Origin of the sequence: Tenacibaculum sp., assembly GCF_048269885.1 — a bacterium.
Taxonomy (GTDB): domain Bacteria; phylum Bacteroidota; class Bacteroidia; order Flavobacteriales; family Flavobacteriaceae; genus Polaribacter.
The window spans coordinates 115,344-230,686 of sequence record NZ_JBLWTZ010000001.1 but is presented as its reverse complement, the minus strand read 5'-3'; the positions used below and the strand labels follow the sequence as shown (position 1 = coordinate 230,686).

Here is a 115,343-nt window from a genome sequence, read left to right as displayed (position 1 = left end):
AAATTTATCATTTCATTGACTTTTTATTTACAAATAATTGTTGAACTTTGTTCGTTAGTATTACATGACAAACTTTATTCATTATGAAAAAGATATATAAAATATTATTAGGTATTGTAGTTTTTTTCTTCATCCTTTTGGTTAGTATTCCCCTACTATTTCAAGATAAAGTGATGAACTTGGTAAAAACTACCATTAACAACAACGTAAACGCTACAGTTGATTTTAGCGATTCTAGCTTAAGTTTACTTAGAAATTTCCCAAACGTATCAGTCCAGTTGTCTAACCTAACGGTTATTAATAATACTCCTTTTGAAGGTGATACTTTAGTGTATGCCAAAGAGGTAAATTTAGCATTAAAACTTACAGAGCTTTTTAAAGCTTCTTCTGAGCAGCTAAATATCAAATCATTTACTATTGATGATGCTTTGGTAAATGTATTAGTTGATAAAAAAGGAAATGCCAATTATGATATTGCTAAACCTTCTGAAACAGAAGACACAAAAGATGAAGAACCATCTACTTTCGGGCTATCTATTAATTCATACGCTATTAACAATGCTACGATAAAATACAATGATGAGCAAGGTAAATTAAACCTTGAACTAACCGAATTAAATCATAGTGGAAGTGGTGATTTCTCTCAATCTAATACAGAACTAGATACGCAAACCTCTACTTTAGTTTCTTTTGGAATGGACGGCAATTCGTATGCTAAGAACCAAAAAATAGAATTAGATGCTATTGTAGGAATGGATTTAACTAATATGAAGTTTTCTTTCTTAAAAAATGAAGCTAAATTAAATAACCTTCCATTGGTTTTTGATGGTTTTGTTCAAGTAAACGAAAAAAATCAAGAGGTTGATATCAACTTCAAAACTCCGTCTTCTGACTTTAAAAACTTTTTAGGTTTAATTCCTGAAGCCTATACCAAAAGTATTGCCGGCGTAAATACCACAGGTAATTTTAGTGTAAATGGAAAAGTAAATGGAATTATTGACGATAACCATATTCCTAAGTTAGATATTTCTATGAAGTCAAGTAACGCTTCATTTAAATATCCTGATTTACCCAAAAGTGTTCAAAACATTAATATTGATGCACAAATAAAAAACACCACTGGTAAAACTGAAAATACCTTTGTTACTATTAACGGACTCTCTTTTAAAATTGATCAAGATACGTTTTCTGGAAAAGGAAATATTTATAACCTAACTACCAATCCAAAAGTAAACGCTAGTTTAAAAGGTGTTTTGAACCTTGCCAATATTAACAAAGCGTATCCTATTGATTTAAAAAATGAATTAAGCGGAATATTAAAGGCTGATTTACGTACAGAATTCGACATGAAAGCGCTTGAGAATAATATTTTAGACCGTATTAAAAATAACGGAAAAATGGAAGTAAGCGACTTTGTTTTTTCTTCGGAAGATGTTGTAAACCCTCTTCATATTAAAAATACAGTTGTCAATTTTACACCTGGTACCGTTAGCTTAACAAAGTTTGATGCTACTACTGGAAAAAGTGATTTAAATGCTACTGGAACACTTAAAAACTTGTTAGGTTTTTTACTTTCTGACAAAAAATTACGTGGAAACTTCATACTAAATTCAAACAAGTTTTATGTAAGTGACTTTATGCAAGAAAATCCTGAAGCTGTCGAAAATAAAGAAAGTGGTTCAACAAAAGACACACCAACGGAATCTTTAAAGATTCCTGCATTTTTAGACTGTGCTGTTTCTGCAAACGCTAAAACTGTATATTATGATAATTTAACCCTACAAAATGTAAGAGGTACGCTTCTTTTAAAAGACGAAAAGGCCATATTACAAAATATGAATGCTGGTATTTTTAATGGTCAAATTGCTTTAAACGGAGAAGTTAACACACAACAAAAGAAACCTACGTTCGACATGAAATTAGGTATTAAATCTTTTGATATCGCACAATCATTTACCAGCTTAGATTTACTACAATCAATAAGTCCTATTGCAGGTGCTATGAATGGTAAATTAAATTCTGACATTGACTTAGCGGGGAGTTTAAATGATGATTTTACACCTAACTTAGCTTCTGTTTCTGGTAAAGCTCTAGCAGAATTATTAACCACCAGTATCAATCCACAAAAAACGAAAGCTTTAAGTTTATTAAATGATAAACTATCATTCATTGATTTATCAAAACTAGATTTATCTGATATTAAGACTCATCTATCTTTTAAAGAAGGGAAAGTGGTGGTAAAACCATTTGATTTAAAGTACAAAGACATCGGTATTACCGTTGGTGGAAGCCATGGGTTTGATAAAACAATGAATTACAACGTTACGTTAAATGTTCCTGCTAAATATTTAGGTAACGAAGCACAAGGATTACTTTCTAAGCTAAACGCTAAAGACCAACAAAACATAACGGTTCCTGTTACTGCTAATATTACAGGTAACATGACTAATCCTTCTGTAAAAACAGATTTATCTTCGTCTGTTACTAAATTAAGTCAGCAATTAGTTCAGCAACAAAAAGACAAGTTAGTTAACAATGCCATAGGTGGATTATTAGGCAACAAAAAGAAAGATAGCACTAGCACAACCAACAAAAAGGAGGAAACCGTTAAAAAAGTAACGGATGTTTTAGGTGGTTTATTCGGAAAGAAGAAGAAAAAACAACAAAAAGACACGGTTAAATAGTCTTTTGTAACATTTTTTATTTTTCGTAGTCTTACATTATATTAAGAGAACTTTGTAAGTTATTTAACACTTCTTAAATACACTTTACAAAGTTCTTCTTTTATGTTTGTTACCAACAACTAACTGACTATGAAAATCATAACTACATTTTTGTTTTTAATATGCTCTTCAATAACCTTTTCTCAAATTACAGGAAAGGTTACCAATACTAAAAACCAACCTATTTCTTTTGTAAGTGTTTATTTAGAAAACACTATTACAGGCACCACAACCAATACAAATGGCGACTATGAATTAGCTTTTAACTCAACAGGACAACACACGGTAATATTTCAAATGTTAGGCTATAAAACCGTTAAAAAAACTGTTGAAATCAACTCTTTTCCTTTTACATTAAATGTTGTTTTAGCCGAAGAAGAAGTTACCTTAGATGAAGTGGTTGTTTCTTCTGAAGAAAATCCTGCTAACAAAATTATTAGGAATGCTATTGCTAATAAAGCTAAAAACACGGATAAGTTTGCTGAGTATACTGCCGATTTTTACTCTCGTGGTTTATTTAGGGTAAAAGATTTACCTAAAAAATTTTTAGGGCAAGACATTGGTGATATGGGAGGTGGGTTAGACTCAACTCGAAGTGGTGTGGTATATCTTTCTGAAACGGTCTCAAAAATCGCTTTTCAAAAAAGGCCTAAAAACTTTAAAGAGCATATTATAGCTTCAAAAGTTAGTGGGCAAGACAACGGCATTAGTTTTAATCAAGCGGAAGAAGTAAACTTTAACTTTTATGAAAATTCTTTTGATTTAGCTGATGTTAACGTTATTTCTCCCATTGCTAATGGTGCTTTTGGTTATTACAGCTATAAACTAACGGGTGTTTTTTACGATAAAAATGGAACACTAATTAACAAAATTCAACTTTTACCAAAACGTAAAAATGATCGCGTTTTTAGTGGTTTTATTTATATTGTTGAAGATGATTGGGCTATTTACGGTGCTGATGTTATGGTTACAGGTGCACAAATAAGCCTACCAATTGTAGATTCGTTACATATTAAACAGAACTATAATTTCTCTACTAAAAACAACGCTTGGGTACCGGTTACACAAACCATAGATTTTAAAGCAGGGTTATTTGGATTTCATTTTAACGGACGCTTTTCTGCTGCTTATTCTAACTATAATTTTAATCCTAATTTTACTAAAGACACTTTTGGTAACGAAGTGCTTTCGTTTGCAGAAAATGCTACTGAAAAGGATTCTGTATATTGGAATGAAATTCGCCCTGTAACTTTAACTTCTGAAGAAATATCAGATTACAAATTAAAAGACAGTATAAAAACCATTCGAAAATCGAAGAAATATTTAGATTCTATTGACACCAAAAACAATAAGTTTAAACCGTTGGATATTCTTTCTGGTTACACTTACCAAGATTCTTACAACAAATGGTCGATAAGCACTTCTTCGCCTATTGAAAGTCTTAACTTTAATACGGTGCAAGGATGGAATTCTTCTTTAGGTATTAACTACCGAAAATCATTGAACAAAAAAGGAAAACGTTTTAGTATTGGGGCTGATATTAATTATGGTTTTTCAGAGAAAAAAGTGCGTCCTACAGCCAACTTTAACTATCGTTGGAACAATACTACACGACCTGTTTTAACAATTTCTGGAGGAATTGCTACACCACAATTTAACCCAAAACAGCCTATTTCCAAGTTTTGGAATACAATAAGTTCTATTGGTTTTGAAAGAAACTATTTAAAAATTTATGAAAAGACATTTGCCAAAGCATCCTTTTCTCAAGAAGTAACGAACGGAATACGCATGTTTTCTTCTTTGGAATTTGCAGATAGAAAACCATTATTTAATACAACTGATTATGTAATGTTTCCGCAAGATGATATAGATTATACTTCTAACAATCCGCAAAATCCTACCGATTTTTCAACAGGTTTTACACCTCATCAAATGTGGACTTTTTCTTTAGGAGCAAACATTAATTTTGGACAAAAATACTTATCATACCCTGATGGAAAATATAACATTCCTAGTCGTAAGTACCCATCACTATACATTGGTTATCAAAAAAACTTTGGCTCAGGAAATTCTGAATGGAATTCTGATGTGGTTTTTTCTCAATTATATCAACAAATCAATTTTGGTAATTGGGGTGAATTTGCTTACAAAGCAAAAGGAGGTATGTTCTTAGAGAAAAAAGACATTCCTTTTATAGATTATGCTCATTTTAACGGAAATCGCTTGTTAATAGCCCCAAAAGACAACTATTTAAACAACTTTTATATGCTTCCGTATTATCAGCTAAGTTCTAATGATACATACGCTGAGTTCCATGGAGAATATAATTTTAAAGGAGCATTATTAAGCAAGGTTCCTTTGTTAAACAAACTTAACTTTCATCTAGTTACTGGAGCAAAAGGATTATTTACTGCGGGTAACAAACCTTATACTGAATTTGCTATTGGTTTAGATAATGTTGGTATTGGAAAATGGCGTTTTTTACGTGTAGATTTTGCTCGCTCTTACTTTAATGGAAAATCTGAAAACAGAGTAGTTTTCGGGATAAAATTGTAGATTTGTTATATGAAAATAAGCATTCTATTTTTCGGTATGGCCACAGACTTGGTTGACAGTTCTTCATTAGAAATTGAACTACCAAACAAAAGTACTGTTGCTAGCTTTAAAGAATTTCTTTTAGCAGAATTCCCCGAGCTACAAAAAATGAGTTCGTATGCTGTAGCTATTAACGAAAGTTACGCTACAGACGACATACTCATAAAAGAAAATGATGTAATCGCAATTATTCCTCCAGTTAGCGGAGGATAGTTATTCAATGTCATAATGGTCAATAGAGTAATGAGTTAATATAACAATGTAGCAATGGTTTAATATACTAATGGGGTTTCGTTTCGACTTCGCTCAACGAACTACTATTTACTAACCTTTATTACATTAAATCAATATTATACCGTTTCTTTTATAAGATACCTGCCAACGAAAAATGTTCCGAAAGGTAAGATAGAAAGTAAACAAACAATTCCGAAAGTTTTACCATTCCAATTTAGCTCATACTTTAACATGATTGCTAACACTATGTATCCTACAAATAACAATCCGTGAGGCATACCCAGCATTTTTACATACTCTGGATTTCCTTGTAAATATTTAATTGGAACGGCTATAAAAAGCAATAAAATATAAGATATTCCTTCTAATAAACTTACTAACCTGAAAAAATTAATCATTTGATTTTTTACTTAAAAATTGGTTAGCAAAGATACTGAAATATTACGTCCTGAAGCTGAAACTCCAGAAGCAAATTCTTTATAATGTTCATCAAATAGGTTAGATAATTGTGCTTGTAAAGCTATGTTTTTTGTAAACTGAAATTTACCGTACAACCCAACAGTCATCCAACTAGGACTTCCGTAGTATTTATCTATATCTTCGGTTGCATTCGCGTTGACAACTGGTGTTTGTTCATGGTTGTCAATACCTTCAGTTATATTATAGTCTGAAATATCTTTTTTCGCATTAAAAACTAAGTTAGCTCCGCCTTCAAACTTCTTGTTTACATAACTTAAATCAAAACGACCAAATAACGGCGGAATAGATGATAACGGTTCGTTTGTATCATACGCTTTACCATACGTGCATGTAACAAATCCTGATGTATTCCAATTTTTATGCAGCTTCCCTTGATAACTTACCGTAGCACCTGTAACATAAGCTGTTCCTTTGTTTACATTAGCCACAATAGCCCCTTCTTCTCCGTCATACTCAATAGTTGAATTTCCATTCAATTCAAAATCCTCTCTATAAATATAGTTATTCAACAAAGTATAATACACATTTGCCCCAACTCTAAATTTTCTATTGTTAAAGTATTTTTGAGCACCAATTTCAGCATTGTATGCATGCTCTGGTTTTAAACTAGTATTTGGTATGGTTACCTTTCCGTTCTTCTCTCTTATTTTTCCTACATCATCAATATTGGGAGATCGAAAACCAGAAGATACTACTGTATTTAACTGCCATGTTTTATTAGGCTTGTATACATACCCTATAGTTGCTGTTAACGATTGGTTATCTAATTGAATATCTTTTTGAGGAATATCAATAAAAGTTTCGTCCAACCACTTTGCTTTCAATACTGTATTCGTTCCTCTAATTCCTGTGTTTAATGTTGATTTACTATTGATATCTTGACGGTAATCTACATAAAAAGCAGAGCTCAAATAACTACTTCCTCCATCAGGGTAACGAGACTGCACTACGAAATCACTATCAAAGCCAACAATACTATTACCATTAACACGTAATGTTTTTCCGTAAGAGTTTGACACTACATCATTATATGCAATTTCAATTCCGTACCCTAAATTTCTATTTTCTGCTAGCGGAACTGTAAAATCTCCATTCAAACTAAAAACATCAACTTTTTCTTCTCTATAAGACCTATCTAAGCTTCCAAACTTTCGTTGAATACGACTTTCTTTGATGTTTTGGTATGCCAAAGTAATGGTTCCATTATCCATCCACTTTTTCTTTGGGTTGATAATTAACTGCGGAGAGATCAACAAACGTTCTTGTGGTCCGTAATACCACTCAGCAAATTTTAAACTTCCTTTTTTCAACTCCGTTAACTTATCAAAACGAGGTATATTGGAAGAAGTTGAATATTGAATATTGAATTTAAAATCTGTATTTTTTGAAAAAGGCACATAAAACTTTTGCAATACGTCTGTTTGGCTATACCCTGTATTTCTTTGCAAGCTTTGGTCAGAGTTAGCAACTGGCGTATCACTATAAAAAGTGTTTGTATTATTGGAGTAAAAAGGAACCTTTCCCCAATTATCAAAACCATGAGAACGATTTTCTCCCATCTTTAAGTCTCCAAAATTACTATGAGCTACACTTGTAAAAGATGCCCATTTTTTAAATCTTAATTCTGTAGAAACTACATTAGTTACTTCATGATTTACTGAACTATATCGCAAAAAAGTATTTCCTTTAATTTCGCTTCCTTTTTCTGATAGCTTTGGGGTTTTAGTATAATAATGAATTACTCCTCCTAAAGCATCTGAACCATAGATTACCGATGAGGGTCCAAAAACAACTTCTGTTCTCTCTAATAAATTTGGAGCTACTGTTATTGAGTTTTGTAAGTGTCCTTTTCGATAAATTGCATTGTTCATACGAACACCGTCAACTACCAAAAGAACTCGGTTACTTTCCATTCCGCGTAAAACAGGACTTCCTCCTCCAAACTGTGACTTCTGAACTTTAATTCCAGGAACACTTGCTAATAAATCTGCTGATGTTTGTGGTGATAACTTTTCTATCTCTTTTGAAGATACCACGGCTATTTGCTCAGCAATGCGGTTGGTTTTTTCTCTGTTCTTAAAAACCGAAACAACTACCTCATCTAACTGTTCTGAGTTTTTTGATAAATATACGTGGTAATTATTCCTTTTTATTACTGATTTTTTCTCTTGATACACCGCATAAGACACATGTGTAAAGGTGAGCACTTCGTTTTCTTTAAAATCAGAAACATCAACTTTCCCTAGTTCATCACTTACAGCCGATGTTGTTTTATTTTTATTAAAAATAGCAACAGCTTCTACAGGTTTTCCTGTTTCAGCATCGATAACAGTAACTGTTTGAGAGAAAATTGTAGTTACGAACAATAAAAATAATACAGTAATTCTATGCTTCATATTAATTAAATACGGTTTCTAAAACATCTAATGATTTAGGTTTTCTAAATCCTTCCAAATGTAACTCATAATACCGAACTATAATTCGGAGAATTATTTGTCTTTCTTTTTTTGAATAAGAAATTGAATTGATTGCATCAAAATTTATGCCTAATAGGCTTTTAAACAGCATTATTTCTTTCCCTGAAATTGTTAATTTTTCATATTCGGTATCGGTAAAACTTCCTTCTAACAAATTAAATGCTGTTTTATCAATATTGGTTGTATCTGGATAGAAGCCTAGATACCTAGATAAATTTAACAAAAACAGTAAGTGAAAGTTCGCAACCTCATCATGTGTATCTAACCAAATTAAAGATGTTTCAATATAACTGTACAAAGGATTGTTTTCTTCCTCCTCTTGTAAAATGTATGATAACACTTCTGATAAAAACAGTACAATTGATTGTTTTACTATAGAAGTATAAATGGTTTCATACGGATGAATCACTTGCACTTCTTTAATAGAATGCAACGAACTTTTATTGCTGTGATTTGCAGTAAGATTTAATTGTGTTAATGGTTGAAAGTGCGCAGGCTTTAACTTTCCTTTTTTTGATTTTAGTACTCCTTTTATCATGTACGATTTTACTCCTTCTTGTAAAGTAAAACATTTTACAACCAAACTAGTATCTCCATATTTAAGAGAACTTAAAACAATGGCTTTTGTAGTAATTACTGCCATTTAACCAAGTTTAACTATTAAAATCATTACTCAAAGATATACCAATAATATCGACAAAAATAGTACATTCGTGTAAAATTGATTCCTTTAACATGACAACAGAGATAGAGCGAAAATTCTTGGTAAAATCTACTGAATTTAAACAAGAAGCTTTTCAAAAAAACTACATAAAACAAGGGTTTTTAAATTCAGATAAAGAAAGAGTAGTACGAGTTCGTTTAAAAGACGATACCGGTTTTTTAACCATCAAAGGGCCATCAAATGCTAATGGAACTACTCGATTTGAATGGGAAAAAGAAATTGATAAAAAAGAAGCTGAAAGTCTTTTTGACTTGTGTGAAAAAGGTAGTATTGAAAAGTATAGGTATTTAGTAAAAATTGACAATCATACGTTTGAAGTAGATGAGTTTTTAGGAGACAATAGTGGATTGCTTATTGCTGAAGTAGAGTTAGAAGACGAAAACGAACATTTTTCAAAACCTGAGTGGTTAGGTAAAGAGGTTACTGGAATTACCAAATACTACAACTCCAACCTAAGTAAATTACCTTATAATAAGTGGTAAAAAGCTGTTTGAAAATCTTCCAAACAGCTTTTATTCCCCTAATAAAACTCTTTGCTTATCTTTTTAGAATACTAAGAGTTTTTACTTGTTTTCCTGATTGTATCTTTAACAAATACATACCTTCTTTCTTTAGTATACTATCATCTATCAATATAAATGTAGAAGGCGATTGAATATCTTTACTATGTATATGTCTTCCCAATAAATCATACACCTCTAATCGAATAGCCCCATCTTTTGAAATACTGGAGATATCAATTTTTGTTTGTGACACAAATGGATTAGGTATTGCAGAGATGACTCCACTATTATTTGACTTTTCATCGTTAGGCCCTGCAACTCCACTTCTTGTCACTGTTGTAATTGGTGAATTCGCCGTTTTATTGTAAGCATAATCTGTCAATGTATAAGATTGTCCATCGTTTGCTACCACAATGTGAAACCATCCGTAATGTGTGTTTCCGTTTATTTTAAAAGTAACCCCGATAAAACCAGTCTTTCCATTCCAAGACGTATAATTGGATGAACTAACTGTATAAGGACTAGAACTTGTTACAAAATTACTTGATGCTCCAACAGTAATACCTTCCTCTAAATAGGACACCTTACTCGTTGTTCCTTCACAAACAATATCTTTATTGTAGGTTTCCAATCGCACTGAGTTGCTAGTATACCAAGCTCCATAATCTGCATCGTCTCCTGTTTCAATTCTAAAAAACTTCCAAGGGTCACTTGAGGTTACCGTTAGATCATCTATATCAACATATACGATATCATCATTTGTACTACACGGTGCACAAGAACCTCCACAGTCAACTCCTGTTTCATCTCCATTTTGAATCCCATCATTACAGTTTCCGTCACCAATAACAATCTTGTAATCCTCCACTTCCCCATAACTAAACGATTCACAAGACGCAGGTATACCATTATATTTCATAGCCACTCTCATTCGAGTAGTTCCTAAAACTGCTGAATTTGGCACGGTAAACTGTCCTGTTACCGAAGTGTCTTTAGATGCTGTTTGAGTCCAAATTTGCTCTCCAGCATCTGTAAAATCACCATCTTGATTGTAATCAATCCAAACACTATATCCTTCGGAATAAACAGTGCTATTCCAACCTGGTGTTATGGTTATTGAATAATTACTTTCTTTTGATAAGTTAGTTGATATTGTAGCCGTATAATTTGCATATCCGCCACTTGATCCTGACGAACTATTACTAATGGTATTTAATTCAACTTTACCTATAAACTCATCACTTACACTCTTCCCGTTGGAATCACAATATGTTACGGTGCAAGGTTCACAAGAACCTCCACAATCAATTCCTGTTTCATCTCCATTTTGAATTCCATCACTACAAGTAGCTCCTGTATTTCCGTCCCACACTTTACTACCCGCTTTAATGGTACCAAAAGGCTCTGTGCTATATGCATAATCTAGTAGCGTATATGATGTTCCATCATTGTTAACACTAACTCTAAACCAACCGTAATTCGTTTTTCCTGGGTATAATTCTAATTGAAAACCTATATAAGCAGTTTTACCATCCCAAGAAGAGTAATTAGTATTTCTAATTACATGCAAATCGGGATATGCGCCTCCATCAACCCAAGAACTTTGTTGATCAATCACTGTATTCAACTCAATTGGTTTCACATTTCTAGTTCCGGATTGACATACTAATGCTTTTTTATAGGTTTCCAATATCAATGAACTATTCTCATAAAAAGTTCCGAATCTATTGTTACTAGCACCCTCTATTGTAAAAAACGTCCAAGTACTTCCAGAGTTAGCTGTGTAATCTTCGTTGTCAAAATACACTACTTTGTAAGGGTCATAAAAAGAAAAACTAAACGTTACTTTATTAGAATTTAAAGAAGAACTTCCTCCTGAAATTGCAGCATCTTTAAACGTAACAGAACCTGTAGTATTATTTAATTTGGAATGGTTTGTTACTTGTCCTGTAAACTTCATACTAAGTGTTTTATTATTAAGTACGGTTATTTGAGCTGACAAACCTTGAGGAAGGTTGGCTTCAAAATGAGTCCCAGAAATTAAGTTTCCTGAAGAAACTGAGAAAGTAGTTCCTTCTATAGATATATTTTTAGTTTCATCAACTATTGAACCATCATTTGATAATGCTTCTTCTACTGTAGTAGAATCTACTATTAGAGATGCCCCATTTAAGTTTACTCCTGTAGCTGTTAAGTTCTCAGGTTGCCACAAAGGCTTACGGGCTGGATGCTGTAATGCTGTAAGCATTCTATCAATTTGTCCTTGTGTAAACATTTTTCCACAACCAGCAGCAGCATCATACCCCATGTAGTTTTCATAATTAATTAAATTACCACAATCACTTGCTCCAACCGTACAACCATCATCTCCTGAATTAGAATCTTCTTTTGGAGTATCGTCTACATAATCTCCATTTGGGTCATTACACCCACCTTCAAACGTGTGTATAAGATTTAACCAATGACCAAACTCATGCGTTAATACTGAAGCAAACTCTTTGTTCGTATTTCCATGAATGTAACGCCCGTTATAAACCACCCTAGCAGTGTTGTTATCAGACATGGTAGTATTAGGATACCAAGCAACACCCGAGTTTGTTGCACTCCCGTCTGCATATAAATCTCCCATAATGTATACATTCATATACTTATAATTATCCCAAGCGTCTGCTGAAATTTGATCGTCATAACCACCTCCGTTTCCATATCCTGATTTTTCTGGATGAAATACTACACCGTTAGTACTTCCTCCATTAGGATCTATTTTTGCCAAAGCAAATCGAATACCAAGAGTACCTCGTCTTCCTGAAAAAACAGGATCAACAGTATTGAAGTCATCATTAAGTCCGTTGAAATCCTCATTCAGTTTATCTAATGCTACTTTTATTTTATCATACGTTACAGTTAGTCCATGTTGAACTGAGCCATAAACATGTACAACCACCGGAATGGTATAAGTCTCTCCAGCTTTATTAAAAAGCGAAGTCTGTTTTTTTCTAACTACATTTTTTGTGTAGTTATTAAACTTGTCAAATTCTTTTTTTGATTCTGGGTATTTTAAAAATACCTTTTGATTTTCACTTGTAACCTTACAGTCTTGAGCCAGCAGAGCTTCAACACAGAAAAACAACAAAAAGAAGAAGGGTAACAAAATAGTTTTTTGTTTCATAATTGATTGATTTTAAATTACTTAAAACAAACCTACAGTTATAAAACAAATCTATTTGATACAATACTAACCAATACAAACAATAAATTACCTATAACAAGCTTTTTAACTTTAATTTTACAGATATTTTATTTTTTTACCGTAAAAAGTTAGTCAATAAAGAAAATAGCTAAAAAATGACTCAAACTACCCAACAACACAAAAACATGGAAGGTTGCATGACTATATTTTATTTTTTTTAAGGAATAGAAAATAGCCCCAACGGTATAAAAAACTCCACCAAGAAAAAGATATAACAAGCCGTTATCTGATAAATTTTCCATTAACGGTTGAATTACAAAAACAACTTGCCATCCCATTAATAAATACAACGCTGTTGATAGTTTGTCGAACCGTCCTGTAAAAAAAAGCTTTAGTATAACCCCTGTAATAGCAAATAGCCAAACAAAAATAAACATATACCAACCTAGTTTTGGTGGTAATACAACTAAACAAAATGGGGTATATGTTCCGGCAATTAATACATAAATAGCTGCATGGTCTAAAATGTTAAGTCTTCGCCTAAGTTTAGGTTCTTTAGCTGCATGATAAAAAGTAGATGCTGCATAAAGAATTATCATACTTAACCCATAAATACAAAAACTAGCTATTTTCCAAAAAGTATGATAGTTAAGGGATTTTTTCACTAAAAAAGGAAAGGCTATGATACTTAACAACAATCCAAATCCGTGAGTAAGGATGTTTACTCTTTCTTCTTTTTCGCTATAAAAGTGATTTAAATTCTCGCTCATTGTTAGGTCGGTTAGTATCTTTCATATACAACTCATCATTTATCAATTCATTGTATATAACACGATATGTTTCTTCTTTAAGTTTTTTCTTATCTCCAACAACTAGTTCTTCTGTTTCAATAAACTCACATTGTTTTACTCTCAGTGTTCCGGGAGCGCCTTTAAAAAAATCCCAAGAAAATAACCGTTTTCCATCGTAATACACCTGAGGAACGATTGGAATTTTATGTTCAATAGCTAAACTAAATGCTCCATTTTTAAAGGGAGCTAAAACGATGTTTTCAGCAGGCACTAATCCTTCAGGGAAAATTGCAATACTAGTTCCATTTTTTAATCTTTTATGGGCTTCTTCATACACTTTTTTTCTACTTTCCAAATCGCTTCTATCAACTACAATAACCACTTTTTTATAAAAAAAACCAAAAATTGGAAATTTTGCCAATTCTTTCTTCCCCACAAAAACTATTGGATTTTTACTCATCGCTATTAGAATCCATGGATCTATAAATGACGCATGGTTGGCACAAAACATGTAGCTTTTATTTCGATCTATTTCTTGCTCTTTTTCAACTTTTAGTCGAAACCCCATTCCATAAATTAAAAAATAAGCCCACGCTCTTACTACCTTCCAAAAAACTGGATAGTATTTTTCATCTGAAGTTAAAATCAGCATAAAAGGTGCCATTATTAATATTGAAACTACAATTAATGTGTAGAACCAAACGCGCCAAATAAAACGAATAGGAAAAAATAGATATTTCAACTCTTTTAAATTATAATCAATTAATTAACCTTATACTTTTTCTCTACGAAAATGAGTATTAAGATCTCCCCAATATGCGAATGTAGTAATTTCTTTTGTTTGATAAATTTTAAGCTTATTTTTGCTCACTTAAGCGAGCACTTATTTAAAAACATTTCAAAACAGACTTATGTCAAGAATTTTAACAGGAGTACAAAGTACGGGAACCCCACATTTAGGGAATTTATTAGGAGCCATTTTACCTGCAATTGAAATGGCAAATGATTCTAAAAATGAATCGTTTATTTTCATTGCCGACATGCACTCTTTAACACAGATTAAAGACGGAAACGAATTGCGAGAAAACACCTATAGTGTTGCGGCTACTTGGCTTGCTTGTGGTATTGACATTAATAAAACCGTATTTTATCGCCAAAGTGATATTCCTGAAGTTACTGAATTAACTTGGTATTTGAGCTGTTTTTTTCCTTACCAACGCTTAACCCTAGCTCATGGTTTTAAAGATAAAGCTGATCGTTTGGCTGATGTAAACGCTGGATTATTTACCTATCCAATGTTGATGGCTGCGGATATTTTATTGTACGATGCTGAAGTGGTTCCAGTAGGAAAAGATCAGTTACAACATTTAGAAATGACGCGTGATGTTGCTAATAGATTTAACAATATAGTTGGTGAAACCTTAGTTCCACCTCAAGCAAAAATAAATGAAGACACCAAATTAGTTCCAGGTATTGATGGTGAAAAAATGAGTAAATCACGAAATAACTTCATCAACATTTTCCTCCCAGACAAAAAGTTACGTAAACAAATTATGGGAATTCAAACAGATAGTAAAGCTTTAGAAGACCCAAAGAATCCAGATACAGATAATGTTTTTGCTCTATATAAATTATTAGCTTCAGAAGAGCAAATAGCTGAAATGCGTGCTAATTATGAAAATGGAGGGTACGGATATGGACATGCAAAACAAGCTTTGTATGAATTAATTATAGACCAGTTTGCTGATGTACGCACAAAGTACAACCACTATATGGAAAACCGTCATGAAATTGATGAAGCTTTGGCTGTAGGGGCAGAAAAAGCTCGTATAATAGCTAAAGATGTGCTACAAAGAGTTCGAGGTAAAATAGGATATTAAATTATATTCCCTTTGATAAACAAGTTGTTTCATCCTTAAAAAAACAGGAGTATATCCCTATGAAAAACAGGGAATAGGTAACCTTTGTTAGTTGTGTTTTTTGATAGTTTTACATCACTATTAACTCAAACTAACATATTATGCCACATTATGCACAAGGAACGACAGGGTGGACAAAATTGAAAGGCTATCAAGCTTTATGGGATCCTAAAATTGATTTGGGTAAATTTTACTTTACGACATTTCAGGGAAAAAGACAAGAAACTCCATATATGACGGCAGATAATTTTGCAAGAGTAATTGATATTCTAAGAAATGAAACTCCTGTCTACGGAAACGCAACTACTGGCTCTGTAACCACACAAGAAGAACTTGTTGGAGAAGAAGAGAGTTAGGAGGTTTAAATACTATAATTAATTAAACCCAGAATAAATTTATTCTGGGTTTTTTATGCTTATTTTCATAAATTCACAACATGAAAAAAATATTACTTTTAGTATTCTTAGGAATCGTTGCCTGTAGTACTCCAAAAGAAAAAACACAAATAGTAGAAGCTTCGTGCGGTCAATGTAAGTTTGGTTTAGACAGCCAACAAGGATGTGATTTAGCTATAAAAATAGATGGACAAGCCTATTTTATTGAAGGTGCTCACATAGATGACTATGGTGATGCTCACGATAAGAATATTGGTTTTTGTAATGTTATTAGAAAGGCCGAGGTTACTGGAAAAGTTGAAGATGGTAAGTTTAAAGCTTCTTCTTTTAAAATTGTAGAAGAATAGTTTTTAGACTTCTAGATAAAAAACAAAAAACCGAAACATAAAAGCTACTTCGGTTTTTTTTATACTTTTGTCAAGATTCAAAAAAAAAATTCAATGAAAAAAATTCTATCTTATGTTGCCATTTTTATTGCAACCGTTAATTGCTATGCTCAAATTACATTTGAAAAAGGATATTTTATTTCTAATGAAGGAGAAAAGGTTGAATGCTTAATTAAAAATATAGACTGGAAAGACACCCCTACTGAGTTTATATACAAGCGTAGTGCTATCGATTCTGAAAAAACAAACACAATTAATTCCATCAAAGAATTTGGAATTTACAACTCCTCTAAGTACATTCGAGCCAATATAGATATTGATAAGTCTAGTAGTATAGTAGGCGAACTATCTAATAATCGCAATCCAGTATTCATAAGAGAAACGCTGTTTTTAAAGGTACTAATTGAAGGCGATGCCAGTTTATTTTCCTACAAAAATAGTAACTTAAAAAGATTCTTTTTTTCTACTAATGAAAGAGAAGTTACCCAATTGATTTATAAAAAGTATACAAACAACTATACAATTTACGAAAACAAGCAATTTCTTCAACAATTGTTTAACAATTTAAAATGCCACACTCTAACTACTAAAAGGATTGAGGCTCTAAAATACAATGACAGCAGCTTATCTAATTTTTTTATAGATTACAATGAATGTAGAAATAGTGAATCTATAAACTTTTATAGAAATTCTAAAAAAAGAAAAGCTTTTAGTCTAGCTATAAAAGCAGGAGTTAACAACAACTCATTAAGTATTAAAAACAGTACAGATAATAGTAGAAATACTGACTTTGGTAATAAAATTAGTGGCAGGTTTGGTGTAGAGGCTGAATACATATTCCCATTTAACAAAAACAAATGGAGTTTGGTAATTGCCCCTGCATATCAATCTTTTAAATCTCAAAAATCTACAGAAAGCAATAATGTTTCAGGGAATACTTTAGTTTCTAGTATTAATTACAGTTCTATTGAAGTTCCTATTGGTGTTAAACACTCTTTTTTCTTAAACAAAAATTCTAAAATTTACCTTTTAGGGTCTTACGTAGTAACAGACATTAAAATTGATTCAGCAGTAGATTTTAATAGAGGGGATGGTTCTAATTTAAGTTCATTAAATATAAAACCGAACTCTTCTTTTGCTGTAACTCTAGGGTACAAATATGATAAGTATAGTATTGATTTGAGATACAATAGCAAAGATCTGTTAGGAAACTATTCTTTTTGGTCTTCAGATTACAAATCACTCAGCTTAAATATAGGTTATACTATTTTTTAAAAAAATAAAAACGGAAGTAAGCTTACTTCCGTTTTTATTTTTTTAAGGCGCTGGATTAGGAATCATTGTATGCACCGCTTCAATCTCTGCTAAAATGTCTTCTGACAATGCAATATTGATAGAATTGATATTCTCTTTTAACTGACTCATTTTAGTAGCTCCAATAATGTTACTCGTTACAAATGGTAACTGATTGATGTATGCTAAAGACAGCTCTGTTAATGTTAATCCGTGTTTATTCGCTATTTTTTGATACTCTAAAATCGCTTTTTCTGAACCTTCATTTTTATATCTAGCAATAAACCTAGGAAACAAAGTTCCTCTTGCTCCTTCTGGAGTTTTTCCATCAATATATTTTCCTGTTAACACTCCTTGTGCTAGAGGAGAATACGCTAATAATCCAATATTTTCTCTCATAGAAACCTCAGACATTCCCACTTCATATCCTCTATGAATTAACGAGTATGAGTTTTGAATGGTAACCATTCTTGGTAAATCACGTTGTTCTGCAGTTTGTAAGTACTTCATAGTTCCCCAAGGTGTTTCGTTAGACAAACCTACGTGCTTTATCTTTCCTTGTTTTACAAAATCATTCAAGGTTTCTAAAATCTCTAGATGTTTTTCAGCTTCATTAGCAGAAGTTTTGTATGGGTAATCACGTACCCCAAAACAGTTTACACCACGATCTGGCCAATGTAGTTGGTATAAGTCGATATAATCAGTTTGTAAGCGTTTTAAGCTGCCTTCAATGGCTTCACTTATATTCTTTCTGTTGAAGCCACCTGTTCTAATATGCGCTGTGTAATCACCTCCTCCTGCTATTTTAGATGCCAACACTACTTTATCTCTGTTTCCTGTTTTCTTGAACCAAGAACCTATAATTTTTTCCGTAGCTCCATATGTTTCTGGAGTAGCAGGCACAGAATATAATTCTGCAGTATCAAAAAAGTTTACCCCTTGTTCTAAGGCATAATCCATTTGTTCATGACCTTCTGCTTCGGTATTTTGTCGCCCCCATGTCATGGTTCCTAAACAAATTTTAGAAACTTTTATATCTGTAGTTGGTAAGGTTGTATATTTCATAAATTAATCATCATTTGTTACTCTTGTAAAAATACAAGGTTTTTAGAATTTCTACTTCTTAAAGTTTATATAAAAGAAATCCCGCAGTAAGCGGGATTAAATAATCATTTAAAAGGTTTTTACCTTATTAAAAACTCAGTCAAGGTTCTTTTCTTTAATTTTCTTGTTAATGCTATTATTGCTATTGACAGAACTAAAAAGTACCCCAATAAAACCTTAATAGTTCCAAATTGAGCTAGCCCTAAAACCAATCCGCTTAAGCCTTGTCTACCTCCTACAATCTCGTACTGATAACCTTTCTCAATTTCTCTCGCTAAATAGAATATCCATAAAAATATTCCTGTGGAAAATAATATGGCAAAAATTTGAGGCTTTATATACTTAATTATTTTTGGTTTCTCTTTAGAATAACTAAAGTTAGATAACTTTTCTCTTAAATAAAGAAAAATCTGATTCTTAACCTCTTTATTATTTATAATGATTTCCTCTTCAGAATTGCCTCCATAAAAAATAGTTATCGTACTTGATTCTTCTGGATTTTCTATACTTTTAATATATGAGAAAGGAATACTAAAAACATCTTCTGGAATATCTCCTTTTTCAAAACCTGAAATCAGTTCAGACTTTATACGTTTTTTGATTTTCCCTACATAAAGAGACCCTTCTGTAACAACAATAAAATCATTATCGTTATAAAACCAATATTTCATTCTATTTTCTTTTTCTACTAGCAATTTTCTTATTTTAAAATTGCTTCAATACCAGGTAAGGTACGTCCTTCTAACATTTCTAACATCGCTCCTCCACCTGTAGATACATAACTCACTTTATCTGCAAATCCGAATTGTTTTACCGCAGCAACTGAATCTCCTCCTCCAACTAACGAGAAGGCTCCATTTTTAGTTGCTTCTTCAATAGCATTTCCTAAACCAATGGTTCCTTGTGCAAACTTTTCCATTTCGAAAACCCCTAAAGGACCATTCCATAAAATCGTTTTAGACGTTGCAATAACTTCAGCAAATTTTTCAACCGTTTTAGGGCCACAATCTAACCCCATCCATCCATCAGGAATTTCATTTGTGTCTACTACTTGCGTATTGGCATCGTTTGAAAAAGCATCTGCAATAACAGCATCTACTGGTAAATGAATTTCTGTATTGTTTTCTTTTGCTTTCGCTAAAATTTCTAAGGCTAAGGCTAATTTATCCTCTTCAACTAGTGAATTTCCAATTTTTCCTCCTAAAGCTTTGATAAACGTAAACGTCATACCACCCCCCACAATAATGTGATCTACTTTCTCAATAATATTTTCTATTACACCAATTTTAGACGATACTTTTGCGCCTCCTAAAATAGCGGTTACTGGTTTTTCTGAGTTGTTTAATACTTTATCAATGCTTTCAATCTCTGTTGCTAATAAATTTCCGAAGCATTTATTTTCTGAAAAAAACTGTGCTATAATCGCAGTAGAAGCATGTGCTCTATGTGCAGTACCAAAAGCATCATTTACATATACATCACCCCATTTAGATAATTGTTCAGCAAAAACAACATCTCCTTCTTTTTCTTCTGGATAAAAACGTAAGTTTTCTAGTAATAAAATCTCTCCACTTTTTAAATTAGCTACCACTTCTTTAACCGCTGAACCAATACAATCATCAACAAACTTCACTTGTACACCTAACACTTCTGTTACTTTGCTAACAATATGACGTAACGAAAACTGATCTTCTTTACCTTTCGGGCGCCCTAAATGCGACATTAACACACAGCTACCTCCATCTTCTAATATTTTTATAATCGTTGGTTTTGCTGCTTGAATTCTCGTATCATCTGTTACTTCAAAACTATCGTTTAGAGGTACGTTAAAATCTACACGAATTAATGCTTTTTTATTTTCGAAATTGAAATCGTTCAATGTTTTCATTTTAAGTTGTATTCTGTTTCAGCTAACAAAAATAATTATTTAAATCTGATTGGTTTCTATTCTTTTTAAGCTTTCAATCTTATATCTTTGTTAAACTTGCATACTAATATGAACACAACATCTATAAAAATAACTTCAGAAAAACTTAATTTACAAGAATGTTACGATTTTGTAGCCGATCCTTCCTGTGGTGGAATTGCTGTTTTTGTAGGTACTGTAAGAAATGCTACTCAAAACAAGGAAGTAACTCAACTAGATTTTTCTACCTACAAGCCCATGGCAATTAAAGAAATGCAAAAAATTGCGGATACTGCTTTGGAAAAATTTAGAGTAAAAAAGATTGCCATTCATCACGCAGAAGGTTTGTTAACGATTGGTGATATTCCTGTAATTATTACCGTTTCCTCTCCACACAGAAAAGCCGCTTTTGAAGCATGTCAGCACGCCATTGACACCTTAAAAGAAACAGTTCCTATTTGGAAAAAAGAATTTTTTGAAGATGGTGAGGTTTGGGTGAATGCGCATCCTTAAAACTTTAATACTTTTAATTAAAGGATATTTTGAAACTAATTGTCACATCGAGTAATTTTTCTGACTTAAAGAAAGAAAAATGTATCGAGATGTATGGGGCTATTAGTTCTCGATACATCTCCCAATGGTCGATACTCGAACTGACATTATTTATCAAAAAATAAATTGAACTCAGGTTTAAAATACTATATTTGGCATGAAGTCATTTCTAATAATGTAAATGCATAACAATCTTTATTGGGGCATTAGCTCAGTTGGCTAGAGCGTTTGACTGGCAGTCAAAAGGTCATCGGTTCGACTCCGATATGCTCCACTATTTTTTTAAAATTATGATTGAGTTCACTACTGCAACCAACCCAACAGAATTGCTTCAAATACTAAAGCTGCAACAACAAAACTTACCCGAAAAATTATCGGAAGCAGATAAAAAAGAACAAGGGTTTGTTACGGTTCGTCATAACTTAGAATTGTTACAAAAAATGAACGATGTACACCCTCATATCATTGCAAAAAGTAATGGGATTGTTGTGGGTTATGCCTTGTCAATGTCTAAAATTTTCAGAAATGACATTCCTATCCTCATTCCTATGTTTGATGAAATAGATACAACTTCAGAGGGTAGTAAACCTTATATTTTAATGGGGCAAGTTTGTATAGACAAACATTACAGAGGAAAGGGAGTTTTTAGAGGTTTGTATGCAACAATGAAAGAAGAATTCTCTGGAATATACAACTCTATTATCACAGAAATTGATGAGGAGAATACTCGATCTGTCAATGCGCATAAAGCCATTGGTTTTAAAACTTTAAAAACCTATACGAGTAACAACCAAGATTGGGAAATTGTTTATTTAGCTATTTAATAGGGTAAATTAGTAGCTTCTACAAAGCTGAGTGCAGGATTGTATAGCTCTGTTAACACTGTTTTGATTTCGGTCATAAACTCCTCTAATTTTTCTTCTGTAATCGCATTATCAGGTTTTCGATAATTAGATGAGAAATTCATCTGTAAAAAACCACTTTTTAGGTTTTTAAATGAGATAATTCCTGCTTCAAGCGGTTTATCAAAATTAAATTGTGTGTCTTGAGTATATAAAAAAGCATACAACATTACCTGAATCGCTTTGTGGTATTTTAAATCGCGTATCACTTCAAAGTCGAGTACCTTTAAATTAGTACTATCAACCATTCCTGTTTTATAATCGATAATTCGAGTAACACCGTTGAGCTCATCAATTCGGTCGACAATTCCCTTTATTTTTATCGGAAAATTAATTCCTTCAACTCTTATTTCTGAAGACAACTCTTGCTCTGTAGCAATTATTTTTAGCTGGTTATTCTCACCCTTCAGCAATTGTTTTTCCTTCGACAGAAAATTCTCTACAAAACGATTAGCCACTTCAAAAATTAACCGGTTCTTCCCTGTGGTTACATCTCCGTTTTTAAAGTGTTTTGAAAAATAAAAACTTACGAGTTCTTTGATTTTTTTCTGCATATTTTCAACATCTTCTACTTGCAGAAATTTACCTTCAAAAGGTTTATATAATGCTTCCAAGGTATCATGCACAACAGTTCCCATAGTATTTGCAGCAACCGTTTCTTCAACATCGTCTAGTTCATTAATTTTTAAAATTTTCTGCTTGTAAAAAGCAATCGGATTGTACAAGTAATTGGTCAATGCCGATGGAGAAATTCCTTTTTGAGCTAATTCTTGTAAACGTTCTAGTACTTTTTTATCTTTTTGAATTTCTTTTAACTGCACAGGTGATGTTACTACTTTCGGACTGATAATCTTTTCAGTAATATCATCTCGCATCATTGCTAGCTGCGTTACAAAACGACTTTTTTCTCCACTTCCAAACACATCGTGTTCGGTATTGTATAAAATGTAAATGTTTTTGGCACGTTGTAACAATCTAAAAAAGTGGTAGGAGAACAGTGCATCTTTTTCTCTGTACGTAGGTAAACCAAATTCTATTTTTACATCAAACGGAATAAAGGTGTTTTGTTGATGATTTCCTGGTAAGACTCCTTCATTCACTGAAGTGATGATTACATTTTCAAAATCTAGCACACGAGTTTCCAATACTCCCATTAACTGTAACCCTTGTAAGGGTTCTCCTTGAAATGATAAACTTTCCGACTGTATTAATTGTCTAAAAAATTGATGCAAGGTTTTTAAATCTTGTACATATCCAAATTCATTATGCAGGTTTTGCAACTGAGTAAATGCGGTGTAGAAACGGAATAAATATTCTTTTTCCAATTCATTCGCATTCTCTTTTAGCAAATTAATCAGCTCAATTATTCTGTTTAAAAATTCACTAATTGATACAAACGGATTGAAAATAGTGACAATTTTTTCTTTAATACCCTCCTCAACAGGAGAAAGAAATGTTATGATTTCTTCTGGACTGATAAAAGTATTGTTCTCTTCGGCTACTGTTTCTGAAAGCACATCTGCTACATTAGTATACTCATCTAACTGTAATAGTTGATATATAGCAGCATCTTTTACCAAGCGAACTACATCTTTATGGTAAAAAAAGTTGCTTTCTTTCTTTTCTAACTTTTCTTGATGTAGAAATAATTGAAAAATAGCAAATATTAAACTCGTTGTAGGAATATCTTTTAGCGGATATCCCATTGTAATATTAATAGCATTTACAGTCGCAGGCAACGAATTCAACGTAATAGGCAATAGTGTTTCATCCGCTAAAACCAACGCTGTGTTGTTATAATTAGGTAGCTTTTCTAAAATCTCTCCTGCATATTTTATCTGCGTGATGTTTTTAGACGCTCCAATTACTTCAATATGTTTCCTTTCTGAAAAGAAATCTTTAACCGTTTGAATTGAATGCTGCTGATAATATTTCCATCGAGTTTTATATTTTCTTAAAAAGCTTCCTGCTTGGTGTTGACTTTCATAAAACGTTTTGTCAATATCCCAATAGGCTTCTGCATTTCCATGCAACAAAAATTGTTCAAACAACAATTCTTCTGCGGCATTTAACGCATTGAACCCTATAAAAAAGTATTTTTTCTGTTGATTTCTACGGATGAAATCTGCTACTTTTTTAGTTGATTCTCGATATAAAACTCCTTGGTATCCAATATTATTTTCAACCAAAAACTGATAAAAAGCATCGTAATATTTATTCAACTTTTCCATAAAAGAAAAGTGATCTTTCATCAATTCGGTTTCTTTAAACGCTCCTTTTACCGACCATTTTCGTAAACGATGTATATCTCGTAAATACACAAAAATCTCTCGTGAGTTAATTAAGTGTTGGTCAATCTCATTAAAATCTTGTAAAAGCGTAAATGCCCACGAAGAAAACACATCAAACGAATCTGGGTTCTCTTCTTGTTCTTTGTAAATGGTATAAAAATGGAAAAGGAGCTGAACTGCATCAATCTTTTTCATTTCAGAAATTTCTTCAACAAAATCACCAATATTAATAATCTCTGGTAAAAAACCTGCCTTTTTAAGCGTCGTCGAAAAATTCTTTTTAAACGTTTCTTTTACAAAAACTCCCGCCCTTTGTGAAGGCAATACAAACACAACATTTTCAAACGATTTGGTGTTTTGTAAAATAGTATCTAACGTTTCTGAGATAAAAGACTGCATTTTTTTAAAATGGTTTTAGCTTGAATCGAAAGTACAATTTTTATCCTATTTTTGAGAGTACAAATAGCCTATATTCATGAACACAACGAATCACTTAAGAGTAGCTTTGATTCAATCGGATTTAATTTGGGAAAATCCTACAGCAAACAGAAAAAAATTTGAAAAAAAAATCAATGGTTTATTAGATGAAATTGATTTAATCGTTTTGCCTGAAATGTTTACTACAGGATTTACCATGAATGCTTCAGCAGTTGCTGAAACTATAGAAGGTGAAACGGTACAATGGTTACAAGATTTGGCTCAAAAAAAAGCCACAGCCATTACAGGTAGTATTGTTATTCGTGAAAATGATCGTTTTTACAATCGTTTGTTATTTGTACATCCTTCTGGGAAAATAGATTCATATAATAAGAAACACACCTTTACGCTAGCAGGTGAGCATGAAGTATTTTCTGCAGGAACTGAAAAAATTATTGTTGACTATAGAGGATGGAAAATTTGCCCGTTAATCTGTTATGATTTACGTTTTCCTGTATGGGCTAGAAATACTGAAAATTACGATTTATTGCTATATGTAGCTAGTTGGCCTAAACCTCGTATCGAAGCATGGGATAGCTTATTAAAAGCACGTGCTATTGAAAACATGACTTATACCGCTGGTGTGAATAGAGTAGGAGTTGACCCTAATAAGTATGAGTATACAGGAAATACCGTATGCTACGATACTTTAGGAAATTGTTTAGCTAAAAATAACCTAGGGAGTGAAGAAACGTTAATTGTTAAACTAAACAAACAAGAGCAAACAAAAATCCGTGATCGATTTCGCTTTTTGGATGATCAAGACACGTTTATATTACAATAAAAAAGCAACCAAATTGGTTGCTTTTTTATTTTTATGCAGGAATCATCCATTTAAAATTGAACTTTGTATCAGGTACTACGATACGTTCGGTGATTCGGTACATTCTATCTGGTAATTTCATTAAGAAATCACGTGCTTTTTCTGCTTCTGGTGTTAAATTAGTAATCTTATCAATTTCCCAAGCTTCGTTTAATTTTCTTACGATATCAACATAATCAAAACCAGTATAAACACCTATTCTTTGCGCTACTGTTGAGAAATCATCAAACAAACTTCCTTTTTCTCCAAAAGATTCTCTTAAATGCATTGCTGGCATTACAATTTTATGTTTCATCATATGCTGAAACGCTAACATCATTTCACTTGGATCAATCTTAAAGATTTCTTTTACAAATTCAGTATATGCTAAGTGATGACGCATTTCATCTCCAGCGATAATTCGAGACATTTTTGCCAAAGCTTTGTGTCCTTTCTTCTTCGCTATTTTCGCTACGTTTAAGTGCGAAATATACGTTGCTAGCTCTTGAAAACTTGTGTACACAAAGTTTTTATACGGATCGGTTGCAGTACCGATATCGAATCCGTCAGCAATTAAATGCTGTGTAGACACTTCTACCTCACGCATGTTTACTCTTCCTGAAAGATATAAATACTTATTTAATACATCTCCATGACGGTTTTCTTCAGCGGTCCAAGCACGAATCCATTTTGCCCAACCATTATCAGGTTGCTGTGTTATTCCATCTAAATCTAACAACCAAGATTCATAGGTTGGCAAAGCTTCTTCGGTAATCGTATCTCCTACCAAAACCACCCAAAAATCATCGTCAAGCTCTTTTGAAATTTCTTGAATTTCTTTCACTTCATCAATAAAAGTATCTTTTTGAGAGTTGGGTAAAAAATCAGTTGGTTGCCAAATTTTTTCTATTGGCATTAAGAATTTGTCTACAAAACTGTCAATGTTTTTTTCCAGCGTTTGCATTACTTCTTTTCTAATGTTTTGTAATGACATAATTTAAGTTAAGGGTTTATATTTATTGTTGTTTGTTTTTGTTTAGTATATCGCAGACTTTACAGCTGCTTCAGTTTTTGCTATTAACTCATCAAATGGTAAACTACTTACCTTTATAGGTTCGTGCGTTTTTATCTTTATTGGGCTTCCAATTCCTAACGGGAATTTTCCGTATTTAAAAACTTTCCATGAGTTGTTTATTGACAACGGAACCACATAGGCATCTGGATTGTATTTAGCAATCATTTTAAGCCCATTAACAGAGAATGTCTTTGGTTTTCCTGTTCTACTTCTTGTTCCTTCTGGAAAAATAGCCGCAGACCATTTATTTTTATTAATTCGTTTGGCGAACTTACCTAATTCAGATAAGGCTTGCTTAGGATCTTTCCTGTCAATTAAAGCTGCTCCTCCATGTTTTAAATTGAAAGAAATGCTAGGAATTCCTTTTCCTAGCTCTTTTTTGGATACAAACTTTGGGTAGTGCTTCCTAAGATACCAAATAATTGGCGGAATATCAAATGTACTTTGATGATTTGCTACAAAAATTAAAGTGGTATTTTCTGGTAAGCTATGTTTATTTTCAAATTGAACTCGAATTCCTAAAATTAATAACGATTTAATTAGAAACCAATTCATGATATTTACTACTTTTTGGTGTCCTTCTTGACCAAAAAATTTTAATCCAATCCATTGTACTGGATGGAAAATTAATAATAGAGAAAAAAACACCAATGCAAAGATTGATGAGAGAATATAACTTAAGATCTTCATTCTATTTAGTTGTTTTGTTGTTTGCTAGTTTTGTTTTTTTAAGAGCAAAAACCGTTTAGAAAACATACCGATTTCATTTTTAAAACTTTACTAGTCCGCAAAAATAGAAAATCCCGCGAAAGCGGGACTATAATTTTATCTTAAAACCAGTTGCTCCAAGGAATTCTTGAGAGAATTAGCAATAAAGCCAATCCATAGAAGATGGCAAAGGTTTTAAACTTAGCTTCGCTTTTTACTTGTTTTTTATGTTTTGACCATCCTATGGTTATTAATACTATGGCAATAATCATCATTAATGGATGCTCAATCGCTAATAAACGTGTCGTTGACTCTCCCATTACCTCGCTTCCGTTTGATTTTAAGGCTTTATACCAAGGAGACATAAAATACCATCCTAAGCCTATTAATAATTGAATGTGAGCTGTAATTAACGTAAATAACCCTAAACGGAACTCTTTATGGGTGAATTCTTTTTTTTGTACTAATCCTATAATAGCATTTACCACAGTAAAAATTAAAACTGCTAATACAATATATGCCCAATAAGAGTGCAAAGTTTTCATCATGATTTTATACATTTTAAGTTAGTGTAAAAATACTGAATTTTATGCATAAAAAAACCACCTCATATGAGGTGGTTTTATATTTATTTTTCTAATTAAAATTATTAGAAGTTATATCTAACTGAGAAGTTCCAAGTAGTTCCCATACCAAAGTAACCTTGGTTACTAGTATCAATACCCTTGTATGTGTTCGTTGTTCCAGCTCCAACTGGATTGTTAGTTCTTAATTCTGAAATATATTCAGTATCTAAAACATTGTTAACGTTTGCTCTGAAGTCTAAAGACTTAGATCCTTCTCCTAATCTTAATTTATAAGATATACCAGCATCTAATAAACCATATGAAGGAAGTTCTAAGTTTTCTTTAGTTGCTCCAACGTTTGCATATAATTTATCATAGAATCTATAATCTGAATCTATACTTAAATCATCTGTAATAGAGTAATCAAAACCAAGACCGAATGTGAATTGAGCAGCATCACCTACTTTTCCTCCATCTACGTCTACAACTGTACTAGCTCCAGTTACATTTCTATCCTCATCTAAAGTCCTTGTAACAACTGATCCTGAGTATGTCCAATCACCTAATGAAAGGAAACCTCTAAGGTCTAATTGTTGTAATGGTTTTGCCACAAAATCAAACTCAACTCCTTTATGGTATTGGCTTTGTCCTGTTTTCTCTGTTGTAGTAAGCACTCCGCTATTAAAAATTGAAACAGCCTCAACTCTATTTTTCCATATTGTATTATAAAGGTTAACATTATAACTAAAGAATTCTGACTTAAAGCTATATCCCATTTCTAAACCAGTGATATCTTCATTTTGAGAACTTGGGTTGATCGAATTATCAAAACTATTAAAAATGTTATCATGATATGGTTGACGTGAATAATAACCTCCGTTGAAATACAAAGACCCTCTTTCAGAAGTTTTAAAACCAAGTCCTGCTTTTAAATTATAACCTAGGTTATCTACTTTTTTAGAATCTTCATATTCTGGTAGATAGTCATATCTATCAAATCTTTGGTGTTGTTGATTAGAAATAGCTCCTTGGAAAAATGCAGACATATTATCATTTGAATATTCAAGCTGAGTAAACACTCCTCCATAAGTAATTCTTTCACTACTATCGTAATCAATTCTTTGGTCTTCTCCAGCTGCATTAAACATTGCAGACCAAGGATTAGTACCAAAACTTTCAGTAGCTGTAACAGCTACAGTAGGACCTACTCTTGTGTGAGTATTGTCTTTTAAATCTCTATCCTCAGTCCAAGAGTTTAATCCATGGAAATCTGCTACTTGTCTAAAGTGAGTTCCATAATAAGTTCTAATGTCTGCTCCAATATTAAATTTTAAATTATCATTAATATCGTGCTCAAAGTTAGATACTAAACCATACCAAGCATGGTTATTTACAGAAGATCTTGTAATGTAAGTATCGTTTCCAAACATACCTATTCCACCAGCAGCAGCATTATTTGCATAAATTGCATCATAATCTATAAGCCCATCAGCAGTTCTCTCTCTCGACCCTCTATTTCCTGTTCCACCACCACGACCGAATGAAGCATATAAAACAGTCGATAAACTTGATACTTCTGAGATTTTATAATCCCAGTTTAAATTTAATACTGGTTTATGATAGAAATTTCTTCTTTCTGTCATATACTCCCCATTATAAGTACCCCAGTTATTGTTATATTTTTTCCCTTTATCTAAGTATGTTTGAATACTTTTAGAGAAATTTTGGTCATGCCATTGTGGTGCACCTGTAAGTAAGAAGTTAAAATTATGTTTCTCATTTGGTTTATATCCAACAGAGATAAAATAAGTTTGTCCTTGTCCTTTAGTACCATCAAAGTACCCATCACCTTGCCAATGAGAAAGCATTACACTAGTTCCCCATCCACTTTCACTCATACCGGTGTTATAAACAGCAGATACCTTATAATAATTATCATTTGCTGTACCAGCATAAAAATATCCTCCTTCTTTTTTATCAGTAGTTTTTGTTACAAAATTCATTGTACCACCTACAGAAGAAATTGCTAATTTAGAAGCTCCTAAACCTCTTTGAATTTGGATTGCAGAAGCAATATCATTAACTCCTGACCAGTTAGACCAATACATTTTACCATCTTCCATACCGTTAATTGGTTGTCCGTTTAATAAGAAAGCGGTATTTGTTTGATCAAATCCACGAACAGAAATTCTTGAATCTCCAAAACCTCCTGATTGACCAGCAACGTAGATTGAAGGAGTATTTACCAAAGCCATCGTAACATCTTGTGTTCCAATTTTTTTCTGAATTTCAGCTGCTTTAATAGTAGAAACTGCTACTGGTGTTTTTCTTCCTCCAGCTAAATCAATCACCCCTTTACCGATAATTACAATTTCATCCAAAGTATTAGATGGCTGTAAAGCAATTGTTCCTAAATCAGAAGCTCCAGAAAAAGAAACTTCTTTGTTGGTATAACCAACAAACGATACTACTACTGCTCCTGAATTAGAACTAGCGTTTAGTATGAATTTTCCATCAAAATCAGTTGCAGATCCGTTTGTAGTTCCTTTTACTACAACGTTAGCTCCTGGTAATGGTTCCCCCATTTCGTCAACTACTGTACCAGTAATTTTTGTTTGACCTAAAACTGTAGCTGTTACAAAGAACAAAGCTACAAGTAATACATTTTTAAATGTTTTCATTTTTTAATCTAATTGTTATTAAATGCAGGTGCAAATATCCCGCTTTTACCTATTGCTAATATTAACTTAATGTTAAGTTTTAACAAGAAATTAAGACAAGGTAATATACAAAAATGCACACTAAACACTGATTAACAGCGATTTAATTTTCAACACCCTTATTAACAAAATCTATATATATGTTAAAAAACCAAAAAGAAATACGATTGAGCAGTATTTAATCGTTTCTAAGTTTTTTTTGAGCTAGTTCTTTTCCTAATTCTACACCAAACTGATCATATGAGAATATATTCCATATAACTCCTTGGGTAAAAATTTTATGTTCATACATCGCTAAAAGCATCCCCAGAGAATAGGGAGTTATTTTTTTTAAAACTATTGAATTACTAGGGTGGTTCCCTTTAAAAATTTTATACGGTAAAAGACTATTAATCTGATTTAATTGATTGTTCGTCTTTAAGTCTAAATGTGCTTCTTGTTTTGTTCTCCCGAAAGCTAATGCATCCTGTTGCGCAGAATAATTTGCAAGCAATTTTTCATGATGATCTTCTAAATGATGTAGCGGTTCTTTGAAACCAATAAAATCAACTGGTATTAATTTAGTTCCGTGATGCAATAACTGCATAAAGGCATGCTGAGAATTCACACCTGTCCCACCCCAAACAATGGTTCCTGTTTGATAACCAACTCGATTTCCATTCCTATCAACATCTTTCCCATTGCTTTCCATCACAGCCTGTTGTAAATAAGTCGGAAGTTTTTCTAAATATTCGCTGTAAGGCATTACCATTTCTGTTTCAGCTCCAAAAAAATTATTATACCAGATACTTAAAAGAGCCAATATAACGGGTATATTTTCATTGAAATTAGCTGTTTTAAAATGCTCGTCCATTTTCTCAGCACCTCTTAACAATTCTTCAAAATTGTCAAACCCTAAGGATAAAGAAATTGACAAACCGACGGTTGACCAAAGAGAGAATCGACCTCCAACCCAATCCCACATTGGGAATACATTCTTCTTGTCGATTCCAAAATTATCAACTGCTTTCATATTAGACGACACTGCTACAAAATGTTTGGAAACATCAAAAACAGTAGCTGATTTTAAAAACCAATCTCTTATCGTATTTGCGTTGTTAATAGTTTCTTGGGTTGTAAAACTTTTAGAAACAATAACAAAAAGGGTTGTTTCTGGGTTTATCTTTTTTAAAATTTCAGAAACATGATCTCCGTCAATATTTGATACAAAGTGAGTGTTTAACTTATTTTTGTAAAACTGTAATGCTTCAACAACCATTTTAGGACCTAAATCTGATCCGCCAACACCAATATTGACAATATCTGTAATTGATTTTCCCGTATATCCTTTCCACTTACCTGAAATAACCTTATTACTAAAAGCCTTCATCTTTCGTAAAGCTGTTTTAATTTTAGGTCTTATATCTTTTCCATCAACAAAAACAGGAATATCAGTACTACTTCTTAAAGCAGTATGTAATACCGCTCTATTCTCTGTTACATTAATTTTATCTCCTGAAAAATATTTTTCAATAGCATCTTTTAGTTCAACTTCTTCTGCTAAAGAAATCAACAAGTCAATTGTTTCTTGTGTTATCCTATTTTTTGAGTAATCCACAAACAATTCATCCAAGCAAACTGTAAACTCTTTCTCTCTGCTTTTACTGATACGAAACAACTCTCTTAATTCACAATCTTTCGTTTCTTCAAAATGTTTAGTTAAATCTGTCCAAGCATTGGTTTCTGTTGGATTTATATTTTGTAAAGGCATAGTTAATTCGTAGCTAAGATTTCTTTTTCTTTGAAAGATAGGGGTTCTGGTTGCGGTAAGGTTATACTGTCTAACTGTCTTTTTAATGGTTTTATATATTCTAAATATGCGGGTTTTATTTTTGGATCCAACGGCTCAGCAGAAGGCAGTTTTTCACGAAACGGATCTACTTGTCGCCCATTTTTCCAAAAACGGTAACAAACATGAGGGCCACTCGTATTACCCGTCATACCTACCCAACCTATAATATCTCCTTGCTTAACATATTCGCCAACCCTAACTTTCCTCCTTTTCATATGTAAATACTGTGTTGTATAAGTACTATTGTGCTTTACTTTTACATAGTTCCCATTCCCTCCTCTTCTTGCAGATTCTACAACGGTTCCACTTGCAGTGGTCATAATAGGAGTTCCGTACCTAGCAGCAAAATCGGTTCCTTTATGAGCTCTAACTCTGTTTCCGTATAACTTTATACGTCTTCTTAAATTATAACGCGATGATATTCTATATTGAAATTTAATCGGTGACTTTAAAAATGCTCTTCGTAACATATTTCCTTCTTGATCATAATATTCAGGAATTTTTTTTACCGAATCGGCTACATATCTGTAAGCATACAAATCTTCTCCGTTATGCTTAAAAATTGCCGCCTTAACTTTGCCATATCCGACAAAAGTAGTATCGTTGATAAACTTTTCTTCAAAAATCAACTTAAATGTGTCTCCTTTTTGCAAACGATAAAAATCCAATGTCCAGGCATAAATATCTGCAACCGTATTTGTTAATGTTGGCTTTAACTGTAAACTATCCATCGTAACTGATAAGTTCGAATATATTTTACCTGCTATTTCCTTTTCAACCGTTTTGATCTTTTTTCTGTGTTTATACGCTGAAATTATGGAGTCTGAAAAATTGATAACAGTCGACTCCACTTTATTATGTTTATAAATAAAAACTTGGGCTTGTTCTAAAGTGTCTTTAGAAGCTAAAATTGTATATGCTCTTCCAGAGCGTACTCTTCGAACATCAAAAGTATCTTTTATTTTGGTTGCTATTTCATTAATCTTAGGATACATCACATGATGTCTATCCATAATAACCCCAAAACTTTCTCCACTCTTAATTGTATCATTAATAACCTTGTAGTTATCTAAATTAAACCCGTAAGCCATAATTGGCTTCGGCTTTTCTATCTTAACAGGTTCTTGTACGACGACCTTTTTTTCTTTTTTACAAGAAAAGAAAAGGCTTACAATAATGAGTGTGAAAATGATTTTTTTCAAAAAAAAGCTGCTTTAAATTTGAGTTTATGCGCAAAAGTACAAATAAATACTATTTTTTCTCCTACTTTAACAAATCTTAAACAGCTAACATGTTTTTAGTCTATTATTATTTCAAAAGGATTCGCTAAGCCCTTATAAGCATCTAATTCTGCACGAAGTGAACCAACAGCTAAAGAAGCTTTCATTTTTACGGGTATTTTATTATCATCTGCAGTAATCCAAATAGTAACACTTTCTTTTGCCTTAAAAACTCTACCTGCCTGTACCAAAGGCCTAAATTTTTGTGTTTTCACCTTTCCAAACTTGGTTTTTACTGTTTCGTACCCCAAAAATCGTAATTTAAATGGATAACTTTTATCATCAAAAAACATATCTAACCTTATTTCTTGTCCTTTTTTTAAACTTTCAGTATCTTGACTTCTTAGAAAATAGAACGTAGAAATCATATCTTGTGGAGATCTAACAGATATCAATGTGTCTTTTTTCTTCAAAAAATCTTGCACATATGCTGTATTCTTGTTATGATTAAAAGTGATATGACGGTTCTTTTTATGTCCTCCCTCATCTATTTTTCTTTTAAACAAATAAGGTTCTACTTTATCTATTCCAAAATAACTCTCATATCGATCATCAACTTTAAAGAACCAGCTAATTACACCTGTTGTTTTACCTGTTCCTATAGCATGCAATACTTTTTGGTTATTTAAATTCTTTTCTTTTAGTTGCAAAACAGCGGTTCCTGCTTTTAAAAAGCCACTATAACTCATATCAAAACGAAGCCATTCACCACTTTTATAGGCTTGTGGTTTACTTTGTGCAAAAAAACTTTGTACAACTACTAAAAATGTAAAAAACAATATTTTTTTTCTCATAATGTTCAAACTTATGAAAATTGATAGACAATTACCATTCCAAAATTTAAAAAAGCTGGTTAACAGAACATTAAACAGCTTTTATTTTATTGTTAGGGGGAGTTTAAAAAGTTCCCCAGTTTTTCAATTCTTCTTCGTTCCATAGATATGGAAAGAAAATTCTTCTTTGGTATTTTGGATGTAAGTACTTACGCCAGTTACTTCCTCCTGTAGCTTCTATATCTCCATCACTTCCTCCCAAATATTTTCCTGCAGCATTGTAATGTGCCATTACCCATTTTACATTTACTGTATAATCATAATGACGCATTGCCTTGATTAGCTCTTCATTTTCTTGAACTTCTTCAGGCAATTGCTTGAATTTTTTGGAAAGATTACAATCGTTATAATCTTCCATAAAATCTATAAAATCACCCATATACTTTTTCTCAAACAACTTTAAAAGCGTTGTCTTTTGTCCCGTTGAGTAGTTTTTCCCTGCTGCCTGCCAGTATAGGTGATCATAAGCATTTTTAAACGACGAATTTCTATCAATTGTATCTCTATAACGAGCGTCTATTAAATTAATAAGGTCTGTAGAAGCAAATTCAATTTTACGATATTGTGCGCTTTGAAATCCACTTGCTGGAGTTAGTGTATTACGGAATTTTAAGTATTGGTCTACATCCATTCCATCACCCATAACTGAAAACGAGCTGCATAACATATCAAAGTAACGGCTTATACGCATTAAGTGTTTTGAAAACTTTTCTGCAGAAATTTCTGATGATTTTGCCACCTGTTCAATTTCCCATAAAATCATTTTAAACAACAATTCATTTACCTGATGATACATGATAAATACCATTTCATCTGGTAATGTAGTTCGGGGTATTTGCAACCCTAAAAGGGCATCTGTTTGAATATAATCCCAATAGGTTATAGGCTCACTCCAAAGCAGCCCTTCGAGCATTGCTTCAACAGGAACCCCTAATTTATCGTACTTTTCTTCTATTGCTTTTAATATTTCTTCTTTGCTCATTTTACATTTGTTTGAGAAAAAAGAAAAGAGAAAAGAGAAAATAGACCGTAAAACCATCTATTTTCTTTTCTCTTTTTTCTATTATCTATTAGTCTATAACGTTCCTCTTAATTCTTGTTCTCTTTCTATTGACTCGAATAATGCTTTAAAGTTTCCTGCTCCAAAACCTCGAGCTCCCATGCGTTGAATGATTTCAAAGAATAATGTAGGACGATCTTCAACTGGCTTTGTAAAAATTTGCAATAAGTACCCTTCTTCATCGGCATCAATCATAATTCCTAAAGACTTTAGTTTTTCAATGTCTTCTCTTAACTCATGACTAAATTCCTCTAACCTTCCAGGAACTGCTTGATAATATGCTTCTGGTGGAGTTGATAAAAACTCTACCCCTTGAGATTTTAATTGACTTACTGTTTTTATAATATCATCAGTTGCTACTGCAATATGTTGTACGCCTGCTCCTTCATAAAAATCTAAATACTCTTCAATTTGAGAGCGCTTTTTCCCTTCAGCTGGCTCGTTAATTGGAAATTTAATTCTTCCATTTCCATTAGACATTACTTTACTCATTAAAGCTGAGTATTCTGTATGAATTTGCTTATCATCAAATGATAAGAAGTTTTCAAATCCCATTACATCTTCATACCATTTTACCCAAACGTCCATCTGATTCCAACCAACATTCCCTACCATGTGATCGATATACTTTAACCCTGCTGCTGGTGGGTTATAATCTGATTCCCATTTTTGGAATCCTGGCAAAAATGTTCCGTTATAGTTTTTACGCTCAACAAACATATGAACTGTTTCCCCATACGTGTATATTCCTGCCCTTACAACCTCACCGTACTCATCTGTTTCAACAGTTGGCTCCATATATGACTTCGCTCCTCTTGAAGTCGTTTCTTCATATGCTTTTCTTGCATCTTCAACCCAAAGTGCCACTACTTTAACTCCGTCACCATGTTTAACAATATGCTCATTAATTGGTGATTTACTGTTTAATGGTGTTGTTAAAACTAATTTGATTTTGTCTTGTTTTAACACATAACTTACTTCTTCTTTAGAACCAGTTTCCAACCCTTTATAAGCATGTGATTGGAAACCAAAAGCTGTTTTATAAAAATGTGCTGCTTGTTTTGCGTTTCCTACATAAAATTCAACATAATCTGTTCCTAAAAGTGGTAAGAAGTCTTGTGCTCCTTCAAATATTTTTTCTAAACCGTAGTTTACTGATTTTATTTCTTTTGACATTTCTCTCTATTTTGAAAATTTGATAATTAGTTAATTTGAAAATTGAATTGACACATTTTCAAATTGTCATATTTATATGTATGCTGAGCTACTCTAACCAAGATTTATAATAATCTTCGTCTGCTATTTTCATCGCTTCTTCGGTTACTTTTAACGGCTTAAAAGTATCTACCATTACTGCTAGTTCTTCAGTTACAGTTTCACCGATACTTCTCTCAGTAGCTCCAGGATGTGGTCCGTGAGGAATACCTGCCGGATGTAGTGAAATATGACCTGGTGCAATGTCGTTTCTACTCATAAAATCTCCATCTACATAGTACAGTACTTCGTCAGAATCAATATTACTGTGGTTGTATGGTGCGGGAATCGCTTGTGGATGGTAATCGTACAATCTTGGGACAAAACTACAGATGACAAAAGCATCTGTTTCAAAAGTTTGATGTACTGGTGGTGGTTGATGTATACGCCCTGTTATAGGTTCAAAATCGTGAATTGAAAAAGCATACGGATAATTATATCCATCATACCCAACAACATCAAAAGGATGGGTTGCATATACCATTTCAATAATTTCGTTTTGTTTTTTCACATTGATAATGAAATCTCCTTTTTCGTTATGGGTTTCTAACTCTTCTGGTCTACGGATATCACGCTCACAGAATGGCGAGTGCTCTAGTAATTGACCAAACCAGTTACGGTATCTTTTAGGAGTATATACTGGACGATAAGATTCTACAATAAACAACCTGTTATCCTCCGTATCGAAATCTAATTTATATATAATTCCTCGAGGAATTACTAAGTAATCACCGTATTTAAAATCTAAGTTCCCTAACATCGTACGTAATTTCCCAGTTCCTTTATGGATAAAAATTACCTCATCTGCATCGGTATTCTTGTAAAAATATTCTTTGGTAGATTCTTTTGGAGCTGCTAAAATGATATTACAATCAGAATTGGTAAGTACTACTTTTCTACTTTTTAAATAGTCATTTTCTGGCGGTACTTGAAATCCTCTAAAACGATACGATTGAATATTATTTTCCTTCGCTACTTTGGGTGCTACCGAATATTGTTTGCGGATTTCTTTGACCATAGTTGGTCTGTATTCATGGTAACTGTTGGTAGACATCCCGTCAAAACCAATCGTACCAAACAATTGTTCGTAATATAAACTTCCGTCTTCTTTACGAAACTGAATGTGTCGCTTGTGTGGAATTTTTCCTAATTTATGATAAAAAGGCATTTTTAATTAATTTGATAATTCAACAATATGTTAATTTTACAATTAACACTCTTCCTTTATTTAGTCAGCTCATACTACTTGCTACATACATCGTGACTAAATCACAAAATCAATCAATAATAGTTACTCTGGATTCCGTTTTATCATAAACTTTAAATGCGCTAAAAGATCTTTCCAATGCATTTTAAATAGGTTTTTTAGTTGCGTTTTACAAATATACCAAATTTAAAAAGATGTTGATATCTCATTAAATTTCAAAATTTTAGTTTTTTTTATTTAAAATTAGTCTAAATAAATTTTGACACTTACGGCTCTTGGAATATATTTGCCTTGTTAAATAATTTTTATTAAATCTAAATAAATAAACAAAATGAAGAAAATTGTACCTATATCGTTGGTATTGTTTTTATTTATTACGACAACATTAGTTGCCCAAAACAATTCTATTAAGGGAATCATTGTATCTGACAATAATGATTTCCTCGCTTCAGTAAATATAACTCTATCTCCAACTAATAAAGGGCTTGTAAGCAATGAAAAAGGGGAGTTTGAGTTTAGAGACTTAAAAAAAGGTAAATATGTAGTTAATTTATCAATGGTTGGTTTTGAAAGAAAAACAATTACCGTAAAACTTAAGAGTAACGAATCTAAAAACCTCGGTAAAATTGTTCTTAAAGAGGCAATTGATCAATTAGATGAAGTTACAATTGATGGTGTAAAAAACAGGTATGCTAAAAACAACGTATCCAATTCTTTACGTTTAAAAACTCCAATTAAACAATTACCACAAAACGTTCAAGTTGTTGGCACAGAAATACTGCAAGATCAACTTGTTACAAACATGCTAGAAGGTGCATTTAGAAACGTTAGTGGTGTTAGCAATATAGAGCATTGGGGACATTTTGCTCGTGTTAACATGCGTGGATTCAGATTACCTGCTTTTAGAAATGGAGTCAATATTCAAGATTCATGGGGACCATTATCTGAAGATACTTTTATGGTAGATCGTATTGAGTTTGTCAAAGGCCCATCAGGCTTTATGATGGCTGCTGGTGAACCTGGAGGTTTTTACAACGTCGTAACCAAAAAACCTACAGAAGAAAAAATGGGAACTGTAAACTTAATGGCTGGTAGTTTTGACACTTATAGAGCGGCGGCTGACTTTGGTGGTGCTTTGACAAGTGACAAGCGCTTATTAGCTCGTTTAAATGTTTTATATCAAAATACAGGAAGTCATAGAAAATTTGAAGATACCGAACGTATAGGTATCGCTCCTTCTTTATCTTATAAAATAACAGATAAAACTAACTTCTTAACCGAGTTTTCTTTCCAAAAACTTAACACTCTCATTGGTGCAGCTTATATATTTGGCCCTGTTGACAAAGGGTTTGGTAGCCTCCCTAAAGATTTTGCTATGGTTGATAGTAATTTCCCAGACACTGATATTAAAGAAGTTAGTTTACTAAACCAACTAACTCATAACTTTAACGAAAACTGGTCTGTGGAAGCAAAATATGTAACAATGCTTTACACACAAGAAGGAGCTTCTGCTTGGTTAGGTAGCATACAAAATAATGGTGATGCTATTAGAAGTGTAAGTATATGGGACGCTATTTCTGAAAGCGAATACTTTCAATTGTATGCGAACGGAAAATTCAATACAGGAGCTATTAGCCATAAAGTGATGGGAGGCTTTGATTATACCGACAAAGAGTATTTTGCTGATTTTAGTCAAGCTGGTACGGTAGACACCCCTGCAAATCCGTTTAATATTTATAACCCAACTTATGGAGATCGAGTTTTTCCAGTATTTGATAGAAGTACCCCTTTAAAAGAACGTGCTAGTTTATATACCTACGGAACAACAATTAACTCTTTGTATGCACAAGATGAAATAGGCCTTTTAGAGAATAAAATACGCTTAACATTAGCGGGTAGGTATACAGCATTACAGCCTAAAGGGGATATTACCACTAAAAAATTCACTCCTAGAATTGGTTTGAGTGCTGATATTACTCCGCAAATTACCGCTTATGGATTATACGACCAATCATTCTTAGCAAATGATGCTATTGATAATACTGGAAAAAGATTTGATCCTATTGAAGGAACTATTTACGAAGCTGGTTTAAAAACCAATTGGTTAAACGGCAAAATAAACGCTTCATTAAGTGCATACATTATCAATAAAAACAACATGACTACTAGCGATCCTACCGATCCTACCCGTCAGTTTAGCATTTTACTCGGAGAAGTAGAGTCGAAAGGTTTTGAATTTGATATGCAAGCGCACATTACAAGTGAATTGGACTTACTGTTAAATTACGCCAATACAAATGTTGAGATTGCAAAATCTGACATTCCAAATACCGTAGGAACAAGAATTGCTGGACATGCAAAACATATCACTAATGGGTGGTTAAATTATAACTTTAATGAGAATTCAGCCCTGAAAGGTTTTGGCCTTTCTCTAGGATATCAATATTTAGTAGATAGATCTTCTTGGGCTTGGAATGCAGACAACAAAACAGAATTACCAGACTACTTTAGAATGGATGGAGGTATTCATTGGAAGAACAACAAATTACGTGTTGCTTTAAATATCAACAATATTTTAAACAAACATTTGTATTCTGGTGCAAACTACGGAACGTACTTATACTGGCAATCTGAACCAGGAATTAATGGTAGAGTATCTCTTACTTATAACTTATTCTAACAAACTAAAAACCACCTATTTTCTTAGGTGGTTTTATAAACTATTAAAAAATGAAAAAATCAATTTTAACAATACTATTTTTAACAGTAATTAGTAATTCTTTTGCTCATTACTTATGGATTGAAACCAACCCTACAGGAAAACTAAACAACGAACACGAAATTAAAATTCGTTTCGGAGAATTTTCTGAAGGTGTTATTGAAAAGGTAGGAGGAGATAATTATAACAATGTAAAAGACTTTACTATTTGGTTAATCGCCCCTGATGGAAGTAAGACCTCTTTACAAACAATCGCTAAAAACGATTACTATAGCACTTCTTTTGTTCCGCAACAAAAAGGAACCTATACTATTGCCGTAGATAACAAGAAAATAAAAGTGTTTGACTATACAAAATACGATTATACAATCTTTAAACCAGAATATCACGCAAAAGCACGAGTGGTTGTTGGCAACTCTATTAGTAAATTAAAAAGTACCAACCCTAAAGGAATTGAAATTATTGATATCACTCCAAAGCATCATAAAAACACTGATGAAATCACTTTAAAAGTATTGTATAAAAATTCAGCCTTAAAATATGGAGAAGTTACATTGTTTGCTGAAGGTAAATGGTTTGTAAAAGAAAAAACTGACGAAAAAGGACTCGTTACTTTCAAATTACCTAAAAAAACTATGTATACAGTAGAAACTACTTATGAAGAAAAAACTCCTGGCACTTTCAAAGGAGATGACTATAAAATTATTTGGCACTGCGCTACATATTTTATCAATAACCAACTATAAGCTTCAGTGATAAGTTTTAACTAACATGAATAGCCATATTATTAAATATTGCAAACACAAAGCTCTAAACTTTTATGTTTAGGGTTTTGTCCTTTCCATAAACCCTTATGAAAACAGTTACTTTTCTTATTATTTTTCTCGGATGCTATAACTTATACAACTCCTCTGAAAAAGCTTATTCAGCTGATAATCTTGCCTTTCAAAAATGGTTTCAGCACACTAAACCTTGTCCTAAAATAACGGGACTCTGTTTTTTGCTTTTGGGAATGTTTTTAGCTATCTCCCTTTTGGGACTCTCTGCTGGTATTATTACATGGATTGTTGCCACTTCGCTCTTTTTAAGTCTTATCACTCTCATTACCCCTTTAAGAGTGGTAAACTATATGTTTCTTACTGTTTTATGTATGCTAACCTTATTAATAGAATACTTTTTTTAACATGCCTGCTAACTCTAAATATTTAAACCAATCACCTTGGCAGCAGTTTGCTAAAATTTCTGCAGGCTTAATAGGTGGATATATGATAAGTGCCTTACTACACATGTGTTTAGTCTTGTGGTTACCCAATCCAAAGGAAATATTAATTACCTCTATCTATACCATTTTTATTGTTTGGGGTGCTTTGTTAATTATTCCTTTTCTGTTTAAAAATGGATGGAAAGCTTGGGGTATATACCTTGTAGCTTTAATAATCTTATACATCGTTTATTACTTCGGAAACCAACAAAATCCCTTTGTATAATGAGTAACAGAAATTACAATGTGTTTTTCAATACACATACCGTTAGTGGTATTGTTATAAGTGTAGCCTTATATGTGATTTTTTTTACCGGATCTTTTGCCCTTTTTAAAGACGAAATTGAAGCCTGGGAAGACGGTAAGCATTCGCAAAATATTGCTCGAGAAAATATTGATTATGATTTTTTATTAAAAAAACTCTCAGAAAATCATCATTTAACGAGTAGAGATATTCGTTTTTACTTAGGGCATAAAAGTGACAACATTTATGTGTTAACCTCCGCTGCAAAAGATACAGTAAACATTCCTGATGAAGCTAAATATCAAAACTATCAAGCTATAAATATTCATACAGGTGAAACAGCTAGTTATGTGGAGAAGTATGGCTTAGGAGAATTTTTATACCGCTTACACTTCTTTACACAAATACCCACTATTGGAATTTACCTTGCTGGTTTTGTTTCTTTATTCTTTTTATTTGCCATTGTTACTGGGGTGATTGTACATTGGAAAAAAATTATTTCCAACTTTTACCAATTTAATCCTAAAATTGCTTTAAAAAGAGTGTGGACAGACGCACATACAGCTCTAGGTATTATCGGGCTCCCTTTTCAGTTTATGTATGCTGTTACTGCTGCTTATTTCTGTTTAAGTTTATTTGTTTTACTGCCAGCAAACTTTTTATACGGTGGAGATCAAGATAAACTAATGGAAGATTTACGTCCCGACCGTAAATCCTTTGAATGGATTGCTAAAACAGACAAAGAGATTCCTAGTGTAAACCAGTTTGTAAAAGAAAATGCCAACCGTTGGTCTCATTTTAATTCAAATTATGTTTTAATTAAAAACTATGGTGGCACTAATATGAAGTATGGGTTAATTGGTGAACTGGATTATAAAGAACGTTTTTTAAGTTCGGGAATGGTATTTTATGATTTTGAAACTGATAAAACTTCGATTGTAAGAAACCCTAATGAAAGTAAGTATACAGATGACATTCAACTTTCAGTAAGTCGCTTACATTATGGTAACTTTGGCGGTATTGCTGTAAAAGTTATCTACTTTATCCTAGCTCTTATTACTTGCTTTGTAATTATCACAGGGGTGTTGATTTGGATTGAAGCTCGTAACAAAAAAAGTATGCGTTTAAAGCAACGCTTATACACAGCTAAAGTAGGACATATTTATCTTGCTATTTGTTTGTCTTTGTACCCTATTACTGCCTTATTTTTCTTGGTGGTAAAATTGTTACCCGAAGCTTATCAAACTCAAAAAATGAGCCTTTTATATACTTGGTTTTTTGTTGTTTGGTTGCTCGTTACTATTTATTTCAGATTCAAAAGAAATAATTATTTCACAAATAAAGCTACTTTATTAGCAGGAGCTATTCTAGGCTTTTTTATTCCAATAGTTAGCGGTATGGTTTCTAACAATTGGATTTGGAACACCTACAAGGCCAAACAATTTGATATTCTTACGATTGATTTATTATGGTTGGGTATTTCGATTACTGCCTTGTTTATTTATATAAAGATTAAACCAGAAGTAACGGCTAAGAGTTCTTTTACAAAACACCCTATAGATTATAAAAATCGCAAACAATTATTAGCTGATAATTCTCAAAAAAACTAGCATATTTTTGACTAAAAAATAATTGAAAAATGAAGCTCTTTTATTTACTAATTAATAAGGTTTAAAGACAATACACCTATATCTCTTCAAATAATTTTAAGAGATCGTTTACTTTAGGCTCATTCCCCGTTTCCTATATCCCCCGTAATTTATGGAAATAGTTATTGTCAATAACAAAACCCCACAGTTTAGACAGATACTGCAACTACAAACAGAAATTCTAGACTGTGGTATAAAAACCTCAACCTATACAATTAACCCCACTTATGGTAGGGGATTAGTAACTAGTTACTACTTTGACGGACTGTTCATTAATATAATTAATGCCACGTTTAAAGAAGATTTTCTTTTTATTACGAATGATTCTCTTAGCATTTTAGAATCTTCTGTATTAATTAAAGGGGAAAAAATTATAAAAGCTTCTAATTTTAAAAAAGATTTTATTCTTGAAAGAAATGAATGCTGTCTCTTGTGTAATAGTAATATTGAAAACAAAACCTTTTTTTACAGAGACAAACCAATACTAGAAATTAAAATTAAACTGTATGATTTTTTTATACAGAAACATCAAATGCAGCCTCTTTTTTCAAATAACAAATCTCTTGAACTCTGTTTCACTCAACAATTAAACTCTAGTATGGAGAAAATTATTATCGACGTGCTTTCTAATTCGCAAAAAGGATTCCTAAAACGTATTTTTTTAGAATCAAAAGTTTTAGAATTATTACACCTACAATTGAATACTTTTTCTGAAAAAAGGTATACTCCTAATGAAAACATTCTAAAAAAAGTACATAAAGCAGAAGCCATACTCCAGTCGAATATCAACAAACAAATACCAATACAACAACTTGCTCGTAAAGTGTTATTAAATCAAAATATTTTAAAAAGTGAGTTTAAAAAAATGTTTGGTACAACGATTTTTAATTATACCAAACAAGTAAGAATGAATAAGGCCAAAAGTTTATTAATTCATACTCAAAAGCCTATTTATGAAGTCGCTGATATGGTAGGGTATAAAAACCCTACTCATTTTACAGCTGCTTTTAAAAAGTATGAAAAAACAACCCCAAAGGAGTTTCGAAAAAACTCTTTTCTTAAGTCTTAATTTTAAAACCTGTGTTCAAGTTCACTAGATTTTTCTTTTCTCTTGTGTAACCAAGCTTCACTTCTGTACTCTTTTGCTTTTTTTCCTCCATTGATATGATTCCATCCAGGAGGCATAATTATGTATTTTATTTTGTCTATTAGCTTTGGAGCATCTCTAACATCCGTCCACAATTCTTTCCACAATAAAAACTGTACATGCCATAAGCTTTCGCTATTTAATTTATCGTGCATAATTCCATATAACATTTTTTCATCATCTAATTCTTTTTGAAAAGTTTTAAACAAGCGATCCCAAATGCTAAAAGTTTCTCCATAATTTCTATCTAAATAAATATGATTTTTCGCATGATGCACTCTATGAACAGAGGGGGTTACTAACACTTTATCTAACCATCTTTGTTTGCCTATAACTTTTTCATTTATATGGGTTAGTGTAGCATATAGGCGTGCAATGGGCTCTATTACAAAAATCATCAGTGGATGAATTCCTAAAATTGGCAACCAAATAAAGTTAAAAGGGGTAAAAAACACATCAAAAATAGATCCTCTTGCAACTACTGTTAAATTCATTTCTTCTGCTGTATGATGTACTCCATGTATACACCATAAAACTCTAACTTTATGCCCTAAAAAATGAATAAAAAAAACTGTAAAATCGTATAATAAGTAGGCAACAATCCAAACATACCATTGAAATCCCAAGGTAAACAACCTATTTTCATACAACCAAAACATACTTGCTACTATAAATACTTTTGACAGCAGTAAATAAGGTATGCTTTGTATTAAATAAGAAACAATACTAACCACACCTTCCTTGTTTTTTTCTACAAGACTCGTTACTATAAGAATTCCCCATTCAACCAGCAGTAAAACAAGCACTATTATACTCATGTACTGCAATTTACTCGCTAATGTTTCAATAGAAGATAAATCCATTTTCTTAAATTTTCTGTACTATTATTTCACTTGCCACTTCTTTTCTAAATTTAGCTAGTGGATTTTCTAAAGTTCCTCTGAGTTTTAAACTCTGAATTGGATTAGCCAAACTCAACATCTGTTTTGTATTATTTAATTGTAACCTGTTTAAACAACAGCGGTCAAACTCATTAACAAACAAATCGTATCGTTCGTATTTCTCTGAAAACTCAGGATACTCTTCTTGATATGCATACACACATTCTGCCACCAATTGCCAAAAATTTTCTTCTGAAAAATTCGCATAACGGTCTAACTGTTGTGCCATAAAACGGAAGAAACAATCGAAAACATCTGTGAAAATTGAGAGTATTTTCATTGTATCAGAAGTTTTAGTAAATAATCTTTTAGCGTGCTCAGGCAAGTACATTTCTTCATTAAACACAATTACTTCTTCCGTGATGTCTTTCATTAACACATGTACGGGTGTATTTTCTTCTAATACTAGAATAAGATTTTCTCCATGCGGCATAAACACAAATTCGTGCTTAAAAAAACAATGAAGTAGGGGAGCTAAATAAGCTTTTAAATAACGCTGAACCCAAATACCTGCATCATAGGGTGATGCTTCGATTAAAGATACCAGCAAAGAATTTTCTTGATAATCTACATGCAATAAAGCTGCCATCGTAAGTACTCGTTGGTTGGAACTAATTTTTGTATACGGACTCTCTCGCCACAAAGCAGACAACATTTTGTTATGCGGATTTGTTTTTCCTAATACCTCGTAATAATGATTGTGATATCCTACTGTTGCCACTTCTCCTAACATGGTAAATCCATTTTTTTTCAGGTATGCATCATCTGCCAACAAGTCCGTTATCCATCGAGTTATATGAGGCGTACTTTGCATATAATATGGAGACAATCCACGCATAAAGCCCATATTTAAAATAGACAGCGCTGTTTTCGTATATAACTTTTCTGGATGGGAAGCATTAAATAACGTTCTTATAGATTGTTGCGCAGAGAATTTATCATTGCTTTCACCTAACAGAATGATGTTTTTTTGAGCAATGTCTGCTCCAAAAACAGCTACTATTTTGTTTCTCCATTGCCAAGGATGCACGGGCATAAAAATGTAATTTTCTAAGGCTAGATTTTGCTTCTTTACAACTGTTTTAAATGAGGCTAGTTTTTCTTTTCCTAACTCACTTTCTAAAAGTTTTTCATATTCATAACCTTCAACAGCTGTGTAGGTCGTATATTTTTTATGAGCTGCAATCCATACAATTTTAAATAGATGATTGCTTTCTGGTGCATATACATGATAATCATCAATATTAAATCCTATTCTACCATTGTTTGCTACAAAACACGGATGACCTTCAGTCATCGCATGCTCTATTTCTTGAAAGCTTCTTTCTGCTAATTCATTTGCTAAAAATTTCTCATTCGCATACTTATATGCAGCCCCAGAAAGTGTACTTGTTATTTCTTCTAAATAAGTTGCTAAAAACTCATTGGGAATCTCTAAAGTATTTTGAAACTCTGTTATAAAATGCAAGGCATCTAGATCAATTTCTTCTGATGTTTTATTTTTTTTGATGATGCTTTTTGCGTCAACCAACCAATGATCAAGCAAATACTTTTTTGCTTTAAAGCGATAAATAAACTTATTATTATCAGACGTTATTTGATATATACCTCCATCCTCTTCTTCTAAAATAAATTCGGGAGTTAAAATAAGTTCGTGAGAGAACTCGCTAATGGCTTTTTTTATTAATTGACGATTTACAAACTTCCATACATCGGGTTGTAAATGTGCTATATTATTTGTCATGTTGTTTTAGTTTGATTAAAGCTAATTGGTACATCTCTTTTGTACAAAAAGCCAATGCAGCTTTTTTATGAGGCAACTCAATTTCTTTTTGGTATACAAAGCCTGCTTTTTTATTTAGCATGTGTATTTTTTGGTTGTTTACATCGGGTTCTACGACAATTCTTTCCACCTGTGGCAAACTAAAAAAATAATCGATAATGGTTGAAAACACATGCCATGTAAACTGTGGTATTCTTTTTTTTACGGGTGCTACTAAAACATGCATTCCGTAATCCTTTTCTTGTGCATTATAATAGTTTGCGACTAGATCTTCTGATACTTTGTATAATTCCATTAAAAACACAGGAGTGTCATTTAACAGACCTATATAACTATGATGATGGGGGCTGTTTTCAATTTCTTGATATTCGGTACGTACTTCTTCTAACGATTTTTCTAACATTCCCCAATATTTTGCATAGGATTGTGTTACCCAACTATGTAACATTGGTGTATCAATTTCTAATTGAAACGGACGAATACTTATTATTCCTAGCCCTGTTATTTTTTTACTGAAGACTGTTTGATACGTTTGAACCATAATTATATTTCCTGAGTTTTAAATGCTGCTATCGGGTTTTTTAACTTTCCTGCAAATTGAAGTAGAGCAACAGGGTCGTCTAAATCAATCATCTGTTTGTGATTATTTAATTGTAATCTGTTTAAACACGAAAGTTTAAAGTCTTCAGCGAACAAATCGTATTGTTTAAACTTGTTTGATAATTGAGGAAACTGCTCTTGGTACTCTTGAATATGCCCTGCAACTAATTTCCAAAAACGGTACTCACTATAATTAGCATGTTCTTCTAAAATTGGAGTTAAAAAACGGAAGAAGCCATCAAACATATCTGTAAATATGGATAGTAATTTTACATCTTCTGGAACGGGCGCATACATTCTTTTCAAGTCTTCTGGCAGCTCAACTTCCGGGCTTAAAATACAGGCTTCTTCGGTAATATCTTTTAGTAAAACATACACAGGGATATTGTTTTCTACTACCAAAATAATATTTTCACCATGGGGCATAAACACCAAATCATACTTATAAAAACAATGTAACAAAGGACTCAAATACGCTTTTAAATAACTACGTAACCAATCGTCTATTGAAATTCCTGAGTCTTTAATAATTTCTGGCAACAATGCTTTTCCGTGATGGTCTATATGTAATAACGCTGCCATCGTTAGTGGTTTTTGATTTTGTTTAACTACTGAATATGGGCTTTCTCTCCATAATGAGGCTAGCATTTTATTGTAATCGTTATGTGGGCCAAATTCTTCAAAATAGGGGTTCACATAGCTAACCGACCCTATTTCGCTTAACATTTTAAATCCGTTTTCCTTTATATACGCATCGTTATATAACAAATCTTCTAACCAAACTGCCATTTTAGGTGCGGTTCCTAAATAGTATAAAGGTAACCCTCTCATAAAGCCCATATTTAAAATAGACAATGCGGATTTGGTATAAAATTTCTGTGGGTTGGTAATGTTAAACAACGTTCTAATTGACTGTTGTGCTAAATATTGATCAGGTCCATATCCTAAACAGATTAAATCTCCTTTAGCAACTTCAGAGGCAAAAATTGTAGCTAGCTTGTTAAACCACTGCCATGGGTGAACAGGAATAAATAAGTACTCTTTTGGACTAAAGCCTTTTTCTTCAATTATTGTATTGAATTGTGCTATAGTATCAACATCTAATTCCTGGTGTATTAAAGTTTCATAGGGCAATGCTTCTATTGCTGAAAAAACTGCTTTTGATCTATGTCCTGCTAACCATAATAACGAAAAAGAATTTCCTGCTTCTGGTGCATACGATCGATAATCGCTACTATCAAAACCTATTCTTCCATTATTTGCTACAAACCCAGGATGTCCTTCCGTCATAGATTGTTCTATCGTTTGAAAATCAGCTGTTGCTAATTCTTTGGCTGTTGGGTTTCCTTTCGTAAGCTTAAATGCGCTTCCGTACAGTGTACTTATAATTTCCTCTAAATACACAGGCATTTTTTCATCAGTAATTCCTAATGCTTTTCTAAACTCTTTTATAAACGTGATTGCGTCGATTTCTTCTTCAACTTCTTTTACATATCTTTTTATAGAATTTTCATCAATCATCAAGTGATTCAAAGCCATTGCTTTTGCTTCAAACTCATATTGGATTTCTATATTATCTGCATGAACTTTGTACAGCTTATATCCGTTGTTTAGTTCATGAATTATTGTTGGTTGAATTAACAGTTCATGTGAAAACTCACATAATGCTTTTTTTACTAACAGTTGGTTGGTTTTTTGCCAAACTTCTGGTTGTATATGTTGGGTTGATTGCTGTGGGGAAACCACATTATCTAAAGTATTCATGGCACTTCTTTTTAAGGGTGAAAAGGATTGGGTTTGTTGTTGGTAATTGGTTTTAGTTAAAAATGCTAATTGCGCTGTTTTGTTAGGCAATTCTATTACGTTTCCTAGTTGAAAGCCTATGCGTTGGCATAATGCAAACATTTTTTTGTTTCGAATATCGGGTTCTACTACTATTCTATTGATAGTAGAATTCGTAAAAACAAAATCCATAATAGACCGAAACATAAACCATGTAAAATTTGGTGTTTTAGTAATTCTTGGTGGCGCTACAATAATATGCACGCCACAGTCAGCCGTTTGAGCTTTATAAAAATTATGAATAATGTCTAATTGTGGATTGTAACGTTCTACTACAAATGCAGGTTCGTCATCAAACATTCCTACAAAAACATCGTAATGTTCTGGTGTTGTAAGTTGAGTATATTCTTCTTCAACATCTTTTACCGTTGCATTTTGCATACCCCAAAAAACAGCATACTCTTGTGTGACCCATTTTTGTAAAAAAACACTGTCTTTTTGTACTTGAAAAGGACGAATAGTAATTCTTCCAAAGTCTTTGTACTCTTTTGAAAAAGCGATGGTATCTGTTGTTGTCATCATCTAAGCTTTTGCTAATTGTTTGTGCACTTTTCGTACCGATTTAAACATGATAAAGTATAAGACTAGTGTTAGTGAAAACCCTCCTAATGCAATGACAAACGGTATTCGTAAACCGAAACTATCGACTAGAATTCCTACATTTAATGAAGCTAGTAACACGCCTAAATTTTGGAAGAAATGTATTTTACTATAATCAACTGAGTACGACTCTGGTGAGCTTAATTCAAATAATAGGATGTCAAATTTCACGACTCCTTGAAAAATTGCCCATCCGTAAATAACTCTTCCTAAAACAACTGCTGCTTCATTAGGAATTCCTTGCAAAAGCAGCCCTATTAAACCTATGCACAAAGCATTTATAATTCCTTCGTATCCTTCTGATTTTCGTTTGTTATTCATCCACAAGGCTACCAAAGCCACAAAACCTGGAATAGCATATATAGTACCAGAAACCAACTTGCTTTTATACACTGAAAAACTTTCCCAATACGTTGAAAAGAAAGGCCTGATTAAAAAATCACTGAAATATAGTATCAATGTGATTAGACCTAGCTTTAAAATAAAGCCTTTCGGAATACTTTTTTTATCGCTAATAGCTGGTTCTTCTGAAATAATTAAGTCGGTAGCATATTTTTTACTTTTTAATAAATAACCACTCATAGTCATTTGAATAAAATCGCCTGCTGCCATAATTAAAAAAATGCTGCTCGGATTTATATAGTCCACCGTTAACCCTCCTAACACCGCTCCTAAAATCCCTCCTAAATGCACCACTACAGAAAGTAACCCAATTGTACTTGGGTGTTCTTCTTTGGTAATAATCTTTAAAATGTAAGGGTACACTAACAAATAACTTCCTTTAAATAATACCATGACAAGTGATACTATCCAGAAATTAATATACGATGTGGTATAATAGCAATACAATGCTAACATACCTGCAACCGCCTGAGTGTACACCAAGATATTTAATTCTGACACTTTTTTAGAAATGTATGCCCAAAAAGGAAACGCAATCATTACCATAAAACAGATAGCTGCAAAGTAATACCCTACATTTTTAGGATTTGTCATTCCAAAGCGAAGCTCGAAAAACTGTGGATAAAATGGATGCAGTAAATAATCGCTTACTACTGCAACCAACGTCATTACTATTAAAAATGTTTTTAGCTTCATACCTTTATGCAAAGACATTGAGTTCTATTTCTTCTTCCTGCGTTACTTCAAATTGCTGAAAAGCAATTTTTTGCTCAATAGGATAATGCTCTACTCCTGTTATCTCTTTAATAATGTAAGAGTTTTTATAAGCTGCCATCCCTAAATCGGGGGTTACAAAACCATGGGTGTGTAGCTCTACATTCTGAACAAAGATTTCGTTGTTGTTTTTATCTATGCTGTAATTGCGTTGTACATCGAATCGATCTTGATAATCCCATAAAATTCGGTCTGAAATTCCCTCTATAAAATCAGGTAATTGATATTCGTACCCTGTAGCAAGCACCAATCCGTCAGTTTCATGTTCAAAATACTTATCTTGTTCTACCTGATGTAGCTCAAGTTTAATACCCTCATCTAATACCTTGGTGGTTTTCAATTCAGAGTTGGTGCGTAATGAAACTTTTAATGGCTCTTTTGATACGACTCGTTTTGCGTACAACGTATCGTGAATAGACCCGATTAAATCTTGATTGATTCCTTTGTATAAATGCTTTTGATTTTTAATGAGTACATCTCTTTTTGATGCTGGTAAGTTGAAAAAATAGTCTACATACTCCGGTGAGGTCATTTCCAACGTTAGCTTCGCATACTCTAACGGAAAGAAGCGAGGTGAACGGGTTATCCAATTCAACTCATACCCTTTAGTATCTATTTCTTGTAATAAATCAGAAAATATTTCCGCTGCGCTTTGTCCGCTTCCTAATACTGTTATCCTTTTCTTATGTTGTAATTGTTCTTTATTAGGCAAGTATTGTGATGAATGAACGGCAGTATCTTTTAACTTTTTACAACAAACAGGAATGTAAGGCTGTGTTCCTGTTCCTAAAACCAGCTTTTTTGCTTTATAGATTTTAATTTCCTGTGTTTTTGTGCATACACTCGTAACTACATAAATACCGTCTTTTTGATCGTAGTCTACATTCGTAACTTCTGTATTAAAATAGATATTAGAAAGCTTGCTAATTACCCACTGGCAATAGTGGTTGTACTCATTTCTAAGTAGCAAGAAGTTCTCTCGTATGTAAAAAGAATAAATTCTTCCTTGTTCTTTGATGTAGTTAAGAAAACTGAAAGGACTTGTGGGGTCGGCTAGGGTTACCAAATCTGCCATAAAAGGCACTTGTAAAGTAGTGTCTTCTAACAACATTCCTGGATGCCAATCAAATTTCTCTTTTTTATCGAGAAAGACTCCTTCTAAATTTTTAATTGGTTCTGATAAACAGGCCAATCCTAAGTTAAAAGGACCTACACCAATGGCTATAAAATCTAATATTATATTTTTCATCTTTTTTAGTTTGTAGTTTTGTATTGTTCTCCCGTAGTTTTAACCATTTCTATGATATTAAGGAGATTGTTAATTGTATTCTTAGGGTTTAGTAAGGTAAATTTCAGGTAGATACTGCCATTTAACTTTGTACTTGCAATTGATGCTTTCCCAGCTTTATATAAAGTGTTTTTGATATATAAATTGATCGAGTTATGAATAATATCTTCAGCTACCCCTTCTGCTTTATATCTAAATACGAGCGTACTTAGTTCTGGTACATGAGCAATTTCAAAACATTCTTGATCTTTTATACTACGATATACTTCTTTTGTTAACGAGTGTACCTCCTCTAAGTAATTGGCAATGGTTTTTGTTCCTAAAATTTTTAAGGTTAACCAAACTTTTAAAGCATCGAATCGACGTGTTGTTTGGATTGATTTTTCTATAAGGTTTGGTCGTTCTGGATCTTTATCTTCAATAGGATTTAAGTAATCTGCATAGTACGACACATACTGAAAATGTTGCTTATTATTAACTAGAAAAGCACTACAACTTACAGGTTGAAACAAGGTTTTATGAAAATCGATGGTAATCGAATTCGCTAACTCAATACCTTTAAAATATTTTTTATGGGTATTTGTAAGTGCAAAAGCACCACCATAAGCACCATCAGCATGCAACCACATATTGTGTTCTTTGGCAATCTTTCCGATGGTTTGTATTGGATCAAAACTCCCATAATCTGTAGTACCCAATGTTGTTACCACTGCTATTGGAATATTACCTTCTTGTTTTGTTTTTTCTATAGCCAGCACCAATTCATTTGCATCCATCTGCATTTTTTTATCAACTTTTACGGGTATAACAGCATCATAGCCCATGCCTAACAAAGCAGCACTTTTTTGAATACTGAAATGTGCTTTTTCTGAACAAAAAATTCTGAATTTACTTATTTCATTACTCCATCCATGTTGCTTGATGTTAATTCCAAAATGGTTGAAAGCATAGTTATCTCGAGCCATTAATAACCCCATGAAATTAGATTGTGTTCCTCCACTTGTAAAAACACCATCTGAATTATTTGAAAGATTAAATACGCTGGTTATCCATTGAATAACTTCTTGTTCTATAAAAGTTGCAGAAGTACTCTGGTCCCATGTTTCAACTGCAGTATTGATTGTGGTTGTAATCATTTCTGCTATGATGGATGGTAGGGTAATTGGACAATTTAAATGTGCTACGTATGTTGGGTTATGAAATGCTATTGCATTTTTTATATACAAGTTATTCAACTCTTCTAAAACACTATCTATAGGTTGTGTTTCTTCTATATTTACCAATTTCGCTTGTTCTTTGTTTGCTAAAATTTCTTCAAGGTTGTCTCCTTGATAAAAAGTTCTGTTGGATAAAAATTGTTGAATATAAGTGGTTGTTTTCTGAATATACTCTTCATACAACTGCACAGATTCGTCACTAAACAAATAGCTATTTAATGACAATTCCTTTAGTGAAGGGCTAGATTTAAGAATCATTTATTTTTATTTAGTCTTAATAATTTAAAGCAAAGGTATATTCAGACCAAACAAATTAAATGACGTAAATGGAATTTAAAATGACGCAAGTAGCATATTTTATAAAAAAAAGAAAGCGCAGTATTTAGTGTACACTAAATACTGCGCTTTAAAAATTTTATTCTTTTGTTCTTAGCTCTCTGGAGCTAACTCTACTTCTAAACCATCTAAATCGGGGGTCATTTGTATTTGACAACCCAATCGGCTATTATCTTCTACATAAAAAGCTTCTGCTAACATTGCTTCTTCATCATCTCCCATTTCTGGTAATTCGTGATCTGATTTCACATAGCATTGACATGATGCACACATTGCCATTCCACCACAAATACCAATAGTTCCTTCAGGAGCTAATTCGTACGAGCGAACTACTTCCATTAAGTTCATAGCCATATCTGTTGGTGCTTGTACCTCGTGCGTTACTCCGTCACGATCGGTAATTTTTATAGTAATATCTTGTTCCATAATTTAGGTATTAGTAGTTAGTAAATAGGAATTAGAAATTGGTTTTGCTTCATTGATTTTATCAACCCAAAAATCATTCTTGATATTTCATTAGACTGATGTATTAGCTTTGTTGATTTTTCTTTAGATATAAACTCTAAACGCACAGCTAAATATAGCACGGAACGAACTTCACTATTAGAACCTAAAGCGTAATATAAAAATCGAATGAATTCTTGATTTGAACTTCTATCGAAACCTTCTGCTATATTATTAGAGATAGAAACGGATGCTCTTGTAATTTGATCTTTAAAAGAATACTCTTTACTAGATTTAAAATGCTTGTAAATCTCTAAAGAAAAATCCTGTGCTTTTTGCCAAGCAATGATATCTTCAAATCTTTTTATTCCCATTTCCTAATTCCTGTCTCCAAACAACTTTTTCCTTAAGGTTTTCGCTCTCTTATCTTCTCCATCATGTGTCCAACCTGGTGAATTGAATATATAATTGAGTTTATCACTCCATTTATCCGCTCTTTTTACATCTTTCCAGATAGCAGCATATTCATGCGTTGCTACTTTTACTGGGTTAAACGTTTCAATATTTACGGTTAATCCATATACTGGTTTATCAACTTCTTTTAATTCTTCAGAAAAAGTACCAAACATACGATCCCAAATAATTAAAATCCCTGCATGATTACAATCTAAATAACGAATATTAGAGGCGTGATGCACTCGGTGATGTGATGGTGTATTGAAGATTAGTTCTATAGGCTTCGGAAGTTTATCAACCAATTCTGTATGTACAAAAAACTGATAAATTAAACTGATTCCCATCATGGTAAACATCATTAAAGGATCAAATCCTAATAACGGAATCCACATCCAAAAGAAAAATTTATGAATACGCTCTCCGACTCCTTGACGCAATGCTGTTCCTAAATTCATATGTACTGACGAATGATGCGGTACATGACCTGCCCAAAACAAACGTACTTCGTGATTTAATCGGTGAAACCAGTAGTAAGCAAAATCATCAGCCAATAACAATAAAATCCATGCCCACCATTGACGTTGCACTATGCCTTTTAACGGACTGATTTCATACAAGTAGAAAAAAGCTACAAAGGCTAAAATCTTCGGAATAAATTCAACAATAGCAGAAAACACCATCATTAACATTGATACACCAGTATCTTTACCGTCGTATTTTTCTTTTGCTATTCGGTATTCCACGAACATGGAAATGAAAAATACAGGTAAGGCGAAGTACAATAATTTGTCTTCTGATAATTGTTGTATGTATTCAGTTAATGTCACGCTTAATTAATTGCTTTAACTACAGCTTTAGGCGCTTCTTTTCGAGTACCGTCAAATCCGTCAACTCCACCAACCGTTGTGTATTTCATCACGTATTTTTTATCAGGATGAATACGTTTATAAGCACTCTGGCACATTAACGTTGCTTCGTGGAATCCGCATAAAATTAACTTTAACTTTCCTGGATAGGTATTTACATCTCCAATTGCGTAAATTCCTTCAACATTGGTTTGATAATCTAATGCGTTATTTACTTTTATCGCGTTTTTCTCTATTTCTAATCCCCAATTGGCTATTGGTCCTAATTTTGGAGACAATCCGAACAACGGAATAAAATGTTCACAAGGCAATGTAAATGGTTCTTTATCTTTTTGCTCTACTAGTACACCTTCAACTTTATCATCACCCACAATACCTTTAACTTCAGCAGGTGTTATCAGCATTAGTTTACCTTCATTCTTTAATTCTTGTACTTTATCAACAGAGTCTAGCGCTCCTCTAAACTCATTTCTTCGATGAATTAAGGTGACCGATTTTGCTACATCTGTTAGGAAAATAGACCAGTCTAGAGCAGAATCTCCTCCTCCAGCTATGACCACGTCTTTACCGCGATATATTTCTGGTTCTTTAATCATGTATTCCACTCCTTTGTCTTCAAAATCAGCAATATTTGGAATCGGTGGTTTACGTGGTTCAAAACTTCCCAATCCTCCTGCAATAGCTACTACTGGCGCTTGATGTTTTGTTCCTTTATTAGTGGTAACGATAAACGTTCCGTCTTCTTGTTTTTCAATAGTATCTGCACGTTCGCCTAAGGTAAAACCTGGTTCAAATTGTTTAATTTGTTCCATCAATTTATCGGTTAAATCTCCTGCTAAAATCTCTGGATAAGCTGGGATATCGTAAATGGGTTTTTTAGGATAAATTTCTGAACACTGCCCTCCTGGTTGTGGTAAGGCATCGATTAAATGACAACGTAATTTTAATAATCCTGCTTCAAAAACCGTAAATAATCCTGTAGGTCCTGCTCCAATAATTAATATATCTGTTTGTATCATTTTGTAACAAAATTCTCTTATTTATACTGAGATTCCCACCTTTTGAAATAAGGCAGGAATAGGTATGCGTTAGTGATTGAGTGGCTTGTTTGAGCTCTCCTAATTTTTTAATTGGGAAGCGAGTAACGAAAGCACGCCCGAACGCCCAAAATTAAAATAATTGTTTTGCTTAAAACCTGATTTTTATCAGTTAAGCTACGTTAATTACTTCTGTAATTTCTGGCGCGTATTTTTTAATTGTTGCTTCTACTCCGTTTTTCAAGGTCATTTGATTGACTGAACAACCGCTGCAAGCTCCTTCTAATTGTACTTTTACTGTACTGTTTTCTATAGATAATAATTTGATATTACCTCCATCACTTACTAAAAAAGGTCGGATTTCTTCCAACGCTTTTTCTACGTTATTTCTTATGTCTGCTGTTGCCATAACTGCTTATTTTGAGCTACAACCACTCATGGTAGTAATTCGTACTACTTCTGTTGGTGGTAGGTTTGCATTTCTTTTTAATAGTTGCGAAACCATTTCTTTGGTTACCTCTGTAAAAGCTTCTGCTAATGGTGTGTTTTCTTGTAAAGCTACTGGATGTCCAACATCTCCTGCTTCACGTATGCTTTGTACTAGTGGTATTTCTCCTAAGAAACTTGTTTCAATATCTTCTGCTAAATTTTTAGCACCTCCGTTACCAAAAATATAATATTTATTGTTAGGAAGTTCTGCTGGTGTAAAATACGCCATATTTTCAACGATACCTAATACGGGTACGTTAATACTTTCTTGTTGAAACATTGCTACTCCTTTTTTAGCATCTGCTAAGGCAATGTTTTGCGGTGTACTTACTACAACTGCTCCGTTAATTGGTACTGCTTGTACTATTGATAAATGTACATCTCCTGTTCCTGGAGGTAAGTCGATTAATAAAAAATCTAACTCTCCCCAATCTGCATCAAAGATTAATTGATTTAATGCTTTTGAAGCCATTGGTCCACGCCAAATTACTGCTTGACTTGGATCTGTAAAAAAACCTAGTGATAATAATTTTACTCCGTAACTTTCAATCGGCTTCATTTTTGAACGTCCATTTACGTTTACCGCTAATGGCTTTTCTCTTTCTACATCAAACATTAAATGCTGTGATGGTCCGTATACATCGGCATCTAACACTCCTACTTTAAAGCCCATTTTTGCTAAAGATACTGCCATGTTTGAGGTAATCGTAGATTTTCCTACTCCACCTTTACCTGAAGCAATGGCTATGATGTTTTGAATATTAGGAATTTCTTTTCCTCTAATTTGATTTGGGTTTTCTTTTTGTTGAACTTCTACCTTCACATTCACTTTTACATCAATTTTTTGATCAATATGTTGGTGAATTGCTTTCATTATCTCAACTTCTACCTTCTTTTTCGCTTGTAATGATGGGTTTGCTATCGTAACATCAACAATAACTTCATCTCCAAATGTAACTACATTGGTTATATTTTCGTTTTCTACTAAACTTTTACCTTCTCCTGGTGCTGTTATGGTTTCTAACGCTTTGTATATATCTTGTTTTTTAAAACTCATGTTTTATGCTATGTGCTTTAAACAGCAAGCGATAGGCTTGTTGCTTATTTTTATTTAATCTTAACTGCAAAGATACATTTTAGCCCTCAGAAAATAAAGTCTTTAGATTGGTAATATTTATAGGTTGATAAGTTGGTTTTATAAATATGGATTTCAAAGATTAGCACTCGTTTTTTATGAGTGATAAATATGAATTGTTTTTGTAATTATTTGTAAATTTTTGAAAAATTAGGAAATATAACCTTTCTCATACCCATAGGTTAATAACGCTTCATAGGGATCTCCTTTTAAATTTAAAAGTTTTGCAAATGCTGGTTCAGTTTTAAAGCCTTGTTCTTTTAGGGTTATAATTTTAGACTTAAATGCTCCATTTTCTTTTAATAACACTTGGTGTTCTATAAGCAAATGTAAATAAGAGTCTTGCTCTTCTGGCAGTTTATTCTGTACAAAAATCTCTATTGGAAAGCTTTTATACTCAAATGTAATGATGGTTGTTTTTAAGTTTTTATATGATGGAATTGTCTTTACTTCAAACTTTGTAAGTTTTCCATATTTCTCACTTACAACTTTTATAAGGTCTTCATGATTATCACTCTGACAAATGATATCTAAATCGCTTGACGCTACATCGATATTGATTGGTATTGTACCTACTAAAATAGGCTTACAATTTTTTAACAGGTCGAAAAGATTTAACTCTAATAATACTTTGTAGGCTTCTTTTTGACGGACAGTTCCTTTTTTTAAGTATGTTGTATTTTTGAAGTTTATCACAATTCTTCACTCGGATTCCAAAACACCTTTTTAAAATCTTGAATTTGGTTATCAATAACTTCAATTCCTTCGCTTTCTAACAATTGTTGCATAAGGTTTGTTCCGTCAAAGTGATGTTTTCCTGTTAATAATCCTTTTCTATTCACTACTCGGTGTGCTGGCACTTCTTTTTCTGAAGAGTTATTCATTGCCCAACCAACCATTCTCGCTGAACGCGCTGCTCCTAAATAGGTTGCTATAGCTCCGTAACTTGTAACTCTTCCATACGGTATTAAACGCGCTACTTCGTACACTTTTTCGAAGAAGTTTTGTGAATTTCTTTCCATCGACTAAAAATACAATTTTACTATAAAATAGACTGCTACAATCCCAGTAATTATTCCTATAAATAAATTGAAATATTGGGTATAAAAAATGAGTTTTGTTTTTACTTTTTTTGCCAAAAAAATATAACTACTTAAAACAGCAATGATTCCTAAAACAGTTCCAATACCAAAAATAGAAGTACATATAAACCCCGGCATTGCCCATCCATTCATTACAAAAGAAGAATGAGCTATAGCAAAAAAAGGAACGGCAAACATATTTACAGAAGACAAAGACATCCCAAACAGAAACCCATTCTTAATAACTTTTTCAGTTTTATGTTTGGGTTTAGAGAGTCCTTTGTATGTAAAAAGAACAGAAAGCAATGAAAAAACAACAATAGCTACACTTTGAATCCAAAAAATTAATTTGGGAAATTTTTCAAAAAAACCTGTAAGTAGTACAGCTAAAAAAAATTGAACTAGAACAATTAGTGAAACTCCAACTACAAATTGACGAGCAACTTTTTTATCATTTTCAATATAAATTTTACTTGCTGTAATATTCAACATACTCGGTGGAGTGTACCCAATGTATGAAGTAATAAAACCAAGAATTAGATGAGATAAAATCATTTTAGAGTGTTTTCTTTTTACTCTAAATAGGACGTAATTTTTTTGAATTACTTTCTAAAAAAATCCTGCAAAAGAGCAGGATTAGTAATTGAGTTTAAATTTTATATAAGTAATCGGTTTACCGATTTCTAAATATTGTTTTTCGTAAAACGTTTGCGTACCAGTTACTTCTTCTGGGCTGTACACATTTTTATACACATCGTGATTGGCATGCAGAATTTCATGACCTTCTCCATGCAATAACCCTAAAGTATAACCGTGCATAAATTCGCTATCGGTTTTTAGGTTGACTGTTCCTTCTGAATTTAAAATACCATGGTATTTCTTTAAAAACTCAGAATTCGTCATACGATGCTTAGTACGCTTATATTTAATTTGTGGATCTGGGAAAGTTATCCAAATTTCAGAAACTTCATTTTCAGCAAAAATATAATCTACTAACTCTATTTGAGTTCTGATAAAAGCTACATTGTTCATATCATTTTCTAATGCTGTTTTAGCTCCTCGCCAAAATCGCGCACCTTTAATATCAATTCCAATAAAGTTTTTATCAGGATTTTTCTCTGCTAAAGCAATCGTATATTCACCTTTACCACAACCTAGCTCTAAGACTATTGGATTGTTGTTTTTAAAAAAAGTGTTCCACTTTCCTTGATAAGAAAAGTCGTTGATTACTTCTTCTCGTGTTGGTTGAATAACATTAGCAAACGTTTCATTTTCTCTGAAACGTTTTAGTTTATTTTTACTTCCCAAAGTGTATAGAAATTAGGCTCTATCTTCTGTTCCTTCTCTTTGAAAACGAGCCGCTTCTTTCATCCAATAAGCAAATAACACTAATAGGATTAATAAAAAGAACCAGTTTACAGCGTTTGAAGTCCACCAACCTGCATCTGATTTAGCTACTGTTAAACGTAACCAATTGAATGGTGCAAATAAAAAGTCGGTAAATAAACTACCAATCCATCTAAAAATATTGCCTGCTATCATATCTTAAGTATCTTTACATCTGCAAAAATATAAAAAGAAACAATGTTAGCCAATTTTTTCGGTAAATCTAAACCTATAAATTTTATTGTACTGTTTGTACTTTTCTTAGGATATTTTGTTGTAAGTATTTTTTCTAAAGAGTTATCTTTCAATCTCGTTAAAGAACTAGGTTGGTTTTTAGTTGTTTTTTCGGTATACAACTTTATAATAGCTAAGAATTTATTGACCTATGATAACTCTTTTGCTTTTTTATTTTTTGTAATATTAATTGGTTTTTTTCCTGATACTATACAGATAAACAAAACTTTTTACGCCAACTTAACTATCCTTCTTTTTTTACGAAAAGTATATAGTTTACAATCTTCTAAAAACATGCTACATAAATTGTTTGATGGTGGCTTGTGGCTTGGAATTTCGTTTTTAATAGAGCCTTATGCTCCTCTATTACTCATATTGCTTTACCTATCTATTTTTTTACATCAACGATTTACTTATCAAACATTATTAACTCCTATAATCGCTTTTGGCACTCCTGTTTTTTTGTACTTCACTTATTATTTTTGGTATGATAGACTTGAAAAGTTCTGGTTGCTTTTTGATTGGAATTTTTATCCTGATTTAAGCTTTTATTCTCATGAGAAATATTTGTTTCCTATTCTTTTTATAAGCTTTTTTTTAATTGCCTCTATTCTTTTAAAAAGCCCAAAGGCACTTGCTGTTAAAAATAAATTCAGAAAAAACTGGATTTTAATTCTTACTCATCTTGTAATAACTACAGTTATTTTACTTTTAGTTCAAGATGGCTCTGGAAGTGAGTTTTTATATGTATTCTTCCCTGTTTCTGTTATTCTAGCTAATGGAATAGAGTTTTTTCAAAAGAAGTGGTATGCTGATGTTATTATTATTTTATTCTTAATAGCTTCTTTTACCGTAAGTACTATTGTATAAACTACAATTTTGCTCCATAGGCTAAATCACCTGCATCTCCTAAACCAGGAACTATGTATCCCTTATCGTTTAATTTTTCATCAATATCAGCAATCCATAAAGTAGTGCTTTCTGGTAAGTGTTTAGCAACATATTCTACCCCTTCTACTGAACCAATAACAGAAGCTATAATTATTTCTTTGGGGGTTCCGTATTTTTTTATCCCTTCATAAACCTCAACCATAGAGCGTCCTGTAGCCAACATTGGGTCTACTAGCAATAATGTTTTGCCATCAATAGAAGGGGATGCAAAGTATTCTACTACTATTTCAAACTCTTCGTCATTATTAGGATGATGGCGATATGCTGAGATAAATGCATTTTCTACATCGTCAAAATAGTTTAGCATTCCGTTATGTAGAGGTAAGCCAGCTCTAAGAATAGAGCATAACACTATATTGTTTGTAGCTAACTCTACCTTTTTAATTCCTAAGGGTGTGCTTATTTCTTTTTCCTCATAATTCAGCTCTTTACTTAATTCATATCCTAAAACTTCCCCTATTCGTTCAATATTTCTACGAAAACGCATCGAATCTTTTTGAACTGATGTGTCTCTGAGTTCTGCTAGGAATTTAGTAAGAATAGAATTTTGTTTGGCTAAATGATGAGTTTTCATGAAATGTATTCTTTTTGTGCGCTACAAAAGTAACAGATTTTATCAAGCTTTTATAAAGTTGGTTACTGCTTTTAGTAGTTCTTCTTTTGCTTCCACATGACTCATATGTCCGTTTGGTAATGCAATTAATGAGGTATTGGTTCTCTTTGCTTCTTCTTCAACAATGGTATACTTTAAGATTGGATCATTTTTTCCTGCTATTATCAATCTCTTTTCTATTGTTTGTAAAACAACTTCCTTGTTTTCTCGCAAACGCATTCCCTCTGTTGCTGCAATATATCCTCTAACTGAAGTTTTTAAGGCTTCTTCTCTTATTTTCTCTATTTCTTCAAATAATTGTAAACGCATATTCTCTGCAAACAAGTTGCTAATTGACATTTTTACCAATGTTTCGTAATTTTCCTTAGCCGTTTCAACAGTTCTGAGTCGTAATTTCTTTCGTTCTTCACTATCTGCTTGAGAGGTAGAGTTCATCAAACAAATTCCTTTTACATTTTTTTGATATTTTTCTGCAAATGCCAAGGCAACATATCCTCCCATGGAATGCCCTATGAAGGTAGCTCGACGAATTTTTAATGCTTTTAAAACCGATTTTACTGCTTCTGCCATCTCTTCCATGGTATGAATATATCCAACACAGCCTGTTTTTCCATGCCCTAATAGGTCAATACAAAGCACGCGGTTTTTTTTAGACAACTCATCAACCACCTCGTTCCACATAGCACTATTTTCTAAAAAACCGTGTAATAAAACAATAGTACTTCCCTTACCAGTATCTGTGTAAAAAACAGTGGTTTCCTTAAATTTTACAATCATTTTTTAATGTATATTCGTCGCTTACTAATTTATTAAGCAATGCACAAAACTAAGGAGATATTTATAAACGGATTCGCTTTATTTTCAATGTTTTTTGGGGCTGGTAATTTAATTTTACCTCCATTTTTAGGAAAAAATGCTGGCAGCTTATGGTTTTGGGTAACTATTGGCTTTTTTATTACTGCTGTTTTTATTCCTATGATAGGTATTTTAGCCCATGCCAAATTACAGGGTACCATGTACGATTTTGGTAAAAAAGTATCTCCTACTTTTAGCCTTATATATTGTTTTATTGTGTACACTATTTGCATTGCTTTACCTGCACCTAGAACGGCATCAGTTACTCATGAAATGGCCATTGCTCCTTACTTTAGCAACAGTAGTTCTCTAGTTACCAGTACAGTTTATTTTGGACTTGTTTTTATTTTTACCATGAACCGATCAAAAGTACTAAACCTACTCGGTAAATTTTTAACACCACTTATCATCCTTATTCTATTAGCTATTATTTTCGTTGGTTTTTTTACAGCTCCTGATACAATTACTCCAACTATTCTTAAAGCTCCGTTTGTTGATGGTTTGCTAGAAGGGTATCAAACTTTTGATGCCATTGCTTCTATCGTTGTTGGAGGTGTTTTAGTTATTTCAATGAATTTTAACACAAATGCAACTTTTGAAGAGAAAAAAGAGCTTATTACCAAAGCAGGTTTTATTGCTGGTATAGGCTTGTTAATTATTTATGCTGGCCTTATTTATAATGGGGTTTTATTTAGTTCTACCTTTTCTGAAAGTGCTAATAGAACAGAAATCTTAAACTCTTTGAGCAATCAAACTTTAGGGAATATTGGAAGTGTTTTTCTTAGTGTTTTAGTTGCTTTGGCTTGTTTTACAACAGCGGTTGGAATTATTACTGGAACTGCCGATTATTTTAAAGGAATTAACAATAATTCTCAAAAGGTCTTTACAATTACTGCTATTATTAGCTGTTTACTAGGAATTGCTGTGGGGCAGTTTGATGTGAAATATATTATCAATATTGCACTACCTGCTTTGATGTTTATTTATCCGATTACTATTGTTTTAATTGTACTAAATGTGCTTCCTGAAAAACACACCTCAACTTTAGTTTTTAAAAGTGTAGTAGCAGTAACCTTTTTATTTAGCATTCCAGATTTTTTAGGTTTCATTATCAATCCTAACTACTTAATTGAGATAAAAAACAACATTCCTCTTGCTAATGATAATTTAGGGTGGGTATTGCCTGCTATATTGAGTTTTGTTTTTGCTAATTTGATTAAAAGCAAAAAGCAAGTTCCAACCGAATAAGTTACTTAATGATATATTATATACAACTAAAAAGTGCGCAATTGCGCACTTTTTAGTTGTATATAAATTGAATATCTTAAAAACGATATCCTAAATTTATTCCTACTCTAGGTACAATTGAACGGGCCTCTGAAGTAAACAAGTTTCTACCCAAACCTCCGTAGATGTCAAGAACAAAACCACCTGAGGACACATATTTTGATCCAAAAGCCAAGCCTAAAGCTCCATCAGTATATTCCTTAAAAGTATTAGGCGAACCATCAAGCTCAATTTCTCTTTCTCCTGTATTAATCCCCATAAAAACTTCACCAAAATAGTTCCAATTGCTATTGTTCGTAAAATAATGACGGAAAAAAGGAGTAAACATTCGTTCTTCGTTGTATCTAAAATCTGCTGATCTTTTTTCAAAGTTGAACAACGCCGAGATACCTATTGAAGAACGATCCGTAGTATAATACTCGTAAGATACTTCTAACGTTTTAAAGGCCAATGCGTCTAGTAAATCTACTTTTACCTCTTGCTGTGCATACGTGAGAGAACTGACAAAAACCACAGCTGCTAATACTATTTTTTTCATTTTAATTTTTTACTAATTATCATTTATCTAATACTTACACAAGTATAATACCATAAAGGTACATCTTTTGTAAAAACAGTTTGATTACATATCCTTTTTCGCTTAGGAACAGTTACAATTTGTATTACAACTGTTATTTTTTTTAGGTTTAAAAAAGAACTTTTTCACTAAAAAAATAACTGCTCCACAAACGACTACATATGTTAAAATTTCCTGCATTAACTCAAAATTTGATAGGCTATAAATGCTGATAAATATGCCAAAACTCCCATACTTACTAGTTGAACCGTTGGCCACTTCCAACTTTTTGTTTCTCTTTTTACAATTGCCAACGTTGCCATACATTGCATTGCAAACGCATAAAACAACAATAAAGAAATTCCTGTAGCAAAATTAAATCTCTTCTCTCCTGTGTCAGGATTTATCTCTGATGCCATTTTTTGTTTGATAGTAGTCGTATCTTCTCCGTCGTCTTCTACACTATAAATAGTTGCTAACGTACCAATAAACACCTCTCTCGCGGCAAAAGAACTAATTAGCCCAATACCTATTTTCCAGTCATAACCTAAAGGCTTAACAACTGGCTCTATTGTTTTTCCGGCTATTCCTATATATGAGTTTGCAAGTTTAGCTGAAGCGACTTTTTTCGCTAGCTCTTCTTCTGATAATTGTTGATTTGCTACATTTTCAATTACATTTTTCTCTGCATTTTCAAACGATGATGGCCCGTGAGATGCTAAAAACCATAGTACTATTGAAATTGCTAAAATGATTTTTCCTGCACCAAAAACAAATGCTTTTGTTTTATCTAACACATCATAAAACACATTTTTAACTGATGGTATCTTGTAGTTAGGCATCTCAACTACAAAAAGCGAGTTGTTTTTTATCTTCAATGTCTTATGTAACACATATGCTGCTATGATTGCAGCTGCAAATCCTAAAATGTATAAAGCCAACAGGGTAAAACCTTGTAAACTAAAAAAACCAAACAGCTTAGTATCAGGAATAATTAAAGCTATTAAAATAGCATACACAGGTAATCGTGCAGAACAGGTTGTAAATGGTGTTACCAATATGGTAATTAATCGTTCTTTCCAACTACCAATAGTTCTAGTTGCCATAATTGCCGGAATAGCACATGCTGTTCCTGAGATTAAAGGAATAACACTTTTACCACTCATTCCAAAGCGACGCATAACTTTATCCATCAAAAATACGACCCGACTCATATAACCCGTTTCTTCAAGAATGGATATAAAAAGAAACAAAATAGCTATTTGAGGAATAAAAATCACAACCCCACCTACTCCAGGAATAATTCCATCAGTTAGTAAATCAGTAAACATTCCTGCTGGTAATTGTGCTTTTGTAAACTCTGCAATATTAGCAAACAACCCATCTATGAAATCCATAGGTGTAGACGCCCAATCAAAAATAGATTGAAATATTAACAATAACAATCCGAAGAAAATAACATACCCAAATATTTTATGAGTAAAAACGCTGTCTAGTTTACTACGAACATCTGTAGCTTTGGATGCATCTATTTTATACGTTTTATTTAAAACAGCATTTATTTGCTGATATCTATATATCGTTTCTTTATGCTGATATTTTTTCTGCTTAGTAATTTCACCTTCAAACTCTTTTATTGCTTCTTTTTCTGAAGAAGAAAGTAATGGAGTGTGGTTTTTAGTTAACATCATCCACAACTCATACGAAGTAAACTCTTTACTCACCGTAGCCAATCGGTCAAAGTAAGTAGCATCTATCTTCTGAGATAGTTCGTTAAAATTTGAGTGTACTTTTAACGATTCATAATCCGCTACTACCTCTTTTAAATCATCAACTCCTTCGTTGGTTCTTGCCGACATCAACACTACTTTGGTATGCAGTTCTTTTTCTAAAGCAGGGACATCTATAGAAATTCCTTTTCGCTTTAACTGATCTGCCATGTTTAATGCTAAAATCGTCGGAACTTCTAAATCCTGAATCTGCGAAAACAGTAATAAGTTTCTTTTTAGGTTTTCAATATCGGCAACGACTACAATTACATCTGGTTTTTCTTCTTGATGAGTCGTCATCAAAGCTTTTAAAACAATACTTTCATCTATAGACGTAGGGTTGATGCTATAAGTCCCTGGTAAATCCGTAATTGTTGCCTGTTTACCGTTAGGCAACTTACAAACTCCTTGTTTTTTATCAACCGTAACTCCAGGATAATTTCCTACTTTTTGGTTTAAACCTGTTAACTGATTAAATAAGGATGTTTTACCTGTATTAGGATTTCCAATTAATGCTACGTTAATACGATTACTCATCAGCTATAGTTTTATAATTGAAATTTGACAAGCTGTTTCTTTTCGAATCGCTAAATGACTTCCGTTTACGCATATGTACATAGGATCTTTTAACGGAGCTATTTGAAGTAACTCTACTTCACTTCCTGGTAAACACCCCATTTCTAATAATTTCAACGGAATCTTATCTAAGCACTCTTCTGATATAATTCCTTTTTCCCCTAAATGTAACGATGCGATAGTACTCAAAAGATATATTTTTAGCTTGCAAATATACTAAAATAGAATCATTCTAAACAGCATATTAAAACAATATATCATTTATTTACAATAGGTTGTTCTCTTTATTTGATGTCTTATATTTGTGGTATGACTTTCGACGATATTATTGGGCAAGAACACATCAAAAAACACTTACAGCAATCGGCTGAAAATAATAGAATTCCGCATGCACAACTCTTTGTTGGTAAAGAAGGAAGCGGAACTTTACCCATGGCTATTGCCTATGCTCAATTCTTATTATGTAACTTCTCCGAGAATGTAGAAGCTTGCAACATTAAATGTAGCAAACTACAGCATCCTGACTTGCATTTTGCTTTTCCTGTAACTACAAATGATTCCGTTAAAAAACACCCTGTTAGTAATTTGTTTTTAGAAGATTGGCGCTCTTTTATAGAAGAACAACCTTATGGAGGTTTGTTTAATTGGCTACAACACATTGGCGTAGAAAACAAACAAGGACAAATTGGCGTTGATGAAGCGGAAGACATTGTAAAAAAATTACAATTAAAATCGTACGAAGGTGGTTTTAAAGTAATGGTTATTTGGATGGCAGAAAAGATGAACGTTGCTGCTTCTAACAAATTGTTAAAACTGATTGAAGAACCACCAAGTAAAACTATTTTCATCCTTGTCACTGAAGATGAAGAACAGATTATTAACACCATAAAATCTCGATGTCAAGCATTACACTTCCCTGTGTTAAGTGAAAGTGATATAGCCAATGCGCTTACCCAACAAAAAGAAACACCTGAAAGCGAAGCGATAAAAATTGCTCACCAATCTGAGGGAAATTACAACAAGGCACTGCATATTTTAAACAACAATTCAAACGACTTAGTTTTTGAACAATGGTTTATTACGTGGATTCGAGCTGCCTTTAGAGCTAAAGGAAATGCAGCAGTTATTCAAGACTTAATTGGCTGGTCGGAAGAAATCGCTAAATCTGGTAGAGAAACTCAAAAACAGTTTTTACAATATTGTTTACAGTTTTTCAGACAGGCTTTACTCCTCAATTACGGAACACCAGATTTGGTATTTTTAGAAACTCAGTCTGCAAACTTCGAACTCGCAAAATTTGCACCGTTTGTTCATAGTGCAAATATCTTAATCATAGAAAAAGAAGTAAGTGACGCACAGTATCATATTGAGAGAAACGGAAATGCTAAGATTATTTTATTAGATTTATCTATTAAATTAACGCGTCTTCTACACACCAAAGAAGAAAAAATCCAATCGTAACTATGAAAACAAAACACATAATTACCGCGCTTATTTTCGGAATACTTTTTGCTACTTGTAAACAAGAGAAAAAAGAACCGTTATTACAAGAATATTTAGTTGGTAATTGGGAAACAACCTATTTAAAAATTGAATATGCAAGCGCTAACGAAACCGATAGCACCGCTGTTTTTGAAGATGATTTTAGCAAAGCCAATTCAGGAAAAGCTCAATCTACCTATAACAACGATGGCACTTTTTCTGCGTGGTTTGTGCAAGCTGATGGAAAAAAAGTTGGTGAAACTAATGGCAAGTGGAAAACTATTGGAGACAGTTTATTTGTTGATTATCCGTATTTAGGAAAGCAAGTACAGGCTTGGTATAAAATTACACAAACTACTAACGATAGTTTTAGCGCTACCTCTACTTATGACTGGGATAATGATGGAGAAACAGATGATACTTTGCTTATGAAAACTAAAAAAATTGAATTATAAAATTGCGTATTTTCAACAACATATCACTTCGAATTAGGATTTTCTTGTCAATGATACTTTTAGTACTATTGGCATCTATCTTAATTGTAATTGTTACTATTTATCAGTACGACGAACAAACAAAAGACTACAACACTTCACGTTTTGAACGCAAAGAGTTCTCAACAATACAAGATATTGAAATAGAACTTAAACGCAGAACCACCTATCCTGTTACTACAGAGAATTTATCAAAAATTTTTCAAGATAGGATTTATGATATCGCTTATGTTCATAAACTTACTATCTCAATGTATGACATGGATGGTAAACTTTTAAAATCGTCCATTCCATATAATTTTGACAAAAAAGAAGGGCAAGACTTAGCCAACGAAACCGTTCGAGATTTAGCCAACAATTCAAACCATAAGATTTTAAAAAGTAGAACCGAAAAAGGAATTACTTACCAGTCTTCATACGCCTATTTAAACGACCCACGTTTTAAAAGAATTGGTATTCTAGAACTCCAAATAGCTCAAGACAATGAAGAGCAAAAACAAGAACTACGAGAGTTTATTTCTCGCTTATCATTAGTTTATTTGCTAATGCTCATTATTGCAATTGTATTAGCTTACTTTTTATCAACTTATATTACTCGATCCATTCAAACCATCTCTCAAAAAATAAATGAGACTCGTTTAAATAAGCGTAACGAAAAAATTACACTAAACTCTGCTAGCTCAGAAATCAATTCGCTGGTTGCCGCTTATAACAACATGATTGACCAGTTAGAAGAAAGTGCTGTAAAACTAGCTCAAAGCGAGCGTGAACAAGCTTGGAGAGAAATGGCAAAACAGGTGGCTCATGAGATTAAAAATCCGTTAACGCCTATGCGTTTATCAGTACAAAGCTTTGAAAGAAAATTCAATCCTGAAGATCCAAATATCAAAGAAAAAATGTCTGAATACAGCGAAACGCTTATTCAACAAATTGATGTAATGAGTTCTATAGCTTCTGCTTTTTCTGATTTCGCAAAGATGCCTACCCAACGTAAAGAAAAGCTAAATGTAGTTGATATCGTAAAACATTCGTTAGATATTTTTACTGAAGACTACATATATTACTTCCCTCAAGAAAAAGAGTTGTATGCCAGTTTAGACAAAACACAGTTGATACGAATTGTTACCAACTTAGTTAAAAACTCAATTCAAGCAATAAAAGACACCGATAAGAATCCGAAAATAGAAGTTAAAGTTGCTTCTGAAGGGAATCGTGTTAAAATAACTGTTTCCGACAACGGAAAAGGTATTAGTGAAGAAAATAAAGAACTTATTTTCGAACCTAAGTTTACAACCAAAACAAGTGGTATGGGCTTAGGACTATCTATTATAAAAAATATAATTGAAGCGTATGACGGTACAATATCCTTTACTTCAACTAAAGGAGTTGGAACTGTTTTTACCGTAATATTACCTAAAACATAAACACAGTATGAATTTTGAAAATATTTTAGTTGAACAAACTAACGCATTGGCAACTATTACCATTAACCGACCTAAAAAATTAAACGCTTTAAACAAAGCTACTATTGAAGAGCTTCATAATGCTTTTAAAGCCTTGGAAAAAGATGCTAGTATTAAAGTAATTATTATCACAGGTAGTGGAGAAAAAGCATTTGTTGCTGGAGCAGACATCTCTGAATTTGCACATTTCTCTGTTGAAGAAGGTGGCATGTTAGCTAAAAAAGGACAGGAAATTTTATTTGATTTTGTTGAAAACCTATCAACTCCAGTAATTGCTGCCGTAAATGGTTTTGCTTTAGGTGGTGGTTTAGAATTAGCTATGGCTTGTCACTTTAGAATAGCTTCAGACAATGCTAAAATGGGGTTGCCTGAAGTTTCATTAGGTGTAATTCCTGGCTACGGAGGTACCCAACGCTTACCTCAATTAGTAGGTAAAGGAAAAGCCATGGAATTAATTATGACAGCAGGTATGATTTCTGCTGACGAAGCTAAAGAAGCGGGATTGGTAAACCATGTAACTTCACAAGAAGAACTGTTTCCTTTAGCTGAAAAAATAGCTTCTAAAATTATGCGCAATTCATCTGTTGCCATAGGCGCAGCTATTAAAGCTGTAAATGATAATTTTAGAGATGGTGTAAATGGTTTTAAAAGTGAAATTACAGAGTTTGGAAACTGTTTTGGAACTGAAGATTTTAAAGAAGGAACTACTGCTTTTTTAGAAAAACGCAAACCTGAATTTCCAGGAAAGTAGTTTTTCATCACAAAAAACAACTATAAAAAAAATAGCATCTAAATAAAATTTAGATGCTATTTTTACAATAAGGGGATTACATTAATAAAATGGGGGTTATTAACTGAAGCAAATATATACTAAATTCAATAATATCCAAATTTTAACGTAAACTTTTTATTAAAGTAACATAAAGTTTACATTATTAACACAATAATCACTAATTCGCTCCATTCCATTCTTTATAGAATTGTTCTAAAAAACCTTCCATATAAGCATGCCTTTGCTCTGCAATTGCTTTTCCTGTTTGAGTATTCATCTTATCTTTTAACAGCAATAGTTTCTCATAAAAATGATTAATTGTAGGAGCTGTTGATTTTTTATATTCTTCTTTTGTCATCTTTAAATTTGGAGGAATCTCCGGATTGTACAATTCTCTATTTTTAAAGCCACCATAATTAAAACAACGAGCTATTCCAACAGCTCCTATAGCGTCTAATCGGTCTGCATCTTGAATTACATCCAACTCTGGAGAGGTAAACTTTTGTTCAAAATTTCCTCCTTTAAAAGAAATATTAGTAATAATGTTTTCTATATGTAAAATGATTTCTTCAGAAACTTGTTGACTCGTTAAAAATGCCCTAGCTTTTTTGGGTCCAATCATTTCATCTCCATTATAAAATTTACTATCGGCTATGTCGTGTAACAATGCACCCAAAGAAACCAAAAACTCATCAACATTTTCATCCTTTGCAATCAACAATGCATTCTTATACACTCGTTCAATATGAAAAAAATCATGCCCTCCTTCTGCTCCTTGTAACGTTTCTTTTACAAACTCAATGGTATTTTGTATTATCTGTTCTTTGTTCATAATTCAAAAATAAAAATCCTGTACTTAGAAGCACAGGATTTTTAAAAGTATTATTATTAACTATTTTTAAGCAGTAACCGATGGCTTCACCAAGTTATTAGCTACTAGATATTCTGCTATCTGAATGGTATTGGTTGCAGCTCCTTTGCGAAGATTATCTGCAACAATCCACATGTTTAACGTATTTGGTTGAGATTCATCTCTTCTAATTCTACCTACAAAAACCTCATCCTTATTATTGGCTAAAATAGGCATTGGGTATACATTATTTTGCACATCATCTTGTACAATAACACCCTCAGTTTGTATAAGCAACTCGCGTACTTTATCTAATTCAAAATCACTTTCAAATTGAACATTTACAGCTTCTGAGTGTCCACCAGCAGTCGGTATTCTAACTGCCGTAGCTGTTACATTAAAAGAATTGTCTCGTAAAATCTTTTTAGGCTCTTTTACCAACTTCATTTCTTCCTTGGTATATCCATTTTCTAAAAACACATCACAATGAGGTAATGCATTTCTTCCTATTTTATGCGGATATGCCATTTCTCCTTCAATTCCTGCTTCTTCATTATCTAATTGACGAACCGCTTTAACACCGGTTCCAGAAACAGATTGATAGGTTGAAATTACCACACGCTTCATTTTATACTCTTTGTGCAACGGAGCCAATGCCATTACTAATTGAATCGTAGAACAGTTTGGATTTGCTATGATTTTATCTTCACTGGTTAATACATCTCCGTTAATTTCTGGAACTACCAACTTCTTCGTTGGATCCATTCTCCAAGCCGATGAATTATCAATAACGGTTGTCCCAACCTCAGCAAATTTAGGAGCCCATTCTAAAGAGGTATCTCCTCCAGCTGAAAACAATGCAATATCTGGTTGCATAGCTACTGCAGTTTCTAAACCTACTACTGTATAATTTGTTCCTTGAAATTCAATTTGATTTCCTACTGAACGCTCCGACGCAACAGGAATTAATTCTGTTACTGGAAAATTACGTTCTGCCAATACTTGTAACATTACATTACCTACCATACCGGTAGCTCCTACCACTGCAACTCTCATTTTTTTGATTTTTGAGTATAAAATTTATTGTTTGTATGCCACAAAGGTTTAAAAAAAACAAATTGGTTGTATCTCTTTTGTTAGAAAAAATACGTTAAAATTTAAAAAATATACCATTTTAGCCTAAATCGTATTGTTTTAAACAGTAAAACTCAAAAAATCAGTACATTTGCAGCGGTTTTCTAAAAAAACCACAACATATTTGTTTAACTTAAAAAAGTATAGCATGCAACTGTACAACAAGTTAAGCGCAGAAGAACGCGCTAAATTAATTGACGACGCGGGTAAAGACCGTATTACTATCTCATTCTATCAATATCATAAGATAGAAAACCCAACTTTATTTAGAAATAAATTATTTCTTGAATGGAATGAACTAGATGTTTTAGGAAGAACCTACGTTTCATACGAAGGAATCAACGCTCAAATATCTGTTCCCTCAGAAAACTTTCTAGCTTTAAAAAAACAACTAGATAGTATTTCTTTTTTAAATGGTATTCGCTTAAACGTAGCTATTGAGCACGACAATAAATCGTTTTTAAAATTAAAAGTAAAAGTTCGCAACAAAATTGTTGCTGACGGGTTAAACGACGATACTTTTGATGTTACTAACAAAGGAGTACACCTAAACGCAAAAGAGTTTAATGAAATGCTTGCAGATCCCAATACGGTTTGTGTAGATATGCGTAACCATTACGAAAGTGAAATTGGTCATTTTAACGGTGCTGTAACTCCAGATGTTGATACATTTAGAGATTCGTTAGATATTATTGAAGAAGATTTAAAAGACCATAAAGAAGACAAAAACTTATTAATGTATTGTACCGGTGGAATTCGATGTGAAAAAGCCTCTGCCTATTACAAACACAAAGGTTTTAAAAATGTTTTTCAGTTAGAAGGAGGGATTATTGAATATACACGTCAGGTAAAAGATGAAGGTTTAGAAAACAAATTTTTAGGAAAAAATTTTGTTTTTGACCACCGAAGAGCTGAAAAAATTTCTGATGATGTAATTGCCAATTGCCACCAATGTGGAAAACCTTGTGACACACATACCAATTGTGCTAACGAAGGTTGTCACTTACTATTTATTCAATGTGATGACTGTGCCTCAACAATGGAAAACACTTGTTCTCCTGAGTGTCAAGACATCATTCACTTGTCTTACGAAGAGCAAAAAGAATTGCGCAAAGGAAAACACGCAAGTAATAAAATATTTAAAAAAGGACGTTCAGAAGCTTTAAAATTTAAAAAGTAATGCAACAAATTGAATTAATGGCTCCTGCTGGTAATTTTGAATCATTACAAGCAGCTTTAGATAATGGGTGTGATTCGATATATTTTGGTGTAGAGCAATTAAATATGCGTGCTCGCGCGTCTATCAATTTTACCTTAGATGATTTAGAAGAAATCTCTCGTAGATGCTCTGAAAAAAATGTTCGTACGTATTTAACCTTAAATACGATTGTGTACGATCATGATTTATCTATTGTAAAAACCTTGATTAAAAGAGCTAAAGAAGCCAACATTACTGCTGTAATTGCAATGGATCAAGCCGTAATTGCCATGGCAAGAGCGGAGGGTATGGAAGTCCATATTTCTACACAAATTAACATTACAAACATAGAAACGGTTAAGTTTTATGCCCTATTTGCTGATACTGTAGTATTGAGTAGAGAACTAAGCTTACGTCAGGTAAAAAAGATTACTGAGCAAATTGAAAAAGAAGAAATCAAAGGACCGTCTGGTCGTTTGTTAGAAATTGAAATTTTTGGTCACGGTGCCTTGTGTATGGCCGTTTCTGGAAAATGCTATATGAGTTTACACTCGCATAATTCATCGGCAAACAGAGGAGCCTGCAAACAAAATTGCCGTAAAAAATATACGGTAATCGATCAGGAATCTGGTTTTGAAATGGAACTAGACAATGAGTACATCATGTCTCCTAAAGATTTATGTACCATCGATTTCTTAGATCAAGTTGCCGATGCTGGTATTAAAGTATTGAAAATTGAAGGTCGTGGTCGTGCACCAGAATATGTCGCTAAAGTAATTAAGTGTTACCGTGATGCCATTGACAGTTTATACAGTGGAACTTACGACAAAGAGAAAGTAATTAGCTGGATGCAAGAACTGGAGAAAGTATACAATCGTGGTTTTTGGAATGGATATTATTTAGGGCAGAAGTTAGGTGAGTGGAGTAAAGAACCTGGTTCGCATGCGACTCAAAAGAAAGTGTATTTAGGTAAAGGAATGCATTACTTCCCTAAAGCCGAAATAGGTGAGTTTAAAATTGAAGCCTACGATCTAGCTGTAGGAGATACCATTTTAATTACAGGCCCCACCACAGGAGCCCAAGAAATGGAATTAAAAAGCATGTTTGTAAATGATAAAGAAGCACAAACTGCTACCAAAGGAGATGAAGTTACCATGAAACTAGATTTCAGGATTCGCCCTTCCGACAAATTATACAAAATTGTAAAAACTGAATTTGCTAAAAACTAATGGTTGTAATTACCTTACAAAGAAATAAATGTATTGGTTGTAATTATTGCGTGGAGTTAGCTCCAGCCCAATTTCAAATGTCGAAAAAAGACGGAAAATCTGTTTTATTACACTCAACTGAGAAAAAGGGATTCTTTACCATAAAATCACACGACGACAGTATTTTTGAAGCCTCTCATGAGGCCAAAAAGGCCTGTCCTGTGAATATTATTGAAGTAAAACAAGTGTAATTCCACATACAAACTCTAAGCTAAAGCTCTCTTACGAGGGCTTTAATTATTTTAAAAAAAGCCGTAATTTTATCTAAAATAGATAGCATGTCTGGAGAAAAGAATTTATCAGTTCTTATTAGAGAAATGAAACCTTTTGTAAATAAAGGAACATATGTTTTTACTTCGGTACAAGACACATCTGGTATTCATACAAAAGATATAATTGGGATGTTTAAAGAATCGGAAGGAATGACTTTAATTTTGGAAAAGGAAGTTGCAGATAACTTAAATCTAGATTACAGTTTTAAAGCATCTTGGATTACTTTAAAAATTCATTCTGCTTTAGATGCGGTTGGCTTAACAGCTACTTTTTCTTCAGAATTAGCAAAACATAATATAAGTTGTAATGTGGTTGCTAGTTTTTACCATGATCATCTTTTTGTAGACAAAAAAGACGAGGCAAAAACTATGGATGTTTTAACCAATCTATCGAAATCTGTTTAGCTTGTATTCATGGAATTACAACCTCCTTTTCGTAAAATTATTCATGTAGATATGGATGCTTTTTATGCATCTGTAGAGCAATTGGATAATCCTGAATTGCGAGGAAAACCCGTTGCTGTTGGTGGTAGTGAAGTGCGAGGCGTGGTTTCTGCTGCTAGTTACGAAGCTAGAAAATTTGGGGTTCGTTCGGCCATGAGTGGTGTGTTAGCAAAACAAAAATGCCCGCATGTCATTTTTGTTTCTCCAAGATTTGATCGTTACCAAGAAATTTCTGCTAAGATTAGAAAGATTTTTTACGATTATACCGATTTGGTAGAGCCTCTATCGTTAGATGAAGCTTATTTAGATGTTACTGAAAACAAAAAAGGGAATCCTTCTGCAAGTATGATTGCTCAGGAAATTCGTCAGCGTATTTGGGAGGAATTAGAGCTACGAGCGTCAGCAGGCATCTCTATTAATAAATTTATAGCCAAAGTAGCTTCAGACATTAATAAACCTAATGGACAAAAAACGATTAATCCAGAAGAGGTTCTTGAGTTTCTAGAACAACTTCCAGTAAATAAATTTTATGGAATCGGCAAAGTAACTGCTGCTAAAATGCATAACCTTGGTATTTTTACTGGATTGGACTTAAAACAAAAACCATTGGAAGAACTTTCTAAATTATTTGGAAAGTCTGGAGTGCATTATTACAACATTGTTCGAGGCATTCACAATTCAGCAGTAAAACCTAATCGTATTCGAAAATCAATTGCTGCCGAAACCACTTTTAGAGAAAATCTATCTTCAGAAGTTTTCATGTTAGAGCGGCTGGATAAAATTGCTAACGAGCTGGAACGTCGCATGAAAAAATCGAACACCAAAGGAAAAACAGTAACTTTAAAAATTAAATACAGCGATTTTACGCAACAAACACGTAGTAAAACCACAAACCATTACCTACAATTAAAAAAAGAGTTCTACCCTATCGTAAAAGAGCTACTGTATCAAGATACTCTTAACAATTCTGTTCGATTACTGGGGATTTCATTTAGTAATTTGAATACTGAGAAAAAAGACCCCGTTTGGGTTCAATTGCGATTTGACTTTTAAAGTATTGGTATTTTTAACGAGACCTTGGTTCCTTTCGGATTTCCGTCTTCATCAATTATATCTGTATAAATTAATGAATAGTTATTTGCATACTCGTTGGCAAAGTTTCGCAATCGTTCTTTAGTTAAATCTATACCTATCGACCTACGATTTAGTGACTTGTTTTTTCTAATTTTCATCGCTGCTTCTCTACCAATACCATTATCTACTATGTCAATTTGTATGAACTCATCTGATAATTTTGCAACCGACAATAAAACTTCTTTTTTTCCTTTTTTAGATGATAGCCCATGCCAAATAGAGTTTTCTAAAAAAGGTTGCAATATTAATGGCGGAACCTTTATTCTTTCTATGTTTACATCTACATCTACCTTTTCTACATAATTTACTTCATTTGACAATCGAATATTTTCAATACTCATGTACAAGTTCATTGTTTTTAGCTCTTCACTCAATGTTACTTCTTTTACAGATGAAGATTCTAAAATACTTCGAATTAATTTTGAAAATTTATTCAAATAATATACCGCGTTCTTCTGTTCGTTATTTATCACATATAACTTGATCGAATTTAGAGCATTGAATACAAAATGCGGGTTCATCTGAATTCTTAATGCTTCCTGTTCAAGCATTAGTATTTTTTTATCATTATTCAGCAATCGTTGTCTGTACATAGAATACAGCAACAACCCCAACAAAGCAATAGAAACTAATGCTATTATTAAAACATTTCTGTTTCGTAATAGTTTTAACTTTGCTATTTCATTCTCTTTTGCTAAGTTCTTTATCTTATTTCTGCTTACCTCATTATCGTACTTGTTAATAAGGTTATTTACGTATAATATATTCTTATCATTAAATGTTTTACGCTCTCCCTCGATGGCTTTCTTATAAAAAATATATGCTTTTTCGTAATCTTTTTTTTCCTCGTACAACTCAGATAAGTACAAGTTAGACTGGTTTATTCCTGAAGGTATTTTATGCTTGTTGGCGACCTCCAGTCCTTTTTCTAAGTATGTTTTTGCCTGATCTAAACTATCTAATTTTAATTGTACTTTTCCAAAAGTAGTATAGACATCCGAGGTATAGTATTGATTTCCTATCTCTTCTGAAAGCGACACTACTTCTCTTATATATTTATAGGCTTCATCGTATTTCCCTTGTAGTAGCAGTACATTGCTTATGCTATTGTGACAAATAATCTTTCCGATGCTTGAATTATTTTCAATATTGTATTGTAATGATTTATTGTAGTGTTCTAACGCTGCATCTATATCCCCTAAATTTTGAAAAGCGATTCCCATATTTTGATGGTTAATGGCCAACCCTCTTTTGTCTTCCGTTTTTTCTTGAATTAAAATCGCTTTTTTAAACTTTTCTAATGCTAATTGGTATTGTTTAAGAGCCAAGTATATGTTACCAATACTATTGTTGGATATGCTTATGCTTATTTTAGTATCAACATCAGGAATTTCAATTTTATCAGCCAACTCAAGTGCCATTTGATGATAATTCAAAGCGTTTCTAATCTTATCTTGCCTTCTATAAACAACCCCTATTTGATTTAGGGTAACAATTTCTGCATTTACATTGTTTAGTTTTCTTGACAATTCAAGAGCTTTTAAATAACTCTCTATTGAGCTATCAAAAAACGAATTGTTTCGATAGTGCCTTCCTAATGAATTATAAGCGTAAATCTCTCCTAATGTATATTCACTTTGCTGACTCTTTTGTAAAAGAAAGTCTATTTCTTCTTTATTAAATCGCTCACGCCTGAAGAAACGGTGTAAATCGTAATAATTATCTATCTTTTTTTCTATTGATAGCTGTATTAGGCTATCTATAACCTCCCTCTTTTCTTGTGAAAAACAGGAAAACACGATAGAAAATAGAAAGGTAATTGTTATTAATTTCTTCATTTAAAATTTTTCTAAAAAATCAGACTTTCTTTGTCTAGAAACAGGGATTTTGTGATTATTCTCCAACACAACATAACCATCTGATTTTAAAAACTCTTTAATTTTATTCAAATTGATAATATATGAATTGTGTATTCTAAAAAAATGATCTTCAGGAAGCAGTAAATTTATTTCTTTTAATTTTTTCGTTACGACTATTTTTTTGTTGGCTCCTGTGGTATATATAGTTGAATAATTGCCGTCTGACTCAACAAATAAAATTTCATCTTGAGATAAAAAAACTAATTTCCCATCGGTATTAATGGTTATTTTTCTTCTGTTAAATTTTTCATTAAAACTCGATAGTATCTTTTCAACCTTTTCGGTATTACTATTCTTCTTGTAGTGCTGTTTAATTCTTCCTATGGTTTCTTCCAAATCATCAGAATCTATGGGTTTAAGAAGGTAATCTATTGCCTGATTTTTTAATGCTTTTATAGCATATTCATTATAAGCTGTGGTAATAATTATAGCGAACTCTTTCTGTTCTAATTTTTCTAATAATTGAAACCCATCCATTGTAGGCATTTCAATATCTAAAAAAAGACAATCAATACTATTCTCATTTATAAATTTTATAGCTTTTTCTGCTACTGTAAATGTTTCTATAATTTCTATATCATTTCCAAAGGTTGATAACTCCCAAGAAAGTCCTTGTATGGCCTTTGGCTCATCATCTACTATAACTGCTCTTAACATTGCATGTACATTTATATCAAATGTAACAGATAATATCTTAAAAATAAAATGTAAGCAATGCGATTTTAGCAAAAAAACACGCTAAAACCAGGTAATAAGCACAAGTTTTTTACCATTTACACAAAAAAACAAACCATTTATACATCCTTTACTGGAAAAAATGTTTTTTCATGAGATATTTGCAGTGTAATACACAAGGGGAATCATATTGATAAATTGGGGGATTAATCAATAATGATATTAAGTTATAAAACACCACTCTAGAGTGGTGTTTTTTTATATATAAATTTTAATGTTCGTTTTATTTATATACGCAAAAAAGCTCAACTAAATTTAGTTGAGCTTTTATTGTATCCTAATCAGTTAGTTTCTTAAGCCTCGAATGGAGTTACAGAAACGTATGATTTATTATCTCTTTTCTTTTGGAATTTTACAACACCATCAACTTTAGCATGTAAAGTATGATCTTTTCCCATGTAAACATTTTCACCTGGATTGTGTTGAGTTCCTCTTTGACGAACAATAATGTTACCTGCAATAGCAGCTTGTCCTCCAAAAATCTTTACTCCTAATCGTTTCGATTCTGATTCACGACCGTTCTTCGAACTACCGACACCTTTCTTATGAGCCATCTTTGTAAGTTTTTAAAGTTAATTATTTACTTAATGCTTCAATTAATTCAGCTTTCTTTAAAGAAGTGTATCCTGTAATACCTTGCTCTTTAGCTAAAGCTTTTAATTCTGCTACAGTCATTGAACTTAAATCCTTCGACTCTTCTGTTTTTGCTTCAGCTTTAGGAGCTTCTTTTTTAGCAGCTGCCTTTTTAACTCCTGATGCAGAAATTCCTTCGATTTGGATTTCAGTTAAATACTGTCTGTGTCCATTTTTCTTCTTGTAACCTTTTCTTCTTTTTTTCTTGAAAACGATTACTTTATCACCTTTTAAGTGACCTAAAATCTTTGCAGTTACTCCTGCACCTTCTATAGCTGGGGCGCCAATAGTTACGTTTCCTTTATCTTCAATAAGCATTACATTATCAAAAGTTACTTTTGATCCTTCTGCTTCTGGTAAACGGTGTACGTATACTTTTTGGTCTTTTGCTACTTTAAATTGCTGCCCTGCTATCTCTACGATTGCGTACATACTATTTGTTTTGCGTTTATACTTTATTCACACTTTCTTAATAAAAATGCGGGTGCAAATATACATTTTTTACTTCAAAAAAAAATGTATTACTCAGAAAATTACTCTTTTACCATAAAAAAAATTGTTTTTATTATTTTAACTGTAACAATAACTCTAATTTCACGTCAAATACACGAAAATCATTAAAAATTAAATTTCAATCAATGAGAAAAAGAGTTATCACTCTAGCTTCAGCTTTGTTGTTAGGCTTATCGGCTAATGCACAAAAAGTTGAGTTTGAAGAGTACGATTTAAGCAACGGAATGCACGTTATTTTGCATCAAGACAATTCTGCTCCTGTTGTTACTGTTGGAGTAATGTACCATGTAGGATCAAAGGATGAAGAGGATGGGAAAACAGGGATGGCGCATTTTTATGAGCACTTATTATTTACTGGAACTAAAAACATTGGTCGTGGTGAGTGGAATAAAATTGAAGCTGCCAATGGTGGAACAGGTAATGCGAACACGAACTGGGATAGAACCTATTATTACGAAACATTCCCTTCAAACAACTTACAACTAGGTTTATGGATGGAATCAGAACGATTATTACATCCAATTATTGACCAAAAAGCTGTAGACACTCAAAACGAAGTAGTTAAAGAAGAGAAACGTCAACGTATGGATAATGCTCCTTATGGAAAAATTATATACGGAGATGTGTACAGTCATATTTTTAACAAGCACAATTATGGCAGACCAATGATTGGTTACATTAAAGATTTAGATGCCGCAAAACTAAGTGAGTTTCAAGATTTTTATACGAAATGGTACATGCCAAACAATGCCGTATTAGTAGTAGCTGGTGATTTTGAAAAAGCTACCACTAAAAAATTAATTAAAGATTATTTTGAGCCAATCCCAGCACGTACACTTCCAAAAAGAAACAACGTAGTTGAACCAGAGAGAACTCAAGAAAAACGTGTAAAAGAATACGATTCTAATATTCAATTGCCTGCTATTTTATTAGCACACAAAACTCCTTCAATGAAAGAAAGAGACGCTAAAGTATTGGACGTAATTTCTACTATTTTAAGCGACGGAAAAAGCTCTAGGTTGTATAAAAAATTAGTTGATGATAAGAAAAAAGCACTTCAAGTATTTTCTTTTGCTCGTAACCTAGAGGATTACAGTGTATACAATATTGGAGCTATTCCTTTAGGAAAAACGTCTTTAGATGATTTAATTAAAGAAATGGATGAAGAAATTGAGAAATTGCAAACTGAATTAATTTCTGACAGAGATTTACAAAAAGTTCGCAACAAATTTGAAAACCAGTTTGTTGCTTCAAACTCTAGTGTACAGGGCATTGCTAACTCTTTAGCAAGAAATTATATGTTAGTTGGGAATACAAACCAAATTAACAAAGAGTTAGAAGTTATCAATTCTATTACAAAAGAAGAAATTAGAGACGTTGCTAAAAAATACTTAGCTAAAAATCGTCGTGTTGTTATCGAATATTTACCAAAAAAGAAATAATCATCTAAACTGAATTTTAATGAAAACGAAAATATTTTCAATTGTCACAATATTATTTCTATCATTAACTGTTTCAGCACAGATTGATAGAACCCAACAACCAAAACCAGGCCCAGCTCCTAAAATTAACTTAGGAAGCCCTAAAAAGTTTGCTTTACCTAACGGATTGCAAGTTTTAGTGGTTGAAAATCATAAATTACCAAGAGTGTCTGCTACATTAACCATTGATAATCCACCAATGTCTTTTGGAAATAAAAAAGGAGTTGAAGGATTGTTAAGTGGAATGTTAGGAACAGGATCAACCAATACTCCAAAAGCAAAGTTTGATGAAGAAGTTGACTTTTTAGGAGCTAACATCTCTTTTTGGAATGAAGGAGCTAGAGCTAGCTCTTTATCAAAGTATTTCCCAAAGGTATTAGGATTAATGGCCGATGCTGCTTTTAACCCCGTATTTACTGAAGAAGAGTTTGACAAACAAATGAAACAATCTCTTGACGGAATTAAAAACAGTGCTAAGAGTGTTAAAGCTATTGCTAGCAGAGTAGAAGACGCTTTAACCTATGGTAAAAACCATCCTTTTGGTGAGTTTACCTCTGAAGAGACCTTAAAAAATGTTACGTTACAAGATGTTAAAGACTTATACAACACAACGTATAAACCAAACAATGCCTACTTAATTATAATTGGTGATGTAAACTTTAATGAAATTAAATCTCAAGTTAAAGACTTATTCGGTACTTGGAAAAAAGGTGATTTAGTTACTCAAAAATTACCAAAAGTTGAAAACCCTTCAACTACTGAGATTAATTTTATTGATATGCCAAATGCTGTTCAATCTGAATTATCTATTATCAATGCAGTAGATTTAAAAATGGACGATAAAGATTACTACGCTGCTTTATTAGCCAACCAAATTCTTGGTGGGGGTGGTACTGGTAGACTGTACAAAAATCTTCGTGAAGACAAAGGATATACGTATGGCGCTTACTCAGGAATCGGATCAAGCAGATACGCTTCTCGTTTTAAAACAACGGCATCGGTAAGAAACATGGTTACTGATAGTGCAATGGTTGAAGCAATGAAAGAAATCAACAAAATTCGTTACCAAAAAGCAACTCAAGAAGAGTTAGACATCGCAAAAGCAAAATACATTGGAAACTTTGTTCGTAACGTTGAAAAACCTCAAACAGTAGCTTCTTATGCATTAAACATTTTAACAAACAACTTACCTGCTGACTACTACAAGAACTACTTAAAAAACATAAATGCAGTAACATTAAACGATGTTCAAAATGCAGCAATTAAGTACTTCAAAGGAGACAGAGCTCGTATTATCATTACAGGGAAAGGAATTGATGTTTTAAAGAACTTAGAAAAAACAGCTGATTATAAAATCAACTATTTTGATACAAACGGAAATCCTACTGAAAAACCTGCCATGAGTTTACCTATACCGAGCGGTGTTACAGCTTCTAGTGTAGTGGATGATTATTTTAAAGCTATTGGAGGAAAAGACAAAGTAGCAAACGTAAAATCGGTAATGATTACTTCTAATGCTGCAGTTCAAGGAATGCAATTAAGTTTAGTTCAAAAAAATGCTGCTCCAAATAAATCTGCAGTTATTGTTTCTATGATGGGTAATGTGATGCAAAAAGTAGTTTTTGATGGAACTAATGGGTATCAAGAAGTAAATGGTCAGAAAAAAGAAATGACAGGTGATGAATTAGAAGAAATTAAAAATACTGCTGCTCCTTTTGCTGACAAAGCTTATAAAGCCGGAACTATAGATAGGATTGAGCCTATAGATGGAAACAATGCTTATGTGATTAAACACGGTAAAAAAGAAATTTTTTATGATGTAAAATCTGGATTAAAGGTCAAAGAAGTAAAAACCGCTAAAGGACCACAAGGAGAAATGAAAGTACCTGTTGTTTTTTCAGATTACAAAGAGGTAAATGGAATTAAATTCCCTCATAAAATGATTCAAAAGAATGGACCAATGACTTTTGAGTTCATCACAAAAGAAATCAAAATCAACGAAGGGGTATCTGACGCTGATTTTAAATAGATATTAAACTTAGATTTATAAAAACTAAAAGAGCCAAAATGCAATATTTTGGCTCTTTTTATTTTAAGTAGTTTTTAAAATTATCTTGCTTTATTTACTAACCAAACTCCAAACAGAATAATGCCTCCTGCTAACAACTGAATTAAACTTAATTTTTCTCCATCTATAATTCCCCACATTACAGCAACAGCAGGAATTAAATACGTTACAGAGGCAGCAAAAACAGGAGATGATAAATGCACCATTTTATTAAACAATACTTTTGCTATTCCTGTTCCCACTATGGCTAAAATTGTAATGTAACCTAGTGCTGAAGTAGTTGCTGTTGTTGCTTCAAAAGTGGAAAAGAATCCAGAAAATACCAACACTATAAATGCAGGTATTATTAACAACAAAAAATTTCCTGTTGTAATTGCCAAGGCATCTAAATCATCTAAATATTTTTTAATCATATTTACATTAAAAGCATACCCTATTGAAGCTATTAGTATTAAAACAGCATACCAATAGTTTTGATTCGGATTTAATTCAGCTCCTTTCAAAATAAGAATTAAAGTTCCTGCTAATCCAATTAAAACTCCGTAAAACTGTTTTCTTTTAAAAGTAAACCCAAATACCAGTGCCCCAAAAATAAATGTATTAAAAGGTGTTAACGAGTTTAAAATAGCTGGGATAGAACTGTCTATTTTACTTACAGCAAAGGCAAATAAAAACACTGGAAAAAAAGTACCTAAAATTGCCGTATAGGCAACATACTTCCAATGCCTCTTTTCTATTCTCTTTAAACTTTTAAACCCAACCAACAACAAAAAAACAGCTGTAATTAACATACGTAAAGCTCCTACTTGAATTGGAGTTAACCCAATCAATGCCTTTTTCATTAAAATAAAAGAGCTTCCCCAAACCAGTGAAAGCACTATTAAAAATAACCATTTTTGTTGTTGACTATTCATTCTCAATTAATTTAAGTACAAAAGTCGTTTATTTCTATTTTTAATTTTGATTTTATTGATAAATTTGCTGAATAACTCAATAAATAAAAATGATGAAAATTCAGAAAATATTATTTGCTTTGGTTTTTGTTAGCTTTTTAGCTGTTGGATGTAAAAATGAGGCTAAAAAAGAGGAATCAAATCAAGAGCAAAAAACAGCGGTAGCTGCTGATGCTAAAGAGCTTTCTTTAAATATTTCAGGAATGACTTGTGAAATAGGTTGCGCTAGAAAAATAGCTTCTGATTTAAGTAAAAAAGATGGTGTTTTAGAAGCAAACGTTGTTTTTAACGACAGTATTGCAACTATAAAATACGATGCTAATAAAACAAACAAAGCAGATTTAATTGCTTTTGTAGAAGGAATCGGTAGCGGCGACATGTATAAAGCTTCTGAAACGACTAAAAAAGCTGGTAAGAAATCTTGTGACGCTGATTGTAAAAAAGAATGCTCTACAAAAACTGAAGCTGAAAAAAAGGCATGTAAAGAGGATTGTACTATGGCATGTTGTGCTGAAGCAAAAAAAGCATAATTGTAATTTAAACAATACCGAAAGCTCCTAATTCAGGAGCTTTTTTTTATACCTTTTAAGTATCTTTGCTAAAACTTTTCATCTAATGAAGAAACATTTTCCTCTCATTGTAAAAATCTCGTTGATTGCTGTATATGTTATTTTTTTAGCTGGCTCTATTGTTCGTATGACAGGTTCAGGAATGGGATGTCCTGATTGGCCAAAGTGTTTTGGTTATTACATTCCTCCAACTTCTGAAGAGCAAATTACTTGGCAACCTAATTCTGAGTATAAAAAAGGGATGATTATCGTAAAAGATGAAGCCTTATTTGTAGCAGGTCACAATATTAAAACCTCTGATGAATTTAATGCTAATAACTGGGAAAAGTACACTAAACACGATTACGCTAAATTCAACAAATTTCATACTTGGACAGAGTATATTAACCGTTTAAGTTCTGCTTTGGCAGGAATTCCTTTTTTGTTTTTAATTTTTGTTTCTGTTAGGTTTTGGAAAGAAAACAAACAAATTACGCTTCTATCATTTGGTGCTTTCTTTTTGATGTTATTTGAAGCGTGGCTTGGTAAAACTGTAGTAGATTCAAACCTAAAACCAACAATTATCACCATTCATATGGTTGGTGGTTTAGTTATTGTTGCTTTGTTATTATGGTTGCTTTACATCGTTTCCGATCGAAAGAAAACATCTTATAAATACAATTCATTATTTAGTAAATTAGTAATTCTTTCAGCTGTATTTTCTCTAATTCAAATTGCTTTAGGAACTCAGGTACGCCAATTTATTGACGAACAAGTAAAACTACATGGATTTGAAAACAAACATTATAGCTTGATGGATCCAAATATAAAATTCTACATCCACCGTTCATTTACTATAGCTATTGTATTGGTAAACCTTGGGTTATTTTACTTAAATCAAGTAAAGAATTTAGGGTATAAACTGGTAAACTGGATTGTTTTCTTAATCTTTTTAGAAACGATTACGGGTATTTTAATGTACTATGCTGAATTTCCTTTAGGAACACAAGCGGTACACTTGTTATCGGGTGCTATTTTATTTGGATTGCAGTTTTATTTGTGGTTGCAATCGAAGAGAAAAAAAATGATTATAAAGAGATAATGAACTAGTGATTTAATGAGCTAATTAAATCATTCGCTCATTGACTAATTAGCTCATTGACTATTTTTCCACTCCAACGTTTCCATCATATGAATCATATCTTTTTTAATATATTCCACTGCTGGTAAAATAGAATCATAATTTGGTTTGGTATAAAAGAATAAAGACCCTTTTAAAAAGTGTTTAGAGCTATCTGTTGCATGAAACTGCACTTGTGAAGCAGCATTCCCTAAAATTTGATATAAACTCCCGTATACTTTCGTATTTGGATTTACATATTCTACTGGTGCCGTAATTTGATCTGCCTTAATAGCATGTTCAAATACTAATTTTTCAGATTCTATTAGCAACTCTCTTAAATTTCCTTCAATAGGTCGGTAGGTAATATCTACCGAGGCTTTTAAACTTGGGTACTCAACTTTTATCCAGTTTTTTGGCAAATCTTTAGTTTGAGCTATTTGAGCTATTTCAAACGCATAAGGTTTATTTAAATTTGTTTTCTTGTAAGTTTTTTCAGGATATTCTAAACTTAAATATCCCTTTGGTTTAGGCAAGGTTTCCTCACCACAACTTATTAAAAATATTGCTGATGTCAGCAAAAAGAGTTTACGCATTTCGGGTAACTTTTACTTGTTTTATACGTTTTTTAGCCAATGCTTCAATAGTAAACGTATAATTACTGAAGTTTATTTTTTCGCCTTTTTTGGGAAACTTTCCTGAGACCTCTAAAATAAAACCTGCAATGGTTTCACTTTCTCCTTTAGCCTCTTCAAACTTTTCCTCATCTTCATCTTCTAAGACACGGCAAAAATCTTTAATAGTTATTTTTCCTTCAAAAATATAGTTATTTTCATCAAGTTTCGAATAAGTGAGGTCTTCATCGTCAAATTCATCATTTATATCACCTACAATCTCTTCTATCACATCCTCTAACGTTACAATTCCACTAGTACCTCCATACTCATCAACTACAACTGCCAAGTGCTTTTTCTTCTCTTGAAATTCAACTAGCAAATCATCTAACTTTTTATTTTCTGGAACAAAAAATGGTTCTCTCAACAGTTTTTGCCACTTGAATGTTTTCTTATTCAGGTGTTCTAATAAATCCTTAGCATATAAAACCCCTGTAATATTATCAATACTTTCATGATATACTGGGTTTCTCGAGTACCCGTTCTTTAAAATAGTTTGCAGCACTTCTTCATAACTAGCTTCATCAGTTATTGCGCACACATCGGTTCGAGGTTTCATAATTTGTACCGTTTCAGTATTCCCAAAACTAACAATTCCTTCTAAAATTTTTTGTTCCTCTTTGGTTGTTGCATCATCTGATGTTAACTCCAACGCTTGCGACAACCGTTCTACAGAAAGGTTATTATTCTTATTACCGAGCTTATTTTCAACAACACTTGTTAATTTGATAAGCGGTAAACTCAAAGGCGTTAGTAAGGTATTTAATGCTTGAATCGGTTTTGCCATAAACTCAGCAAATTGTAATGATTTTCTACTAGCATACACTTTAGGTAACACTTCACCAAACAATAAAATTAAAAAGGTAATGAGTACTATTTCTATTAAAAAAAGGACAGATACATTGAAAAAATAGAAGTTCAATTCATAATCTAACCCTGCAAATAACACTTTACCAATATTTGCAAAAAGCAATACAATAAGAATATTAATAAAATTATTGGTGATTAAAATGGTTCCTAATAACTTTTTAGGATCTTTAAGTAGTTTTACTACAGTATTTTCTTCTTTAGAGTTTGCTGATAACTCATCTAATTCTGTTTGTGATATTGAAAAGAAAGCAACTTCAGTTCCTGAAACTAACGCAGAACAAATTAACAATAAAAGTAACAACAAACAGTTCATGGCGGTTAACCAATCAAAACTTGATAAAACTAAAAGTAAAGGGTCGGGTTCTGGATCCAATTTTTAAAATTTAATTAAACTAAAACGGTAAATCATCATCTTCTTCATTACTCATAGTTGGCGATGTCGTATTAGGACTTCCTTGCATAGGTTCTACACTCGATTGCGTGTTATTTGGGTCTTTTTTAGTTGATAAAAACGTCATGTCTTGTACATGAATTTCGGTTGTATATCTTTTTTGTCCATCAACCTCATACTGGCGTGTTTTTATACGTCCTTCACAATACACTCGATCTCCTTTAGTTAAGTATTTTTCACAAATTTCTGCCAATTTATTACGCACAACTACATTATGCCATTCAACATTTGTTATTCTTTCTCCTGTTTGACGATTCGTATAGGTTTCATTAGTTGCCAGAGGAAAGCGGCCTATAGAATTTCCTCCCTCAAAATAATGCATTTTAACCTCATCTCCTAAATGTCCTATTAAAATTACCTTATTAATTGTTCCTGCCATAGCATTATAGTTTAGTGTAAAATCAAATATACAAATTTTAAGATTCTTTGTTTAAAAATTCCTCTAAAAACTTATCAATTAACACAGGTACAGGACGTTCTTTAACTGTTGTCCAGTCTGTAGTTTCCGTATTTACATCCGTCGTTTTTACTACCCAAAACTTGGTAATTAAATGTTGGTGTGATAGCTTGTGGATAATATCATCAGTATTGAAAAGAGACACGGTCGTTTCTTTTGGAAAAAGTTTCTTAAACTGCTCACTTTCCATCAACTCATCTTCGGCTGTTTTCTTTTGTGTTTCTACCAAAGGAAACTGATATAACCCTTGCCAAATACCCTTCCCTTTTCTTTCCTCTAAAACGGTTTCGTTGTTTTCAGTTATTGGAACCAAGTAATTAAAGTATCTCTTTTTTACCTTTATCTTTTTTTCCTTCACAGGAAGTTCTTTCACCCTATTCTTAGCGAATGCTACACAACTATTTGCAAGCGGGCATTCGCTACACAGGGGATTTTGAGGCTTACAATGCAATGCTCCAAAATCCATTATAGCTTGGTTATATACTCCTGGTTGAGACACATCTATTAATGTTTGTGCTAATTCTTTAAACTCTTTAACTCCTTTGGTAGAATTAATTGGAGTAGCTATACCAAAATAACGCGAGAGAACTCTATAAACATTACCGTCTACTACAGCTACGGGCTCGTCATAACAAATCGAAGCAATAGCAGAAGCTGTGTAATCTCCTACTCCTTTTAACGTAAGCAACTCTTTATATGTTTTAGGAAACTCTCCTTTTAATTCGTTTGCTACAAACTTAGCAGTAAAATGTAAGTTTCTTGCTCGAGAATAATAGCCAAGTCCTTGCCATAACTTCAACACTTCGCTTTCATTTGCTTTAGCCAAAGCAAATACGGTTGGAAAAGCTTCTGTAAACTTTAAAAAATAAGGCAACCCTTGTGCTACACGGGTTTGTTGCAACATTATTTCACTCAACCAAACACGATACGGATCTTTTGTTTTTCTCCAAGGAAGACTCCTTTTATTTTCACTATACCAATAAATCAATTCTAAAACCACAAAAAAACACCCTTTAAATTAAAAAAAACACAAACTCTAAAAACACACTTACATTATTACCATAAAAACCAACCCAAACCAATAAAAAACACAACATAATGAGTTTTTTTTTAAAAAAAAGTAGGGAACAAACACTTTAAACTGTTATTACTTCATAACAATGAAGGGGAAAAATTTCTTTTTTTCCGGGTACTAATTTAAATAATTTAATTAATGAAATCTAAATTCATGCTAACGCTATTTATAGTGTTACTTGGGCGAATAACGCATGCTCAAGAAAAAAGTATTTCTGGTACAGTTTCCGACACTACTGGCCCTCTCCCAGGTGTTACTGTTTTGATTAAAAACACAACCAAAGGAACTGAGACAGATTTTGATGGGAATTACACCATAAAAGTAAACCAAGGAGATGTACTTGTTTTCAGTTTTATTGGTAAAAAAACGACTGAAGTAAAAGTACAAAACCAATCCGTCATCAATTTGGTATTAGAAGATGATTCTAACATTCTTAACGAAGTAGAAGTCATTGCTACTGGATATGACAAAATCAATAAAAAATCATTTGCCGGTTCTGCGGTGTCTGTAGGTATAGACGATTTAAAACTCGATGGAGTTGTAGATGTTACACGCATGTTAGAAGGTAGGGTTGCAGGTGTTAATATTCAAAATATTTCTGGTACTTTTGGTGCAGCACCAAAAATTACAATTAGGGGTAACTCTTCAATTTTTGGTAACAACACGCCTTTATACGTAATAGACGGTGTTGTTCAGGAAGATATAATTGAAACCGATTTAGATCAATTAGCTTCAGGGAATGCTGAAACCCTACTAAGCTCATCAATAGCTGGTATAAATGCTAATGATATTAAAAAAATTGATATTTTAAAAGATGCTTCCGCTACCTCTTTATACGGTGCTAGAGCGCGTAATGGAGTAGTAGTTATTACTACAAAAAATGGTAGAAAATCATCTCCTATAAAAATTAATTACAGCTTAGAACAAACGGTAAGTGATATTCCTGATTACTCACAATTTGACATTCTAAATTCAAAAGAGAATTTTAGTATTTTAAAAGAGCTAGAATCTAAAGGCTTTTTAGAATTACCTAATGTAGCTCAAGCAAGATACGGAGGTGTGTACTACATAGCAGCAGACAAAACTAACACTTACGATCCTTTAACAGGGGAATTTGCTTTAGAGAACACTCCCGAAGCTAGAAATAAATTTTTCCAACAATACGAACTAGCAAATACAAACTGGTTTAAAACTTTATTCAGAAGATCTATTAGTCAAAACCACTCTTTAAATATTACTGGTGGTGGAGATAACAATGCTTTTTATTCCTCTATCAGTTTTTTCAATGATCCAGGATGGACCATTGCTGAAAAGGTTAACAGACTCACTTTTAATTTGAAAAACACTTTCTATTTATCTGATAAGTTTAACCTAACTTTTGCTTCAAATGCTTCTATTAGAAAACAAAAAGCCCCGGGTACATTTTCTAGACAAACAGATTCTTTTAACGGAGATGTATCAAGAGACTTTGACATTAACCCATTTAGTTATGCATTGAATACCTCAAGAACATTAAGACCTAGAGACAACAATGGAAACTTAGAATACTACAGAAACAACTGGGCTAATTTCAACATTCTAGAAGAAACGGAAAACAACTACATGGATATTGATGTTAAAGATGTAAGGTTTCAAATTGATGCTTCTTATAAGTTGGCAGATAAACTTACATACGACTTTAATTCAGCCGCTAGATATGTAAACAGCACAATAGAGCACAATATAAAGGAAAATTCTAACGTAGTAGGAGCTTACAATGCTGACGAAACTACTATTGTTAGAGATGCAAACATCTTTTTATATACAGATCCTAACAATCCAGATGCATTACCAATATCTGTACTTCCAAATGGGGGTATATACATAAAAACAGACAATACCTTAACTTCGTACTACTTGAGAAACAGCTTAACCTATAAAGATGTTTACAACGAGAAACACGGACTTGATGCTTTTATTGGTCAGGAATTAAGATACGTTGATAGAGATAGAAATAGCTTTACAGGCTATGGCTTACAGTTTGGCAATGGTTACACTCCTTTTACTGACCCAAGAATACTAGAGAAAATTATTACTCAAGGAGACGATTATTATTCTATTTCTCAAGAAAGAGAAAGAACAGTCGCTTTCTTTGGTAAAGCAACTTACTCATATGACGACAAGTATATTTTCTCTTTAACAGGAAGATATGATGGATCTAACAGACAAGGAAAAAGCTCAAGTTCAAGATGGTTACCAACAGGTTCTGTAAGTGCAAAATGGAATGCAAAAGAAGAAAATTTTTTAAAAGATTCTGATGTAATAAGCAATTTAAGCTTTAGAACATCTTATGGTTTAGTAGCAACTCCTGGTAGTGCGACTAATGCTTCCGCTATTTTTAGAAGTATAATAACAGACAGATTATCACCGCAAGATAGAGAAACCTATTTAAATATTGCCGCGTTGCAAAACTCAGAGTTAACATGGGAAAAACAATACGAATTAAACTTTGGTGTTGATTTATCTATGTTTAACAACAAGGTATCATTGAGTGCCGATGTGTACAAAAGAGATATTTTTGACAATGTTGATTTTGTAAGAACTTCTGGTATCGGAGGGCAATTTATTAAGCAAGGTAACAACGCCGATGTTGAGTCGAAAGGTTTTGAACTTAGTTTAAACACTAAAAACATTGTTACCGACAACTTTAGTTGGTCTACCACCTTCAACGTCTCATACATAAATCAAAAAATTACAAATCTTGAAAACAAACCTATTGCTTTAGACTTAGTAGATGCTACAGGAGCTAATATAGAAGGGTATCCTATCAATTCGTTGTTTTCATATAAGTTTGAAGGATTAGACAATAGAGGTTTACCAACATTTAAACTACCTGAAGGCTCAAACCCTAGTACGGGTGCTGATTTTCAAGACACAGAAAATTTAACCGATTATTTAGTATATGAAGGCTCTGTAGACCCTAATATCTCTGTTGGTTTATCTAATACTTTTAAATATAAAAATTGGAATTTAAATGTTTTGATAACAGGAGCTGGTGGCAACAAAATAAGACTAAACCCTTCTTTTTCTAGCCGATACTCAGATTTAAATGTATTTTCAAGACAAATGCTTTCAAGATGGCAAAACCCAGGTGATGAAAACCTTACAAACGTTCCTGTTATTGCAAGCACAAGTATGGTTGAAAGTATTGATAGAATTGAAAGAGCATACAACGCCTATAACTATTCAACAGAGCGCGTTGCTGATGGTGACTTCTTACGAATGAAGAGTATTTCTTTAGGTTATAATTTTAATAAAGATTTTACAGACAAATTAGGACTGTCTAATTTTAGTTTAAAATTCCAAGGAACTAATTTATTCTTACTTTATTCAGACTCAAAACTACGCGGTCAAGATCCTGAATTTTATAGCGTAGGTGGTGTAGCCCTTCCTATTAGAAGGCAATTTACGATGTCAGTTAACTTAGGTATATAAAAAAACAATCATATGTTAAGAAATAAAATAAAAATATTAGTAATTACTGCAGCCTCATTTCTGGTTGGGTGTAATGACTACCTTTCTGAATTACCAGACAATAGAACCGTTATTGATTCTAAAGAAAAAATATCTCAACTATTAACAGGTGCTTATCCTAGCGGTAATTTTCAGTTAATTACGGAAATAATGTCCGATAACGTCAGTGAAAAGAACATTAATGGAGGAGGTCAACTAGACACTGAAATGTATAAGTGGGAAGACTCTAACCTTGATGATAGAGATGCTCCTAATTTTTATTGGAACAGTTGCTATGAAGCTATTTCACAAGCCAACCAAGCAATTCAATCTAGTAACGATTTAATAAGTCAAGACTCAAAATTAGATTTAGATCAACAACTTGGTGAAGGCCGCCTAACAAGAGCTTATGCTCACTTTATGTTAGTAAGTTTATGGGGAAAAGCTTACGACCCAGCTACCGCTAACTCTGATTTAGGAATTCCATACATTCTAAAACCAGAAACTTCTCTTATTGTTAAATACAAAAGAAATACGGTGCAAGAAGTATATGATTTAATAGAGGAAGATTTACTTTCTGGTATAGCCAGCTTAGAAGCTACAAACATTAGTTATGACGAACCAAAATTTCATTTTACTAAAGATGCTGCCTATGCTTTTGCCGCAAGGTTTTATTTACAAAAAGGAGATTGGGATAACGTTATAAAATACAGCTCAAAGGTTCTTCTAAATCCTGCTGAAGAAATTAGAGATATGGAAGCGTACAGAGCGCTTTCTTATTCTGAAAACGGTAGAGCTTATGCTAATGCGAACGAAAAAACAAATATTTTAGTTGCTTCAACATCTTCTATTTGGCAAAGAACCTTTGCTTCATCTAGGTATGGTTTAAGCATCGACAAGGCAAATGAATTATTTTTTAGTGGTGCTGGAAACCCTTTTAACAAGAGTTGGAGTTATGCTGTTTTTGGAACTGACGTAGTTTATAACCTTCCTAAATATAGCGAATACTTTAGGTTCACAAATCAGAGTGCAGGAATAGGGCTTCCTTTTGTAGCTATTGTATTATTTGATAAAGACGAAGTTTTATTAAATAGAGCAGAAGCCTATGTAATGAAAGAAAACTACAATGCTGCATTGAACGATTTAACTACTTTTTTAAGTAAAAAAACACGTAGCTATGATCCTTCTACAGACATTTTAACATCTGATATTGTAGAAGACAAGTATCCTTTTGTAGCGAACGAATACACTCCTTTTTATTCTTTAACAGAAAAGCAATTTTCACATGTTAAGGCTATTTCAGAATATAAAAGAAGAGAATATTACCATGAAGGTTTAAGATGGTTTGATATAAAAAGGTTTCATATAGAAGTAACGAGAAACTTTGACAATCAACCAATCACTTTAACAAAAAATGACAATCGAAGAGAAATTCAAATTCCTTTAACGGCAAGAAATTTCGGAGTTGAACCTAATCCAAGATAATTTATTATGAAAAAAGCATATGTATTAATCAGTTTATTTTCTCTTTCAATGTTATATAATTGTAACAACGTTGAAGATTCATTAGAAAATAGTGCTATCGATATTTCTCAACCGCAATTAAACGATACCGATACCTGGTTGAGATCAAATTACACAACTCCTTTTAACATAGAAGTTTTGTATAAGTGGAGTATTAATAAGGTAGACTTTAACAGGTACCTATACCCTCCAACAATAGACAAGGTAAAACCTGCTATGGAAGCGGTTAAAACAATTTGGCTAGACACATACTCGAAAGTAGCTGGAGAAGACTTTGTAAAAAAAATAGCTCCAAGAGAAATTCTTTTAGTTGGAGGTATTAACAGAAACCCTTCTGGTACTATTACTTTAGGTTTAGCTGAGGGTGGAAAACGTATTACTTTCTTCAATACCGACTTAGTTGACCTTAAGGACAAAGATCAATTAATTAGGTTTGTATCTACTATTCAACACGAGTATTGTCATATTATTAATCAAACAGTACCTTTTGATGAAGATGCTTTTGGTAAAATTACACCTACTGGATATACCGCACAATGGTTTAATAGTTCAATTTCAGAAGCAAGAGAATTAGGTTTTATATCAGACTATGCTAGATCGAATGTTACAGAAGATTTTGCAGAAATGGTAACCGCTTTATTATCTTACGACAACACAGAATACAATGCTATTATAGATGCCATATCAAGCGATGAGGCAAAAGAAAGTATACGAGCTAAAGAAGCTATTATAGCAAACTATTTCAAATCTGAATTTGATATTGACATCTATGAACTACAAAAAGTAGCTGCTGAAAATATTTTAAAAGTTTTAAATTAAAAATAACATGAATAATTTTAAATATATAGCATTATTTATATTATTTACAACTCTATGGTCTTGTAACGACAATGAAGTTGATAATATATTTAATGACACACCAACAGAAAGGTTAAACAAAAGAAAAGAAGAACTAAAAGCCCTTCTAAAATCTTCAGATCAAGGATGGAAAACTACTTATTTTACAGATGACAGTCAGTTAGGAGGCTATACTTTCTTGATGAAGTTTACCGACAATCAAGTAGAAATGGCATCAGATTTTAATGATGAAGTTACTACAGAAACCAGTGAATGGGATATTTTACTAGGAGCCACTGTAAAACTATCTTTTACTACTAGAAATAAAATTCATTCGCTTTCAGACTCAAACAATGCACCTACTAGTGACTTATCAGGTCAAGGATACAAAGGAAGCTTTGAGTTTTTGTACTACGGTACAGAAAATGATGAGATAATTTTTAGAACAGTAAAAGATTTTACTGAAGTTCGATTTAAAAAAGCTTCTGAAAATGACTGGACTAACTTCCAGAACTATCAAAATATGAAGAATTTCTTAAACGATTCTTCAGGTCACTTAGCGTACCAAATAGATAGTAAAGTATACAATTTTTCTTATAACGGTAAAAACGCCATAAGGTTTGCTACTAACTTAGAAGGGGATGCTAGTTTAAACTTTGGTGTTGGATTTTCTTCAGATGGAATAATAGTTTCACCAGCTATTGATGTAAATGGTACAAAGTATGCTGAATTTACATTGAATGAAGCAGAAAGTAAATATGTTTCTTTAGATGGAAACTTTTCTATTACAATTGTAACAAGTCCACTAGATATGTCAGTTGTATGGAGAACTCAAATTAATCCTACTCTTAACTCAGCCTCTTTTATTCAATCATTTAATGATGTAAAAACTGCACACGATGCTGTTTTTCCTACTTTACCCTTAGGTGACATAATTGCCTTTGGAGACGGAGAGATTGTTTATGATTTAGGAGGACGCTTTGTAGCTATTCATAACATGTCGTATTCAGGAGTACTCGGAGATGAAACTCTATTAACCATAGGTAAACAAACGCCTGGTTTAAATTGGAGTTTCGTACCACATATCAACCCTATGGTAGATCTAATAGTTGGAAAAGCGCCATATAAAGTACAATCAATAAACCCTGATGTGGCTAGGTTAACTAGTGAAAGTGATCCAAATTTTTGGTTTATTATTATTAAGTAAAAACCTTGTTTTCATTAAACTTACCCAAAAAACAATTGTTTTTTGGGTTTTTTATTCTTATTTTTTCCGGAATGAATTAATTATCATATATTTGCACCCTCAATTTTTAAAAGAAAACAAACAAAATATATTTATAATGACAAAAGCAGATATCGTATCTAAGATTTCAGATAAGAGCGGAATTGAAAAAGCGGATGTTTTAGCGACTGTTGAAGCATTTATGGAAGAAGTAAAAGATGCATTAGAGAATGGTGATAATGTATATTTAAGAGGTTTTGGTAGCTTCATTATTAAAACTAGAGCAGAAAAAACAGGTAGAAATATTTCTAAAAATACGACTATCAAGATTCCTGCACACAACATACCTGCTTTTAAGCCTTCAAAAGTATTTACTGAAGGGGTAAAAACAAAAGTAGCTGTAAAGTAATTAAAAAAGTATTAACCCAAAACCTTTGTCCTTAAGGTTTTACAAAACATTTTAACTATGCCAAGTGGTAAAAAAAGAAAGAGAGCTAAGATCTCTACGCACAAAAGAAAGAAAAGAGCAAGAGCAAATCGTCATAAGAAAAAGTAAGCAATAGCTTACTTTTTCGTTGCTTTTATAAGCTACGTTCATTGACATTAAGGTTTTAACACCTTAAAAATGGTATAAACAATATACCTGTTTACAAATTTTAATCCGTCTTCGTAAATTTTACGTTGGCACAAAACCATGTTCAGAATGAAAACAGAATTAATAATTCGTTCCAATTCTTCTGATATTGATTTCGCCTTACTAAGAGATGGTAAACTTATTGAGTTAAACAAAGAAACAAGCGACAATAATTTTTCAGTCGGTGATATTTTTCTTGCTAAAATAGGAAAAGTAATGACTGGTTTAAATGCCGCTTTTGTGAATGTTGGATATCCTAAAGATGGTTTTTTACACTACCACGATTTAGGTCCACAGGTACAATCTTTAAATAAATTCATTAAGAAAGTAAGCACAGGTAATTACAAAGAATTCACTTTTAAAAACTTCCGATTTGAAGAAGACATCAACAAAGATGGAAGTATTAATGATGTACTAAAATCAGGTCAAAATTTATTAGTACAAATTGTAAAAGAACCTATATCTACCAAAGGTCCGCGTATTAGTTCGGAACTTTCTATTGCAGGTAGATTTTTAGTTTTAGTTCCTTTTTCTAACCGCATATCGGTATCGCAAAAAATTGCAGATCCAAAAGAAAAGGAGCGTTTAAAAAAATTAGCAAAAAGTATCAAGCCTAAAGGGTTTGGACTTATTTTACGTACTGTTGCCGAAGGCAAAAAGGTTGCAGAACTTGACAAAGACTTACAAAACTCTCTTGACCGTTGGAAAACTATGTGTAAACGTATATCCAATAACAACACCCCAACAAAAATATTAAGTGAGTTAAACAGAGCATCTTCTATCTTGAGAGATGTTATGAACGATTCTTTTACAAGTATAGTTACCAACGATGAAACTCTTAAGGTTGAAATTAAAGAGTACTTACAAGAAATATATCCTGAGAAGGAAAACATTGTAAGACATCATCGTTCTGACGTACCTATTTTTGAAAAATATGGTATTGAACGACAAATAAAAACATCGTTTGGTAAAACAGTTTCTATGAGTAAGGGAGCCTATTTAGTTATTGAACACACCGAAGCTTTACATGTTATAGATGTAAATAGTGGTAACCGTTCTAACAAGTCCTTAAACCAAGAAGAAACTGCTTTAGAAGTCAATTTAATTGCCGCCAGTGAAATTGCTCGTCAGTTACAATTACGAGATATGGGTGGAATTATTGTTGTTGACTTTATTGATATGAAATCTGCTGAAAACAGACAGAAGTTATATCAACATTTAAAAGATGCGATGTCTTTAGACCGTACTAAACATAAAATTTTACCTCCAAGTAAATTTGGTTTAGTTCAAATTACAAGACAACGTGTACGACCTGAATTAGAGATAAAGACACGTGAACCAAACCCAAATAAAAATGGAGAGGTAGAAGCTCCTATTGTCTTATTAGACATAATAGAAGCTGAATTAGAACGCATACTAAATAGCGGTAAGAAATATAAAGAAATCACATTAAATGTGCATCCGTTTATCGCTGCTTATTTAACAAAAGGCGTCAATTCAATCCGTTTTAAATGGTTTGTTCAACACAAAAAGTGGATTAAAATATTACCTAGAGATGCTTACCAGTACTTACAATATAAGTTCTATTTAAAAAAGAATAAAAAAAGTAAGTAAGGCAATCTTATTATGAAATAAAAATCCCGTATCAAACGATACGGGATTTTTTTGTTTCTAAAACCAAAAACCAAGGTTAAATAACCAATAGTGATCTGAATGGTCTGGAGACCATGTATATTTTAATTCTATAGGACCTAAAAACGTTTCTACACTATATCCTACTGCGTATCCAGACTTAGTATCTTTAAACAAATTTCCACCCTCAAATATATCTTCCTCCACACGTGCATAATTGGCTATGAACATTGCATAATGCTTTTTATAAACCTCATAACGTAAGTTAAATTCTGATCTTAAATAAGACTGATTATTTAAACCTCCTGTATCATAACCATACATAGGAATGAAATTGTTAATATAGTTTTGGTTGTATCCACCCAAGCGATAATCAAATATTTCAAACGATTTTTTTCCTAACGTGTACCCTGCTTGTGAAGTGTACTGAAATGTTAATTTATCAAAAAAAGTGGTTGCAAACCCTAGTGTTCCTCCCAGTTGAGAAAATTGATGAAAAGACTCGCTATTTTCTATCATCTCATTTAATCTATGGTTTCTATCCGACCATAAAAACCATTTAAACCCAATATCTGCATAAAACCCTTTTGTAGGAAACATTTCTTTATTATAGGTATCTAATTTTAAAAACGCAAAGGTGTTTATGTAGTTGCTTTTATCAAAAAAATCTTCTTTTCCTTCTGTTGAAATATTTCTTGTACTTGCATTTATATTTTTATGTTCTGTTCCAATACCTATAGCAAATTTCTTATCAAAAGTTGTTTGTAAATACAATGAGGTTGAAAAGTCTCTATATTTCCCGTTTATAAGTCCAATATCATATATAAAATCACTATTAAAAGTATTATACCGCGTACTAAACCCATAGCTTGGCAATAAACCATTATCAATAAAATATTCTACGTTATACCTTATTTTATCTCCCACACCAACATCTAATGAAAACTCATCATTTTGGAAAAGCATTTTTTTGTGGTTGTAATTTAGTAGTACGGCTGATTTGTATAGTAAATCGTAATGCAATCCTAACCTTAAAAACGATTGTACTTTTTCTTCTTTAACGGTTAGTTCAAGCTTTTTTCCTTGAAAAGATTTTTCAAAATGATAATCTATTCTTTTAAAGTTTTTTGATGCAGTTAGCGTATTTATTTTTTTAGACACTTCTTTATATGAAACACTGTCACCTTCACGTAACTGTAGTTTCCCTAAAATATAATTGTTTGTGTAGTTTTTATTTCCTTTTATAATGATTCTATCAACCAAAAACCTTTTTCCTTTAGGAGTTATTTTTGAAATTTTCCTTTTTTGAGGTTGCATTTTTGCTATGCTATCAAAAACTACCCTGTACATTTTAGCTGTTTTTTCTCCTTCTGCTAAAATCTCATTCTTTACATCGAATGAGATAACACTGTAATCAATTACATTAGGTCTTATATAAATATCTAATAATTCAACTTGTTCATCAGACTTTTTATACATCTGAAAATTAACAATTTGCAACAGCAATGATGCTATAGATACTAACTCTTCTCTTTTTAACAACTCACCTTGCACACTAACACCAATAACTATGTCTACACCTTTCTTTTTCATAACGTCCACAGGAAAATTGTTTACAACTCCCCCATCTACCAATAATTTCCCCTCAATATCCACAGGGTTTAATAATGAAGGAAATGCAGCACTTGCTCTTAAAGCTAAAGGTAACGACCCGCTTTCTAAAACTTCTTCTTCTCCTGTTTCTATATTTGTTCCTATACAATAGAAAGGAATCGGTAGTTTTGAAAAATCGGTGATTTCGTCAACAGGAGCTAGCAGTTCTGTTAAAAAATTCAATACGTTTTGCCCTTTAGACAATCCTAAAGGCAACCCTAAGTTGCCTTTTTTTATCGGTAAAGAAATCGCGTATTTTTCTCCGTGTTCTTTTCTAAAAAAAGGTTTTTCTCTTCTAGAGACTTTATCCTGTAATAAATCCATAAAGTCTGTTTTAACAACAGCCTCTTCAATTTGATCCGCAGTATATCCAGAAGCATAGAGCCCACCAACAATAGCCCCCATACTTGTCCCTCCAATATAATCTATTTGTACTCCTGCTCTTTCTAGCTCTTTTAAAATACCTATATGGGCAATTCCTTTGGCTCCACCACCACTAAGTACCAAACCTACCTTAGGTTGATCTTGTGCCAACATAAGTACTGGAATAAATAATAAAATTAACAACTTTTTCATTCTTCTTTTTTTTGATAGTGTTTGTATATTTTTTGAGCTCTAGCATTGCCTACGACTTCTTTTAACTCTTCTAAAGTAGCAGCTTTAACTCTTTTCGCTGACTTAAACTTGCGTAATAAATTAGTTATCGTTTGCTTACCTACATCTGGAATTTGCTCTAATTCTGATTGTATAGCACTTTTACTTCGTTTGTTTCTGTGAAAAGTAATTCCAAAACGGTGTGCTTCATTACGTAAATATTGGATAATTTTAAGCGTTTCTGATTTTTTATCTAAATATAACGGAACCGGATCTCCTGGGTAAAAAATCTCCTCCAATCTTTTTGCAATACCAATAATAGCTATGTTTCCTCTTAAACCTAAAGCATCTAAACTTTTTAAAGCAGAGGATAATTGCCCTTTTCCTCCATCAATTACTATTAACTGTGGCAAAGGTTGTGCTTCATCTAATAACCGCTTATACCTTCTATATACCACTTCTTCCATCGATGCAAAATCATCAGGCCCTTCAACTGTTTTGATATTAAAATGGCGATAGTCTTTTTTACTTGGTTTTCCATCTTTAAAAACCACACAGGCGGCAACAGGATTTGTTCCTTGGATATTTGAGTTATCAAAACATTCTATATGACGAGGTTCTTTTCCTAATCGTAAATCTTTTTGCATTTGCGCCATGATTCTTTTTACATGACGATCAGGATCTACAATTTTTATCTGCTTAAACTGTTCTTGACGGTAAAACTTTGCATTACGTTCAGACAGTTCTACAATACGTTTTTTGTCTCCTAATTTTGGTATGGTAACTTTAACATCTTTACCCACATTCACTTTAAACGGAACAAAAATTTCTCGTGATAACGAATGAAAACGCTGACGAGTTTCCACAATAAACAACTCTAAAAGCTCCTTATCTGTTTCCTCTAGTTTTTTCTTAATCTCTGTGGTATATGATTGCACTATTGAGCCATTCATTATCTTGAAAAAGTTTGCATACCCATGCGATTCATCAGAAATGATAGAAAACACATCCACGTTATTAATTGATGGATTCACTATTGTTGATTTGGCTTGATAGTTTTGTAAAGACGCTAATTTCTCTTTGATTTTTTGTGCCTCTTCAAATCGCATATCAGCAGCAAAGTCAAGCATTATCTTTTCAAACTGTTGCAAACTCTCTTTAAAATTTCCTTTTATGATGTTTCTAATTGCTCTGATATCCTCTAAGTAATCCTCCTCCGTTTGATATCCTTCACAAGGTCCTTTACAATTCCCTAAATGATATTCTAAGCAAACTTTATACTTATCAGTATCAATCTTTTCTTGACTTAAGTCATAATTACAAGTACGTAGGGGGTATAATTCTTTAATTAAATCCAACAACGCATGTACTGTACGCACATTAGTATAAGGCCCAAAATACTCCGATCCGTCTTTAATTACTCTTCTTGTAGAAAATATCCGCGGAAATCGCTCTTTTTTAATACAAATCCATGGATATGTCTTATCATCTTTTAACAAGACATTATATCGTGGTTTGTATTTTTTTATCAAATTATTTTCAAGGAGTAATGCATCTGTTTCTGTATCAACCACCACATGTTCTATTCGAACAATTTTTTTGACTAAAACGCGTGTTTTACCATTTTCGTGATTCTTAGTAAAATAAGACGAAACTCGTTTTTTTAAATTCTTAGCTTTTCCAACATAAATAATCGTATCATCTTTATCAAAATATTGATAAACTCCTGGCGAATTTGGTAATGTTTTTATTTGAAGTTCGAGTGATGTTGGCATACAACGAAAATACGATTTTATTAAAAGATTTTTGTTGTAATGCTGTACATTTATCCTTTTCAATTAAAAATGCAACAACCACAAGATTTTTATAACAAAGAGCTGAAAGATTTAGCTCTTCAACTTTCAAAAATAAATAGTAAAATAACCTTTATAAGAATACTCAGACTACTAGTTTTTTTAGGCTTTTCTTTGGGAGTTTATTTAACATTCTATCAACCCTTCACCCCTTTTATAATTGGTTTTATTGGTATTTTACTATTTGCTTTTTTGGTTATACAACATCAACAAGTAAAAGAAAAACGTACTATACTTCAGCTTAAAAAAGACAACAATCAACTAGAAATTGATGTCCTTAATGGTCATTTTGAATTCCTTCCTGAAGGAACAGAATTTACAAGTTCCACGCACTATTATAGTAATGATATTGACTTATTCGGAAATGGTTCTTTTTTTCAATACATCAATAGAACCGCAACTACCAATGGTAAAAAACTTCTAGCTTCCTTATTAACGAGTAATTCAATTTCTTTTATTGAAGAAAAGCAAAAAGCACTTAAAGAATTATCTGAAAAGATTCATTGGCGACAACATTTTACTTCACTAGCACATTTGGTTTCGTCAACCACTCAAGAATCCTTAGTGATTACAAAATGGTTAACCAACTATGAATCAAAACTAACTTCTTCTTTAAAGTGGATTTCTATGTTTTTTTCAAGCATTTCAATAGCTTTAATAGTCTTATTGGTTTTTAGTGCGATTCCTTTTTCAGTTGTTTTAATTTGGTTTTTTATAGGTTTAACAATCTCAGCACTCCATATTAAAAAAACACAGCATATTTACACCTCATCAAGTAAAGTTAAAGATACTTTTAAACAGTATTATTTGCTTCTGGAACAAATAGAGAAGGAAACTTTTACTTCTGCTCTTCTAAAAGAAAAGCAACAAAAAATAGCTACCAAAACAAAAAAAGCATCTGTTATTTTCAAAGAGTTTTCTAAAATTTTAGATACGTTCGATCAACGTAACAATATTGTTATTGCTATTATTGGAAATGGCTTGTTTTTATGGGATATTACCCTTGCTATAAGAGTAGAAAAATGGATTCTTTCCTATAAAGAAACTACCGATGAGTGGTTTAGCGTTGTAAATTTTTTCGATGCTTATAACTCTTTTGCCAACTTCGTTTTTAATCATCCTACTTTTACTTTCCCCACTCTTCAAAATGAAAACAACGGTATTATTGCTCAACACCTTGGACATCCGCTTTTGAAATCCTCAAAAAGAGTTGACAATGACTTTACGATTTCTAAAGGGCAATTTTTTATTATAACGGGTGCTAACATGGCAGGAAAAAGCACATTTTTGCGTACCGTTTCCCTATCCATAGTCATGGCAAATTGTGGGCTACCTGTATGCGCCTCTAATTATCAATACACTCCTATAAAATTAATTACCAGTATGCGAACATCTGACTCATTAACCGAGGATGAGTCTTATTTTTATTCGGAACTAAAACGGTTAAAATTTATTGTTGATACTATTGAAACCGATCGCTATTTTATTATTCTTGATGAAATTTTAAAAGGAACAAACAGTAAGGATAAAGCATCAGGCTCTAGAAAATTTGTTGAAAAACTTACACGTTCAAAATCTACTGGAATTATAGCTACTCACGATGTAAGTTTGTGTGAACTCGCTAATGAGTATCCTCAAATACTGAATTATTATTTTGATGCTGAAATTATGAACAATGAATTGTTTTTCGATTACACCATAAAATCTGGAACTTGTAAAAACATGAACGCTTCTTTTCTTCTTAAAAAAATGGAAATTGTGTAACCTTTCTTTTTGTGAAAGCCTGTTTTCTCTTTCAACAAAACCATGACAAATGACAGGAAAAATTGATTGATTAATCCGTACCTTTACGCTATGAGCACACTCATAGATAATTTTGGAAGACAAATTAGCTACGTTCGTTTAGCAGTAACCGACCGCTGTAACTTACGTTGTCAATATTGTATGCCTGCTCAAGGAATTGATATTGTACCTCGTAAAGAGCTACTTACCTACAAAGAAATGTACCGAATAATTCGAGTACTTACTGAATTAGGTGTAAACAAAGTTCGTTTAACAGGAGGAGAGCCTTTTGTAAGAAAAGATTTTGTTTCTTTTTTAGAAATGTTATCGTATAATGATTTGTTAGAGGATATCAATATCACGACCAACGGAGCGCTTATTTCTAAACATATCAAAACAATAGAAAACCTTAAAAAGGTAAAAAACATCAATTTGAGTATTGATAGCTTACACCCTGAAAAGTTTGCTAAAATTACTCGTAGAGATGTTTTTACTGAAGTATATAAAACCTTTGAGTTATTAGAAAAAAGTTCGTTGAATTTGAAGTTAAATGTAGTTGTACAATCTGGATTCAATACTGATGAAATTAACGATTTTGTGCAGCTTACTAAAGACAAGGATATTGCAGTTCGTTTTATTGAAGAAATGCCTTTTAATGGAAAAGGACAACGAAACGCAGAAGAAGTTTGGAACTATAACAAAATATTAAACAACATACAATCTGAATTTACTGTTACTGAACTTCCCTCAAAAAAATCATCTACTTCTAGAAATTTTTCTATAGAAAATCATACAGGGACTATAGGAATTATTCCTGCATTCACTCGTACTATTTGTAATGATTGTAACCGAATTAGGATTACCTCAACAGGAACTTTTAAAAACTGCCTGTTTGATGATGGCGTTTTTAACCTACGTGATTTTATTAGAAATGGTGCAAGCAATGAAGACTTAAAAGCCTTGTTTTTATCGCTGATAAAAGAAAAGCCAGAAAATGGTTTTGTGGCTGAGGCAAATAGAAAAGGAAACGTAACCGAAAGTATGAGTACCATCGGAGGGTAATTTCAATGTATCAATTAGATAATTTGAAAATGTAACAATTAAACTTTTTAACAGTTACACTTTAACATATGATTACAGTAGCAGAAGCCAAACATATAATTTTAGAAAACACACAAGATTTCGGAATTGAAGAAATTCCATTTTTACAAGCTGTCGGAAGAGTTTTAAAGGAAGATATTGTTGCCGATAGAGATTTTCCTCCATTCAACCGAGTAGCAATGGATGGTATTGCGATTAATCATCGTTTTTTTGAGCACGGTGTTCGCAATTTTAAAATTGAAGGAATTCAAGCTGCTGGAGGCCCACAACAAACACTAGATAATGCCGCCAACTGTTATGAGGTAATGACAGGAGCTGTATTACCTAACAATACTGACACGGTAATTCGCTATGAAGATGTTGATATTAACACACTAGTAGCCACTATTACTATTGATGAAATTAAAGAAGGACAGAACATTCACACACAAGGTTCTGATAAAAGTAAAGGTACAGTTCTAATAAAAAAAAACACTATAATTTCTGCTGCTGAAATAGGCGTATTAGCTACTGTAGGTAAAGCCACTGTAAAAGTAGCTAAACAACCTAAAGTAATGATTGTTTCTACAGGTGATGAATTGGTTGATGTAAATGAAAACCCATTAGATCATCAAATTCGTAGAAGCAATGTATACACGTTAGTTTCCTTATTGAATAATTTAAAAATTCCAGCAGAAACAGCCCATATTACTGATGAAAAACAAATTTTAAAAGAAAAAATTGAATCGTATTTAAAAGAATATGATGTGCTATTATTTAGTGGAGCAGTTAGTAAGGGGAAGTTTGATTTTTTACCTGAAGTTTTAGATGAATTGGGTGTTCAAAAGTTATTTCACAGAATTTCGCAACGACCTGGGAAACCATTTTGGTTCGGCATTACAGATAACTGCAACGTGTTTGCATTCCCTGGAAATCCAGTTTCAACCTTTGTAAATTGTTTGGTCTATTTTTACCCTTGGCATTATAAATCTGTTGGAGTTTCTTCCGAAGAAAAAACAGCAATTTTAGTAAAAGACCTTACTTTTAAACCTAATCTAAGCTGTTTTTTACAAGTAAAATTAACTTCTGAAAACGGACAAGTATACGCAACTCCAATACAAGGAAATGGCTCAGGAGATTTGGCTAGCTTAGTAGAAACAGATGGTTTTATCGAGCTCCCGAAAACCGAAGAAGTAGTATTTAAAAAAGGAAGTGTTTTTCCGATACTAACGTATCGGGGTTTTTAATTATTAATGTTTAGTTTTGAGTTAAAAATTTAAAATGAAGGAAAGTATTGTTCAAGGCAAGAGTTTATAATTTCAAAACAGCTTTTAAGAAGTGGAACTTCAATAGGAGCAAATATAGAAGAGGCTTTAGCTGGTCAAAGTAAGAGAGACTTTATTGCTAAAATGTCTATTTCTTCAAAAGAAGCTAGAGAAACTAAATATTGGTTACGTTTATTAAAAGAAAGTGACTTAACAAACATTGATGTTACAAATATACTTTCGGACATTCACGAGCTAATTAGGCTATTAACAGCAATTGTAAAAACATCACAACAAAACTTAACGAAGATTTAAAACTTAAAATTAAACACTAAAAACTAAAAAAAGTGAGCAACTTTTCCCACATAAACGAACAAAACCAACCTAAAATGGTGAATGTTTCTGATAAAAAAATCACGAAACGTACTGCTATTGCTAAAGCTACTATGTTTTTAGGTTCAGAAATTGTGAGTCATTTTACTAATGATGAACTCATCACTAAAAAAGGACCTGTTTTTCAAACCGCTATCATTGCTGGAATTCAAGCAGTAAAAAAAACTTCTGATATCATCCCAATGTGTCATCCTTTGTTAATCAACGGAGTGGATATTGACATCAATATTGTAGACGATGAGCATGTAGAGGTTTTTTGTAAAGTAACCATCGAAGGTAAAACAGGAGTAGAAATGGAAGCGCTTACAGGTGCTTCAGCAACTTGTTTAACTATTTACGATATGTGTAAAGCAATCAGTCAAAAAATGGTGATTCAAGAAGTGAAACTGGTAGAGAAAACTGGTGGTAAATCGGATATTAAAAATGGATAAAAAACATACTAAACATACAAATCTAGTTAAGAAGTATAATGATAATTTTGCGCCTAATGAAGTAGCTATCTTAGGAGCCAAATGCGGAGTTATTGCTGATTTAGTTCATGAAGTTTCAAAAAGATTATCGAACTATAACTTAGGGTATTTTGATGCTTCACATGCTAAAGATGTCGAGCAAAATACATTAGCTGAATATACCTTTCATCATGAAGGAAATTTACAAATAAACACTTCTTCACCTGTAAACAAGTACGAACAACGTTTACAGTTTTACAATCACGATTTTGTCTTTATTAATGGAAATCATTACCAAGGAGCGAAACAAATTTTGATTTTAGATGACGAGAAAGAAGCTTCTGTAAAAAAAAGGTTAGACCAATTAACAAACATCCAGTTTATAATTAAGTTGAATGAAGACTCAAGGTATTTTGATTGTTTACTAGAACGCTTTCCAAACATCAAAAATAGTACCTCTTATACAATTAATGAGGTTGATAAAATATCTAATCATATACATAATCTCATTAAAGAAAACATTGCTCCTGTAAAAGGATTGGTTTTAATAGGCGGAAAAAGCACTCGAATGGGTACCGATAAATCAGAATTAAGCTATTTTGGTAAACCTCAAAAGCAACATGTAAAAGAGTTATTAGAAAGCTGTTCTTTAAAAACCTTTTATTCTGTTCAAGACCCCTCAGAAAAAGAGAATGAAATTCACGATAGCTTTTTAAATTTGGGCCCTTTTGGTGGTATTTGCTCTGCTTTTCAGAAAAACCCTAACACCGCTTGGTTGGTGTTAGCTACCGATGTTCCTTTTGTAAATAAAGAGCTTATTCAATTACTTTTAGAAAAAAGAAATCCGAGTAAAGTTGCTACTGCCATAAAAGGAAAAAATAAAGATTTTCCAGAGCCCTTAATTACTATTTACGAACCTAAAGCTTATGGAAAACTACTAGCCTATTTAGCGCAAGGTTATTCTTGTCCTCGTAAAATGTTAATTAATTCTGATGTAGAAATTATCGAAGTTAACGATAGTCTTATTAGAAACATTAATACCCCTGAAGAGTTTAAAGAAGCTATTAGGTGTATAGAAAAATTATAAGTTTCTCTTCCTAAACTCTGTAGGTGTCATTTTTGTTAATTTCTTAAATGCATAGTAAAAAGCTGCTTTACTATTAAAACCAACATCGATTGCAATAGCAAAAATAGTATCAGGCTTATCGAGCAGTAACTTTTTTTTAGCCTCTTCGATACGAAAAGTATTGATATAGTCAGTAAAACTTATTTTTTTATTCTCGTTTATTGCCTGAGATACATAAGGCAGTGGACTATCTAACTTCTTAGAAATAGTATTTAATTTCAACGTTGGTGAGAGGTATAGTTTTTCCGTTCTTACTAACCTATCTATTTTTGCAAACAGTTCTGAGGAATCACCAAGTTTCGAATGTTTGTATTTTTCACTCAGGGGTAAGTCCTTATAATCACCTGTTAAAGCAAACACTGGATAATACATTAATGAATATGCTAAAACAAAAAAGAATAAGGTATACAAAACAGGTTCTATCTTAAATAGTTTTGGTAATAAATCATAATCTATTAAAACAAGTAAAGCCTCTAATAAGATAGCAAGTACGAGCAATACATTGGCTCTTAATAATAAATATAACCACTTAAAGTATATCTCTTTATTTCTATCCAAATCAATAACAACATAAGCTTGTTTAAAAAGAACATTTGATTTATATAAAAACAAGATATTTACAAGACTTGTTAAAATAAACTCAATACCAAAGCAAGTAAGTATTATTGGAGTAGTGACTCCAGAAACTCTATCTATTTTATCAATTGCGTAAAAGAAAAATAGTGATTTGACTAATGAGTAAAAAACAAGAAAGAGCAAGTATTTTTTTTGAGTTATTGATTTTTGTGTTAAACACGAGGAAAACTTATAAAACAAAAAACCTATAAAAGGAAATAGGATATAAGAAGCATACCAAATAATTAATGGTAGTTTAAACTTATTAGCGGTAGTAAAAGTATCTAACGATAATAGGGAATATATAAAAGTTGTTGCCGCTAACGAATAGCGAGTACATTTCCTTTTACCTAAATTATTTTTGGTAAAAAAAATAAATACTGTCAAAAATATCCCTAATAAAAAACTAAGTTTAGGAAAAATATTAGTTGTGAGCATCTTATAATAATCTAACTTTATAAAATTAGATTATTTTTTATTAAAAATAAAGGTCTCAGTTTATAAAACTAAACAGTAAATTAAAAAATAGCAATTATTATTGCATATCAAACTAAAGATATTAATAAAATAGTGCTTAAAGTAAAAAGCCCCCCACTGCTATCCCCTTAAAAAATACTTTAAGACTCATAAAGCTACTGAATTAAATTCAGTAGCTTTTTTAGTTTTCTTAGAATTGTAGAAGGCATTTAATGTTTTTCTCAGAAACTATTGTTTTAAATCAAACCTATCTAGATTCATTACTTTTACCCAAGCAGCAATAAAATCTTTTGCAAACTTTTCTTTTGCATCGTTACTAGCATACACTTCTGCTAGAGCTCTTAATTCAGAATTAGACCCAAAAATTAAATCAGCTCTAGATGCGGTCCACTTTACTTTATTCGTAACTCTATCTCTTCCTTCGAAAATTAATTGATCTTCAGATGTAGCTTTCCAATATGTATTCATGTCTAACAGATTTACAAAGAAATCGTTTGTTAATACTCCTGGTTGAGCTGTAAAAACACCATTTTTTGAATTGTTATAATTGGCATTTAAAGCTCGCATACCTCCAACTAGTGCGGTCATTTCTGGAGCTGTTAAGCTTAATAACTGTGCCTTATCTACTAATAATTCTTCTGGTTTAAGTGTGTATTTCTTTTCTTGATAATTTCTAAAGCCATCTGCCATTGGTTCTAAAACAACAAAAGATTTTACATCTGTTTGCTCTTGTGTTGCATCCATTCTACCTGGATTAAAAGGAACTTTTATTGAAAACCCTGCTTTATTTGCTGCTGCTTCTACAGCTGCTGAACCTCCTAAAACAATTAAGTCTGCCATAGAAACCTTTCTATCGTTAGAACCATTGTTAAACTTAGATTGAAGTTCCTCATAAACTGCCAATACTTTTTTTAATTGTGCAGGATTATTGCTCTCCCAATTAACCTGTGGCTCTAAGCGAATACGTGCTCCGTTGGCTCCTCCTCTTCTATCTGAACCTCTAAAAGAAGAAGCTGATGCCCAAGCTGTTTCTATCAATTGGTTATGTGGAATACCTGAATTTAAAATCTCTTTTTTTAATAAGTTAATATCTACTTCTGTAATTAACTTATGAGTACGTGTTGGTATAGGATCTTGCCATATAAACTCCTCTTCAGGAACTTCTGGCCCTATATACGTAGTTTTAGGCCCCATATCTCTGTGAGTTAATTTAAACCAAGCTTTTGCAAAAGCTTTATCAAAAGATAAAGGGTCCTCTAAGAATTTCTCACAAACTTTCTTGTATGCAGGATCAAATTTTAAAGCTAAATCTGAAGTTAGCATCGTAGGTCTGTGTCTTTTGTTTTTATCAAAAGCATCCGGAAAAACCTCTCCAACATCTTTAGCAGCCCATTGATGTGCTCCTGCTGGACTTTTCGTTAGTTCCCATTCATTATCAAATAAGGTGTTTAAAAAAGCGTGACTCCAACGAGTAGGTGTAGGTGTCCAAATAACCTCTAATCCAGAAGTAATAGCATCTTTCCCTTTACCTGATTTATAACTACTCTTCCATCCTAATCCTTGTTCTTCAATGCCTGCAGCTTCTGGCGAAGGCCCTACCTTATCAGCCGGTCCTGCTCCATGTGTTTTTCCAAAGGTATGTCCACCTGCTATCAATGCCACTGTTTCTTCATCATTCATTCCCATTCTACCAAATGAAATACGTATATTTTTAGCTGATGCTACTGGGTCTGGGTTTCCATCTGGTCCTTCCGGATTCACATAAATCAACCCCATTTGTACGGCTGCTAAAGGATTTTCTACTTCTAAATCTAATTCCCCTTTTTCATTTAACCTTCTACTTTCTAACCAGCCTGATTCAGACCCCCAATACACATCTTCTTGTGG

101 protein-coding genes, 1 tRNA gene and 1 pseudogene (1 of these 103 only partly in view) are annotated in these 115,343 nt (G+C 32.5%); 45 read left to right on the top strand and 58 right to left on the bottom strand.

Going from position 1 to position 115,343, the window contains the following annotated elements:
• Window positions 1-83: 83 nt before the first annotated feature.
• The 3 genes from ACN0WY_RS00975 (at window position 84) to moaD (ending at window position 5,531) form a co-directional block, all read left to right on the top strand.
• Entirely contained in the window at window positions 84-2,684 is a 2,601-nt protein-coding gene (locus tag ACN0WY_RS00975; RefSeq protein WP_417799261.1) for an AsmA-like C-terminal region-containing protein, read from the top strand.
• A 129-nt stretch (window positions 2,685-2,813) separates the two neighbouring features.
• Complete coding sequence (locus ACN0WY_RS00970; protein WP_417799260.1) at window positions 2,814-5,279, top strand: DUF5686 family protein; 2,466 nt, start codon at window positions 2,814-2,816, stop codon at window positions 5,277-5,279.
• Window positions 5,280-5,288: 9 nt separating this feature from the next.
• Window positions 5,289-5,531: a molybdopterin converting factor subunit 1 gene (moaD, locus tag ACN0WY_RS00965; protein ID WP_417799259.1), complete on the top strand. Its 243-nt coding sequence runs from the start codon at window positions 5,289-5,291 to the stop codon at window positions 5,529-5,531.
• 137 nt (window positions 5,532-5,668) lie between these two features.
• Here the strand turns inward: moaD and ACN0WY_RS00960 are convergent, their stop codons facing one another.
• From ACN0WY_RS00960 to recO, 3 genes are read right to left on the bottom strand one after another with little or no spacing between them, the layout of a single operon-like run.
• Window positions 5,669-5,950 (bottom strand): DUF3817 domain-containing protein, encoded by a 282-nt coding sequence (locus ACN0WY_RS00960; RefSeq protein ID WP_330488938.1) that lies wholly within the window; start codon window positions 5,948-5,950, stop codon window positions 5,669-5,671.
• A 12-nt stretch (window positions 5,951-5,962) separates the two neighbouring features.
• Window positions 5,963-8,428: a TonB-dependent receptor gene (locus ACN0WY_RS00955; RefSeq protein ID WP_417799258.1), complete on the bottom strand. Its 2,466-nt coding sequence runs from the start codon at window positions 8,426-8,428 to the stop codon at window positions 5,963-5,965.
• 1 nt (window position 8,429) lies between these two features.
• The gene (gene recO, locus ACN0WY_RS00950; RefSeq protein WP_417799257.1) at window positions 8,430-9,152 is read right to left on the bottom strand and encodes a DNA repair protein RecO; all 723 of its coding nucleotides are present in this window, start codon (window positions 9,150-9,152) and stop codon (window positions 8,430-8,432) included.
• A 92-nt stretch (window positions 9,153-9,244) separates the two neighbouring features.
• On the opposite strand from recO, the gene ACN0WY_RS00945 reads away from it, so the two are divergent.
• Window positions 9,245-9,715 (top strand): CYTH domain-containing protein, encoded by a 471-nt coding sequence (locus tag ACN0WY_RS00945; protein WP_330488935.1) that lies wholly within the window; start codon window positions 9,245-9,247, stop codon window positions 9,713-9,715.
• Between the two features lie 55 nt (window positions 9,716-9,770).
• Here ACN0WY_RS00945 and ACN0WY_RS00940 read toward each other — a convergent pair whose 3' ends face one another.
• The 3 genes from ACN0WY_RS00940 to ACN0WY_RS00930 form a co-directional block, all read right to left on the bottom strand.
• Window positions 9,771-12,905, bottom strand: a complete 3,135-nt coding sequence (locus ACN0WY_RS00940) for a M43 family zinc metalloprotease (protein WP_417799256.1) — start codon at window positions 12,903-12,905, stop codon at window positions 9,771-9,773.
• A gap of 149 nt (window positions 12,906-13,054) precedes the next feature.
• Window positions 13,055-13,696, bottom strand: a complete 642-nt coding sequence (gene trhA, locus ACN0WY_RS00935) for a PAQR family membrane homeostasis protein TrhA (protein WP_330488933.1) — start codon at window positions 13,694-13,696, stop codon at window positions 13,055-13,057.
• A complete protein-coding gene (locus ACN0WY_RS00930; RefSeq protein ID WP_330488932.1) occupies window positions 13,668-14,369 on the bottom strand; it encodes a lysophospholipid acyltransferase family protein in 702 nt (233 codons plus the stop codon). The genes trhA and ACN0WY_RS00930 overlap by 29 nt, the downstream gene beginning before the upstream one ends.
• A gap of 259 nt (window positions 14,370-14,628) precedes the next feature.
• Between ACN0WY_RS00930 and trpS the strand changes: the two genes are divergently transcribed.
• From trpS to ACN0WY_RS00910, 4 genes are all read left to right on the top strand, one after another.
• Window positions 14,629-15,597 carry a tryptophan--tRNA ligase gene (gene trpS, locus ACN0WY_RS00925; protein WP_330488931.1) on the top strand — a complete coding sequence of 323 codons (969 nt, stop codon included), beginning with the start codon at window positions 14,629-14,631 and terminating at the stop codon, window positions 15,595-15,597.
• 140 nt (window positions 15,598-15,737) lie between these two features.
• Window positions 15,738-15,992, top strand: coding sequence for a hypothetical protein (locus ACN0WY_RS00920; protein ID WP_330488930.1), 255 nt, complete (start codon window positions 15,738-15,740; stop codon window positions 15,990-15,992).
• A gap of 80 nt (window positions 15,993-16,072) precedes the next feature.
• Window positions 16,073-16,378, top strand: coding sequence for a DUF6370 family protein (locus ACN0WY_RS00915; protein ID WP_330488929.1), 306 nt, complete (start codon window positions 16,073-16,075; stop codon window positions 16,376-16,378).
• Window positions 16,379-16,471: 93 nt separating this feature from the next.
• Window positions 16,472-17,692 (top strand): tRNA modification GTPase, encoded by a 1,221-nt coding sequence (locus tag ACN0WY_RS00910; RefSeq protein ID WP_417799255.1) that lies wholly within the window; start codon window positions 16,472-16,474, stop codon window positions 17,690-17,692.
• Window positions 17,693-17,734: 42 nt separating this feature from the next.
• Here the strand turns inward: ACN0WY_RS00910 and ACN0WY_RS00905 are convergent, their stop codons facing one another.
• The 3 genes from ACN0WY_RS00905 to ACN0WY_RS00895 form a co-directional block, all read right to left on the bottom strand.
• Window positions 17,735-18,775 (bottom strand): NADP(H)-dependent aldo-keto reductase, encoded by a 1,041-nt coding sequence (locus ACN0WY_RS00905; RefSeq protein WP_417799254.1) that lies wholly within the window; start codon window positions 18,773-18,775, stop codon window positions 17,735-17,737.
• A gap of 119 nt (window positions 18,776-18,894) precedes the next feature.
• Window positions 18,895-19,485 (bottom strand): hypothetical protein, encoded by a 591-nt coding sequence (locus ACN0WY_RS00900; RefSeq protein WP_417799253.1) that lies wholly within the window; start codon window positions 19,483-19,485, stop codon window positions 18,895-18,897.
• Between the two features lie 29 nt (window positions 19,486-19,514).
• Complete coding sequence (locus tag ACN0WY_RS00895) at window positions 19,515-20,702, bottom strand: phosphoglycerate kinase (RefSeq protein WP_417799252.1); 1,188 nt, start codon at window positions 20,700-20,702, stop codon at window positions 19,515-19,517.
• A 108-nt stretch (window positions 20,703-20,810) separates the two neighbouring features.
• On the opposite strand from ACN0WY_RS00895, the gene ACN0WY_RS00890 reads away from it, so the two are divergent.
• The 3 genes from ACN0WY_RS00890 to ACN0WY_RS00880 all read left to right on the top strand — a co-directional run bounded on the left by ACN0WY_RS00890 (window position 20,811) and on the right by ACN0WY_RS00880 (window position 22,096).
• Window positions 20,811-21,233: a molybdenum cofactor biosynthesis protein MoaE gene (locus ACN0WY_RS00890; RefSeq protein WP_417799251.1), complete on the top strand. Its 423-nt coding sequence runs from the start codon at window positions 20,811-20,813 to the stop codon at window positions 21,231-21,233.
• Window positions 21,234-21,472: 239 nt separating this feature from the next.
• Window positions 21,473-21,546, top strand: a tRNA-Ala gene (locus ACN0WY_RS00885).
• Window positions 21,547-21,562: 16 nt separating this feature from the next.
• The gene (locus ACN0WY_RS00880) at window positions 21,563-22,096 is read left to right on the top strand and encodes a GNAT family N-acetyltransferase (RefSeq protein WP_417799250.1); all 534 of its coding nucleotides are present in this window, start codon (window positions 21,563-21,565) and stop codon (window positions 22,094-22,096) included.
• Here ACN0WY_RS00880 and ACN0WY_RS00875 read toward each other — a convergent pair.
• Window positions 22,093-24,864, bottom strand: a complete 2,772-nt coding sequence (locus ACN0WY_RS00875; protein WP_417799249.1) for a PD-(D/E)XK nuclease family protein — start codon at window positions 24,862-24,864, stop codon at window positions 22,093-22,095. The two genes, ACN0WY_RS00880 and ACN0WY_RS00875, sit on opposite strands and share 4 nt — an antisense overlap.
• A 76-nt stretch (window positions 24,865-24,940) precedes the next feature.
• Here ACN0WY_RS00875 and ACN0WY_RS00870 point away from each other — a divergent pair, with 76 nt between their 5' ends.
• Window positions 24,941-25,726: an amidohydrolase gene (locus ACN0WY_RS00870; protein WP_417799248.1), complete on the top strand. Its 786-nt coding sequence runs from the start codon at window positions 24,941-24,943 to the stop codon at window positions 25,724-25,726.
• 31 nt (window positions 25,727-25,757) lie between these two features.
• On the opposite strand, the gene ACN0WY_RS00865 is transcribed toward ACN0WY_RS00870, so the two are convergent.
• The 10 genes from ACN0WY_RS00865 to ACN0WY_RS00820 all read right to left on the bottom strand — a co-directional run bounded on the left by ACN0WY_RS00865 (window position 25,758) and on the right by ACN0WY_RS00820 (window position 38,239).
• Window positions 25,758-26,738, bottom strand: coding sequence for an acyl-ACP desaturase (locus tag ACN0WY_RS00865; protein WP_417799247.1), 981 nt, complete (start codon window positions 26,736-26,738; stop codon window positions 25,758-25,760).
• Window positions 26,739-26,780: 42 nt separating this feature from the next.
• The gene (locus tag ACN0WY_RS00860) at window positions 26,781-27,509 is read right to left on the bottom strand and encodes a lysophospholipid acyltransferase family protein (RefSeq protein WP_417799246.1); all 729 of its coding nucleotides are present in this window, start codon (window positions 27,507-27,509) and stop codon (window positions 26,781-26,783) included.
• Between the two features lie 140 nt (window positions 27,510-27,649).
• Complete coding sequence (locus ACN0WY_RS00855) at window positions 27,650-28,072, bottom strand: hypothetical protein (RefSeq protein ID WP_330489003.1); 423 nt, start codon at window positions 28,070-28,072, stop codon at window positions 27,650-27,652.
• Between the two features lie 104 nt (window positions 28,073-28,176).
• Window positions 28,177-30,774 carry a TonB-dependent receptor gene (locus ACN0WY_RS00850; RefSeq protein ID WP_417799245.1) on the bottom strand — a complete coding sequence of 866 codons (2,598 nt, stop codon included), beginning with the start codon at window positions 30,772-30,774 and terminating at the stop codon, window positions 28,177-28,179.
• Between the two features lie 217 nt (window positions 30,775-30,991).
• The gene (gene pgi / locus ACN0WY_RS00845) at window positions 30,992-32,563 is read right to left on the bottom strand and encodes a glucose-6-phosphate isomerase (RefSeq protein WP_417799244.1); all 1,572 of its coding nucleotides are present in this window, start codon (window positions 32,561-32,563) and stop codon (window positions 30,992-30,994) included.
• Between the two features lie 2 nt (window positions 32,564-32,565).
• Window positions 32,566-33,846 (bottom strand): peptidoglycan DD-metalloendopeptidase family protein, encoded by a 1,281-nt coding sequence (locus ACN0WY_RS00840; RefSeq protein ID WP_330488917.1) that lies wholly within the window; start codon window positions 33,844-33,846, stop codon window positions 32,566-32,568.
• A 95-nt stretch (window positions 33,847-33,941) separates the two neighbouring features.
• Window positions 33,942-34,718 carry a DUF3108 domain-containing protein gene (locus tag ACN0WY_RS00835; RefSeq protein ID WP_417799243.1) on the bottom strand — a complete coding sequence of 259 codons (777 nt, stop codon included), beginning with the start codon at window positions 34,716-34,718 and terminating at the stop codon, window positions 33,942-33,944.
• 103 nt (window positions 34,719-34,821) lie between these two features.
• A complete protein-coding gene (locus ACN0WY_RS00830; protein ID WP_330488915.1) occupies window positions 34,822-35,739 on the bottom strand; it encodes a tryptophan 2,3-dioxygenase family protein in 918 nt (305 codons plus the stop codon).
• A gap of 93 nt (window positions 35,740-35,832) precedes the next feature.
• The gene (gene hppD / locus ACN0WY_RS00825) at window positions 35,833-36,993 is read right to left on the bottom strand and encodes a 4-hydroxyphenylpyruvate dioxygenase (protein ID WP_330488914.1); all 1,161 of its coding nucleotides are present in this window, start codon (window positions 36,991-36,993) and stop codon (window positions 35,833-35,835) included.
• A gap of 88 nt (window positions 36,994-37,081) precedes the next feature.
• Window positions 37,082-38,239 carry a homogentisate 1,2-dioxygenase gene (locus tag ACN0WY_RS00820; RefSeq protein WP_330488913.1) on the bottom strand — a complete coding sequence of 386 codons (1,158 nt, stop codon included), beginning with the start codon at window positions 38,237-38,239 and terminating at the stop codon, window positions 37,082-37,084.
• Between the two features lie 370 nt (window positions 38,240-38,609).
• On the opposite strand from ACN0WY_RS00820, the gene ACN0WY_RS00815 reads away from it, so the two are divergent.
• The 6 genes from ACN0WY_RS00815 to ACN0WY_RS00790 all read left to right on the top strand — a co-directional run bounded on the left by ACN0WY_RS00815 (window position 38,610) and on the right by ACN0WY_RS00790 (window position 45,220).
• Window positions 38,610-40,958 (top strand): TonB-dependent receptor domain-containing protein, encoded by a 2,349-nt coding sequence (locus ACN0WY_RS00815; protein ID WP_417799242.1) that lies wholly within the window; start codon window positions 38,610-38,612, stop codon window positions 40,956-40,958.
• Between the two features lie 50 nt (window positions 40,959-41,008).
• Window positions 41,009-41,743 carry a DUF4198 domain-containing protein gene (locus tag ACN0WY_RS00810; RefSeq protein WP_417799241.1) on the top strand — a complete coding sequence of 245 codons (735 nt, stop codon included), beginning with the start codon at window positions 41,009-41,011 and terminating at the stop codon, window positions 41,741-41,743.
• A gap of 107 nt (window positions 41,744-41,850) precedes the next feature.
• Window positions 41,851-42,180, top strand: coding sequence for a hypothetical protein (locus tag ACN0WY_RS00805; RefSeq protein WP_417799240.1), 330 nt, complete (start codon window positions 41,851-41,853; stop codon window positions 42,178-42,180).
• A 1-nt stretch (window position 42,181) separates the two neighbouring features.
• Window positions 42,182-42,484: a hypothetical protein gene (locus tag ACN0WY_RS00800; protein ID WP_330488910.1), complete on the top strand. Its 303-nt coding sequence runs from the start codon at window positions 42,182-42,184 to the stop codon at window positions 42,482-42,484.
• Window positions 42,484-44,112: a PepSY-associated TM helix domain-containing protein gene (locus ACN0WY_RS00795; protein WP_330488909.1), complete on the top strand. Its 1,629-nt coding sequence runs from the start codon at window positions 42,484-42,486 to the stop codon at window positions 44,110-44,112. The genes ACN0WY_RS00800 and ACN0WY_RS00795 overlap by 1 nt, the downstream gene beginning before the upstream one ends.
• 151 nt (window positions 44,113-44,263) lie before the next feature.
• Window positions 44,264-45,220 (top strand): helix-turn-helix transcriptional regulator, encoded by a 957-nt coding sequence (locus tag ACN0WY_RS00790; protein WP_417799239.1) that lies wholly within the window; start codon window positions 44,264-44,266, stop codon window positions 45,218-45,220.
• Between the two features lie 2 nt (window positions 45,221-45,222).
• On the opposite strand, the gene ACN0WY_RS00785 is transcribed toward ACN0WY_RS00790, so the two are convergent.
• From ACN0WY_RS00785 to ACN0WY_RS00700, 18 genes are all read right to left on the bottom strand, one after another.
• Window positions 45,223-46,161: a sterol desaturase family protein gene (locus tag ACN0WY_RS00785; protein WP_330488907.1), complete on the bottom strand. Its 939-nt coding sequence runs from the start codon at window positions 46,159-46,161 to the stop codon at window positions 45,223-45,225.
• Between the two features lie 4 nt (window positions 46,162-46,165).
• Entirely contained in the window at window positions 46,166-47,983 is a 1,818-nt protein-coding gene (locus tag ACN0WY_RS00780) for an IucA/IucC family protein (RefSeq protein WP_417799238.1), read from the bottom strand.
• Entirely contained in the window at window positions 47,973-48,563 is a 591-nt protein-coding gene (locus ACN0WY_RS00775) for a GNAT family N-acetyltransferase (protein WP_417799237.1), read from the bottom strand. The genes ACN0WY_RS00780 and ACN0WY_RS00775 overlap by 11 nt, the downstream gene beginning before the upstream one ends.
• 2 nt (window positions 48,564-48,565) lie before the next feature.
• Window positions 48,566-50,986: a GNAT family N-acetyltransferase gene (locus ACN0WY_RS00770; protein WP_417799236.1), complete on the bottom strand. Its 2,421-nt coding sequence runs from the start codon at window positions 50,984-50,986 to the stop codon at window positions 48,566-48,568.
• Window positions 50,987-52,180, bottom strand: a complete 1,194-nt coding sequence (locus ACN0WY_RS00765; protein WP_417799235.1) for an MFS transporter — start codon at window positions 52,178-52,180, stop codon at window positions 50,987-50,989.
• Window positions 52,167-53,489 carry a lysine N(6)-hydroxylase/L-ornithine N(5)-oxygenase family protein gene (locus ACN0WY_RS00760; RefSeq protein WP_417799234.1) on the bottom strand — a complete coding sequence of 441 codons (1,323 nt, stop codon included), beginning with the start codon at window positions 53,487-53,489 and terminating at the stop codon, window positions 52,167-52,169. Before ACN0WY_RS00760 ends, ACN0WY_RS00765 begins: the two co-directional genes overlap by 14 nt.
• Before the next feature lie 5 nt (window positions 53,490-53,494).
• Window positions 53,495-55,003, bottom strand: a complete 1,509-nt coding sequence (locus ACN0WY_RS00755) for a pyridoxal phosphate-dependent decarboxylase family protein (protein WP_417799233.1) — start codon at window positions 55,001-55,003, stop codon at window positions 53,495-53,497.
• Window positions 55,004-55,174: 171 nt separating this feature from the next.
• Window positions 55,175-55,507: a 2Fe-2S iron-sulfur cluster-binding protein gene (locus ACN0WY_RS00750; RefSeq protein WP_120185967.1), complete on the bottom strand. Its 333-nt coding sequence runs from the start codon at window positions 55,505-55,507 to the stop codon at window positions 55,175-55,177.
• A gap of 17 nt (window positions 55,508-55,524) precedes the next feature.
• Window positions 55,525-55,899 carry a four helix bundle protein gene (locus ACN0WY_RS00745; protein WP_417799232.1) on the bottom strand — a complete coding sequence of 125 codons (375 nt, stop codon included), beginning with the start codon at window positions 55,897-55,899 and terminating at the stop codon, window positions 55,525-55,527.
• Between the two features lie 3 nt (window positions 55,900-55,902).
• Entirely contained in the window at window positions 55,903-56,808 is a 906-nt protein-coding gene (locus ACN0WY_RS00740; RefSeq protein WP_417799231.1) for a sterol desaturase family protein, read from the bottom strand.
• 2 nt (window positions 56,809-56,810) lie between these two features.
• Window positions 56,811-57,866, bottom strand: coding sequence for an NAD(P)/FAD-dependent oxidoreductase (locus tag ACN0WY_RS00735; protein WP_330488898.1), 1,056 nt, complete (start codon window positions 57,864-57,866; stop codon window positions 56,811-56,813).
• A 190-nt stretch (window positions 57,867-58,056) separates the two neighbouring features.
• Complete coding sequence (locus ACN0WY_RS00730; protein WP_330488897.1) at window positions 58,057-58,293, bottom strand: NifU family protein; 237 nt, start codon at window positions 58,291-58,293, stop codon at window positions 58,057-58,059.
• A 6-nt stretch (window positions 58,294-58,299) separates the two neighbouring features.
• Window positions 58,300-59,430, bottom strand: a complete 1,131-nt coding sequence (locus ACN0WY_RS00725) for a P-loop NTPase (protein WP_417799230.1) — start codon at window positions 59,428-59,430, stop codon at window positions 58,300-58,302.
• A 228-nt stretch (window positions 59,431-59,658) separates the two neighbouring features.
• The gene (locus tag ACN0WY_RS00720) at window positions 59,659-60,204 is read right to left on the bottom strand and encodes a DUF4269 domain-containing protein (protein WP_330488895.1); all 546 of its coding nucleotides are present in this window, start codon (window positions 60,202-60,204) and stop codon (window positions 59,659-59,661) included.
• Window positions 60,201-60,530 carry an MGMT family protein gene (locus tag ACN0WY_RS00715; RefSeq protein ID WP_417799229.1) on the bottom strand — a complete coding sequence of 110 codons (330 nt, stop codon included), beginning with the start codon at window positions 60,528-60,530 and terminating at the stop codon, window positions 60,201-60,203. Before ACN0WY_RS00715 ends, ACN0WY_RS00720 begins: the two co-directional genes overlap by 4 nt.
• A 3-nt stretch (window positions 60,531-60,533) precedes the next feature.
• Complete coding sequence (locus ACN0WY_RS00710; RefSeq protein ID WP_330488893.1) at window positions 60,534-61,145, bottom strand: hypothetical protein; 612 nt, start codon at window positions 61,143-61,145, stop codon at window positions 60,534-60,536.
• 81 nt (window positions 61,146-61,226) lie between these two features.
• Entirely contained in the window at window positions 61,227-61,898 is a 672-nt protein-coding gene (trmB, locus tag ACN0WY_RS00705; RefSeq protein ID WP_417799228.1) for a tRNA (guanosine(46)-N7)-methyltransferase TrmB, read from the bottom strand.
• Between the two features lie 12 nt (window positions 61,899-61,910).
• Window positions 61,911-62,132: a DUF6341 family protein gene (locus tag ACN0WY_RS00700; RefSeq protein WP_099214833.1), complete on the bottom strand. Its 222-nt coding sequence runs from the start codon at window positions 62,130-62,132 to the stop codon at window positions 61,911-61,913.
• A gap of 42 nt (window positions 62,133-62,174) precedes the next feature.
• Between ACN0WY_RS00700 and ACN0WY_RS00695 the strand changes: the two genes are divergently transcribed.
• Entirely contained in the window at window positions 62,175-63,080 is a 906-nt protein-coding gene (locus tag ACN0WY_RS00695; RefSeq protein WP_330488891.1) for a DUF6427 family protein, read from the top strand.
• A gap of 1 nt (window position 63,081) precedes the next feature.
• Here ACN0WY_RS00695 and upp read toward each other — a convergent pair whose 3' ends face one another.
• Together upp and ACN0WY_RS00685 are read right to left on the bottom strand one after the other, a co-directional pair.
• Window positions 63,082-63,735: a uracil phosphoribosyltransferase gene (upp, locus tag ACN0WY_RS00690; protein ID WP_417799227.1), complete on the bottom strand. Its 654-nt coding sequence runs from the start codon at window positions 63,733-63,735 to the stop codon at window positions 63,082-63,084.
• 42 nt (window positions 63,736-63,777) lie between these two features.
• Complete coding sequence (locus ACN0WY_RS00685; RefSeq protein ID WP_417799226.1) at window positions 63,778-64,551, bottom strand: alpha/beta fold hydrolase; 774 nt, start codon at window positions 64,549-64,551, stop codon at window positions 63,778-63,780.
• A gap of 39 nt (window positions 64,552-64,590) precedes the next feature.
• Between ACN0WY_RS00685 and brnQ the strand changes: the two genes are divergently transcribed.
• Entirely contained in the window at window positions 64,591-65,877 is a 1,287-nt protein-coding gene (brnQ, locus tag ACN0WY_RS00680) for a branched-chain amino acid transport system II carrier protein (RefSeq protein ID WP_417799225.1), read from the top strand.
• 76 nt (window positions 65,878-65,953) lie between these two features.
• On the opposite strand, the gene ACN0WY_RS00675 is transcribed toward brnQ, so the two are convergent.
• The 3 genes from ACN0WY_RS00675 to ACN0WY_RS00665 form a co-directional block, all read right to left on the bottom strand.
• Complete coding sequence (locus tag ACN0WY_RS00675; RefSeq protein ID WP_330488887.1) at window positions 65,954-66,454, bottom strand: DUF3575 domain-containing protein; 501 nt, start codon at window positions 66,452-66,454, stop codon at window positions 65,954-65,956.
• A gap of 218 nt (window positions 66,455-66,672) precedes the next feature.
• A complete protein-coding gene (feoB, locus tag ACN0WY_RS00670; RefSeq protein WP_417799224.1) occupies window positions 66,673-68,778 on the bottom strand; it encodes a ferrous iron transport protein B in 2,106 nt (701 codons plus the stop codon).
• 3 nt (window positions 68,779-68,781) lie between these two features.
• Entirely contained in the window at window positions 68,782-69,006 is a 225-nt protein-coding gene (locus ACN0WY_RS00665; RefSeq protein WP_047787963.1) for a FeoA family protein, read from the bottom strand.
• A gap of 120 nt (window positions 69,007-69,126) precedes the next feature.
• Between ACN0WY_RS00665 and ACN0WY_RS00660 the strand changes: the two genes are divergently transcribed.
• The 4 genes from ACN0WY_RS00660 to ACN0WY_RS00645 are packed head-to-tail and all read left to right on the top strand — an operon-like array spanning window position 69,127 to window position 73,007.
• A complete protein-coding gene (locus ACN0WY_RS00660) occupies window positions 69,127-70,278 on the top strand; it encodes an ATP-binding protein (protein WP_417799223.1) in 1,152 nt (383 codons plus the stop codon).
• Between the two features lie 2 nt (window positions 70,279-70,280).
• Window positions 70,281-70,754, top strand: a complete 474-nt coding sequence (locus ACN0WY_RS00655) for a hypothetical protein (RefSeq protein WP_330488884.1) — start codon at window positions 70,281-70,283, stop codon at window positions 70,752-70,754.
• 50 nt (window positions 70,755-70,804) lie between these two features.
• On the top strand, window positions 70,805-72,217 hold the full coding sequence (locus tag ACN0WY_RS00650; protein ID WP_417799222.1) for an ATP-binding protein: 1,413 nt from the start codon (window positions 70,805-70,807) through the stop codon (window positions 72,215-72,217).
• A gap of 7 nt (window positions 72,218-72,224) precedes the next feature.
• The gene (locus ACN0WY_RS00645; RefSeq protein ID WP_330488882.1) at window positions 72,225-73,007 is read left to right on the top strand and encodes an enoyl-CoA hydratase/isomerase family protein; all 783 of its coding nucleotides are present in this window, start codon (window positions 72,225-72,227) and stop codon (window positions 73,005-73,007) included.
• Between the two features lie 199 nt (window positions 73,008-73,206).
• Here ACN0WY_RS00645 and ACN0WY_RS00640 read toward each other — a convergent pair whose 3' ends face one another.
• Both ACN0WY_RS00640 and ACN0WY_RS00635 read right to left on the bottom strand, forming a co-directional pair.
• Window positions 73,207-73,860, bottom strand: a complete 654-nt coding sequence (locus ACN0WY_RS00640; RefSeq protein ID WP_417799221.1) for an HD domain-containing protein — start codon at window positions 73,858-73,860, stop codon at window positions 73,207-73,209.
• A gap of 66 nt (window positions 73,861-73,926) precedes the next feature.
• Entirely contained in the window at window positions 73,927-74,934 is a 1,008-nt protein-coding gene (locus ACN0WY_RS00635) for an aspartate-semialdehyde dehydrogenase (RefSeq protein ID WP_417799220.1), read from the bottom strand.
• Window positions 74,935-75,160: 226 nt separating this feature from the next.
• Here ACN0WY_RS00635 and ACN0WY_RS00630 point away from each other — a divergent pair, with 226 nt between their 5' ends.
• From ACN0WY_RS00630 to dinB, 5 genes are all read left to right on the top strand, one after another.
• Window positions 75,161-76,192 (top strand): rhodanese-related sulfurtransferase, encoded by a 1,032-nt coding sequence (locus ACN0WY_RS00630; protein ID WP_330488879.1) that lies wholly within the window; start codon window positions 75,161-75,163, stop codon window positions 76,190-76,192.
• Window positions 76,192-77,439 (top strand): peptidase U32 family protein, encoded by a 1,248-nt coding sequence (locus ACN0WY_RS00625; protein WP_330488878.1) that lies wholly within the window; start codon window positions 76,192-76,194, stop codon window positions 77,437-77,439. Before ACN0WY_RS00630 ends, ACN0WY_RS00625 begins: the two co-directional genes overlap by 1 nt.
• On the top strand, window positions 77,439-77,669 hold the full coding sequence (locus ACN0WY_RS00620) for a ferredoxin (protein WP_330488877.1): 231 nt from the start codon (window positions 77,439-77,441) through the stop codon (window positions 77,667-77,669). Before ACN0WY_RS00625 ends, ACN0WY_RS00620 begins: the two co-directional genes overlap by 1 nt.
• 87 nt (window positions 77,670-77,756) lie before the next feature.
• Complete coding sequence (locus ACN0WY_RS00615; protein ID WP_330488876.1) at window positions 77,757-78,155, top strand: ACT domain-containing protein; 399 nt, start codon at window positions 77,757-77,759, stop codon at window positions 78,153-78,155.
• 9 nt (window positions 78,156-78,164) lie between these two features.
• Entirely contained in the window at window positions 78,165-79,247 is a 1,083-nt protein-coding gene (gene dinB, locus ACN0WY_RS00610) for a DNA polymerase IV (protein WP_417799219.1), read from the top strand.
• On the opposite strand, the gene ACN0WY_RS00605 is transcribed toward dinB, so the two are convergent.
• From ACN0WY_RS00605 to rplU, 4 genes are all read right to left on the bottom strand, one after another.
• Complete coding sequence (locus ACN0WY_RS00605; protein ID WP_417799218.1) at window positions 79,244-81,166, bottom strand: tetratricopeptide repeat protein; 1,923 nt, start codon at window positions 81,164-81,166, stop codon at window positions 79,244-79,246. The two genes, dinB and ACN0WY_RS00605, sit on opposite strands and share 4 nt — an antisense overlap.
• Entirely contained in the window at window positions 81,167-81,904 is a 738-nt protein-coding gene (locus ACN0WY_RS00600; RefSeq protein WP_330488873.1) for a LytTR family DNA-binding domain-containing protein, read from the bottom strand.
• A 371-nt stretch (window positions 81,905-82,275) separates the two neighbouring features.
• Window positions 82,276-82,536, bottom strand: coding sequence for a 50S ribosomal protein L27 (gene rpmA / locus ACN0WY_RS00595; RefSeq protein WP_028891690.1), 261 nt, complete (start codon window positions 82,534-82,536; stop codon window positions 82,276-82,278).
• Window positions 82,537-82,558: 22 nt separating this feature from the next.
• Window positions 82,559-83,047 carry a 50S ribosomal protein L21 gene (gene rplU, locus ACN0WY_RS00590; RefSeq protein ID WP_330488872.1) on the bottom strand — a complete coding sequence of 163 codons (489 nt, stop codon included), beginning with the start codon at window positions 83,045-83,047 and terminating at the stop codon, window positions 82,559-82,561.
• A 206-nt stretch (window positions 83,048-83,253) separates the two neighbouring features.
• On the opposite strand from rplU, the gene ACN0WY_RS00585 reads away from it, so the two are divergent.
• Window positions 83,254-84,570: a pitrilysin family protein gene (locus ACN0WY_RS00585; RefSeq protein WP_330488871.1), complete on the top strand. Its 1,317-nt coding sequence runs from the start codon at window positions 83,254-83,256 to the stop codon at window positions 84,568-84,570.
• Between the two features lie 19 nt (window positions 84,571-84,589).
• Window positions 84,590-86,638 carry a M16 family metallopeptidase gene (locus ACN0WY_RS00580; protein WP_417799217.1) on the top strand — a complete coding sequence of 683 codons (2,049 nt, stop codon included), beginning with the start codon at window positions 84,590-84,592 and terminating at the stop codon, window positions 86,636-86,638.
• A gap of 80 nt (window positions 86,639-86,718) precedes the next feature.
• Here ACN0WY_RS00580 and ACN0WY_RS00575 read toward each other — a convergent pair whose 3' ends face one another.
• On the bottom strand, window positions 86,719-87,591 hold the full coding sequence (locus ACN0WY_RS00575) for a DMT family transporter (RefSeq protein ID WP_417799216.1): 873 nt from the start codon (window positions 87,589-87,591) through the stop codon (window positions 86,719-86,721).
• An 89-nt stretch (window positions 87,592-87,680) separates the two neighbouring features.
• Between ACN0WY_RS00575 and ACN0WY_RS00570 the strand changes: the two genes are divergently transcribed.
• Together ACN0WY_RS00570 and ACN0WY_RS00565 are read left to right on the top strand one after the other, a co-directional pair.
• Window positions 87,681-88,160, top strand: coding sequence for a heavy-metal-associated domain-containing protein (locus ACN0WY_RS00570; RefSeq protein WP_330488868.1), 480 nt, complete (start codon window positions 87,681-87,683; stop codon window positions 88,158-88,160).
• A gap of 85 nt (window positions 88,161-88,245) precedes the next feature.
• Window positions 88,246-89,280 carry a COX15/CtaA family protein gene (locus ACN0WY_RS00565; protein ID WP_330488867.1) on the top strand — a complete coding sequence of 345 codons (1,035 nt, stop codon included), beginning with the start codon at window positions 88,246-88,248 and terminating at the stop codon, window positions 89,278-89,280.
• 53 nt (window positions 89,281-89,333) lie between these two features.
• Here ACN0WY_RS00565 and gldD read toward each other — a convergent pair whose 3' ends face one another.
• The 4 genes from gldD to mutY are packed head-to-tail and all read right to left on the bottom strand — an operon-like array spanning window position 89,334 to window position 92,750.
• Window positions 89,334-89,894: a gliding motility lipoprotein GldD gene (gldD, locus tag ACN0WY_RS00560; protein ID WP_330488866.1), complete on the bottom strand. Its 561-nt coding sequence runs from the start codon at window positions 89,892-89,894 to the stop codon at window positions 89,334-89,336.
• Window positions 89,887-91,215 carry a gliding motility-associated protein GldE gene (gene gldE, locus ACN0WY_RS00555; protein ID WP_417799215.1) on the bottom strand — a complete coding sequence of 443 codons (1,329 nt, stop codon included), beginning with the start codon at window positions 91,213-91,215 and terminating at the stop codon, window positions 89,887-89,889. The genes gldD and gldE overlap by 8 nt, the downstream gene beginning before the upstream one ends.
• A 19-nt stretch (window positions 91,216-91,234) precedes the next feature.
• The gene (locus tag ACN0WY_RS00550; RefSeq protein ID WP_417799214.1) at window positions 91,235-91,672 is read right to left on the bottom strand and encodes a single-stranded DNA-binding protein; all 438 of its coding nucleotides are present in this window, start codon (window positions 91,670-91,672) and stop codon (window positions 91,235-91,237) included.
• A 37-nt stretch (window positions 91,673-91,709) separates the two neighbouring features.
• Window positions 91,710-92,750, bottom strand: coding sequence for an A/G-specific adenine glycosylase (mutY, locus tag ACN0WY_RS00545; protein WP_417799213.1), 1,041 nt, complete (start codon window positions 92,748-92,750; stop codon window positions 91,710-91,712).
• 213 nt (window positions 92,751-92,963) lie between these two features.
• Between mutY and ACN0WY_RS00540 the strand changes: the two genes are divergently transcribed.
• The 6 genes from ACN0WY_RS00540 to ACN0WY_RS00515 all read left to right on the top strand — a co-directional run bounded on the left by ACN0WY_RS00540 (window position 92,964) and on the right by ACN0WY_RS00515 (window position 102,151).
• Window positions 92,964-96,299: a SusC/RagA family TonB-linked outer membrane protein gene (locus ACN0WY_RS00540; protein ID WP_417799212.1), complete on the top strand. Its 3,336-nt coding sequence runs from the start codon at window positions 92,964-92,966 to the stop codon at window positions 96,297-96,299.
• 12 nt (window positions 96,300-96,311) lie between these two features.
• The gene (locus tag ACN0WY_RS00535) at window positions 96,312-97,802 is read left to right on the top strand and encodes a RagB/SusD family nutrient uptake outer membrane protein (RefSeq protein ID WP_330488861.1); all 1,491 of its coding nucleotides are present in this window, start codon (window positions 96,312-96,314) and stop codon (window positions 97,800-97,802) included.
• A 6-nt stretch (window positions 97,803-97,808) separates the two neighbouring features.
• Entirely contained in the window at window positions 97,809-98,660 is an 852-nt protein-coding gene (locus ACN0WY_RS00530; protein WP_330488860.1) for a substrate import-associated zinc metallohydrolase lipoprotein, read from the top strand.
• Window positions 98,661-98,667: 7 nt separating this feature from the next.
• A complete protein-coding gene (locus tag ACN0WY_RS00525; RefSeq protein WP_330488859.1) occupies window positions 98,668-99,885 on the top strand; it encodes a DUF4302 domain-containing protein in 1,218 nt (405 codons plus the stop codon).
• A gap of 136 nt (window positions 99,886-100,021) precedes the next feature.
• Window positions 100,022-100,312, top strand: a complete 291-nt coding sequence (locus tag ACN0WY_RS00520; RefSeq protein ID WP_047787990.1) for an HU family DNA-binding protein — start codon at window positions 100,022-100,024, stop codon at window positions 100,310-100,312.
• 294 nt (window positions 100,313-100,606) lie between these two features.
• On the top strand, window positions 100,607-102,151 hold the full coding sequence (locus ACN0WY_RS00515) for a ribonuclease E/G (RefSeq protein WP_330488858.1): 1,545 nt from the start codon (window positions 100,607-100,609) through the stop codon (window positions 102,149-102,151).
• Between the two features lie 57 nt (window positions 102,152-102,208).
• Here the strand turns inward: ACN0WY_RS00515 and ACN0WY_RS00510 are convergent, their stop codons facing one another.
• On the bottom strand, window positions 102,209-104,398 hold the full coding sequence (locus ACN0WY_RS00510; RefSeq protein WP_417799211.1) for a patatin-like phospholipase family protein: 2,190 nt from the start codon (window positions 104,396-104,398) through the stop codon (window positions 102,209-102,211).
• Window positions 104,395-106,191, bottom strand: coding sequence for an excinuclease ABC subunit UvrC (uvrC, locus tag ACN0WY_RS00505; protein WP_417799210.1), 1,797 nt, complete (start codon window positions 106,189-106,191; stop codon window positions 104,395-104,397). Before uvrC ends, ACN0WY_RS00510 begins: the two co-directional genes overlap by 4 nt.
• Window positions 106,192-106,230: 39 nt before the next feature.
• Between uvrC and ACN0WY_RS00500 the strand changes: the two genes are divergently transcribed.
• The 6 genes and pseudogenes from ACN0WY_RS00500 (at window position 106,231) to ACN0WY_RS00475 (ending at window position 112,325) form a co-directional block, all read left to right on the top strand.
• Window positions 106,231-108,033 (top strand): MutS-related protein, encoded by a 1,803-nt coding sequence (locus tag ACN0WY_RS00500; protein ID WP_417799209.1) that lies wholly within the window; start codon window positions 106,231-106,233, stop codon window positions 108,031-108,033.
• 90 nt (window positions 108,034-108,123) lie between these two features.
• Window positions 108,124-109,113, top strand: a complete 990-nt coding sequence (gene moaA, locus ACN0WY_RS00495) for a GTP 3',8-cyclase MoaA (protein WP_330488854.1) — start codon at window positions 108,124-108,126, stop codon at window positions 109,111-109,113.
• 68 nt (window positions 109,114-109,181) lie between these two features.
• Window positions 109,182-110,378 carry a molybdopterin molybdotransferase MoeA gene (locus ACN0WY_RS00490; protein ID WP_417799208.1) on the top strand — a complete coding sequence of 399 codons (1,197 nt, stop codon included), beginning with the start codon at window positions 109,182-109,184 and terminating at the stop codon, window positions 110,376-110,378.
• Between the two features lie 57 nt (window positions 110,379-110,435).
• Window positions 110,436-110,711, top strand: a pseudogene (locus ACN0WY_RS00485) (four helix bundle protein); the annotation flags it as partial.
• Window positions 110,712-110,743: 32 nt separating this feature from the next.
• Window positions 110,744-111,220, top strand: a complete 477-nt coding sequence (moaC, locus tag ACN0WY_RS00480; protein WP_273695000.1) for a cyclic pyranopterin monophosphate synthase MoaC — start codon at window positions 110,744-110,746, stop codon at window positions 111,218-111,220.
• Window positions 111,213-112,325: an NTP transferase domain-containing protein gene (locus ACN0WY_RS00475; protein WP_417799207.1), complete on the top strand. Its 1,113-nt coding sequence runs from the start codon at window positions 111,213-111,215 to the stop codon at window positions 112,323-112,325. Before moaC ends, ACN0WY_RS00475 begins: the two co-directional genes overlap by 8 nt.
• Here the strand turns inward: ACN0WY_RS00475 and ACN0WY_RS00470 are convergent.
• Window positions 112,320-113,366, bottom strand: coding sequence for a helix-turn-helix domain-containing protein (locus ACN0WY_RS00470; RefSeq protein WP_330488849.1), 1,047 nt, complete (start codon window positions 113,364-113,366; stop codon window positions 112,320-112,322). The genes ACN0WY_RS00475 and ACN0WY_RS00470 overlap by 6 nt on opposite strands.
• A gap of 318 nt (window positions 113,367-113,684) precedes the next feature.
• A protein-coding gene (katG, locus tag ACN0WY_RS00465; RefSeq protein WP_417799206.1) for a catalase/peroxidase HPI crosses the window boundary here: on the bottom strand, window positions 113,685-115,343 show its 3' portion. It continues 624 nt past the right edge of the window; the window shows 1,659 of its 2,283 coding nt (coding positions 625-2,283); its start codon lies off the right edge, out of view; the stop codon is at window positions 113,685-113,687.

Coding starts and splice junctions, on each gene's coding strand:
- ACN0WY_RS00525 (WP_330488859.1), top strand. CDS start 98,668: ATGAATAATTTTAAATATATAGCATTATTTATATTATTTACAACTCTA.
- rpmA (WP_028891690.1), bottom strand. CDS start 82,536: ATGGCTCATAAGAAAGGTGTCGGTAGTTCGAAGAACGGTCGTGAATCA.
- ACN0WY_RS00660 (WP_417799223.1), top strand. CDS start 69,127: ATGACTTTCGACGATATTATTGGGCAAGAACACATCAAAAAACACTTA.
- ACN0WY_RS00855 (WP_330489003.1), bottom strand. CDS start 28,072: ATGAAAACTTTGCACTCTTATTGGGCATATATTGTATTAGCAGTTTTA.
- trpS (WP_330488931.1), top strand. CDS start 14,629: ATGTCAAGAATTTTAACAGGAGTACAAAGTACGGGAACCCCACATTTA.
- ACN0WY_RS00875 (WP_417799249.1), bottom strand. CDS start 24,864: ATGCAGTCTTTTATCTCAGAAACGTTAGATACTATTTTACAAAACACC.
- ACN0WY_RS00960 (WP_330488938.1), bottom strand. CDS start 5,950: ATGATTAATTTTTTCAGGTTAGTAAGTTTATTAGAAGGAATATCTTAT.
- ACN0WY_RS00535 (WP_330488861.1), top strand. CDS start 96,312: ATGTTAAGAAATAAAATAAAAATATTAGTAATTACTGCAGCCTCATTT.
- ACN0WY_RS00785 (WP_330488907.1), bottom strand. CDS start 46,161: ATGGATTTATCTTCTATTGAAACATTAGCGAGTAAATTGCAGTACATG.
- ACN0WY_RS00970 (WP_417799260.1), top strand. CDS start 2,814: ATGAAAATCATAACTACATTTTTGTTTTTAATATGCTCTTCAATAACC.
- ACN0WY_RS00810 (WP_417799241.1), top strand. CDS start 41,009: ATGAAAAAATCAATTTTAACAATACTATTTTTAACAGTAATTAGTAAT.
- ACN0WY_RS00870 (WP_417799248.1), top strand. CDS start 24,941: ATGAACACAACGAATCACTTAAGAGTAGCTTTGATTCAATCGGATTTA.
- moaA (WP_330488854.1), top strand. CDS start 108,124: ATGAGCACACTCATAGATAATTTTGGAAGACAAATTAGCTACGTTCGT.
- ACN0WY_RS00975 (WP_417799261.1), top strand. CDS start 84: ATGAAAAAGATATATAAAATATTATTAGGTATTGTAGTTTTTTTCTTC.
- ACN0WY_RS00510 (WP_417799211.1), bottom strand. CDS start 104,398: ATGAAAAAGTTGTTAATTTTATTATTTATTCCAGTACTTATGTTGGCA.
- ACN0WY_RS00730 (WP_330488897.1), bottom strand. CDS start 58,293: ATGGCAACAGCAGACATAAGAAATAACGTAGAAAAAGCGTTGGAAGAA.
- ACN0WY_RS00490 (WP_417799208.1), top strand. CDS start 109,182: ATGATTACAGTAGCAGAAGCCAAACATATAATTTTAGAAAACACACAA.
- ACN0WY_RS00625 (WP_330488878.1), top strand. CDS start 76,192: ATGCAACAAATTGAATTAATGGCTCCTGCTGGTAATTTTGAATCATTA.
- ACN0WY_RS00955 (WP_417799258.1), bottom strand. CDS start 8,428: ATGAAGCATAGAATTACTGTATTATTTTTATTGTTCGTAACTACAATT.
- ACN0WY_RS00640 (WP_417799221.1), bottom strand. CDS start 73,860: ATGAACAAAGAACAGATAATACAAAATACCATTGAGTTTGTAAAAGAA.
- ACN0WY_RS00860 (WP_417799246.1), bottom strand. CDS start 27,509: ATGAAGATCTTAAGTTATATTCTCTCATCAATCTTTGCATTGGTGTTT.
- ACN0WY_RS00905 (WP_417799254.1), bottom strand. CDS start 18,775: ATGAAATATACAACCTTACCAACTACAGATATAAAAGTTTCTAAAATT.
- ACN0WY_RS00565 (WP_330488867.1), top strand. CDS start 88,246: ATGAAGAAACATTTTCCTCTCATTGTAAAAATCTCGTTGATTGCTGTA.
- ACN0WY_RS00700 (WP_099214833.1), bottom strand. CDS start 62,132: ATGATAGCAGGCAATATTTTTAGATGGATTGGTAGTTTATTTACCGAC.
- ACN0WY_RS00605 (WP_417799218.1), bottom strand. CDS start 81,166: ATGAAGAAATTAATAACAATTACCTTTCTATTTTCTATCGTGTTTTCC.
- ACN0WY_RS00710 (WP_330488893.1), bottom strand. CDS start 61,145: ATGATTTTATCTCATCTAATTCTTGGTTTTATTACTTCATACATTGGG.
- ACN0WY_RS00715 (WP_417799229.1), bottom strand. CDS start 60,530: ATGGAAAGAAATTCACAAAACTTCTTCGAAAAAGTGTACGAAGTAGCG.
- ACN0WY_RS00880 (WP_417799250.1), top strand. CDS start 21,563: ATGATTGAGTTCACTACTGCAACCAACCCAACAGAATTGCTTCAAATA.
- ACN0WY_RS00580 (WP_417799217.1), top strand. CDS start 84,590: ATGAAAACGAAAATATTTTCAATTGTCACAATATTATTTCTATCATTA.
- ACN0WY_RS00890 (WP_417799251.1), top strand. CDS start 20,811: ATGAACACAACATCTATAAAAATAACTTCAGAAAAACTTAATTTACAA.
- ACN0WY_RS00760 (WP_417799234.1), bottom strand. CDS start 53,489: ATGAAAAATATAATATTAGATTTTATAGCCATTGGTGTAGGTCCTTTT.
- ACN0WY_RS00675 (WP_330488887.1), bottom strand. CDS start 66,454: ATGAAAAAAATAGTATTAGCAGCTGTGGTTTTTGTCAGTTCTCTCACG.
- ACN0WY_RS00850 (WP_417799245.1), bottom strand. CDS start 30,774: ATGAAAACATTTAAAAATGTATTACTTGTAGCTTTGTTCTTTGTAACA.
- ACN0WY_RS00815 (WP_417799242.1), top strand. CDS start 38,610: ATGAAGAAAATTGTACCTATATCGTTGGTATTGTTTTTATTTATTACG.
- feoB (WP_417799224.1), bottom strand. CDS start 68,778: ATGAGTAATCGTATTAACGTAGCATTAATTGGAAATCCTAATACAGGT.
- ACN0WY_RS00915 (WP_330488929.1), top strand. CDS start 16,073: ATGAAAAAAATATTACTTTTAGTATTCTTAGGAATCGTTGCCTGTAGT.
- ACN0WY_RS00615 (WP_330488876.1), top strand. CDS start 77,757: ATGTCTGGAGAAAAGAATTTATCAGTTCTTATTAGAGAAATGAAACCT.
- ACN0WY_RS00835 (WP_417799243.1), bottom strand. CDS start 34,718: ATGAGAAAAAAAATATTGTTTTTTACATTTTTAGTAGTTGTACAAAGT.
- rplU (WP_330488872.1), bottom strand. CDS start 83,047: ATGTACGCAATCGTAGAGATAGCAGGGCAGCAATTTAAAGTAGCAAAA.
- ACN0WY_RS00775 (WP_417799237.1), bottom strand. CDS start 48,563: ATGGTTCAAACGTATCAAACAGTCTTCAGTAAAAAAATAACAGGGCTA.
- ACN0WY_RS00790 (WP_417799239.1), top strand. CDS start 44,264: ATGGAAATAGTTATTGTCAATAACAAAACCCCACAGTTTAGACAGATA.
- ACN0WY_RS00725 (WP_417799230.1), bottom strand. CDS start 59,430: ATGAGTTTTAAAAAACAAGATATATACAAAGCGTTAGAAACCATAACA.
- ACN0WY_RS00585 (WP_330488871.1), top strand. CDS start 83,254: ATGAGAAAAAGAGTTATCACTCTAGCTTCAGCTTTGTTGTTAGGCTTA.
- ACN0WY_RS00865 (WP_417799247.1), bottom strand. CDS start 26,738: ATGTCATTACAAAACATTAGAAAAGAAGTAATGCAAACGCTGGAAAAA.
- ACN0WY_RS00635 (WP_417799220.1), bottom strand. CDS start 74,934: ATGAGAGTTGCAGTGGTAGGAGCTACCGGTATGGTAGGTAATGTAATG.
- ACN0WY_RS00765 (WP_417799235.1), bottom strand. CDS start 52,180: ATGTCTTTGCATAAAGGTATGAAGCTAAAAACATTTTTAATAGTAATG.
- ACN0WY_RS00795 (WP_330488909.1), top strand. CDS start 42,484: ATGAGTAACAGAAATTACAATGTGTTTTTCAATACACATACCGTTAGT.
- ACN0WY_RS00650 (WP_417799222.1), top strand. CDS start 70,805: ATGATACTTTTAGTACTATTGGCATCTATCTTAATTGTAATTGTTACT.
- ACN0WY_RS00900 (WP_417799253.1), bottom strand. CDS start 19,485: ATGAAATATTGGTTTTATAACGATAATGATTTTATTGTTGTTACAGAA.
- recO (WP_417799257.1), bottom strand. CDS start 9,152: ATGGCAGTAATTACTACAAAAGCCATTGTTTTAAGTTCTCTTAAATAT.
- ACN0WY_RS00805 (WP_417799240.1), top strand. CDS start 41,851: ATGAAAACAGTTACTTTTCTTATTATTTTTCTCGGATGCTATAACTTA.
- uvrC (WP_417799210.1), bottom strand. CDS start 106,191: ATGCCAACATCACTCGAACTTCAAATAAAAACATTACCAAATTCGCCA.
- ACN0WY_RS00945 (WP_330488935.1), top strand. CDS start 9,245: ATGACAACAGAGATAGAGCGAAAATTCTTGGTAAAATCTACTGAATTT.
- ACN0WY_RS00540 (WP_417799212.1), top strand. CDS start 92,964: ATGAAATCTAAATTCATGCTAACGCTATTTATAGTGTTACTTGGGCGA.
- ACN0WY_RS00770 (WP_417799236.1), bottom strand. CDS start 50,986: ATGATGACAACAACAGATACCATCGCTTTTTCAAAAGAGTACAAAGAC.
- ACN0WY_RS00475 (WP_417799207.1), top strand. CDS start 111,213: ATGGATAAAAAACATACTAAACATACAAATCTAGTTAAGAAGTATAAT.
- ACN0WY_RS00600 (WP_330488873.1), bottom strand. CDS start 81,904: ATGTTAAGAGCAGTTATAGTAGATGATGAGCCAAAGGCCATACAAGGA.
- ACN0WY_RS00500 (WP_417799209.1), top strand. CDS start 106,231: ATGCTGTACATTTATCCTTTTCAATTAAAAATGCAACAACCACAAGAT.
- ACN0WY_RS00830 (WP_330488915.1), bottom strand. CDS start 35,739: ATGAGCAAAGAAGAAATATTAAAAGCAATAGAAGAAAAGTACGATAAA.
- ACN0WY_RS00930 (WP_330488932.1), bottom strand. CDS start 14,369: ATGCTGATTTTAACTTCAGATGAAAAATACTATCCAGTTTTTTGGAAG.
- ACN0WY_RS00550 (WP_417799214.1), bottom strand. CDS start 91,672: ATGGCAGGAACAATTAATAAGGTAATTTTAATAGGACATTTAGGAGAT.
- gldD (WP_330488866.1), bottom strand. CDS start 89,894: ATGCGTAAACTCTTTTTGCTGACATCAGCAATATTTTTAATAAGTTGT.
- hppD (WP_330488914.1), bottom strand. CDS start 36,993: ATGTCAAAAGAAATAAAATCAGTAAACTACGGTTTAGAAAAAATATTT.
- ACN0WY_RS00780 (WP_417799238.1), bottom strand. CDS start 47,983: ATGACAAATAATATAGCACATTTACAACCCGATGTATGGAAGTTTGTA.
- ACN0WY_RS00570 (WP_330488868.1), top strand. CDS start 87,681: ATGATGAAAATTCAGAAAATATTATTTGCTTTGGTTTTTGTTAGCTTT.
- ACN0WY_RS00755 (WP_417799233.1), bottom strand. CDS start 55,003: ATGATTCTTAAATCTAGCCCTTCACTAAAGGAATTGTCATTAAATAGC.
- ACN0WY_RS00630 (WP_330488879.1), top strand. CDS start 75,161: ATGCAACTGTACAACAAGTTAAGCGCAGAAGAACGCGCTAAATTAATT.
- ACN0WY_RS00920 (WP_330488930.1), top strand. CDS start 15,738: ATGCCACATTATGCACAAGGAACGACAGGGTGGACAAAATTGAAAGGC.
- trhA (WP_330488933.1), bottom strand. CDS start 13,696: ATGAGCGAGAATTTAAATCACTTTTATAGCGAAAAAGAAGAAAGAGTA.
- dinB (WP_417799219.1), top strand. CDS start 78,165: ATGGAATTACAACCTCCTTTTCGTAAAATTATTCATGTAGATATGGAT.
- ACN0WY_RS00575 (WP_417799216.1), bottom strand. CDS start 87,591: ATGAATAGTCAACAACAAAAATGGTTATTTTTAATAGTGCTTTCACTG.
- ACN0WY_RS00895 (WP_417799252.1), bottom strand. CDS start 20,702: ATGAAAACATTGAACGATTTCAATTTCGAAAATAAAAAAGCATTAATT.
- ACN0WY_RS00940 (WP_417799256.1), bottom strand. CDS start 12,905: ATGAAACAAAAAACTATTTTGTTACCCTTCTTCTTTTTGTTGTTTTTC.
- upp (WP_417799227.1), bottom strand. CDS start 63,735: ATGAAAACTCATCATTTAGCCAAACAAAATTCTATTCTTACTAAATTC.
- ACN0WY_RS00735 (WP_330488898.1), bottom strand. CDS start 57,866: ATGATACAAACAGATATATTAATTATTGGAGCAGGACCTACAGGATTA.
- ACN0WY_RS00820 (WP_330488913.1), bottom strand. CDS start 38,239: ATGCCTTTTTATCATAAATTAGGAAAAATTCCACACAAGCGACACATT.
- moaD (WP_417799259.1), top strand. CDS start 5,289: ATGAAAATAAGCATTCTATTTTTCGGTATGGCCACAGACTTGGTTGAC.
- pgi (WP_417799244.1), bottom strand. CDS start 32,563: ATGCCTTTACAAAATATAAATCCAACAGAAACCAATGCTTGGACAGAT.
- ACN0WY_RS00645 (WP_330488882.1), top strand. CDS start 72,225: ATGAATTTTGAAAATATTTTAGTTGAACAAACTAACGCATTGGCAACT.
- ACN0WY_RS00655 (WP_330488884.1), top strand. CDS start 70,281: ATGAAAACAAAACACATAATTACCGCGCTTATTTTCGGAATACTTTTT.
- ACN0WY_RS00745 (WP_417799232.1), bottom strand. CDS start 55,899: ATGGGAATAAAAAGATTTGAAGATATCATTGCTTGGCAAAAAGCACAG.
- ACN0WY_RS00750 (WP_120185967.1), bottom strand. CDS start 55,507: ATGGAACAAGATATTACTATAAAAATTACCGATCGTGACGGAGTAACG.
- ACN0WY_RS00685 (WP_417799226.1), bottom strand. CDS start 64,551: ATGATTGTAAAATTTAAGGAAACCACTGTTTTTTACACAGATACTGGT.
- ACN0WY_RS00800 (WP_330488910.1), top strand. CDS start 42,182: ATGCCTGCTAACTCTAAATATTTAAACCAATCACCTTGGCAGCAGTTT.
- ACN0WY_RS00910 (WP_417799255.1), top strand. CDS start 16,472: ATGAAAAAAATTCTATCTTATGTTGCCATTTTTATTGCAACCGTTAAT.
- ACN0WY_RS00530 (WP_330488860.1), top strand. CDS start 97,809: ATGAAAAAAGCATATGTATTAATCAGTTTATTTTCTCTTTCAATGTTA.
- ACN0WY_RS00515 (WP_330488858.1), top strand. CDS start 100,607: ATGAAAACAGAATTAATAATTCGTTCCAATTCTTCTGATATTGATTTC.
- brnQ (WP_417799225.1), top strand. CDS start 64,591: ATGCACAAAACTAAGGAGATATTTATAAACGGATTCGCTTTATTTTCA.
- ACN0WY_RS00520 (WP_047787990.1), top strand. CDS start 100,022: ATGACAAAAGCAGATATCGTATCTAAGATTTCAGATAAGAGCGGAATT.
- ACN0WY_RS00620 (WP_330488877.1), top strand. CDS start 77,439: ATGGTTGTAATTACCTTACAAAGAAATAAATGTATTGGTTGTAATTAT.
- ACN0WY_RS00695 (WP_330488891.1), top strand. CDS start 62,175: ATGTTAGCCAATTTTTTCGGTAAATCTAAACCTATAAATTTTATTGTA.